This window comes from Roseiconus lacunae (genome assembly GCF_008312935.1).
GTDB lineage: Bacteria > Planctomycetota > Planctomycetia > Pirellulales > Pirellulaceae > Stieleria > Stieleria lacunae.
In genome coordinates this window covers 1-115343 of sequence record NZ_VSZO01000015.1, presented here as the reverse complement: position 1 = coordinate 115343, position 115343 = coordinate 1, and the positions used below count along the sequence as shown (strand labels likewise).

Genomic DNA, 115343 nt, shown 5'->3' with positions numbered 1-115343 from the left:
TGTCGGTCGATTCTCGGCCGACAAAGGAAGCCAAGAACTCGCAGAGGCATTTATTGAACTGCGGAAAACGCATACGGACTTGCGATTGCTGTGCATCGGACCGAACGAAGCAAATTCCGATCTGCCCGAATGGGTATCGAAGCTGATCCAATCAGATCCGAACGTTTTCAGCACCGGAATGCTCGCCAACCCCGTCCCAGCCTACGAACTGATCGATGTTCTGGTGCTTCCAACCTATCGTGAAGGCTTCCCCAACGTTGTTCTCGAAGCTGCGGCGATGGGTATCCCAGTAGTTGCGACCAATGTCACCGGTTGCACCGACGCGGTTGTCGACGGGGCTACCGGAAGTCTTGTCGAACCGAAAGATTCCATCGCATTAGCCTCGGCTATCGAACGTTACCTCACTTCCGAGCCACTTCGCAAGGCTCATGGTGACGCTGCTAGAAACCGAGTTACCAACGATTTTCAGCCACAAGCCGTTTGGAATTCGTTGTTAACGACCTACCGCGCTGCGTTAGCGAAAAAATCGTCCTTCGATGTGTGACACATTTGCACTGTAATTCTTTCCATAAGATACGATGAATCCTATAAATCAATCCACGATTGTCGATCGAGACGTCTCCCGATGGCGAGAACTAATTCAGAAAGATTCTCGAACTTGGTTGGTCACTGGTGTGGCCGGTTTCATCGGTTCGAATCTTCTAGAAACTCTGCTGCAACTAGGCCAACGGGTCGTCGGCCTGGATAACTTCTCGACAGGATTTCGGCATAACCTGCAGCTTGTAGAGGAAAACGTCGGTCCAGATCATTGGCAAAACTTCCAGTTCATCGAAGGCGACGTGCGGAGAATCGATGATTGCAAACGCGCCGTCGAAACCGTCGACCGCGTGCTACACCAAGCCGCAATCGGTTCCGTTCCGCGATCGATTGCGGACCCGCTGTTTACGAATGACAACAATGTCATCGGTACGTTGAACATGCTTCATGCGGCTCAGCAAGCTGGAGTCAAAGACTTTGTCTATGCGTCATCAAGCTCCGTGTACGGCGATAGCATTCAACTGCCAAAGATAGAGTCGGATATCGGAAATCCGTTATCACCATATGCAGTTTCAAAACGCGTCGCCGAACTGTATTCAATCGCCTTCGCGAATTCGCTTGATTTCTGTGCTACGGGATTGCGATATTTCAATGTTTTTGGGGCCCGCCAAAACCCCGACGGAGCTTACGCAGCCGTTATTCCCAAATGGATCGATGCGGTTTTGAATGGTGACACGATTACGATCAACGGTGATGGTGAAACCAGCCGCGATTTTTGCTACATCGACAATGTTGTTCAAGCCAATTTGTTGGCGGCAACCAGTCCCGTCAAACAGGCCGGAAATGTATTCAACATTGCAGCCGGCGGCCGATGCTCACTCAATGAATTGTATCGACTGGTTAAGGAGATCGCGATCGAGAAGCAACTGATCAAACATGTCCCCGCCCCCATTTACGCTGACTTCCGCAAGGGAGACGTGCGGCATTCTCATGCGGACATCAGCCGGGCGCAACAAGGCATCGGATACTCTCCCACTCATGATCTTCGGGCGGGGCTTTATGAAACGATTTCTTGGTATGCGTCTCAGAAAGCGAGTGCCCCGGCGTAGCGTATGGTCAGACGTGGTGGGACCGGCAAGCCGCGAAATCCACAAGCATTCGAAAATGGAAACGTCTTCAACCGCTTGCCCCCCGTTGGCTGATTGTTCCCAGAAGCTCAATAAGAGTATCGACACTAAACGTTGTTGCAGATTCAACTGATGCTGAAACGCTGTTTTGATTTCGTGATCGCTGGAATACTGCTTCTTGCGTTTTCGCCAATTTTGATGCTGACCGCCATCTTGGTGCGTTGGAACTTAGGCAGTCCGATCTTGTTTCGACAAAGGCGTCCGGGACTTGATGGCCGTCCGTTCGAACTTATAAAGTTCCGAACGATGCTCGACAGCCATGATCGTTCTGGTAACGTTTTACCGGATGAACAACGACTGACACGTTTCGGACGTTTCCTCCGTTCAACCAGTATTGATGAATTGCCGGAACTGATCAATGTTCTCCGCGGTGAAATGAGCCTCGTAGGGCCGCGCCCCCTACTCATGGAATACCTTGAACGCTACGACGCGGTACAAGCCCGACGTCACGAAGCAAGACCTGGAATTACCGGCTGGGCTCAGGTCAACGGACGCAATACGACCGCATGGGAGGAACGATTCCGGATGGATGTTTGGTATGTTGACAACCGTAATCTTTGGCTCGACATTCAGATCTTATTCCAAACGATCGTTACAGTTTTTTCGCGGAAAGGGATCGCCGCCGAAGGTCATGCGACGATGCCGGCGTTCATAGGACAAGAGATACAGCCACGAGATACCACTGATGAAAATTCGTGAAACAATTCTCACAGCAATGAGAGAGGTCGCGCATGAAAGTGAGAAGTCGCTTGCCGAGCCAATCACCGACGACTCAGCGCTGCTGCAATTCGGTCTCGATTCGATGGATTTTGCGATTGTCGTTGCCCGTCTAGAGCGGGAATTCGGCGACGATCCCTTCGCAAGTTTGGAAGATGCGGTTTACCCCACGACCTTCAGTCAATTTCTTGCCATCTACGAAGACCATTTTCTCAAGTGAATCGATTCTCATCGCTTCGGTCAGTGCTATTTGATTTACCGGACGACCGCCCGCTTTGGTCGACCGTTAATGATGAAATCATTCGCGTATCGGATATCAAGCACTGGCTTACCGAATCATCTCATGCCTTTGCGATCGCCAGAAATCGAAATGTCGCGGTCGAAGCGATTGATGACCGCTCGTTCGCGCTTTCACTCGTGCTACTCGATGGACTGGCCAACCAAATCACCATGCTTCCCCGTTCGGTTTCACCCGAACGAAAACAGAGCATTTTAAAGCACTCGCTAAGCGAACTGATTCTCGAATTACCGACCGAAACGATCGATGATACGTCCGGTGCGTTTTGGCCTCTCAAACCTGCTTCGTTTCTGTTCCGGTGCCTTGGCGATGGATGTGACGACCATCATGCCACACCGTCCGAGGTTCTCACTTCGGAGAGCGGCAATGCTAACGCATCAGCATCGACCACAAGGTGGATCATGACGACTTCGGGAACGACCGGCGTTCCCAAGCTTGTTTCTCACACCTTTGACTCGTTGACCCGAAGTTGTCGACGAGGCGATTCCTGTGGCGAGACTTTTCGTTGGGGATCACTGTATTCGCTCGGCAGCTTCGCTGGCTTGCAAGTCTTTCTGCAAAGCTGGGTCGCCGGGTCACGGCTGCTTTTTTCAGACGATCACGAAGGGCTGGCCAAGCAACTTTCCGATTTCGCTCGGCGAGGTTGCAATGCACTGTCGGCGACACCGACACTCTGGCGACTCATCTTAATGTCACAAGAGTCGGCGTCGCTTCCACTGAGACAAATCACGCTCGGTGGGGAAATTGTCGATCAGCCACTTCTCGACGCATTGCAGGCACGTTATCCCGGTGCCCGTATCACCCACATCTACGCCTCTACCGAGGCGGGGGTCGGATTCGCAGTGAACGATGGGCGTGCTGGATTTCCGATTTCCTACTTAGATGCGTGTCCGGGTAACGTCGAACTGCAAATCGATCATGACCATCATCTCTTGCTGCGACATGCCAAATTTCAGCAACGCTACGTCAACGAACGAGCAGACGAACCACTATCCGGCGATGACGGGTTTATTGATTCAGGCGACATCGTTCAACTCATCGATGATCGTATCCAATTCCGGGGGCGGGCGAACGGCACGATCAACGTTGGCGGACTAAAGGTCATGCCGCAGGAAATTGAATTGACTCTGCAGGCAATGCCGGAGGTTTCTTTGGCACGAGTATACGCAAAAAAGAATCCGTTCTCCGGTTCGGTCGTCGCCGCAGAAATAGTCGCGAGTGAAGAACACAAGTTTCCACCGAAAGACCTTTCCGCACGCGCATTACGGTGGTGCCGGACTCGTCTTGATCGTCACAAGATTCCCGCATTGATTGACGTCGTCGACCACATTGCAATCACAGACACCGGCAAAATTGTTCGTTAAGATGGCTTCCCCAAAAAATGTCTTGGTGACCGGCGGCACGCGCGGCTTGGGACTCTCGGTTGTACGACGACTTGCAGGCGAAGGTTATGCGGTCATCGCGACGGGCCGAACGCTCAGCGCTCCGCTAACTCAATTGATTGAATCGCAAGCGTTCGAACACCCTATCGTATTCGAACAACTCGATTTAGCCGTGCCGGATTCGATTCGTCACCGCATCGGCAACATGATCGATCAACACGGCGAGCTATACGGCTTGGTAAACAATGCGGCGGTCGGCTTAGACGGTGTGCTCGCTACGATGCATGAATCGGACATCCAAGACACACTGCAGATCAACCTGACATCGACAATCTTAGTTACCAAATACGCTAGTCGGTCGATGCTGATCCAGCGCCGAGGCCGCATCGTCAACGTTGCTTCCGTTGTCGCACGAACGGGCTACAGTGGCCTAGCCGTGTACGCGGCGACCAAAGCGGGGCTGATCGGATTTACGAAGTCGCTTTCTCGAGAATTGGGGAAAGTTGGCATCACCGTCAATAGCGTTTCACCAGGTTTCCTGGAAACGGAAATGACTGAGACTCTAGGCCAAGAATCGTTGGCAAAAATCAAGAGCCGTAGCGCCTTGAAGAAACTCGCGTCGATCGATGACGTCGCCGGAGGCATAGCCTACCTGATGAGTGACGCCGGTGTATCCGTCACAGGAACGGATCTTGTTATCGATGCCGGTGGCACCGCATAACCATCCAGCCATTCGAACGCCGAAGGCGCAGATTGTTTGCCGTACGGATCGTAAATGAATCAGATCGTCGAACGCTTCGATCTACGGTTGTCCGGCTTTCTATTGATCGATTTACCGCTGAGCATCTTGCGATTGTTCGGCGAGGAAGCGTTTGACGAGAGGACGTTTCAGTGGGCGTCCGTTGTTTCGATGTTGGCTGATGATCTGTCTGGCTGACAGATCGAAACGCACCGAAGTCATCGCATCGACGACGGAATCTTCTCCTATCTTCGTCCCCTGATAGACGAATGAATTGGCACCGATCAGAACTCGGTCGCCAATGGTTGCATTGCCACCGATTCTGGCCCCGGGGTTAAGTCGGCAATGCTCTCCCAACGTGGCATCATGCCCGACTAGGGCATGAAAGTTGATCATCGCATGCGGTTGTAACACGGCGTTTGCCGAGACAACCGAATGGGCCGCAAGATATGCCCCCTGCGCTACCTTGGCGGTTGGTGACACAAAGGCCAGGGGATGGATCACCGACCGAGGTGAAAGATCCAAACGCTTGGCCACCGACTGACACTCTTCCCTGATCGCCACGTCGGCCATTGAAAGGATGTATCCCGTCTCCTTCCGACCTTCGAGATGTTGCTCAAGACGGTCGATGCGAATGCGAGTCTGACCATCGTGTGGCTCTGTCACCGGAACGACATGAAAGACCTCGGCTTGCTTTCGAGGGATTGCGTCGGCAATTTCCAAGGCGGTGCTTGAGCCACCAAAGATGTACAGCGTATGCATGGTCTGAAATGAAGTCCCGGCTTAACGAACACGGTTCCGAATGGCGAGGCTCTGTCTCTCAATTCCTGCGAGCGAAACGGTTGATTCTCTACGATCGAAACCTGCGTCTATGATTTCTACGCTTGGAATGAGAACAACTTCCGATGGATCACGCCACTGGACTGGTCCAAAAACAGAGAGTCGATCCCGGAAGACGCCCCCCGTAAAGCAATCCAACGAAACGTTGTCGATCACTATGCCCCCGTCAAACGAGATGCCTACGGGCTGGTTCCTGGTGAGGCAACGCAGACCCAGGCGGCAATTTTGGGAACCGGTACAACTGGCACAAACCGATTTTACGGCCGGAATCGTGGGGGCGTCGAAATATTCGCCGTCGCGGCGGCTTGCCTGGATTGTCGAGGGCTTACGCTACAATGGTGTGCAGTCGGAAACGATCTTCCGATCGCCGTGCACGGTGGCGCGCCATCGAACGAAATTCTCACAGGTGATCCCATGCGTTTTTTAATCGGCTTGTCCACCATTTCGGTCCCCACCCGTTTCTTTCTGGTGGGCATCGTCTTCGTTGCCAGTTCGTTGACAGTTCAGGCTCAGCGTTACCGCCGCGGCTATGGTCCGCCGTTTATTGGCCCCGTGATTCCCGGTCCGTTCTTTGGCCCCATTGCGACGGCCCCGCCGCTTCCTTCGCAACCCAGTGGTGTTCGCGTTCAAACGCCTTTTTTCTCATTGAATGTTAGGCCGGACAGCGCACTGCCTCCACGGTACTACTCCTATGGTTATTCGTCTCGATCGTACCGCCCCGCATACCGATACGGATACGAGTATTCGCACATTCACCCGGCATACCCGCTGAACTACCGGACCCCCGAATCGTACTACTACGCACCGTTTGGCGTCGAACTTGACTATCGGGGGCTATCTCCCTCCTACTTGGAAACTTTGCCGCACGAACCATTGGCGGCCCAGCCTTTCGAAGTCCCTTCGTACGAGCTTCCTTCGGATGAAAACCCACACCCTCGGTTTTCACTCGTTAGCCTTCGCCAATCCGCTGCCTTGCTGTACCAAAAATTGGCCGAACTCGGTGAAGAAGGCGAGATCTGGAACGACTACTTAAAACCCGATCGTGTCGCCGACGCGGCCCAATCGGAAGCGATGGATGCGGACATCATTGAATTGTCGAAACGCTACGAAAGTATCACACGAAATCCCGACCTGAGCTGGATGCGGTCAATGGCCGGCTTCGATTCGACGCACCGAATGTTGCAAGAATGGGTCGACTACTATCAAGCAACTACGGTAGTCCCGAACATGGATGTCAAGATGCTGAAACCCGCGTTGCCGATCAGCCCGGCGGCCTCAGATGAAATACCGAAGGACGGCACTGACACGGCGGATGTTCCCAAGCTGGGCGAAGAAATACTGCCGGAACCGATCCCGACACCTTCGCAAGTTGAGCCTCTTTAACGCTTCATTACAATCAATCAGCCGATAAGCGTTTGCCGCAGTTTTCAGAACGAGTGAACGGTTAACGCCATTTGGCTAGATGAGCTGCTAGCGCGATCGTCTGACGGGAATTTCGGTCGTTGCGGAGCGACAATTGTTAGACGATGTAAACCTGCCATGTCCCGATGAGCGCCCACGCCGCGACCCAAAGAGCCCCATCCCAAACGCTTCACTAAGTCTTTGCCCCCGCCTCCAACGCTACGCCCTATCCCCGTCACGATTCATTGAAGATCACTTGCTGCATTCATTCGCTTTCCGGTGGCGGGGCAGAACGAGTCATGGCGGGGCTGGCAAACGATTTATTCTGCCGAGGTCACGATGTCTCCTTGGTCACATACTTTGCGGACGATGCGCGTTCGCTATCGATCGAACCGGGAGTCTTACGGGCATGCCTAAACCTCGATGTCACCGGGCAAACCGAAAATCGAACGGGTCCTCGTTCCGGCATCGACAGAATTAGACAGATTCGAAGCCGGATCACTACCCTCGCCAAAGTCATCGAGCGGCAGTCACCAGATGTGGTCCTTTCGTTTTGTGACCGTATGAACCTTGATGTGCTTCTGGCCCTTCGTGGTCGTGGTTTGCCCGTGATGGTTTGTGAACGCAGCGACCCAGCTTCGCAAGGATTGGGCTTGGTTTGGAACTGGATGCGAAGTCGCCTGTATCGTCAGGCGACAACCGTGGTCGCTTTAACGCCGACTGCGAAAGACTATCTGAGGCGTTTTAGCAACCATGTGATTGTGATCCCTTCGGCGATCAAAACGCCGACATCTTACTCAAACCGTGAAATCGCTTGTGCCAACCGAACGATCGTTGCCGCAGGAAGACTAGAATCCGAAAAGGGATTCGACCGATTGATCACTGCGTTCGCCAGAGCGACCCAAGGACATCCCGATTGGAAACTGGTTCTCTATGGTGACGGAAGTCTGCGCCGACAGCTTCAGAGACAAGCTACAGAACTGGGAATCAACGATCGGTTTGAAATGCCTGGCTGGGTTCGACCGCTGCAACCGCATTTGGCCGAAGCGACCATATTTTGCTTATCAAGCCACTACGAAGGCTTTCCATCGGTTCTGCTCGAGTCCATGTCGCTGGGCGTGCCCTCGATTAGCGTTGACTGCGAGAGCGGACCGCGTGAAATCATTGCCCACGGACGAAACGCATGGCTCGTCGAAAATGAGACGCCGGCACTTGCCGCGGGAATTCGATACCTCATCGATCATGCCGAAACTCGCGAAAGCTTAGGACATCACGGCCGTGAAATCATTGAACGATTCGGCTGGGACAAGATGGTTGACCGTTACGAAACGGCGTTGGCACGGATCAGTTCCAGCACCGCGGACGCCCCATCGGGCGCTAACCGTACCGAGCGACCTCCCGGTGTTTGAATCGTTATCGAAGGATCGATGCCCAACAGTGAATAGACGGTCGCGGTCAAGTCTGACGGCGTGATCGCTCGATCGGCAGGGCTTTCGCCTAACGAATCGCTACGCCCGATCACCTGTCCTCCGGGAACACCGCCGCCGGCTAAAAGCACCGAGAAGACATTCGGCCAGTGGTCACGTCCACCCGAGGTATTCACTTTGGGGGTGCGGCCGAATTCGCCCATCACCATCACCAACGTTTGCTCCAGGAGGCCTCGTTCGCTGAGATCATCCAGCAGTGTGCCGACGGCTCGGTCCAGAGATGGCAGTTTAGCATTGCGATCACCCGGGAAACGAGACATCAACTGGGTGAGGTCTTGGTGTGTATCCCACCCGCCACTGTGAACGGTGACGAAATCCACTCCACGTTCGATTAACCGCCGGGCAAGCAAACAGCTTTGTCCGATCGGATCGCCACCGCCTCGTCCGTAGCGTTGCCGCAGCGTATCGGGCTCGTCCTGTAACTCAAACGCTTGCTTCGCTTCCGGCGAGCTAATCAGTCGAGAGGCACGGCGAAGGTCTTCGTCAATAAAATCAGAGTCCGCCAATCGATTCAAAGCTTCGACAAATTGTGTTCTTCGCGACAGTCGACTGAGCGTCATCCCGGTGACTAAATCAAGATCGCGAACACGAAAGCCTGCGTCGCCCGGATTCCCACCGACTTCAAATGGAGCAAACTTCGCCGGCAAGAAGCCGTGTGAATTGATGTTCCGGGTTGCTTGAGGAACGGCGACATATTCCGGTAGCACCGACGTTTGATCCGCGCGTGAAGCGACCATCGCACCGACCGGTGGATAGTCGAGTACCGGCGACGGTTTATAGCCGGTCATCATGTAGTGCGTTCCAAAGTTGTGTTCCCCGAGTGGCGATGTCATCGAACGGATCATCGCGATCTTGTCCATCTGCTTGGCGATGTTCGGCAAGCACTCGCTAACCCGGACCCCGCTGATCGTCGTCGCGATCGACCCGAAAGGGCCCCGGATCTCGCTCGGTGCGTCTGGCTTTGGATCGAAGGTTTCAAGATGAGTGGGGCCGCCGTCGAGCCAGATCAAGATGCAGGACTTGGCGAACGGCCGAGCCGATCGTTGCCCCGCCGTCTCGCTCCCCCGCGTTATTTGAGACCCGATCGTTCCCAACAATCCGGTGACGGCTCCGATCCGAACGAAGTCGCGACGCAACATTCCATCGCAATAGTTTTGATTCACGCTCATGACACGTCCAATAGACGAGTGACACCTGAGGGACTAACGAATCGAGTGAAACTCTTCACTGTTTAGTAAACTCCAGACAAAATCTTCCAACCACGCCTTTCTTGCTGCGGCGTCTTCGAGTGAATGTCGTTGCTGCTTCCAATACGTTTGCTCTCGTGAAGTCATCGGTCGAGAAAGGGCCACGCGGTAAAACTGATCCACGATCTCCAGATCATCAACGATTGGGTCCGCAGCGTAAACGTTGAACGAGGTGTCAAGACGACTTCCCTTTGCAAATAGCCTCGAATTGAGAAGCGGACCATTGAGCAGATGCAGTTTTTGCGCGAGACTTTTTCCGGTTTGAACTTCTGCTTCGCAACTACTCTTTCGATCACAACGCCCCAGCACATCGAGTGTGGTTGAACTTGTCTCAGGGTCGATCAACTTAATCGCGCGCGTCCCCACGGCTACCTGCCCAAAGGGTTCGGACACACCAACGACATCGGAAATCGCATCGGCAAGGACTTCTGGCGACATTGGCGTCGAAAGACGATGGGAATAGAACTGCGTATCGGAACGCGTTCCAGATTTTCGACCGCTCCTAGCGAAAGTCGTACTGATCGCAATCTGTTTCAGTGTTCGACGAAGGTCGTATCCATGAGACACAAAATCCGCGGCGAGCACGCGTAGCAATTGCGGATGGGTTGCCGGATTGGTCGCACGAAAATCGTCAACCGGCTCCACCAATCCCCGCCCCATCATGTGTTTCCAAAGCCGATTGACGATCGCGTTGGCAAAGTAAGGATTCTCAGGAGAGGTCAACCATCGGGCAAACTGACGCCGGGGGTCGCTTGAGTTTCCGTCAGCCGCGCCACGATCGGAAAGCGATTCGCCGTTTGGCAAACGCATCGCCGCGGGTAGTAAGGTGCCTGGGTGAGTGACGTTCCCGCGTGGATTGAGTCCGATCTGACGACCTCCACTGACCTTTGCAAAAATCGCTGCGATCCCGTGATAATCATCCTGAGTCCAGTGATCGAGTGGATGGTCGTGGCAATTGGCACAACGAAGCCTGCTCGCTAAAAAAACTTCGCTAACGAACTCCGTCATCGGACGAGGGCCATTCGCGGTTCGATAGAAATTTGCCGGACCGACGTCTCGTGAGTCGCCCAGCGCGCCGATCAGAGCGGTCGCGAATTCACGGTAATCAAAACCATCAGCGACCTGCTGCCGCAACCAGCGATGATAGGTTTCGATCGCCTGCCGATCGTCATTGTGTTGACGAACTCGCAGCAACGATGCCAGTTGAAATGTCCAGTAATCTGCGAACGCGTCTGTCTGCATCAATGCATCGACGTATGCCGCCACCGCATCACGATCAGTGCCCGTCAGATCGTCACAACCAATTGGCAATTCAACAAAATCGGGAAGGCGTCCGACCAAATTCAAACTCAAGCGGCGACGTAGTGCCCAACGGTCTGATGGTGGTTCACCGTTTAAACGCAACGTCGCAAGCATCGCATTGATCTCGCGATCGATAAAGTGCTCGTCGTTTGTGTCCGCTGAGTCCTTGAACGGTTGATCAAACGGACGCAACAATTCGATCGGAACGACCTCGTTCAAGTACCGCGCTACGACAACATGCCGGCCGGCACGATGGACCGTCGCGCGCCCGTCTTCATCGATCGATACCGCCGATGGATCCTCCGCCGCGAGCACGGTCAAATTTGTAACGTCGGCCGTGCTACCGTCCGTGAAGTGCGCGACAGCTTTGATTTGCGTTTGCTGTGTCTCGTCGCGGACCACCGATCGATGCGGACTCACTTCGACACGGTCGAATGTTCGACTCGATCGGTAACTCGCGCCCGTCGCGATCCAGTCTCGAATCGAGCGAGCAGATTCACTTTGGTCGTCAAATCGTAACCCACCCGTGTGCTCCACCGATTCGGTCGCTTTCAGCAACAGCAAGCTGAGCGTAGGTTCGGCAAGATTAATTCGGCGGCCACCGACTTGGCGGACAATCGCATCATAATCAGCCGGGGGATCACTTCCGTACAACGACAACTTGAACCCGCCACGCCCCAAGGCAGCTCCATGGCAGGCCCCCGCGTTACAACCATGTCGGGTTAAGTGAGCGAGGATCTGGTTCCGAAAGTCAACCGTTCGATCCTCCGCATTTAACTGCGAACAACCGAAAACGAACCCAAAGAAGTGACACCAAGCGATCGAGCAGATCAAAGGGATGCGAAGCGACATGATCGGCCATATGCGATGGGCAAAATGCGACGACAAACAGACGACGTGGAGTCCTTACGATAGCAGATCGTCGTCGCCATCACAGTTTTCGATCGCAACACTGTTGCGGTCGCATCGCTACGTCACGGTTGATCAAGACGTGCGGTTTGGCAGAAGCTCGCCCATCAGATAGCAGCGGAAACTAGCCACCAGCTCCTTCGCGGCATCGTTGAGGTCGCGGCGGCGACGGTCACGATTGCGGATCGGCTTGATTTCCAAATGGACTTTCGTGAAGCTCGCTTGGTCAGCGTTTTGCGACAGCATCTCGTCTTGCTGGGCGGCACTGAGCGTCAACACGACATGAAAGGTGATTTTATGATCGACGCGGCGGCGTCCACCGGGCGTCGGACGCGACGTAACTTTCAACGAAAGCTGATTTTCGGCGACATTGACGATCTCGGCATGATGATCGGAAACGAAACCACGCAGTTTTTCGATCGCCAAATCGATCGGGACAGGCATCAAGATATCGACAACCGTGGACGTACTTTCGTCGTTGCCGGTCAGCCAATCAAACCAACCGCCCCGCTGAGGTTCGGCGGCGACTTCGGACATTTTTCCAAGCCCCAACTGGATCACCCGGTTGCGACCGTTGTCCTTCGCTTTTAGTAGTGCGCGGTCGGCACGCGCGAGCACGGTTTCGCCGCTATCGCCAGACTGGAATTCGGTCACTCCAAAGCTTGCCGTCATGCACTCGCCGTCAAGTGATTCGACCGCGGTTTGTTCGAGCGCTTGACGAATCACTTCGGCGCGTTTGGCGCCAGTCGCGTTGTCACACGAGGCGGCCAACAATAAAAACTCTTCGCCTCCGTACCGAGCGACCAAATCGCCGTCACGACTATGGGCTTTCAAAATGTTTGCAAATACCTTTAGTGCGTCATCGCCGGCAGGGTGGCCGTAGGTATCGTTGATACGTTTAAAGTGATCGATATCACAAATCAACAGCGAGAACGTCGGGCCTCCCTTCGCCGTCTGCTCAACCATTTGCTCCAGTGTTTCGTCAAAGTGCGCGCGGTTCGAAACACGTGTCAATGGGTCAAGTCGTGTTTGTCGGTGTAACGAACTAAGTCGCTGTTCAAGATTTTTCCGATCCGAAAGGTCATGAATCACGATCACGGTTCCGATCGATCCTGGCTTTAGTCCGACCACCGGAGCGACTTCGACATGCACCGATAGGGGATCACTTCCTGGTGTTTCGATCACCATGCTGCGTCGAACTGATTCACCGGTATCAAGGCATTCTTGAAGCGGGCAAATCAGTTGGTCATCCAGCTCACGATCTGCGTCGCGCATCCGAAGCGCCGTGGCCGACCACTGTTTTCCTATCATCGCGTCCGATGTCAAACCGGTCATCCGCTCCATCGCCGCGTTCCAAATTTCGATCGATCCCTCACTATCGGTGTAAGCAACACCGTCTTTGAGTGACTTGTGCAACTGAGTGTTGAACAACGTTTCTCGGCGGACAGTTTCGCCCCGAGCCTTGCGAGGTCGATCAGGAGAGAACGAAGTCGCCCCGGTCCAATAGTCACGCGAGTCTTCGGGGCGCAGTTGCTGTAGCCATCGATGCACCATTGTGCCTTGTAAGATTTCTGGCTTTGATTCCAGCAAGCGGCTAAAGTCATTGACCAAGGTCGGATCAAATTGCGTCCCACTACCACGGACCAATTCCGCGATCGCGCCGTCTCGACTCATCGCGGGACGATAAACCTGCTCGGTCGTCATCGCGTCAAACGCGTCGGCGATGGACAACATTCGCGCACCCAGCGGTAACGCATCGCCTCTGGGCGCCTCATCGTCTCGACGGCTGTCGAACCACACACCGCCGTAGCGGACGATGTCCAACAAATCGAGATCTCCGGTGCAACCTCGCAAGATCTGACAGCTCTGCGTCGGGCAAGTGTCCATCGCAAGCTGTTCATCGACGGTTAATTTTCCAGGCTTACGAAGAATTCGATCGGGAACGCCAATCTTGCCGACGTCATGAAGAAGCGCCGCAACTTCGATCCGGTCTCGATGATCCGATTCCAACCCCATCGCCTCGGACCAGCTGCTGCAAAATAACGCGACACGCAACCCATGTGCGGCTGTCGCGGCGTGCTTCGCTCGCAGCGCGTAATACAGCGATGTCGCGACCCCAAGACGCACCGCAGCGAGACGGTTTTCAACCACCGTTTGCTCATTCTGCCCCGTGTCAGCTCCGGCCTCGCCAGAGACCGCTTGTGCGGCAAATTGCAGGTTTGCAAGCATTCCTCCAATGTCAGGGGATGCCGAGGAGTACTGCGAGGGGGCAATGCTTGATTGAACTCCTCCGACAGACGGATCGAGACTAGTTGGACCGTTGGTCGGCAGGCTGTTGGGGTGCGTCATCGGGTCAAGCGGGCTGAACTTTGCGACTAGTTTTCTTAATGAGTAAACATAGGTCACTTGTGAACGACTGCGGTGATTTGAGGGTTAGCCCCTGAGGATGCCGTAACCGTCAAAATCGGATCCCCCCGACCGTGTGAAGGGAGCCGATCACCCTGCTGACCACTCTCAAAAGCTTGCGATTTGCCCCTCGCCTACCTAACATAGAGGGAGTCTGCTGGGCGAAGGATCTCGCCGGAGAGTTACGCAGCACCCCGGGCTTTTGACGAGCCTCTCCTTCTGGTACCGGCACCGTGAGTCTTTCAGAGATTGATCGAATACTGCTCCAGCGTTGCATCGATGGAGCCCCGCGCGCCTGGCAAGATTTTGTTGAGCGATTCCTCGGCTTGGTGATTCACGTCGCCAACCACACGGCACAGTCGCGAGGGATCGAGCTTGACGATTCTGTCCGCGACGACCTGATCGCCGAGGTTTTTTTGGTCCTGTTAGCGAACGACCGCGGGGTCCTGCGACGGTTCCGCCGGAATAGTTCACTAGCGACCTACCTGACGGTTGTCGCTCGTCGGGTCATTGCCCGGCGTCTGTCCGATCTTGTCCAGCGAAACATGGTCGCCGTTCAAGAATCAGATCTGCAAGCTGATTCTCAAGCGACGCGGATCGAAGATCGCGAGGAAGTCGAACGCCTAATGCAACGATTGGATCCGCAGGAATCGAACATCGTGCGGATGTACCATCTCGAAGGCAAGTCCTACCATGAGATCAGCCAAGTCGTCGGCCTATCGGAAAATTCGATCGGACCACTGCTCAGTCGAGCCCGGCAAAAGATGCGCGAAGGCGCGTAGAGAGTCGTCACGATTGCGCGACCGTTGCTATTCACGTCGCCAAAGCTGCCCCTCCCCATCGCAACTGTGACAAAGAAAAGTGGACTGCCCTTTTCGTACTTTCGAATCAATCGTCAATTTCAAAGCAAATTCCAATCGCCCCAGTGCTTGGCCAACATCTGAAATTGGGATCACCGGATTGGCGTTTCCGACGGCTTCGGTGCAACAGCCGTGGCGAACGACCGTCGGCTGATTCGTCGAACCCGGGCATTTGTTCTAAAAGGCGCACTAGGTTGAAGACCAAACACGGCGGTAGTCATCCGAATCGAGTTTAATAAGATATCGCAGTGCACAAAATATCGCAGTGCACATAGCGTCCGCCTTCGCCTGATCGATCATCCAAATCTTGAATCAAAGTCGAATCCGTCCATTCCCGCCGGCCCGATCAATCGCGTCTCGCCAACTTCCCCACCGAATCTAAAGCTTCCATCAACATGGCAATTAAACAATCGGCATCGTCGAAAGATTCATCGCCGTTTGCTCGGCGCAGCTTTATCAAAGACGGTGGCTTGATCATTGCCGGCGGTGCCATTGCCGGGGGAATCAGTTCCCAGACGAGCGCCCACGCCGACGATCACCTGGAAGCAGACGCGAAGCCCATTCGTATAGGCTTTCTTGGCTGCGGGCGACGAGCGAAGGAACTCGCCAATTCAGCCCTGGGATTGAGCGGTTTCAATCTTCAAGTCGCCGTGCTTGCTGACCGCTTTGGGTCACAAACCCAATCGATGTATCGAATGCTTAAAGGTCGCCACGCAGCGTTAATCGCCGACGATTGCATTCGTGCCAACGGTCAAGACTGCCAACGCCAACTTCTCGCGGCGGACGTAGACGTGGTCTATCTGGCAACGCCTCCGGTCGGCCGTGCCGATGCAATCGCGAAACTGGTCGACGCCGGCAAACATCTCTTTATCGAGAAGCCGCTATCGGGTGACCTTGCCGATATCGTTGCACTCAATCCCGTCGCCCAACGGGCACGACAGCGTTCACTCACCGTCCACGTGGGGTTCCAGCGTCGGTACGATCGCCGCTTCATCCAATCGATCGAACAACTTAGGCAAGGCCTGATTGGCGATCCGGTGTTTGCAAAAGCGTACTGCAATGGTGGACCGCTGCGGAAACGCTCACCTCAATCCGGTGACGCAATCGAGGACTACCGGGTCAAGAATTGGAACCATTTTCTCGCCGAAGGTGGTGATTTCTTAGTCGAGCAGCATGTCGCAGGGCTGGACCTGATTCACCATGCACTCGGGAAAATGCCACTCGCCGCACAAGGCCAAGGTGGCTGGTCAGAAGTTCGTGCCGCGATGGAAGGCCCACAGACCGAAGTCTTTGATCATCAAACCGTCGAGTATGACTTCGGCGACGTCACTCTACTATCGCAGTGCCGCCGGGTCGCGCGGGGTTGGAACGCACTGGGTGAGTCGATTCACGGCACCAAGGGAACGCTGGACCTCTCAAACGGACAAGCCTTTGATCGCGAAGGCAATCTCATTTGGAAAACCGATTGTCCCGCTAACCCTAAAGCTTGCACCGACTCACAGCAGCGAGCTTTTTTCACATCGATTCGAGACGGACTGGCGGAGAATCAAATCGAGTCTGCAGCCCAGAGCACGCTGATTGCAATTCTGGGACAACAAGCGACGCTGACAAAACGCCGAGTACGGCTGGACAAGATGCTCTCGCAGGCGATCACGGAACTCGCCCAAGCGTGAATCGCCAACGAGCGTGCGGACCGCTCCGGCTGTTACTTCGTCAACCTTTGAAAAGAGGGTTAGCCACGGTTACGGTGCAATGACCGGGGCTAACGTTCGTCAGCCGATGAGCCGCCCCCGAACATCTGGGTGTTGCCGGGGCAGTAGCCGCAATCTTTGAGCTCTTCTCATTATCCGGCAACCGGTCACCAGGGCTGAGCCGCCGCAAACTCTCCAGCAATCCAAACGCGATGACGGCGCAGCAACAATGCCGCATGAGCACTCACGCGGCATTGACTATTCTTGGCAATCGTGGGCAGTCACAGAGGCGCCGCCCGTTCGGCTTAGCGACGAGTCTTTTTGACCTTCGCGCCGCCTTGGCGAACCTTAAATTTGGGATTGCTCTTGCAGATCACGTAAACGCGACCGCGGCGTTTCACCACTTGGCAGTCAGGGTGACGGTATTTGAGAGCTCCGATACTGCTGACAACTTTCATGAGTCTATTTCCTGTCAATCGCGTCCAGGGCGAACAATAAACGGACGCTTCTGTGTCGTTTTTCGACTCTCACCTCGTCCTCGGAAGTGAAAATCACAGCAAGATGCTGTTTGTGAAGGTCGCAGAGTATAGCGATCTCCGCGCGGGGTTCAACGGCAAACGGCGTTCCGAACCGAAATGCTCTCTAAACAGATTGAACGGCCAAAAATGTTGGCACTTCCGCCGCTTAAATAAGTCGGCCGATCTATCGTAGCCAAGTCGGCCGTGATTCGATGCCGTCGCTCCCGGCCGCAACCGGAATCGCAATCGCCACGGCATCTGGGGGGACTTCCCCTTTTGACGGGACGTTTTACTCTGATCTTCTCGACGGATTTGCTTGCTACCTTCACTTGGATGAACGTCCCATGACGAAAACGGCTTATTTTGACTGTCTGAGCGGGATCAGCGGAGACATGACGCTGGCCGCGTTGATCGATCTTGGTGCTTCGGTGGAACGGATCGAAGCGTCGCTACGATCGATGGGCTTGCCAAAACTCTCGATCACGGCCGAAGACGTGAAAAAGTGTGGTTTCCGCAGCAAATACGTCAGGATCGAGCATCCGCCCGAGAAAGCCCATCGACATCTGCACCACATCCACGACATGATCGACGGTTCCGCCGAGATCGAGCCGGCGGCCAAAGACCTCGCCAAGCGTATTTTTGGGCATGTCGCCGAGGCAGAAGCGAAGGTACACGGAACGACGCTGCGAAAAGTTCACTTCCACGAAGTCGGTGCGATCGATTCCATTGCCGACATTGTTGGAGTTGCGATCGCGACCACCGAACTCGGGATTGCCTCGGCAATGGCGTCGGCAATTCCTACCGGAACAGGGCAAATCACGATCGACCACGGAACCGTGTCGATCCCCGCCCCGGCGACCGCCGAAATTTTGCGAGGCGTCCCGATCGCGACCTGCGATATTAAACGCGAGCTGACCACCCCGACGGGTGCCGCGATCATCAAGGAACTGTGTTCTCGATTCGGCCCGGTTCCAAGTATGACAATCGATGCGATCGGCTACGGTGCGGGCACCATGGACCTGGAGAATCAGCCCAATTTGCTACGCATTCTTGTCGGGCAAACTTCTGCCGGGCAAGTATCCGGAAACGCGGCGACTGGGACGGCCGACTCGATCGAACACGACCATGTGGTGGTTTTGGAGACCAATCTTGACGATACGACCGGCGAACAGATCGCGAATTGCTCGAATCGGCTGCTCAAAGCTGGCGCCCTCGACGTCACCCAGACGGCCTGCACGATGAAGAAAGGTCGCAGCGGCATTTTGTTGTCGGTGATCGCCGCCCCCGATCGACTAGCATCGATGGAGGAGTTGATATTCCGCCACACATCGGCAATCGGCGTCCGCCGCCGACTGGTCGAACGAGACATTTTGCCACGCCGCGAGATCTCGGTCGAAACACCGCTCGGTCGGGTCGCCGCAAAGGCGGTGCGACTTCCGGGAGGCGATGAGCGAATTAAGGTTGAGTCAGACGATGCGTTTCGACTCTCCGAAGAAACGGGAACCACCTACCAAGAAATCCGTCGAATGGCAGAACAAAGTTTCTTCGGAGGTTAACCATCGACGTCTAACTAAACTTTTTTGTATCCCTTAAAAAAGAAACAGAAAGATTTGGAACAGGGGTAAGAAAGCACGAACTCGGCGGTAGGAAATACGTCAACGTAGAGACACATTTTCGACCCCATCCTTCCGAACCCTTCGAGGGCGATGACACCCCCAACCGGACGATGACTACCTTCGGAAATCGACGTCGCGGATTCACGTATCGGCTGGCCATGGTTACCCGATCACAGTGTCCAGGAGTGCCGTCGATGCCATGCTATCTGGCGATGGTAGCGTCCCAATTATCGGTCCGCGTCCTATCAAGGACCGAACAAGAACGATCACTACCGTGTGTCGCATTGGATGCGACAACGAGCGTCCTATTCAACTTATCGACAAACTGAGCGATCTCCGGATGGACCATGATGCACAGACGAATGATTCCGACGAAGCCCCACAGAAGATGATGGAAGATCATCAGACAATCACCGCCGATCAGCCGCGGCATTCTGAACCGTCCCCCGGACCTTCACGCGTCGCCGGCGAAGAATCGGGGACTACGAAAGCGACAACGAAGAACAACGAACGCAGGAAACGCCCGCGACTTGACCAATGGATCTTGTTCAACGTTGCGATTCCAATTCTTCTCCTGGTCGCCGGAGTCGTCGTCATGAAGGCACTTGGCGAAGCCAGTGCGACGCCTCTTCCGCCACCGGACACCTCACCAGACGCGGTGCTGGAAAGCCTGGCCGCCGTGACGACCGAAACGATTGTGTCGCTCCAGTCTACCGGGCAACAACTCGAGCTGGTCATCGATGGCACCGTGGTTCCTTACCAAGAAGCACAGATCTCCGCCGAGGTCGCCGGACGAATCGTCTTCAAGAGCAACGTCTGCGAAGCGGGCCAACGCGTCCGCGCCGGCGACCTCCTCATGCGGATTGATTCAACCGACTATGAACTCGAAGTCGAACGGTTGACTCGTCAGCGTGAACAGGAATACCGGGCACTCGGTGAGGTCGACCAGGAAATCATCAACACACAAAAATCACTCGAGGTGGCTCGCCAAGAAGTACGCCTTCAGCAGCAAGAAGTCGAACGCCAACAGCGTCTTAGCCAGTTCGGAAGCAAAAGCGAACTGGACAAAGCACGAAGTTCGTTGCTCGCAGCCACCCAGCAATTACTCACTTATGAAAACCAAATCGAAACGCTCCGCCGTCGGCGTTCAAAGTTAGAAGCCAGTGAACAATTGGCCGCGACACAATTGAAGGTTGCCGAGGTCAATCTGCAACGTTGCACCGTCAACGCTCCGATCGACGGCGTGATCGTCAGCGAGCAAGCCGACGTGAATAACTTTGTCAATCGTGGGACGGCGCTGGTCATCATCGAAAACGTGACCAAGTCAGAAGTGATCGCTAATATGCGAATGGACCAACTTCATTGGGTTATTGAGCAGGGTAATCGAGACGCTTCGACGGAATCGCCCATCGCCGACGCCTATCGCGGGTATGACCTTCCAGACACCCCGGCGATCATCGAGTACAGCGTTGCCGGACGCGAAGGTGCCACGCAACGCTGGAAGGGAACGCTGGTTTCATTTGACGGCGTGGGCATCGACCCCAACACGCGGACGGTGCCCGTTCGAATCGTCGTTGACGACCCAGCTCACTATGTCGATGCCGATGGACGCGAACAAACCGCAAACCGCGCGACCACGCTGCTGCGTGGCATGTTTGTCAGCGTCCGATTGCAGCTCCAACCCACCGAAGACTTGGTGGTGATTCCCGCTCGCGCCCTCCGGCCTGGTAACCGCGTTTGGAAATTCCAACCCGATCCCAAGGTCCTTCAAGAGGCTATCGAGGCAGCTGAAAAAGCAGCCGAAGAGGCGGCGAAAACCGCCGACGGACAAAGCAGCTCCCCTGAAGACAAAGCTCAAGACACGCTCGTGAATGATGCCGAGGTCGCAGCTTCGGAGGCCGACGCCGAAAGCGAGTCGTTCGATCCGGCGAATTGGATCCCGGGACTGGTTGCCTATTCGCAAACCGTCTACCCCATCGAATCACTTCGCGTTGCGGGCGAAAAAACACGCGACCCCAACCTTGCGCCGTCACTGCAAACCGCCGAACGCTACTGGGTGTGTGAAGCCAAACGATCCAACCTGGCGGACGGAGACCAAGTGGTCGTGTCCCCATTGGATTCGATCCCTCCGGCCGGATTGCCAGCGAGGGCTGAACAAACGCCATGAAAACCGCAGTCAAATGGGCGATCGATAACGCCCCCGGAATGAACGTCCTGATGATCGCCTTGATGCTGATCGGCGGGACATGCTTATTCTTGATGCGTCGTGAAATGTTTCCAGAGTTTGAGCTGGAAGTCGTGATGGTGTCGGTTCCTTATCCCGGGGCGACACCGAAGGACAGCGAAGAAGCGATTTGCCAAAAGATCGAAGAAGCGATCCGCCCAATCAGCGGCGTTAAAAAGGTCACCTCCATCGCTCGCGAAGGCGGCGCGTACGTGCTCGCCGAATTGCGATCCGATGTCCGCAATGTGCAAAAAGTGATGTCGGAGATCGACCGTGAAGTCGATCGTATTCCCAGCTTCCCGGACCTCGCCGAAGACGCGCAAGTCCAACAGATTACGTTTCGTGATGCCGCGATCCGAATCGGGGTGATCGGCCCGAATGTCCGCACCCGTGAAGAAGAATTGAAACTTCGCGAAATCGCCGAAGGAATTCGCGACGACGTGCTGATGCTGCCAACCGTTTCCACGGCTTCGATCATGGGAACGCGTCCTTACCAAATCGACGTTGAAATCCCCGAAGCAACACTTCGCAGCCATGACTTGACGCTGGACCAAGTCGCGCAGATCATCCGCCAACGCAACGTCGAACTGCCTGGCGGCCAGATGAAAACAGAAGGCCAAGAGATCTTGCTTCGCGCGAAAAGCAAAGGCCGCGTCGGCGACGAGATTCGCAAGATCCCTTTGGTCACCCGTGGCGATGGCGTCGTCCTGACGATCGGCGATCTTGGCGAAGTCCGCGATGAATTCGAAGACAGCACACGCGTCGGTGAAATCAACGGCGAACCCGCCATGGTTGTCAACGTCGAACGTTCCAAGAGCGAAGACTTGCTGGCGATGGTCGATGATGTCTACGCCTACGTCGCCGACAAAGAGCTTCCTGCCGGTTATCGTTTTGAGGTGTGGAATGACACCAGCACCGAAGTTCGTGGACGACTGGATCTTTTGAAACGCAACGGTCTGCAGGGACTCGCACTGGTTTTTTTAGTCCTGACGCTGTTCTTGGAAATGCGTCTGGCGTTTTGGGTTGCCCTCGGTATTCCGGTTTCGATCCTTGGCTCCGGTGCGATCTTGGCTCTCGGCGACCAAACACTGAACATGCTGTCGTTGTTCAGTTTTCTGATGGCACTTGGCATCGTCGTCGACGATGCAATTGTGATCGGCGAGAACATTCATGCCCATAAGGCGATGGGCAAACCACTCAAGAAAGCCGCGCTCGATGGCACCCTGGAAGTATTCCCTTCGGTCACGGCCTCTGTCTCGACCACGGTGATCGCGTTCGCGCCGATGTTCTTCGTTTCTGGCGTGATGGGCAAATTCATGGCCGTGATCCCGATGGCGGTGATCGCCATGTTGCTGATCTCGCTCTGGGAAAGCATGTTTGTTCTTCCTAGTCACCTTTCACATACACACACCGGTTTCTTTCGATTTCTCTCCGTACTGGTTTATCCGTTGCGGCCCTTTGGGTTCCTGCTGAGCTGGCTTGGTCAACGCTTTGCCGCTGGTCTGGACTGGGTTTGTGAAAGCATCTACGTACCTTCGCTACGTTTCGGCTTGCGATATCCCTTCATCCCGATCGCGGTGGCATTGATGCTGGCGATCGGCACCGCCGGAGTCGTTCGCAGTGGCATCGTGCCATCGATCTTATTCCCGGAAACGGACAATAACTTCCTACAAGCGGTGATTACGTTCCCCGATGGCACGCCGGGCATCGAAACCGATCGTGCGACCAAACGGATGGAAGAAGCGCTTCGGCGTGTTAGCCGACGTGTCGGCATGCAACGTGCGCAAGCCGAGGGCAAAACGATCGACGAAATCTACCCTAGTAGCAGCGACGTGATCGCCGGTCCCGTTCGCCTGACGTTCCGGGAAGTCGGTAATAAAACGAATACGCAAAATCCCGTCGGAGGCGGCGGGTCGGCAAGCAGCAACGTCGGCCAGATTTTTGCCGAGCTCTACGACACCGAAATCCGCGACGTCCACAGCAAAACGCTGCTCGCGATGTGGCGTGAAGAAGCAGGCGAGTTCGCCGGCGCCGAAAGTGTTTCCTACGGAAGCGTCGGTGTAGGCCCCGGCGGCAAGGCAATCGAATTCAAATTGCTTGCCGAAAGCAGCAACGAAGAGAACCTGCTGGCAGCGACCGAAGCGGTCAAAGAAAAACTGGCCACGTTTGATGGCGTCTTTGACATCGCCGACGACAACACACCCGGTAAATGGGAATACCAGTTCAAAGTCAAAGACAACGCGATCGCCACCGGAATTACCGCTTCCGATCTGGGGAACACGGTCCGTAACACGTACTTCGGCGCCGAGGCGATGCGTCTGCAACGTGGCCGTCACGAAGTCAAGTTGATGGTGCGTTATCCCGAAGACGAGCGTCGATCACTGGTCAATTTCCGCGAGATCCGCGTGCGTGACCCGGCCGGCAATGATCACCCAATCGAAGAACTCGCCGAGGTTGAACTCAAACGTGGCTTCAGCGAAATCAACCGAGTCGATCAGTTGCGATCAATCACCATCACCGCAGACCTTGATTGGCAACGCGCTAACGCGAACTTGATCATCGCCGATCTGCAGGACAATTACCTTCCCAAGATGGCCAAGCAATACCCGGGTGTCGAGGTTCGTTGGGAAGGGCAGGCCGAACAGAGTCGTGAGTCCGTGGGCAGCTTGATGCAAGGATTCGCCGTCGCGGTGGTGGCAATGTATGTGCTGCTAGTGATTCAGTTTCGGTCTTACATCCAGCCACTGTTGATCTTGATGATCGTGCCCTTCGGGATGATTGGCGCCGTTTGGGGGCACGCGTTGCTTGGCCTACCGCTGACGTTCTTCAGCATGTTTGGCTTAGTTGCGCTCTCGGGGGTGGTGATTAACGACTCCATCGTCTTGATCGACTTCATCAATGCCCGTGTCCGTGCGGGCGATCCACCGATGGAAGCGTTTGCCGAATCGGGGCACCGTCGCTTCCGCCCGATCATGCTAACGACGATGACAACGGTCGCCGGTTTGATCCCCCTGATGCTTGAGCGCTCGTTCCAAGCGCAGCTTCTCATTCCGATGGCCGCATCACTCGCCTTTGGGCTTGCCGTCGGAACGACGCTGCTGCTGTTTCTCGTCCCGATCTTTTACTCGCTGTACCTGAAGACGTACCTTCGCCTGCTGAGCATCTTCGGCTCGGGGGGAGGTCAAGCCACCGGTTCAGAATCGCCGTCGTCATGATTCAGATCTGATTTCAAAACGGAAATCAAGAGCAATCACTCAGCCCTAATTTAAGCTTGGTGTTAAGATTTAAAGAACAAAACCATTCGTCAAATTGCGATGATTGCAAAGCTTCGGCAAGGTTTTATCATTTCCGTTGTACGAAAGATCAGTGCCTCTTACGAAGCAACAAGGGTTCGTGATGATGAAAAAGTTTTGTGCCGCCATAGTTGCGGCCGCCATGATTCAGGCCACAGCATCTGCCGCGGTCGTTTTCACCGAGGATTTTAGCTACGCCGATGGCGACCTGGCTGGTAACGGAGCATGGAAGGCGCACAGCGGATCCGTTCCCGTGACAGTTAGCGGTGGAGCAGCGATTGTGAACAATGACTCAGGATCACAGGACGTGAACCGTTTCTTTGATGAAATTTCCAGCGGTTTTGCTTCGTATCAATTCGATATGGTTGTAAACGCAGACGCTCCAGTTGCGGGCGGCGACTACGAATACTTCGCTCACTTCGGCAACTCGGGTAACAACGGTGACGGCGTTAATACCCAGTCTTTCGTGGCGCGCTTAGATGTCGTCGAAGCGAGTGACGGCACGGGTGACTACTCATTGGGTATCGCATCTTTCGGATCAACTGCGGACGCTGTAACAACGCAGTCATTTGCTTTCGGTGATACCGTATCGGTATTGGTAGATTTCAATGTGGATTCTGACACCGCTACACTTTCTGTTGGCGGCGAATCGATCACTGGCCGGATTGGCACGCAATCAACCGCGGTGAACACATTCGTTTTACGTCAATCTGGTAGTAGCAGCGATGAAACGATTGCCATCGACAACCTTATTATCTCACAAGTATCCGCCATTCCTGAGCCCAGCTCTCTTGCTTCGCTGGGGCTTTTAGCATGCGGAACCGTGATGGCGGGTCGTCGTCGACGCAAGTAAACATCCGACAGTTTTCGATTGATCAAAACGAAACGCTCGCCGAATCGGCGAGCGTTTTTTCGTTGCGCCAACATCCACCGGCCGCTAACGCGTCGCAACTCTGATCGATGTGATTAAGACTTACGTTGCGCTACGCCGTTTGACGTAACTGCTGTAAAAGTTGATCGCGGCGCCGCACGACGTTTTGGGTCGACGCGGTGATACCGGCGTTACTCTCCGGATCCGGCGTCTGGATTTCTTCCAACGTCTTGATGGCAAGGTCGCGGCGTTTCATGACTTGCAATTGAATTCGTGCCATCAACAGACGAGCCTCATCGGCCATCGATTCTTTCTTTTCCGTCAACACGACCAATGGGCGAACCGCGTCGGTCCATTGCTTTGCCGCACCGAGCTTCTTGGCAATCTCCATCAGCGTTGATTCGGACAGTCCGTGCGCCAGCTGCTGTGAATCCATCGATCGAAAATGGCGCATCGCCTCGACCAGGTTGCCGGCTTTTAAACTTGAACGTAACACATATGCCAATCGATTAAATTCGGGATGCGACTGGCTTTTGGCGGTTCGCTCGGCACCTTCACACTTGACGATGCGTTTGTACCGCCGCTTAGGTTTGTTGCCTTCGGCTTTCCGTTTAGCTTCGCGTTGCTTTCGATCGTTCAGGTTTGACTTCGCGATTTCTGGCAGACTGGTCGATCCGTAGCGGACGGCGTGATCGACGTTGCAGCCTTCCAATTGCAGTGCACTTGTCACGGGGCTGAAGTCGTCTTGCTGAAGCAGTGCGTCGCGCTGACGCTGTTTGTCACTGTAGAGAAAACGATACTGCTTCAGCCAATCGTGACGGGACACCGCGTCCCACCCATCACAATCAACTTGCTCTGTTCGCAGCAGATACCCGCCGGCAAAGAACCCAAGAGTGGCTCCCAAAATATGACCGAACGCGCCCGTGATTACCAAACCACTGAAAATCACGTACATGAGGTCCAGGGCAATAAAGTACAACGCAAAGATCGCGATCGCGGTTTCAAAGCGCCAAACCAAGAACAACCAGAATACGTCGTTATCAGGTGCCCACAATAACGCGATCATCATTAGCCCGGCGACAACCCCCGATGCACCCAGCATCGGTGCCTCACTGCCGAGAACAAACATGCCGACTTGAGAGACGGCGCTGACAATGGTCCCGATCCCCAGATAGATCAACGCAAACCTTGTCGACCCCGCTTTTCCTTCGACGATCAAGCCGAAGACGAATAGGAAAAACAGATTGCTGATTAAGTGCAACGGGTCACCATGCATGAAGATACAGGTCACCCATTGCAGGGGATTGATTTGGTCGGGCATCAGCATCAACCAACTGATTTGATCGAACTCGATCTGCCCGAAGAGGCAACTGAGCGTGGTCATACAAAACACAACCACGTTGGTCACGATCAATCCGCACGTCACGAAAGGCCAGTGGTGAAGCGGAGTGTCGGTGCTGTAGGGGATGATCATGGTTAGCTACACATGGTACATCAAAGAAGGAAATCGCCTAAGCAGACGCACCCCTACAGCATAATTGATCAACAGCCCTGTGATGGGGGGCATCAAGCGACGCGGCGAAATTCCGTTTGTGAAGGCTCGATATGCTCGCCAAGAGAGTCGATTTCAAGCCGCAACAAAGCCTGAACGACATGTGTTGCACTGGGGCGCCGCTGAGGCGTCTCGTCCGCCATCTGCTCGACCAATTCACAGACCGGGCTGAGTAGCAGTTCGTTATCGGTTTCGACATGGGCCAACCAATCCCACAAAATGCGACCGGCCGCGTAGAGGTCACTCGCATGGCTGGCCGCCGAAGGATTAGTCAACAACTCTGGCGAAGCGTACGCCGGCGTGCCTCGAAACGGTGACGATTCGGCCAGGGTTCCCCGGAACGAATATCCCAAGTCAAGTAACGTGACGTGCCCGTTGGCCGCGATGATCAGATTTGATGGTTTGATGTCGCCGTGAACCCAACCGGCCCCGTGCATCGATTCCAATGCCTGACACATCTGTCGGACAAACCACAACGCGACTGGAAGCGGGCGCCGCGGTCCGCGCTGCAGGTTCCATTGCATTGAGTCACCGGCAATCCGTGGCATCACGACGTAAGGAAACTGAGAGCGAATGTCGCCGTCAAGCACGGTGATCAAATTCGGGTGAGACAGCGATCCTGCGGCTGCCATGCAGCGGGCAATGCCTTCCCAGCCCTCTTCGGTTTTTGCGACTTTGACGGCATAGTCCCAACGTGGACTCCCGCTCGCATCAACCGGCTGTGCCCGAAAGACCGCGTTTTCAGTTCCGTCATGGATGACCTGCCCCAAACGCCAGATTCCGAGCTGGCTGGGCAATTCTCGCTGAACGTGACGATTTGACATCGGGTGACTCTGCAAAAAAATCCAAGGTGTGGAAAGCGTCTTCCAAGTTTCGTTCATCGGCCGTTCCTCTTGGCCTCTGGTGAACGACTGCGGTAATCGGCAAAGTTGACACGGATTGCCCAAACTGGGTTCGTCACGTTCACTCGCCACGTGAAAGAGCAAAGGTGAAAAGACACGTCGCGAGGGTGAATACGGTTCCCGAAACTTTCTTCCTTGAATCGGGTTTGGAGTTTCACGGGCGAGTCGTCGCCCGAAAATGTTAAACTGGGGCTGGCGCAGGTTGTCCCGATGCACCAATTTCACCGTCGGCGACTTCGCGTATTCGCCCTCCCGCCCCTCCGTTCCCTGGCTGAGCGAGCCTGATCATGCCGCATTCGCAATCATTGGAAGCCTCCCGACGGTCAGTCCTTCGAGCCGCCGGTATCTCGGTCGCGCTGCCTGCCTTGGAATCGGTGCGTCAATCTGCATCTGCGTCCGAGGCGAGCCCAGCAGAAAACGCCAAGACTGAAAAACGGCGGATGGTCTGCATCGGGAATATGTTGGGCTTTTATCCCGAGGCGTTCTGGCCGCAGCAAATTGGTCAGGCAGCGCGAACCAGCGGCGTCGACCCGAAATCGATCCCGATGTCGGAAACGCTTGCTCCGTTGGAATCGTACCGCGACGATCTTACGGTGATCGCGGGCCTGGATCATGGACTGAAAGGCGGACACTTTGCGATCCATGGGTTCCTGAGCGGACTCAAACACGCGGATGCGAAAACGATGCCCGACGGCAACATATCGGTCGATCAATTCGCCGCCGAATCGATCGGAGGACAAACGCGTTTCGCTTCGTTGACCGTCGGCAGTGACTCAGGAATCCACGGCGGATGTCAGATGTCATGGAGTCGTGCGGGCACACGAGTCCCGCCGATCACAGGGCCCCGTGAACTGTTCGAGAAATTGTTCGTCGGTACGAAGCAGTCGGATAAGCAAAAAGCCGCCGACCGCTTCCGCTTGAAACAGTCGATCCTCGATTCGATTGGTGGTGATGCGAAGTCGGTCGCCAAAACATTAAATGCGCGCGACAAGCAGAAACTGGACGAGTACTTCACGTCGATCCGCGAAGTCGAACAGCGTTTGGGTAACCGACAACAGTGGATCGACGTCCCAAAACCGTCGCCGCCTTTTGATCGGCCACGCAATTCCAACATGGTCGATGACCTGCCGATGCTCTACGATCTAATCGCAATCGCACTGCAAACCGATTCGACAAGGATTGCAACTCTGGAGATCGGCGGCGACTTCGAAGCCCGTGACTTCGGATTTAATTCAGGCTATCACGCTCTTTCACATCACGGCCAACGCGAAGAAGCGATCAAAGCCCTGAAAGTGATCGACGCCTATCAAGTCGAACAATTCGCGCGGTTCCTCGACAAACTGAAATCTTTCCAAACAGACGAATCAAACCTCTTGGATCAGACAACCGTCCTGTTCGGCAGTGGAATGGGAAACGCCAATTCCCACACCAATTCCAACCTACCTGTTGTTCTGGCCGGAGGAGGTTTTCGTCACCGGGGGATGCTGGCCTTTGATCAGAAAGAGACTCACCGGCCGCCGTTAACCAATCTTTTCCTTTCGATGCTACACCGTTTCGGACTACACACCGATGCGTTTGCGACCAGTACCGGAACGTTGACAGGTCTGGAGATCGCATGATGCAGGCGCGATCAATGGCTTTATGTCGCTCTGCTTTTTCCCGGTTCGCAGTATTCGGGTTCGTATTGTGCGCCGCAATGAATCCGGTTGCCACCGAATCGGACGCAGCAGAGACTGACGGTTCAATTGAAACGTTTTTGAGCGAGTATTGCATCAACTGTCATAGCGTCAACGATCCGGGTGGCGAACGCGAATTCGAAACACTCGACCTTCAGTCCATCGATGACGATGCGTTCGTGCTCACTCAAGACATCATCGATCAGTTGACGCTCGGTCACATGCCTCCCGAAGATGCCGAACAACCATCCGATGACGTGCGCCGCGTAGTCATTGACGCATTGACCAAGCAACTGCATCAACGTCGGTCAATGTCCACATCGACCGGCGGTCAAACTGTTCTCCGCAGGCTTTCCAAACGCGAGTACTTGGCGACGATCGCCGACCTGTTCGAAATGGACATGTCGATGTTCGATCCGACCGTCGGTTTTCCTCGCGATAACACCGTCGAACATCTCGACAACATCGGCGACTCGCTGGTGATGTCCAGTTACTTGCTGGAGAAATACCTGGACGCCGCCGATCAGATCATCGAAAAGGTCTTTCAAAACGAAAGCCAGCCAGAGGAACAATCTTGGCACTTTGACGATCGTTTCGTGACACAACAAGAGTTGTCGATCGCGCACCGCAAGGCGTTTAATTATCGCTACATGTGTCTTTACGATTGCCCCTTGGCTGACAAACCCGAGGGCGCCTATGGATCGGTACGCGCATTCGAACACGGTGTGCCTCACGATGGAATTTACGAAATCCGAGTCCGCGCCCAGGCCTTGCACCGCGATAGCCCTTATGACCTCGATCGGTTGAGAATCGACCTCAACGAAAAATTTCGACTCGGCATTCGTCCGGGAAACATCGAAACCGGCGAACTACATGTCGTGCAGCCGATTCAACCGTTGCTGGCCGAAACGGTTGTCGAGGACAATGAGCTGAAGTGGTACACCTTCGAGATACCGCTCGACCGTGGTTACACACCACGATTCACGTTCGAGAACGGAATGGACGGCATGCGTTCTCTCCACACCCGTTTCCACCGGATTTACAAGGACATGTTGCCGCCAGAAGCACGTGGTGGCCGGGGAATCGTTGCCGGACGTAACGCGATGCTGAAATTTGGCAAGATGCCACAAATTCGAATCCATGAAATCTCGATTCGTGGTCCCTTGAAACAAGATTGGCCTCGCACTCCGCTGGCAAGCGTGTTGCCGGACGGAACGTTTGTCGAGGACAATCTTCAGTCGGTATTGAAACGGTTTGCCTCCAAAGCATTTCGGCGCCCCGTCACCGACGATGAACTCGACCGACTGATAGCGATCTACCAAACCCGGCGCCGGCATGGCCGACCTGAGTTCGAGGCGATGAAGGACACCCTGAAATCCGTCTTGTGCTCGCCGGCGTTCTTGTACTTTCATCCCGAGTGTGAACCGGGTAGCGACCGGCTATCCTCTCATGCGGTCGCCGAACGATTGTCCTATTTCTTGACCGGATCGATGCCCGACGCGTCGCTTCGAAAAAGAGCTGACCGGGGAGCGTTCGACGATCAAACGTTAGTCAGCGAAACACGTCGCTTGTTGAATTCCAATCGCTTGGATGGTTTTGTCGAAGGTTTCGTCGATGCCTGGCTCGGATTGCGTTCCCTCGGTGAAATGCCACCGGACCGGAATCAGTTTTGGCAATACTATGCGTCCGACCTAGAGACCGACATGAAACGTGAGTCGCAACTATTCTTGCGACACACCATCGAGAACGACTTACCGGTGACTGAGTGGTTGAGCGCCGACTATTCGTTTCTCAATCGTGATCTTGCGCGACTCTATGGCGAGCTTGATCAGGTTCCCCCTCAAAATGCCACTCGGTTCCGTCAAGTTCGCTTCAGTGACCCACGACGCGGTGGCCTGCTTGGCCAGGCCGGAATTCTGACGGTCTCGGCAAACGGCATCGAAACGTCTCCCGTCGTTCGTGGCGTGTGGATGCTGGAGAATGTACTCGGCACACCGCCGCCTCCACCACCGGACGATGTCCCCGCCATCGATCCTGATGTCCGCGGTGCCAAAGGCATCCGCGATCTACTCGCGAAACACCGCACCCTTGATGCGTGCAACCAATGTCATCGCAAAATTGACCCACTGGGCTTCGCCTTGGAATGCTACGATGCGATCGGTCGAGCTCGCAATCGCTACCCAAATCGAAGCCCCATCGATACCTCGGGCAAACTTCCCGGCGGAGAATCATTTGAGGGGCCGTCGGATCTGAAACACGTCTTGCTTGAACAGAAGGAATTCTTTGCTCGCGCGTTCACCACCAAGTTACTTGCTTACGCTCTGGGCCGCCGAATTGAACCCGAAGATCGAGCAACGATAGACGAGATCCTCGTCGACTTGAAGGACCAAGACTACCCGACGCGACAGATCATTGAGCGAGTGGTGACAAGCGACGCGTTCGCTCGTCGCTAGCAAAATAAAATCTATGTTGACGGTCGCTGAATGCGGCCGATGGCGGACATTGCGCCACCGATGGACAAATTTCTGCCGTTTGGCGTGTCTGAACCCCCTTTGGCCGAGACGATTGGGTCGACTTTGCGGGCCGAATGACGTTCGGTTTTAACGGTCCTGCAAATCTTCCGAACAAAATGATGACTCCCCCAAGCACGCTTCTCCTAGCCCAGTCGCGATGGCGAACAGCGATGCTCAGACGCCGGACGACTCATGAAACGGACTTCACTTCTTGCACTATTGGCCTGCCAGGCGATTCCCCACGTTGCCTTTGCGGGTGATCCGCTGCCACCGTATCGCCAACCGATCTCGCTCACCTCAGCAATCCAGCAGGACAGCGCCACCTTGCCCGAAATCGAGGTACGTCCTCCCGCAACAGCAGCTGACGCCAGTGCCGAAGCGGCAACGCCAACGCCGCAAAGCGGTGTTCCGTTCGATGCGCCTTCAGGACTCACATCGGACTCGACGCTCCCCAACAGCAATTTTGACGAGTCCTTTAGCGAGTCATTTCAGTCGCTAAGCGAACAGATGTTCGGTGGTTCGATGAGTAATCCGACCGGCTTGAACAGTATCGCACGGTCGGAATCAAGCTTGTTCGAATCGAATCGAATGGGTTCGGTCATCGATCGAGACGAATTGGACCGTCGCCAAGCGACCACGATGTACCGCGCGTTACAGAACGAAGTCGGTGTGATGCTGCAGCAAACCGGAAACGGCCAGCTATCACCATTCATTCGCGGTTTGACGGGGCAACAGATCTTGATCCTGGTCGATGGCATTCGGATGAATACCAGCATCCTACGGCCGGGCCCGAACCAATACGCCGCGACGATCGACCCGGGTTCGATCGATCACATCGAAATCATCCGTGGAGCCGAATCGGCACTTTGGGGTAGTGATGCGTTGGGTGGCGTGATTAACGTCGTGACTCGATCGGCCGATCCGCTGCGTGGGAACCACTTTAGCCCGCTGTTCACCCAGACCTACAGCACGGCAGAAGCATCGTCGTACACCAGGATGGGCTTTAGCACTTGGTCCGGCGCGACGGGGATCACCGGAGGCATTTCGTACCTCGATGTCGGTCAGCTTGATCGGGGCGGTGACCTCGGACGACAGCCCGGCACCGATTACAACCAGTATGCCGGAGATATCAAACTACAACGGATGCTGACTGAAAATCACTTGTTTACGTTTGCGATGCAGCACTTCGAGCAATACGATCTTGCACGAAGCGACCGCTTTTTACCATTCGTCCTGGGACCGACGACCGACGGCACGGTTCCGACCCAGCGTCCAACCTATTTCGATCCACAGCAACGTGATTTGATCTACGGTCGGTTGGAAGGTTTACTTCCCGATGATGCGTTGCTGGCCGACTCGTATTCGGTCACCTTGTCGGGCTCACGCACCAAAGAAGCCTCGGTCGTCGATCGGTACTCCGGGAATGATCCGAACGCTACGATCACCCGTCGCGAAATCGGCGAGTTCGATGATTTGGGTTGGGGCACGACCGTTTCGTTCGGCAAGAACCTGAACGACTATGGGAAGCTGACCTACGGAATGGACTACTACAACGAATCGATCGATGCCGAACGAGTCCGCATCGACAATCCCGAACTTCCCGGTGCGACACCATCAGTCACCGACCCGCAATACCCGGACGATTCCCAAGCCGATCGCGTCGGTGTCTACACGTCATGGTATGTCCCGCTTACCGAACGACTCGATGCGACGACGTCGGTTCGTTACGAAAACCTCAATGTTTCGGGCACGCCGAATTTTGACACACTCGGACCGACTTACTTTGAACGAAGCTACCAAGATTGGATTGCGAGTGTGGGGCTGGGGTATCACTTGACTGACGAAGTCAAACTATTCGGTGGATACTATGAAGGGTTTCGTGCCCCGACGATCGACGACTTGACCGCGAACAAAACGTTCTTGCAAAACAACCAGTCGGTGCCTTTGGTCGGAAACCTGAACGTGGAAGCAGAGCAAAGCAAGACGTATGAGGTGGGATTGAAATTCAACTATGACCGCTTGCGACTTCAAGTCACCGAGTTCTGGACGGATTTTGATAGTTTCATCAACCGCGAAGTCATCGGAGGCGCCCGCTTTTTGACTAATCAAGAAGCCTACCTCAACGGCACCGAGCTGGCCGGCGAATACCTGCTCGAACGCAATCTCGCACTGTACGGAAATTTTTACTATGCGTACGGCGAGGTAACGACGACCGACGATTTCATTTCACGCGTTCCGCCGACCCAAGGGGTGTTGGGACTCCGAATGACTGATCCGTGCCGCAATGCGTACATCGACGTGTTCACATGGATGGTGGATCGAGCCGATCGATACGCCGAGTCAAATCTTGGTGACGCGCGATTCATTGCCGGGGGTACTCCAGGCTATGCCACTTTGAATGCTCGCGTCGGGCGCAGCTTCGGCGAAAGCAACCAACACCACGTGTCGTTGTCGCTCGAGAATATCACCGACAAATACTATCGTGTCCTCGGAAGCGGCGTCGATGGCCCAGGATTTAACGCCGTGTTTGGCTACCAATTCTCGATGTAGCCGTTCGGCGTTGTCGTCGACACTATGAAATGATTTCCTGAATCACGTTCCCAAAGTCACGTTCAAGACGTTGATGGCCGGGAACGTGCATTCGGTGGGAATCGAGGCCCAATTGGTGCAACAATGTTGCGTGCACGTCGGTCACAAAATGCGGATGCTCGACCGCATGGAAACCAATTTCATCGGTCGCACCGTGTGCCAGCCCTCCCTTGATTCCGCCGCCTGCCATCCAAACGCTAAAGCCATACGGGTGGTGGTCTCGACCGTCGGTTCCCTGTGACCCGGGTGTGCGTCCAAATTCGGTCGCAAAGACAACCAGAGTTTCATCCAACATGCCTCGCTGCTTTAAATCTTTCAACAAGCCGGCGATCGGACGGTCGACTTGCATTGCTAGCTCCGAGTGTTTTTTCTTCAATCCGGAATGCTGATCCCAAGCACCGGCCGCACCATCGCCGTGCATGATCTGAATGAAACGAACGCCTTGTTCGGCGAATCGTCTGGCGGCAAGTAGCTGTTCCCCGAACGGTCGCGTCTCTTTCTGATCGAAACCATAGAGATCCTTCGTCGCTTGCGTTTCGCCCTCAAAATTGATGATGTCGGGAACCGCAGTTTGCATTCGAAAGGCAAGCTCATAAGACTTCATCCGTGCGTCAAGCTCTTGATCGTCCGGATAACGTTCGGCGACAAGGCGATTCAGTTTTCGCACCAAATCAAAACTCAATCCCTGTTCAGCACCGCTAACATCGCCTTGGGGCGATGCGTAGTCGAGCGGATTCGCCGGATCCACCTTCAAGTTGACACAGTCGTAGGCGGGCCCCAAGTAGTGCCCGTCGCGTTTGTCAAAAAAACGAGGCCCCATCCCAATGAATTGCGGCAGATTGTCGTTCAAGGATCCCAAGCCAAAATTGACCCACGCGCCGATGGTGGGCACACGGGGATCAAGCATGTGGCGACCGGAGTGAAACTGAACTTGGGCGCCATGATTGTCGTCAGTCGTGTACATCGACCGAATGACTGCGATGTCATCGATACACGAACCAATGTGTGGAAACCAATCGCTTACCTCGATTCCCGATTGCCCTCGCCTTTTGTATCCAACTTGAAGGGGATAGATTTTGTTGCGTTGTTGTCCGTTGGCGTCGTTGACGACTACGACTCGAACCCGTTTCAGTTTTTCAGGATCTTGCACGTGCTTGAATCGTGTATCGCCGATCGAATCACCGGCGTACTGATTGAGCGCCGGCTTAGGATCAAACGATTCCATATGACTGACACCACCACGCATAAACAACCAAATCACACTTTTGGCTTTTGGGGCGAAATGCGGCAATCCATCTGGCGGCGTCCAATGACTGTCTGCTCCGGCCATCGCATCGCGTTGCAACATCGACGACAGTGCTAGACTGCCGAATCCCAAGCCGCCGGAAAGTAACGATCGGCGATTGAAAAACAAAGACATGATGATGACTTTCCTATCGATCAGGAATCCATGACTGGACCTGATCAAGTCGATGGGGTGGGTGATCGGATGGTGAAAATGCGACTCGAATCAGACGCTAACGCCACTTCGGATCGATCGGGTTCAACGCTGATGACACATCGTCCGCGACCGGTGTCGTCGGTCGACGAAGCGATTACCGAATCGTGACGAAATCGTTGTGATTAAGTAACGACTGAATCAATCTGGAACGAACACGTTTGGTTTGTGATTCTTGGTTCAACGCGGCCAAGGCCGGCAATCGTTGCATCGCCAAAATAAATTCCTGGCATGCCACAGCTTCATTCTCGTCGGGGTATCGAGCGAGCAGCAGATAAAACGCTTGTCGGACAAATTCATCGTCCGAAATCTGATCCAAACTTGCGGTCAGTTGACTTGCCACTTTTGCCGACATATCGATGGCCAACTTGCTGTTGGACAAGGCCAACGCCTGCTGTGGCACAATGCTCTCTTGCCGACGATAGCACTGCAGAATGTCGGCGTCGTCGAACATCGACAAGAATTTATTCTGTTCATCCCGTGAATGCTTTAAGTACAAACTACGGCGATGGAGATCGCCATTTGGATCGACCGACGGGCCACCGAGATTCGGTTGCAAATGACCTGCGAGATGAAGTAACGAGTCACGCACGACCTGCGATTCCATCCGCCGATGGTTGGCTCGCCAGTAATAATCATTCGTCGGGTCGATGTGTTCCGGCATCGCCTGGGCTTCCACCGACTGCACCGCGGCAGGAGAACTCGAACGTTGGTAGGCCTGGCTGGTCACAATCAATCGATGTAGATGTTTCAAGCTCCATCCAGAACGGATGAGTTCCATGGCAAGGTAATCCAACACGTCGGCATGGACCGGTTCGGGCGCACGCAATCCGAAATCAAACACCGATTCGACAAGCGGTCGCCCAAAATGTCGAAGCCAAACGTGGTTAACCGCCACCCTCGCCGTTAAAGGATTTTCTGCGGAAGTGATCCATTGCGCAAGGGCGAGGCGTCTTCCCGAGCTTGTCGATGAATAAACGGCCGGGTAATCATCGTACTTGTGTGCCGGCGACTGAAGCGCTTTCTTCGACACCTTCAGTGACGCATAGGAAACGGGAGGCTTTGCCGGATCGAATTCGCCTAGCAACTCGAGTTTTGTTTCGTAATCCTCATTCAGCTGCTTCGCTATCGACCGCTTTTTGTCATCGGAGGCGTTGTTCACCACCTGCTCTTTTGCTTCGGCGAGCAGGACTATTGTTTGCCGGCGTTTGGCTTCGAACGCCAACTTCGCGAGTGTTTCGTCACCACACATGTCGATGTATCGAGCACGATCGGCCGCGACGGTCGCAAGCAAGGAATCCAGTGTTGCCCGCGCGACTTCCAACGCTGCCGCAGCCGACGCTTGCTGTTCATCGCTTGCCGCATCTAACTTTTGTTTCGCCGACGCGACAGCCGCCTTCGCCGCTTGCGTCCGATCGCGGACAGTCGCTTCGCGAGTGCCTGGCGCGAATGCCTCGGTCGGCAATTCGATCGCCTTCGGTTCAGACGCAAAATCGGCCAACAACGCCGGAACCCCGGCTGTCAAACCTTGGCTTTCATCTGGATTTTTCGGATCGCCTTTGATGTGCAAGTAGGTCGGAGTATCGAGTTGATCATCAAAAGCCCTCGGCAACCCATTTTTATCGACGCTGTTGCTTCCTTCGATGGGATCAAGGCGAATCTGATGAGGCTCGAAAATCGCGCGAAACCGGTAGTAATCGACCTGAGTGATCGGATCATATTTATGATCATGACACTTGGCACAGTTCATCGTCATCCCAAGGAACGCTTTTGCCGTGTGCTCGATCGTGCTATCGAGCCAAGTGGTTCGGTTGAACAGGTAGTAGTGCCGAGCCAAGAAACCGGTTCCGGTGACCGCGTCTAAATCGTTGGGAGCCAATTCGTCACCGGCGAGCATTTCCTGCACCATCCGATCGTAGCCTTTGTCGTCGTTGAGCGACCGCACGATCCAGTCACGCCAGTGCCAAAGATGATGCTGGCTATAGCGTAGTTGTTGGCCCAATCCATAGCCCTCGCTATACCGCCAGACGTCCATCCAGTGCCGAGCCCAGCGTTCTCCATGCTGTGGGCTGGCTAGAAGTTCATCCACGATGAGCTCCCATTGCCGTCGGTCGTCAAGCTGTTCCCGAGTCGGCGGCAGACCGACCAAGTCAAGGTAAAGTCGCCGCAATCGAATCGGACGTGTCGCGGGTTGCGTCGTTGTCAGGCGCAGCTCTTGTTGTTTGGTATCTAATAACGCATCGATTGGATTGGCAAAGGACGACCGGGGAACCGAAACGGACTGAATCGTCTGATAAGCCCAATGCTCGTCGGGGGCAGCAGGCGGATCTTCCTCCGGTGCCTCTGCCCCTTCGTCAAGCCAGCGACGAACCAGATCAATCTGTGATTGCGAAAGTGCCGCTCCTTCATCCGGCGGAGGCATCTTCAGGTCATCGTCATCGGAAACAATTCGATTGAGCAGCTCGCTGTCCTGGGATGAACCGGGAACGATCACATCGTTTTCAAGCATCAACACGAGTGTTTCCAGTCGCAACGACGCTTCTTGTTTCAGGACGCCGTGACACGAATAGCATTTTTCGGCCAACAGCGGTTTGATCGACTTGAGATAGTCGACTGGCTCGGCCGGTAGCTGTGCCGGAAATGCACAAGACGCCGCAAACAGGGCGCACATGATCCGGATGAGCCGTGCGTTGATTGCTCGAGGCTTGCCCGTGGCAGAGCGATCGGCGACTTCAACAAGCTCACGAGCGAAACGTGGAGATTGGCTTTGCATGACAGACCAACAGCGGATCGATGAGAACCAGCTGACTGTCCTTCACGATCCTAGGCGGGCAACAGCCTGTCACGTTGCGGTCGGGTTACGAACAACCGCGCCGTCACGAACAGACGTTGTGAATGGTGGAATCTTCAGTCTAACCGGTTTGGAAATGCCAGTGTTGCGTTAAAAGCGCAGTCTGTTTGCCCGACAATCCCCCCACGTATCGGTGGTTTCCTGGATTCGACGCTATCGCGGCTTACTCATCATCAATCGATAACAACCTTGGCCTAGCAAATCATCAACTCGGGTTCGCATTTCCGGAGTCACATGGACTTTCATGCCCGACTTTAAGTGCACCGTCTCGCCTTCGGCCAACCTCATGCTAAACAGCAACTCTTGGTTTCCGGGATAGCCACGCAAAATCTCACGCAGCAGTTTCAACGTTTGAATCTCGTGCTTTTCCTCGTCCAACCGTATCCGCATTCCGTGGGTGTAGCGATTGTCGAGGTCATCGATCGGAATCAGTTCGTCGATCACCAAGTTGGCCTCATCACCTCCACCACGACGATCGATCTTTCCTTTGGCTAGGACGACGGCATCGGGCTGAACCTTTTCACCATGGTCGGCAAAGTTACGCGGCCAGAGGATGCATCGGATCGCGCCTTGCATGTCTTCGAGGTCAAAGTTCGCGTATTTTGAAGGTTGCCCCGGTTTAGGGTTCTTGGTGTGAGCGATTTTGATCGAGCTGATCATCCCACCCAGAATGACTTCCCCGCGATCTTGGATTTCGGCTAGGCCATCGGTTTGGTGTGTCCGGAACGTCGCCAGCCGAGGTTCAAATTCGGCCAGCGGGTGCGATTCGAGGTAATACCCGAGCACTTCTTTTTCGTTGCTCAGCTTTTCGCGATCCGGCCACTCTTCCATCTCCGGCAGAGTCGGCTTGACCGTAGCAGCCTCCTCGTCTTCGAAGGCACCAAACAGACTCGCCTGGCCACTTTTCTTATCCGCTTGGACGGCGATGCCAGCTTGAATCGCTTTTTCAATCACGGCGAATAGTTGGCTGCGTTTCGCTTCGAAGCAATCCATCGCACCGGCCTTGATCAATGTTTCGATCGCCGATTTATTACAGGCTTGCAAGTCGACACGTTCGCAAAAATCAAAGATATCTTTGTAGGGGCCGTTGTTCTTGCGTTCCTGTTCGACCGCGATCGCTGTCGAACCGCCGCACGATTTGATGGCCGAGAGCGCGAAGTGAATATTTCCGTCGGCGACGCTAAAGTCCGCATCAGATCGATTGACGCACGGCGGCAAGACATCGATGCCCATCCGCTCGCAATCTTCCATATGCTCGATCAACGCATCCTTGCGTTTAAAGTTTCGCCCGTCGATATCGCTGCACAACAGCGACGCCATGAACTCGACCGGGTAATGCGTTTTCAGATACGCCGTCTGATACGCGACCAGCGCGTACGCGGTACTGTGTGATTTATTGAAACCGTAGCCGGCAAATTTGACGATAAGATTCCAAATGTCTTCGGCGTCTTTTTGGCTCAGCCCACTTTCGACCGCCCCCTTGAGAAAGACTTCCTGGTTCTGATTGATCAGGGCCTCTTTCTTTTTACTAATCGCCTTAATACATGTGTACGCTTTTGCCAGCGGAACACCGCCCAAGCGGTTCAGAATCCGCATCACCTGTTCCTGGTAAACCATCACGCTGTTGGTTTCCGACAGGATCTCTTCGAGGACCGGGTGTTTGTACTCGGCTTCTTGGCGACCGTGCTTAATGTTGACGTAGTCGTCGACCATGCCGCCTTCGAGCGGACCGGGGCGATACAACGCGGCGGTCGCGATAATGTCGTGGAAACAGTCAGGCTTCATCCGCGTCAACAGATCGCGAATCCCGCCGGATTCAAGCTGGAACACCCCCTTCGTCTCGCCGCGTTGCAACAGCGCATACGTTTCTTTGCAGTCGAGGGGAAACTTCAGCGGGTCGATCGTCTTTCCGGTAGTCTGCTTGATTAAGATCACCGACCGACTGAGCATCGTCAGGTTACGGAGGCCCAGAAAGTCCATCTTGAGCAGACCGCTGGCTTCGACGTCGTTCATCGACCACTGGGTGATGACCTCCTGCTTTCCGGGTACACGTGTCAGTGGCACGTATTCGGAAAGCGGCTTGTCGGCAATCACGACCGCCGCGGCGTGGGTTCCGACGTTTCGCGCCAGCCCTTCGATCTTCATCGCCAAGTCAAGGAGCTCGCGAATTTCCGGATCGCCGTCGTAGGTCTGTTTTAAGTCGGCGCTTTTCTCGAGCGATTTCTTGATCGTGATCTTTAGTTCGTCGGGCACCATCTCGGTGATCTGGTTCACCCGTGCGAGCGGGATCCCCAGTGCCCGTCCGGTGTCTTTGATCGCCGCCCGCGCCGCGAGCGTTCCAAAGGTCCCAATTTGGCAAACGTTGTCGGCACCGTAGCGCTGCTTGACGTATTCGATTACCTCGACACGACGTTCTTTTTCAAAGTCGATATCGATATCTGGTGGCTCGGTTCGACTTTCATCCAGGAACCGCTCGAACAGCAAGTCGTAACGCAACGGACAGACGTGCGATAGGTAAAGGGCGTAGCACACCAACGCCCCGACACCACTTCCCCGCGCGGTGGCGGAGATACCTTTCTCTCGCGCGTGGACCACAAAGTCCCACACGATCAAGAAGTACGTCGGATAATTCAGGGTTTCGATCACGCCCAATTCACGATCCAAACGTGCGATCACTTCGTCGGACAGCTTGCCGTCAATGATCCGTTCGTCGTCACCTTCGTAGCGCTCCAGCAAGCCTTCGATACACAACTCGCGAAGGTAATCGATCGGCTTCTTCTCCTCGGGGCACTCGAAGTTCGGGAAGTAGTACTTGCCCAATTCCAAATCGATATCAACCGTGTCGGCGATCTCTTGACTTCGAGCGACGGCATCTTCCATGTCCGGAAAATGCTCGTACATTTGATCGGGGCTGCGAAGGAAGAACTGATCGTTCTCCATCTTCATGCGCGACGTGTCCGTTCGAAAACGCCCCGTATTGATGCACAGCATGATGTCCTGTGCTTCGGCGTCCTCTTGATTGACGTAGTGACAGTCGCTTGTCGCAACGACGGGCAATCCGAGACGCTGTGCGATGTCGACGGCACCTTCGAGCTGCATCCGCTGGATGTCCAGACCGTTGTTCATCACTTCGATGAAGTATCGATCACCGAAGACACTTTCAAACCAATTTGCGATCCCGGTTGCCTCTTTGACCGCGTCGTCGGTATCGGTGCCTTTCATCACCGCACGGCTAAATTCGCTACTGACACATCCCGACAAGCAAATCAAGCCTTCGTTGAACGTCTCGAGAATCTCTTTGTCGATCCGTGGCTTAAAATAAAAGCCTTCCAGTGAGGCGGCACTGGCTAGCTTGATCAGGTTCTTGAAACCGGTTCGGTTTTTGGCCAACAACGTCAAGTGATAACTCGCGTCCTTGCTGCTACTGGCGCCCCCCTTGTCGAATCGACTCCCCGGGGCGATGTAAGCTTCATACCCGATGATCGGGTTGATCCCTGCCCCCTTGCACGTCCGATAAAACTCGAGCGCGCCGTGCAAGTTCCCGTGATCGGTCAGCGCGAGCGCATTCATGCCATGATCCACCGCCCGATTGACTAGCCTTTTAATGTCGCTGGCACCGTCCAACAGGCTGTAGTGACTGTGACAGTGAAGGTGAACGAACGGGCGAGTGCTGCTGAGATCGGTGACGATTTCCGACATGACGTGCGAAGTCCTCCGTGGATGGTTTTGTCACAAGACGCCGATTTTCTCGACGAGTGTTTGCAGGAAGCGATGCCAACTCCCCGCAAATGATTCGGTCGATAAGAATCAAACGCATCCTATCATACCGAATCGCAATTCAAATGGATCAACGTGCCGGCGCAGACGCTTTGAACGTACGCTTCTGGGGCCCCTGGAAAGACGCCTTGATCGACACACCGCGGCGGCCCGCTACCGGGACTTGGTTCCGGCGAGACAGCGTTAACCGCGTTTTTCGTACCGAACTCGATAAACCGGGATCTGATTCTGTCGACTGCGGCGTTCGAAATGCGTTCGGTAGTCCAAGTCGTGCGTTGACTGTTTCTTTTGCTCGGGAATTGGAACACCGAATTCGGGGGCCACGGCGGCGATCATTTCGACGGTCGATTCGAAATAGTCCAGCACATCGGTCCAAAAGTGAAAACGTCCCCCGGGACGCAACGCCGTGAGGAAATGCTTGACACTCGTCTCGTTAACCACCCGTCGCTTTCGGTGCCGCTTTTTCCACCAGGGATCGGGAAAATAAACGTGGACCGCTTCTAGCGACCCCGGTGCGATCCGGTCCCGTAAAATGGGGCCCGCATCGCCCGAAATGATTTTTGCGTTCTCGCAGTCCGCCTTAGAAAGCCGCGCCGCGGTGTGCTTGGCATATTTATGGACGATTTCGATGCCGACGAAATTGTGCCCCGGCGTTGCCTGTGACGCGGTGGCTAGAAACAATCCTTTCCCACTGCCGATTTCAAGCTCCAACGGCCAATCATTCTCAAACAGCACCGGGCTGCTCAGCTCTGCAGGCACCTCCGCCACTGTCTCCTCCGCGGCGGGGTGATGAGGCGATTGCTCGCGCATCAGCATTAGATGTTGCGACAAATCGATGGACGGTTTCGGTGAACGGAGCGGACTGCGGGGCATCAGAAATCGAGATCGGGCGGTATTGAGTGCCTTGATCCAAATCGAATTCCTGGAATGATCGACCAGAACTGGAATAATCGACCAGAAACAGCGGATCGACGGATCGAAAGGGTAATCGTAACCTAGGCGCAAACGTCTACAATGCCGCTGATTCACTTGGCATCGAATTCGTGATTGCCCGAACGGCATCATGACACTGCCAGCCCCAGTTTGCCAAGTCGGCAAATCCACTTCCCCCATCCCTTCCTTGCCAAATTGCCCATGTCCGTTGATGCTGACTTTTCCGGCCTTCATGTCGCTTCGCTCGAAAGTCGCCGTGCGAGTGAAATGCAACGGCTGATCGAGCGATACGGTGGCGTGGCACATGTCAGCCCTTCGATGCGTGAGGTGCCGATCGAGCCCAACCGCCCGGCGATCGACTTTGCGTATCGCGTCATGACGGGAGAGATCAACGTGGTCATCCTGATGACCGGCGTTGGCTTTCGCTTCCTGTTGCGTGCGATCGAAAAACACGTCGACACGCAACGATTTCTCGATTCACTTTCGGATATCACCACGATCTGCCGTGGCCCCAAGCCGGTCGCCGCGATGCGAGAACTAGGCATCAAACCAACACACCGTGTCGGGGAACCGAACACATGGCGGGAAATCTTGCAGTACATCGACCACGAAAAGGTTTCGATCGCAAATCAAGTCATCGGACTTCAGGAATACGGGATCTCGAACGCTTCCTTGGTCGCAGGGCTGGAAGCCCGTGGGGCGATCGTCGAACCGCTACGCGTTTATGGGTGGGAATTTCCTGAACAAACCGACGCACTTCGCGAGAACATCATCGCCCTTTCCGAAGGCAAACGTGATCTCTTGCTGCTGACCAGTGCCCACCAAATCGTCAACATGATGCGAATGGCGGAGCAAATGGGCGTATCGGATCAACTCCGCCGCGGACTCTATGGCACCGCGATCGCTTCGATCGGGCCGACCACCACCCAAATGCTTAACGAGTGCGAACTGCACGCGGACATGGAGCCGTCTCATCCCAAGATGGGGCACCTTGTTGTCGAATCGGCTCGGCAATCATCGTCGATGGTCACCCAAAAGCGTCGCTGGCGTGAATCGGATGCGGCGATCCAAATTTCACGAAATGTTGCGATCGAAAACGAAGACGCATCACAGAAACACCCCTCGGTCGACAGCCTGTTTATGAAAGCATGTCGCGGCGAACCGACCGAACGTACCCCCGCTTGGCTGATGCGACAAGCCGGACGTTACATGGCCGAGTACCGAGAGGTCCGAGCAAACCAAAGCTTCTTGGAACTTTGCTACAACCCCAAACTATGCAGCGAAGTGATGTGCACCGCCGTGGATCGACTGGGTGTCGATGCCGCGATCATCTTTTCAGATTTGCTGCCACTACTTGAACCGCTTGGGTTTGACCTCGAATTCGTCGCCGGTGACGGACCGGTCATCCACAACCCCATTCGCGAAGAAGCCGACCTAGCTCGACTAAAGCGATTGGACGACCCACAGTCCTTGGGGTTTGTTTATGAGACCGTTCGCCAAACTCGACAAGACCTGCCCGAGCATCTGCCCGTGATCGGGTTTTCCGGTTCGCCATTCACGCTCGCCAGCTACGCGATCGAGGGTGGCGGTAGCAAGGTTTACACCAATACAAAGAAGCTCATGTACCGTTCGATCGGTTCCCACTCCGGTGGAGCCTGGGGCGAGCTGATGGCGACGCTGTCTGAAGCGATTACGGTGTATCTAAATCATCAGATCGCCGCCGGTGCACAATGCGTGCAGTTGTTTGATAGCTGGGCCGGCTGCCTGTCGCCGAACGAATATGCCGAGTTTGTCTTACCTTGGATGGACAAGATTATCAGTGGCATCGCACCCGGCGTTCCGCTGATCAACTTTGCCACCGGGAACCCGGAATTACTGCCGTTGTTGCGAGGCGATCGCAGAACAGTGGTCGGCGTCGATTGGCGAATTCCGCTCCGCCGTGCTTGGGATCGTATCGGTCACGATAAGAGCGTCCAAGGAAATTTGGACCCCGCCGTTCTACTAGCCGAGCCGGACGTGATCCGATCACGAACCGGGGATCTTCTTCGCAGCGTTTCTGATTTGGACGGTCATATCTTTAACCTAGGGCACGGCGTCTTTAAGGAAACGCCAGTCGATAACGCGATTGCCTTGGTCGATGCGGTGAAAGAATTGAGTGCTCGATAAGGACCGATCACACAACGCGACGTTCGCACCGCGGGATAGAGACAGGATCGACGATCAGCTTGCTCCCCCGTTAAGCTCTTCGGCCAATCGTTCGCGAAAAATCTTGCTGTTATGACGGATGTCTGTTGGCAAAGGTTGGTCTCGAATGATCACTTCAGTGATTCGTACGGTGAGCGGATTCAACGACGCCAAGGTTAGCAACTCTTCACGCAAACGCTGTTTCTCCGCATCCGTCTTCGGCTTCGCTTCGGGGATCGGTTCGACCAAAATGACGGGGGTTTGACGACCGGGTTCGCCGCGTCCGACGAGTGCGGATCGATAGACATTGGGATGTGCATTAAAGATCGCTTCGCAGGGCACCGTGTACCACGTTTTCTTGTCGTTGGTCACACGATGGGCTTTGCGACCACAAAACCAAAACCGATCCTCTCGATCCAAGTACCCCACGTCGCCCATGCGATGCCAAACGGTGCCACCGTCGGCGACTTTATGTAACGCGTTTTGATCGGCTCGGACCACGTATTCACGGGTGACCATTGGCCCGGTCACCATTAACTCGCCGATCTTACCTTGCGGTAGTTCCTCGATCTGATCAATTGACTCGATCGGCCCGTCGTGAACCTTGATCACCTTCCATTGCACATCATCGAACCGGGTCCCGACACAAACGCCTTTCCCCCGAGTCGAGGCCGGACCGGTTTCACCAATAATCTGCCGTGACTCAATAGACGCAAGTGGCAACGCTTCGGTCGCACCGTATGGCGTGTAGATTTCGGCTTCCTCGTCAAGTAAGCGCCGTAGCCGGGCCATCGTCGATGCCGGGACGGGAGCGCCGGCTGACAAGATACGACGCATCGTCGGAAATGGATTGTCAATGCCGCGACTTTCACACCACCGAATGACGGTGTTCCAAAGTGCCGGCGAACCGAATGATTGATCAACCTCCCATTGCTCGGCAGCTTCTATCAAACGTTGCGGATTGACCTCGGCAGGCCGAGTCGGATCCATATCGGGGATGATCGTCGTGACTCCCATGACGGCGTCGAACAATCCAAAAAGTGGAAAGCATGCGAGATCACGCGACCCGCGATGAATGTCGTAACGTTCACGGATCCGATCAATTTGGGCATGAAATGTTCCGTGCGTGTAAAGCACTCCCTTCGGCGGTCCGGTACTACCGGTCGTAAAAATGATCGCCGCAGGATCCGCCCGCTCGACACGCGGAAGAGACTCCTTTCGTCGATCCTGGGGGATTGACTGACCAAGCGTTTTAATTTGATCAAGTGTTTTACCGCCCCAGAATAGCCGTCTCCCAACGGTGACATTCCATTTTGCCGCCGGAAATTTTCGGCCCAGCAAGGTGCGAATCGCCATCGCCTTGGGGATCCCAACAAACCCATCGGGCTTGGCATCGGAAAGGCAACGCACCAAGTGCTTTCGGCCGATTCCTGGATCAATCAAGATGACCGTTACGCCGGACTTTAGGAGCGCGAACACCAAGCCGATAAATCGGGCACCGAAGGGCACCAACATGGCCACGCGCATTCCCGGTCTCAGTCCCCACCGCACCAAACCTGCCGCTATCGCGTCGCTTTCCTTGTCTAAGTTGTCAAACGTAGTCAACGAATAACTGCGTGTCCCATCTTTGGTCGGCGGCCCGCTCGGTTCCGCAATCGCGATCGCTCCGGGAGCTAGCGACGCGACGACTTCCAATCGCGACGCAACATTTCCATCTCGAACTTGGCTTGGCATTGATAAGTCTTTCGAAGTTGACGAACGATCGTTTCGAATCACGATCCGTTGTTGATGGAAAGTTGACCATTTCTGCAAAGTTGCCGAAGACGATCAATGACCAGATCAGCGATCGAATCGTCGCACACCGATTGCGCGCCTTTCCAACCCGGGATCGCGTTGACTTCCAAGAATAACGGTGGGCCATGATCGTTGTCGATGATGTCGACCGACGCAAATTGCAATCCAAAGCGGCGTGTGATCGAACGAGCCGCTTCGACATGCGCCGGATCGACGTCGACGCGTTCGCAGCTTGATCCTGTTTTTAAGTTCGTTCGAAATGATCTCTCGTTAATCCGCCGAAACCCCAACACACGATCACCGATCACTAACAGTCTTGTATCGCGTCCACCCGGTGAGACAAACCGCTGGATTAAGATAGTCGCCTGAAGTTGTTCAAGGCTGGAAAAACAGGTCCATGCCAGTTCGCGATCCGACACACGCATCACCCCGCGCCCTTCGCCGCCAAAAATCGGCTTGACAATACAGTCGGATCCTAGGCGATCGAATGCGTCGAGCGCTTCGCTTCGATCTTGAACCACCTCCGTATCAGGTACCGGATAGCCCGCCGCCGCAAGACGCATCGAAGTGGCAAACTTGTCGATCGCCCATTCCAGACCGCGCGGCGGATTGACCATCGCAATGGGGCGACCTTCAATCCGATCGGCGATCCCGTGAAGCACCGCCAAACGATATGTCAACCGTTCCATCGACGCCGCAGGCATCGTACGCGTCAAGATGCCATCGTATTGTTCGATCGGCCCCGCGTCGCATCGATGCCGGGTCGTCACCGGCCGATCGGCGATCGAGTTCCCAGAAAAGGATCCCGTCGAATGGGGCGTTGCGGTGATCGAAGCCAACGATTCATATCCCGCCGCATCGACTCGGCAACCGTGACGACGGCAAGCAGCGCGTAGCTGTTCGGCATGCCAGCCTTCCGATGGCCCCAACATCAAGAAACGCGCCGCGCCCACTGTTGACGCGGAACGTTTCGGTTCAACCGTCATGATAAGAATGACTCACGTAGAACGTCAGTCAGAAACTTTCCCGCCCGGAACGTCCGTCCGCTTTTCAAATTACATACCGTCACCACCGCGGGACTGAACAACATCGGGTCGACTTTGTAGAAATCGTGATCATAGTCCGCGAAGATTTTCGCGAACGGACGCCCGTAGTCGGAAGACGAACAACTAGGGATTTTTTCGTAGATCGATTCGACCGCTTCGTCATCACAATTGACATACAGCGTGACTTCGGCGCCATAGAGCATCGCATCGTTCGTCCGGCCGATACCGCCGATCATATCGCCTCGCTTTGCCGGCGGAGGCAACGGGGCGCAGCCGGTTCCGCTAACAATACGACGGACATCAAAACCCAGTTCATCGATTTTGTGCAACGCGGTTTCGATGCTACGGGCGACGACTTGGGCCGATCCGGCGATCGACGTACTCGGCGCGATACACACTCTCAATTGCTTTGCCTGGACGCCACACTGTTCGGCGATCAGCGCGATCGTCGATTCGGTCGGAAACGATTCCGCCTCAAGCACGACCACGGCAGACTTCGATTCCGAATCCCCGAGGTCATACTTTTGCAGCATCGCTTCACGACCACGATGCAAGCGGGCCGGACCACTGCCCATCGCAAAATAGTCGTCCGCCTGAACCGGCCATCCGGCGTATTGACATCCGAGACACGCCACCAATGGAGCGTCGGTCTGAACATAGATGCTGTTAGCCGATACAAATCGCTGCCCGTCACATGGAACGAGCGAGACACGGCCTAATCCGCCCAAACAGATTTCGGCCAACGCAAGTCCCCCGGCAAGCGTCCCGTCCACTTTGACACCGAAGTCGTAGACGTTTGCGTCACCGATCTCCCGCACCGTCACGCCGCTGACCGGATCGGCGGCGAGGCGTTCGATCACCCCGATCGCATTCTGATTTGGTGACAGTCGCATCGACAAATTCAACTCGCAAAGTCGGGACAGGAGAAATCAATCGGGACAGAATTTTGCGTCAAAGCTCGCCAAACAACGCGGAAAACGCTGCGTTTACGCGGGCCATCGACGATGGTGGCAAAAGCTCCTTGCGATGTCGAGGGGGCGCACCACTTTCGACAGCCGCGACGGGTTACCACTTCGCAAATCTACCGCGAACGCTTGTTGGGTTAGGTGGAATGACAAAAACACCAAAATCCGTCATGATAGTCGATCTCGAATTGTCCCCTCCTTCCGATTCAGTCAGCCATGCCGCTTGAAGTCATTCATTATCCGCATCCAACGCTCCGCTATGTCAGCAAGCCGATTCGCAAAGTCGATGCCGAACTGAAGCAGATCGCCCAGGAGATGCTGGATTTAATGTATGAAAGCGGCGGCGTCGGATTGGCGGCAAACCAGGTGGACCTACCGTTGCGAATGTTCGTAGCCAACCCGACCGGCCAACGTGGGGAGGGCGAGGAATTCGTCATCCTCAATCCCGAAGTTCAGCGTCCGAAGGGCAACGCCAGCTCTGTCGAAGGTTGCCTCAGTCTGCCCGGCGTCAACGGCGAGGTCATTCGGCCGAAATCGATTCGAATCAGCGCCTTCGACATTTCCGGCAAGTCAATCGATGCTACCGTCGAAGGCTTTTTGGCGCGAGTCTTTTTGCACGAAATCGATCATCTCGATGGGACAATGTTTTTCGATCGCATGAATGAGCAAGCGGTCCAAGAAATCCAGCCGGAACTTGATGAATTTGAAACCGATTTTCGATCAAAGCAATCTGCCGGCGCGATCCCTCCTGATGAAGAGCTTGTCGAACGCCTCAATCAGTGGACCGAAAAGTACTGCTAACGGTCGAACCGACTTCATCAGCCGTCGGGTGATCGCTCGCGATTCCCGCAACGCGATTCTTGAACAAGGAATGGTCCCATCGCTTTAAAAATCATTGTCATGGGCACTGGTCCCTTTGCGGTCCCCAGCTTTGAAGCCCTCCGTCGATCCGAAGACACAATCATCGCCGTGGTGACGAAACCAGAACCGCCGGTAAAAAGCCGGAAAGGTCCTCCTCCGGCCCCCGTGCGCACCTGGGCGAACGAGCATTCGTTGCCAATCTTCGATCCAGTTTCGATCAACGAAGATGCGGCCGTCGAACAGCTTCAACTGTGGTCACCGGATCTACTCGTCGTCTGCGACTACGGTCACATACTTAAACCGGCGGCACTCGAGAGCGCGCGACTGGGCGGCATCAACCTGCATGGTTCGCTGCTACCGGCGTATCGCGGGGCGGCACCTGTTCAACGGGCGCTGCTCAGTGGAGACCCCATAACGGGAGTGAGCGTGATTCACATGACGCCACGTCTTGACGGAGGTCCGATTCTCGCCAAAGCGACGACTGAGATTCAACCTGATGAAACGTCGGGAGAACTCGAAGAACGCCTTTCGAGCCTTGGGGTCGACCTGGTTGTCGATTCGATCGAAACCCTGCGGCATTGGGACGGAGAAACTGCGATCGGAGAAACCCAAGATGCCACAAAGGTGACCCGAGCACCGCGTCTGCACAAACGTGAAGCACACATCGATTGGGGATGGGATCGCAGCAAGATTGACTGCCACGTCCGTGGGATGCAGCCCTGGCCGATTGCTTACACCGAGATCCAACTTCGCCAAGGTAAACCGCCTCAACGGATCGCCGTCCTGCGAGTCAGTCCGGTCGAAGGAGATGTCGCGGAACTTCAACCGGGACAAGTCACCGGCGATCAGGAATTGATCGTTTGCTGCGGAGACGGACTTTTGCGACTCGACGAAATCCGTCCGGCGGGGAAGAACCAAATGAGCGGTGAGCAATGGCTACGAGGTCATCAACTCAAACGTGGCAGCACGTTTAGCGCGCCGATCGATTCATAATTAAGATTCGTATCGGCGACGAAGGATGATGTCGCAAAGAGGTTGCTTCGCTACGGAGCAGCCGGCGACGCTTGGCGTCCCAGGATGATCGACATCTGTGGGCGTTTCGCATCGGCGAACAACCAGGGCTTCACGCGGTATTTGATGCGAGAACGGGTCGATTGGTTCATCCAAAAGGACGACTCGACTTCGTTTCGTAGTTTGGTTGACTTCTCCAAAGTCCGTTTCAGTGCTGAGGCCTTTGGCATGTCCGCCCAAACGACGATCTCCATCACCATGTTTTCATCACGCATTTTTGACAAGGTTTCGGAAATTAGCTGCGTCGCGTGACGGCTGATTTTACCGGTCTTTGGGTCCGGCGGTTGAAAGGAGTCAAAGACAACTTGATCTTCGATCTGCGGCAAGGTCCGTAAATCAAGTTGCTCCTCGAGTTCTTTCAAAAACTTCTGAAACTGCTCCCGGTCACGATCGATGACTCGTTCATGGTTGTTGCTCTCATCCGGACCAACGTCCTCTTGCTTTTCATTCTTGTGCAAGTTTTCCTGAAGCGCGTACAACGGCTTTTGAGACTCTTGTTGGATCATCTCTGAAGATCGATCACCGGACATTTTCCCCGGTGTTCCCGCACTGGTGAACGCATTGACGAACGACCCCGTTCCAGAATACATGTTCGCGCCGGTCTGTTCTTTTGCCAGCGAGTTGAGAACGATGAAGAACGCAAGCAGTGCCGTCATCGTGTCACCAAAGGAAACGAGATAGGCCTTGCTCGGAACACTGGGCTCAAGCTTCTTTCGTTTGCTCATCGGCCACTCTCGTATTGCTCGATGACGATCCGCACCATGTCGGTCGTAACCTTCTCAGTGAGGGCAGTGCCGATTTGTCCCGGTCGGGCTTTCTCCACGTGATAGAGATAGTCGGCGAAAGCGCACACACGATCCTGAAGTTTTGGATCGGAGACTTCCAAGACGCAATGAATGCTGAGCGATCGCAATTGCGCAGAAAGCTTCGCGGCCGCTTGTGCGCCTTGTCGATTCACCTTCATATCCGAGCCGACCATTTTCTTGATCGGTAACTCAAACGCAAACGTCTTCATCACATCACGTTTGGACTCTTCTTCGGAAAGCCCTTCGAGACCTTTACCGACCGCGGCACTTGCCATTTCCTTTTCGATCGGCGGCATTTCGCTTCCTTGCAACGCGATTCGAGCGGCACGGGGGCGAATCCTTGTCGTCCAGGAATCGCGGTCGAGCTTGTCATGTTTGTGACCGGCAACCCCCGTGGCACCTGCACGACCGAATACGCTCACGGTGACCTTTTCGAACCGTTCCGGCTCGGTGGTCGCAAAGGTCAACAGCAAGATAAAGAACGTCATCAACAGCGTGATCACGTCGCTGTATGTCATGAACCACGCGGGGATATCTTCCGGCGGATCGGCGGGTGCATCCTTGGGCATCAGACTATGCCTTTACGATTGATTTTCGCGTTTTCGGAGAAAGGAAGCTGAGCAGTTTCTCTTCGACAACACGCGGGCTCTCGCCTTCGCCTAAAAGCGTGATCCCGCAAATCATCAATTCGCGGATCATGGATTCTTCTTGATTACGTGCTTCCAACTTTCCGGCCAAGGGAATACAGACAACGTTTGCAACCAACGCTCCATAGAGTGTCGTTAACAACGCGACTGCCATACCGCCACCGATCTGGCTGGGATCATCGAGCGACCGAAGCATCTGAACCAAACCGATGAGGGTCCCGATCATTCCGAAAGCGGGAGCGGCCGCTCCGGCGGAATCGACAATTTTCTTACCGGCAACGTGGCGTTGTTCGATGTAAGACAATTCAATCTCAAGCGATCGCGCGACATCCTCCGCCGCCACACCACTGATCAGCGATTCTAATCCACGCTTCATGTAGTCGTCGGTAACCGCGGCGGCTTGTTCTTCGAGCGCCAGCAGCCCATCCTTTCGCACGACTTCGGCAAACTTTTTGAATTGACCGATCGTGTCTTGTGGCGAAGGCAACTTGAACATGAACGTTTTCAGGATGACCGAAAACGCCCCCAGATTCATCTTCAAGGGAAAGTTGATCAGTGACGCGGCGATCGCCCCGCCGAACACGATCATCCCGCTGGGGACATCAATAAACGGAGTGAGACCTCCGCCCCCGAGTGCAATCGCTGTCAGGATCAATCCCCCGCCGAGGATCAATCCAATGATTGTCGCTATGTCCATAATGTCAGAATCGTTTCTTGCGGCCAGCCGCAACCGTGGAATTGGGTTCGATCAAATCTAAGATCAAGGGCCGACAAGAAACGCACCCACCCGTGCGGATCCACGATGTTGCCAGAGTAATGGAAGGTGAACGCGATCACCGTCGCCGGTCCGCATTCGCTCTCGCAACGAGCCCTCTTTCGATTCTTAGTTCATCGATAGGGATCGACTAAAAGATCCCTGTGAAGGAAGGCCGTGATGAGGCAATTGAGGGAACACCCTCACGCCAACATCGCTCAAACACGGCGTTTCACATGATTTGACGGAAAGTTGTCCTTAATGGTCACAGTTCCTCAAGCCGATACAACTGGCATGAACGGAATATTTTACCAAATCGATTTACTTGGCTCCGCCGTTGATGCGACCGAGAAGAACCATCGCGTCGTCAGCCAAAACATCGCGAACGTCAACACGCCGGGCTATCAGACCAAGCGGCTTGACTTTCAAAAGATGCTCGAACAGTCGCAGGCGGCCTCGCAAGAGAACGTCACCGATCGAGACCCAGAACTTCCCGTCGAATTGCCCGAAGGACTGACAGAACGTCTTGACGGCAACAACGTGAACTTGGAACAGGAGGTCGCACAACTGAAGAAAAATGCGCTCGCATTTCAGACTTACTCTCAGTTGCTTGCGTCCAGAATCACCACGATGAGACGTGCCATTTCAGGTTAAGGATTTCCCGACATGGTCAACTTTCCTACGATCGATATTGCGGCTTCCGGCTTAGCCGCCGAACGCTTCCGGATGGAAGTCACGGCGAACAACCTCGCCAACGCCTCGACCACGATGACCGAGAACGGCGATCCCTATCGCCGCCAAGCGGTCGTCTTTGCCGCCGGAGCGGATCCGACAGAGGACCCTAAGTCCGCCGCGTCCATGCATGGCGTTCAGGTCGTGGGAGTGCAACCCGATGGCACCGACTTTCCCACGATTTACAACCCGTCCCACCCGCACGCCGACGCGGAAGGGTTCGTGCGTTTGTCCAACGTCAAGATCCCCGAAGAAATGGTGGACTTGATCACCGCCAGTCGCTCCTACGAAGCGAATACCAAAGCCATCAGTGTGTTTAAAGAAATGGTCGAACAAACCCTAACGCTTCTTCAAGGAGGCCAGTGATGTCTGCTTTGCCACCTGTCGCATCGGTCAATGTTCAGTCACCGGGCTTTAGCAAACCCGCTCAGGCGATTAACGCCACGCCGCCTTCCGAACAGGGCGGCGATCGCAACATCTTTCTCGACCTCATGGCCCAGGCCAACGACGACCAACTCCGCAGTGAGCAGGCGATCGATAGCCTCGTCAGCGGAAAAACCGAAGACGTCCAACAGGTCGTGATGGAAGTCGTGAAAGCAGAAATGTCCTTCCAAGTCTTCATGGAAGTCCGAAATCAAATCATCGAATCGTACGACGAACTGATGCGGATGCAGTTCTAGTGCTTCGCAACCGATTGCTTTCAACTTCGACCGCGGATTTGCCACGGTAGAACTGAAATCAACCGAGCCAATGCCAAAGACGGACGCTGCCCGACGGCTATTTGACGTCTTCACCATCCAGACTGTTCCTCCCCACGCGAACACGAACTGACGAACCTTGAACGTCATCCAACCCTACATCGACTCACTGTTGTCCATTTGGCACCAGAGTTCTCCCGCCGCTCGCGTGGGAATTCTGCTTTTGGCCGTCCTCTGCGCCGTCACCATCGGTGGCGTCGGCTACTGGTCCGTCCAGCCGAATTTTGTCACCCTCGTAAGCCAGGAGGACAGTGACAAAATGGACCGTGTGATCGACGCACTCGATAAGGCCGGCATCGCCTATCAACTCTCCGGCGCCGGCGGAAACCTGCTGGTCGACAAACGTGATTTCGCGAAAGCTCGTTTGCTCGCTCGATCGAACGGTGTCGCCGGTACGAGCGAGGAAACCGGAACAATGTTCGGTAGCGCGCTCAGCAGTCCGAAAGAACGCGCCATCCAAGCCCGCGTCCAAAAACAAAGGAGCCTCGCGGCCACAATCGAAAAAATCGCGATCGTCGAGCACGCCGATGTCCATCTGAACGTTCCCGACAAAGGCCCGTTCGAACGCGAGACGTCGGCACCCTCGGCCAGCGTTTTATTGACACTGCGCGACGGAAGCCAATTGACCGACCAGCAAGCGTCCTCGATCGCCTCATTCGTCGCCTATGCGGTCGAGGATCTGTCTCCCGAAGGCGTTCAAATCACAGACCTGGACGGACGTAGCTACACGATTCCGGACGAAGAAACAGGTCAAATCGCGAGCCAAGTTGAATACATCGCCCAGGCCGAACGAAAGCTAGCACAGAAAGCAGAGGCACAGCTCCTCAAGTTCCTCGGCTACGGCAACGCCAGCGTGCAAGTCAGCCTGGACATGACGTTCACCCAGGGTTCCAAGAAGATCACGAGCTATGATCGTGAAGGGGCGGTGCCCAGCCAGGAAGACTTGATCTCTGAAACGACCAAAAACGTTCAGCCGGCACCGGTCGGCGCCGCCGGAGTCGCATCGAATCTAAACGCCACCGCTGGGACCAACACCAAAAGTGGCATGGAGAGTACGACCGAGAACATCAAGACTACCTATCTTGTGCCAATTACCGAAGAAACCTCCGCAAACTCGACTCCGATCCGCAACTTGCTCTCGGTGAGCGTGCTGGTCAATTCGGAAGCCGACACCATCAAACTCGAAGATGGATCGCTGATGCCCAATCTTGCTGAAATGGTCAACGAGACGGTGAAGAACGCCGTTGGCTTTCGCGATGAAACGGACACGATCTCGGTCAACGTCGTTCCGTTTTCGGAGCCACTGCTCACTCCGGCTGAACCGGTCAGTTCGTTTGACTGGACGAAGATTACCTCAATTGTCGAAAAGGCATCGCTTGCAATTGCCGCGCTTTTGGCCTTTGTGCTAGGTCTAATGTTGCTGCGAAAGTTTGGGCCAAGCAGCAATCCTCGCGGGATGCGTGGGGAGGGGCAAATCGGCGCCGGTAGCAGCGAAAGTGTTGGCGAGCTGTCGCGATTGATCAAAGAGAATCCGGAAGTGTTCGCACAGGTCGTCAAAGCATGGTCGGGCGCCGATGGGGCAAAAGATTCTGGAAAGCAGAACGCCGCTTAATTAGCGGAGCGAGGTTGCCGCGATGAAAACAATGCTAACGCGACAAGAACGCCTGGCGCTTCTGCTGTACCTGATGGGTGACGAAGCGACACAGATGGCCCGTGAGGGCATCCCCGCTTCGGCGCGCGCCGAGGTCGACCAAGCCCTCGAAGATTTTCGTGAGTATCCTCCCGAGCAAGACGAGATCGACTTGGTCGTCGAGGACTTCGAAAACTACTTTCGAATGGCGCTGCAGAACCAACCGCAGGCGGCCGACGGTGAGGACGATGATGAGGATGGGCCACGAATTTTTCAAATCGCCGAGGAAACGTTCGACGTCGAACTCGAACCGATCAAAAAGTTTGAAAAACCCCGCCTCACTGGCGATGTGATTCGCGACCTGAATCAGATGCACCCCTATCAAGTCGCCCATGCGCTCAAGGACGAGCATCCGACTGCGGCCGCAATCGTACTTCGTAAGCTTGCCAACGAACATGCGGCGAAGACACTCGAGTTTCTACCCGAACTGATTCGCCCCAAGGTCTTCCTGGAACTCGCTCGCCCCTCAAAAGTCACCTTGATGATCCAACAGCGGATCTTTGCAAAGACGCTCGAATTGGCACTCAGCGTTGAAGAACGCGAGATCGAAGTCGAATCGTCGCAAAAGATGGCCAACATGATGCGGTCTCTCCCAAGATCCCTGCGTGGCCCGATGTTGGATGAATTGCAAAAACGCGACAAGGCGCTTTCCGAGTCAGTGCGCAATTTGCTCTATCGTTTCGACGATTTGAACCGTTTGAGCGACCGAGACATGCAGAAGTTGCTTGGCCAATGCCAAACCGATCAACTGGTCCTTGCACTTCAGGACGTCGAACCGGAATTGTTGGAGAAAGTTCTGTCGAACATGTCCAAACGAGCCAAAGAAGCGTTGCAAGAAGAAATCGAGTTCAAAGCTAACGCCCCCGCAGAGGAAATCGAAGAAGCACGAAGCGCCGTCGCCAAGACCTTGGGCACACTGTGCGAAGCCGGGGAGGTAAGCATCGATTAAAAATGGCCGTCATTCAGATTCCATTTCCGAACAACCTCGCCAACGTCTCGACTTCACACGGACGCGTCACGCAACAAACGACGACGTCGGTTGACAACGGTAAAGCAGAACTCGCCGAGGCGATCAACGCCGTCACCGCGGCTATCGAAACCATCCGCGAAGACCGTCAGCAACAGTTTGCAACGATGACAAACAAGCTGATTGCGACGGCATGCCAGATCGCTCGCGAAGCTCTAGGCGAAGAAAACGAACTGCTAGACAAACGCGTCAAGCATTTCACCGAAACCTTGCTCGGTGAACTGCAAGAATCAAAAGATGCGACAATCTTTGTCCATCCCTCGGTGATCAAATCGCTTGCCGAGAATGATCTGATTGCACAAAACGACGCCGTCGAAATCGTTCCCGACGCGACCGTTGCGGCCGGTGACTGCCGGGTAGAAATCGACGGCAAGGGATTACTCGCATCGCTTGACGCTTACTTGGATGCGGCCAGCTTGCGACTACGCCAGCAAGCGGGAGGTGATCGGTGAGTACCTCGCTGCTTTCACCGAATGAATGGATCCGGACGACCGGGCGACTGCAAAGTGTCGAAGGCCGCATGTGCGCGACGATCGACGCCGCGGTCGGCGAAATGGTCGAGATCCTGACTTCGAACAACCAACGTGTACTCGCCGAAGTCATCGGATTCACTGATGACAAAGCCCAATTGATGCCGTATAGCGCCGGAGTTAATTTTCAGCGTGGGAATGTGGTCGTGTCGACCCGACGTCGATTGGAGATCCCGGTCGGCCAAGAGCTTCTAGGGCGAGTCATTGACGCGTTAGGAAATCCGATCGATTCGCGCGGTCCGATTCATTGCGAAGAGTTCGCCGACTTACATTTTGAATCGCCCGATCCGTTGACGCGACCACTGATTCGTAAACCGTTTGTCACCGGCATTCGATCCATCGATGGGATGCTGACGATGGGGCAAGGTCAACGTGTGGGACTGTTCGCCGGTAGCGGTGTTGGCAAAAGCACCCTGCTGGGTGAGATCGCCAAGCATGCCCTTTGTGACATCAACGTCGTCGCGATGATCGGCGAACGTGGTCGTGAAGTTCGACCGTTTATCGAAGATACGCTCGGACCAGAAGGGTTGAAACGTTCGATCGTCATCGTTTCGACATCCGATCAACCACCGTTGGCCCGAATTCGGGCCAGTGAATCGGCGGTCGCAATTGCCAACTGGTTCCGCATGCAAGGCATGAACGTCTTGTTCATGTTGGATTCGCTGACCCGGTTGGCGCATGCCCAGCGCGAATTGGGACTATTACTTGGTGAGCCACCTACCTCGCGCGGTTATACGCCCAGTGTGTTTCAAAAGATGGCCCGTTTGCTGGAACAACTTGGGACCAGCGATCGCGGCGTGATTACGGGGTTGCTGACGATTCTGGTCGATGGCGATGACATGAATGAACCGGTCGCCGATGCGGCTCGATCGATCTTGGACGGTCATATCGTGCTCGATCGCAAACTTGCCCACCAAAACCACTATCCCGCAATCAATGTACTCTCCAGTGCTAGCCGACTGTTCGGAGAAGTCACCACACCCGATCATCGCGACTACGCAGGCGCCGTCCGCCGTGTACTGGCCAAATACTCCGAAGTCGAAGACTTGATTCAAATCGGCGCTTATCAAAAAGGATCGATGCCGGAGTCCGATCGAGCGATCGAAGTTCATCCCGAGGTGATTCGATTCTTGCGACAGGGGATGAATGAACCGAGCGACCTTCAGCGGACCACCGCCGAATTGGCTCGACTGAATCAGATGATCGCGAGGCCAGCGGCATGAGCGTGCAGCAGCGTCTGAAACGCACGCGGCGCATTTGCAGTGTCGAAGAAAACCGGCTCAATGCGTTGATCGGCAAACGCAATCAAATCGACACGCAGATCCAGTCCTGTGTCGAACAAATCAAACAACTGATTCGGCAGCGTGACCACGAAACCATGCTCGCAAGTCGGCACCCTAGCCTTGAACAATTGACTCAGACACACGTTTGGATTGAAGGCCTGGACGAATCAATTCAGCAACAACAATCACACAAACAAGAACTTCAGCAACAACGCGACGAATTGCAATCCGAAGTCCTCGGACAACGCACTCGAGTGCGAGGCCTGGAGATCCTGGTCGACCAGCTACAACTGGCGGTCAAGACGGAACAACAGGCGGAACAATTCACGCTGGCTGACGAAAACGCCATCCGAGATTTTGCAGAGGGGTAAACGATGAAAGCGATCATCGCTGCGATGCTGACATGCGTCATCATTTTTGGGTTGTCCGCCGGGGCAACTCACATGTTCTTGAAATCCGATCCGGCCGAACCGCCAGAGGATCCAAGTGAATTGACCGAACCGACACCGGATGACGTTGAAATGGTTGCCGAGGATACCGGTGACCCGATGCCGGTTTCTTTTCGGCCCGACGCCAACGTTTCGGTCGAAGCCGTTCTTCAGATGAGCGACTCGATCAAGCGGATGGAACAGGAACTTGCAGAACGCGAGCAGAAAGTGAAACGTGACGAAATGCGAGTCAAGCTGATGTTCGATGACCTGTCCACCGAGCAGGACGAACTCAAGGCATTCAGCGACGGGATTGAAACGAAAATTGCCGTGCTCGAACAACTCAAGAACGAAGTCGCCGGTTCACTCGCGTCACTGGACGAACAAAAAGCGGCGATCGAAAAAGCTCAAGCAAAAGCAGCGACTTCGACCAAAGACGCCGCACCGGAAGTTGATGATCGCGTCAATGACGTTAAGAGTTGGTTTTCGAACCTTGCCCCAGAACAGGCCGCGAACTACCTACGTGAATTTGCCAACAGTGGAAAAATCAGTTTCGCGGCATCACTGCTGCAGAAAATGCCTGATCGTCAGAAGTCGAAGATTCTGGCCGCGATGAACGACCCTGTTCTTGTTGACCAATTGATCGATGCGTTAGGAAAATAGCTAAGCCTGTGACTTCGGTCACCAATACTTCGGACAAGCACCACGGACGGGACCTGTCATGGAAATTGAAGACGCTGTCTTTATCGGGCGTGAATTTTTTGCGTTGGCTTTGCTGCTGACCACCCCTGTCGTCGCGGTCAGTCTGATCGTTGGGCTGCTGATCAGCATCGGTCAGACGGTTACCAGCATTCAAGAGCAAACGCTTTCGTTTGCCCCACGAATCATCGCAGTTGTATTCGTCTTAATGTTTCTCGCGACGTGGTACCTGCAGACTTTGCAAAACTATACGGCCGGCATGATCACGCAGATGGTTGATCTAATCCGATGACTGACGATATCGCCCTATTCCTGTTGGTGATGGCGCGTGTGTCGGTCTTTGTTGCATTCTTTCCGCTGTTTACCAAACGACAACTTCCCGCTCAGGTCAAAGTGGGTTTGGCTGCGTCGCTATCGATTTTCTGGTTGGCGGATGCCAAGTCGGTTATCCCGGCGACGGAACTAACCGATATCGGCGGTTGGATTTTCACATTTTTGCTCGTGAAGGAAGTCTTCACGGGAATGCTGCTGAGCCTGCTACTGGGACTGTTCTTTTGGCCGGCAAAAATCGCCGGCTCGTACATCGCCCAGGAACTTGGTTTGTCGCTAGCGTCGATCAGTGATCCCAGCAGTCAAGATTCTTCCACGCTTGTTTCCCGAGTTTTCGAATCGTTTTCCATCTTGGTCTTCTTTGCACTCAATCTGCACCACTTCATCATCCTGACACTTCATTTTTCATTTCATTATGTGCTGACTCGCGTCGGAATGATGACGTTGCCCACCGAAGCGATCATCGCCGCGTTCAGCAACTCCGATGATTACGGCCTGCTGATCATCGCCCCGGTATTGGTGATGCTGATGATGGTCACGTTGGTTCTCGCGTTTCTTAATCGCGCCGCTCCCTCGCTGAATCTGTTCTCGGTCGGGATGCCACTAAGAGTCGGTTTCGGCGTACTGCTGCTCTTCGTATTTAGTCCGATCATCTTTGGCGCGATGCAGATGTACTTGTTCCGCGTTCAAGAAGACATCGAATCGATCCTTAGCCTGTTAGCCGGATAGGGTTGATCGATGGCCGAACAGGGGCAGGACAAAGATCAGAGGACCGAGGACGCCACCCCGCAGCGCCTGCGCAAGGCGCGCGAGGAAGGTCAAATTGGTTTTAGTTCCGAGTTCGTTAGCGCCGTGATGCTGGCGATCTGCACGGGATTCTTTTGGTTTGGCGGGACTTGGTTTGTCGGCACAATTTGTGAATCGATATCCCGCCGGCTGACTTCGTTCGACCTCGTCCTACTTGACCCGCGTCAAATCGTTCGTGTGGTCATCGACGAAACCTTCCAGGTCGGCGCAGCCGTACTGATGTTGATCATCCCGGTCGGTGTCGTTGCCGCTGTCACCGGACTGCTACAAACGAGTTTCAACCTGAGCACCAAACCGTTGGAGCTAAAGGTTGACAAAATGAGTGTGGTCCAGGGATTCAAAAAGATATTTTCGATCCGAAGTGTGGTCCGAGGGGCTCTCGCGATCGCCAAGTCAACGGTCATCATTTGTATCGCGGTCTTCGTCGGTTGGGGACGTATCGGTGACATCGCCTCGTCCGGACTTAGCACGTCGGCAGAAATGTTGGGCTACCTAGGCTCGCTACTCATTCACACGTCGTTAGCAATCGCTGCGACGATCACGGTGATTTCACTCGCTGATCTTGGCTTTCAAAAGTGGAAACACCTGCAGGATATGAAGATGAGCCGGCAGGACCTCAAGGACGAACAGAAACAAACGGAAGGCGACCCCATGGTTCGCGCCCGGTTGAAACAACTGCAGGCCGAGATGAGTCGAAAACGGATGCTGTCGGACGTACCGAAGGCTTCTGTTGTGATCACCAACCCGACTCACTTTGCGGTCGCGCTGCAATACGACCGAATGTCAATGGACGCACCGATCGTCGTTGCCAAAGGAGCCGATCACCTGGCGAAAAAGATCATCAAGATCGCGAAAGAAAACGGTGTTGCGGTCGTCGAGCGAAAACCGGTCGCTCGCTTCCTCTACAAAAACGTCGATATCGGCAAGGCGATTCCGTTCGAGCTTTATCAAGCGGTCGCCGAAATCCTGAACTTCGTCCAACGCATGCGATCGGCGGCCTAGCGTAGCCCACAGACCATCTCCGGTTCATAAACGGAAATTCGCGTGCCGCCATAGACGCGATGATCCCAATCGACCGCCGGCAGCAGTGACTCGTCTTGGTGCTTGTCCGTTTCGGCGACGATCACGCTACCGGGAGGGGAATGGTCGATCGCCATCCGAATCAACGAAGCCAATTCTTCGTTTCGTGATTCCCACATTTCGTAGGGCGGACAAAAAAACACAACTCGACCGGTGTCCGATAAAGGTGCATCGGCGGCAGGAGGTCCGAGTAAACTTGCTGCGATTCGAAACGTGTCCGATTGAATGATCCGCAAGGCATCGGTGACATCCAACGTCTCGGCGGTGGTTTTCAGGAAGTTCACGGCGTGTCGGCTTTTCTCGATCGCGATCGCAGAACTCGCCCCACGGCTGAGCGACTCGAACGTGACCGCACCGGTTCCGGCGAAAAGATCGATCACGTCACTGCCACGGACCCGCATGCCAAGAATGTTGAACAGGTTCTCGCGAACACTGTCCTTCATCGGCCGTGTGAATTCGGCACCGTGATACACGACGGTCCGCCCCCGCATCTTCCCACCGATGATCCTCAGTTTGACCGGACGGCGTTTTTGTGGTTTTTTAGGGCGGTTAGCTGCCCCCTGAGCGGATTCGTCTCCGCCCAAGATGCTTCGCGGATCGGTGATTCTATTTTTTCTGCGGCGGTTCATCCCGGCAGTATAAAGTCACCGTAGACTTTGCCCAGTACCACATCGAATCAGGATGGCGGTGATCCGAGGCCATCAATAATGAACAGGGCTTCGTCAACCTTTGAAATTAGAATTATCCGCGTCGCGTTCGCCGCGGTTTCGGTGCAGTAAACGGGGCTGACGCCCGTACGTTGACGAGCCAAACTCGAACAGTGAGTCTTGATGAAACACTAGCAGCGTTTGCCCCACACTGTTTCGCAAAGCGTCAAATCAGTTCTGGACGGCTCGCTTGCGAAAGTAAGCTTCGATCGCGTCCCGATAATGCGTTGGAAGATCGCGACTGATTTTCTGCAATGCCTCTTTCCGCTCGGCAGGCGGTAAATTTCCCCAGCCGGGATCTTGATCGAGATCTTTCTTTTTGACGTTGCCGTTCCCATTCGCACCGGCAATACGACTGTCATCCATCGGGGTTTCCTGCCCGCCTTGGGATCCACCAGCCCCACCACTGCTTTGTTGTTGCTGTTGTTGCTGCTGCTGTTGTTGTTGCTCTTCAAGCTTGTCGATCAACTTAGTCAGCTTATCGATGATTTTTTGCTCCTGACCTTCGACCTTGTCGTCACTGCGTCCCAAATCCAAACGCCGCGATACGTCGGTCATTAGACGGGCAATCTCGTCTAACGAGTCTTCTTTTAAAGGCTTAATGTCGGCGACCATCATCTTCGCAAGCCTCGAAAATCGAACGGGGCAGTCATCCTCGTTTTCGAGCAGCTGTCGCAAGTCGGCGAGGGCTTCCTTCTTCATCAGCAAGGCGTGGTAGCAAGCGGCGCGATAAAACAACGAACTTGCCGGATCAATCGTTTCCGAGGCATCGACTTCGGCGATCACGGGAAGTGCCTCGTCGTACAAACGTCCTCGGACGAGTGATCGGCCAAGCCAAGTTCGCACGGTCATGCGAATTGGCTTAGGGAGCGATTCAATTTCGGCGTAATGCGGTGCCGAAGGATCGATGCTCGCGGCCGCCGCGATTGGATCGGCACTTGATAAATCCAAGATCGTTTTGACAGCGTCATTTAACCCAGCGATGGACGAAACAAACGCATCCATTGGGTCAAGACCTTGCTGACCGAGGTCAACAGCGAACTGTGAGGACGTCTGATCGACGACCGATGGCACAATTCCGTATTCATCAAGCGACTGGCGCAGCATTGACGCCATTTGATCGTGGTTAAGCGCCGACCAGGCCTTTTCGTTCTGAAGGGCTTCGTCTGCCGAAACCCGGGTGGTCAGCAGGACGCACATGATCAAGAACAACCAGAGGGCGAAGGCCAAGACCGCCGAATGAGACTCGGATCGAGGGTCTGCTGCGTGCGACGCTGCGGTCGCGTGTCGTTGATTCACAATAAGTCCGCCGTGGTTGGAGTCGACTATTGGTTGCGCCTCATCAGCAAGTCGCGTGTGATTTTGTACAACCGTTCTTGCCGTTCCGACAAATTCTTCAACATCGGCAGCAAGTCTTGTGCCGAAGCGTCATCTGATTGTAGAAGCCCGGCATACCGCTGTGTCGTGGATTTGATCCGCTTTTCCATGGTACGGATGAGTTTTAGTTCGGAAATTGCCCCCACCAACGGCTGTTCGCCCGGTTGTCCGGCCTGTTGTTTTCCCGATTCTGCTTCTTGTTGTTTTTGTTTCTCAAGGTCACGCTGCGCCTGCTGCAACGCTTCAATCATTTCTTCGATCGCGGCTAGGACATCTTGTTGAATGCCTTGTGTGACGGCATCGATCTGGGACTTGCCTAATCGTTGAGCAATCCTGTCGCTGTCGTTGCGAATCTGCTCGACCACTTCGGGGAAGGCGACGCTTGAGCCTTCTTCGCGAAGAAGCAGCATCGCTCGGTCAGCTTCGACGGTGATTTTCTTCTGCTCAAACGACAGATCTCCGGCTCGCAAGTCCGTCTGGCGATTGCGTTGCGACGTGGGGGTTTCGGCAAGCTGGGCTGTATCTTCAAGCAATGCCGCTTGCATTGCGGCCATCTTTTTTAGACGACTTTCCAACCGAGCAAGTTCCCGCTGCATCTCTTCTTCGCGAAGCTGACGCAAAATCTGCTCTAACTGGTCGATCGCCTGACGCAAATTTTCCTCGGCGGCAATTTGATTTTCGACAGCTTCGTCGCGCTTTGCCTTCTCGAGTTCCTCCTCCGCCTGACGCATCTTCTCGATCGCATCTTGCAACTTCTGCTCCGCGGATTGCTGGGGAGACTGGGGCGGCGAAGGTTGCGATTCGCTCTGCCCTTGCTCTCCTTGTTGCCCTTGCTCTCCTTGCTGCCCCTGCTCGGATTCGGAAGATTCGCTAGACTTCTCCGCCCCGTCTTGTTCTCCGCCCTTCTCTTGGTCTTTTTTCTTGCCTTGCGTCTCAGAATCAGACTTCTCTCCGCTTTCTCCTTGCTTTCCCTTTTCGTCCTGACTGTCGCTTCCGGCCGGATCGCCAGAATTCTCTTGCGACTCTGAAGGCATCGGTTCGGAAGGTGGAGATTCGTCGTCAGACTTTTGACTACCCTCGGCGGGATTGTTTTCGGCGTCGTCTTTCTCTGCCGAACTTTCATTCTCCTCAGGTTTGGACGAGTCTTGCTCCGATTCGGAAAATGGATCGTCTTCGGAAAGTTCGTCCTTCAAGTCATCGCTACGATCTCCGATCGATTTCTGCTCGGCGCCCAATTGCTCCATATCGGCCCCGTTTTCGGTACGGGCCCGGGTGCTGCGTTGTGAGCGTTCGATCCGCTTTAGGTCCTTGATCATCTTGGCGATGCGTTCTTTCTCATCGCGAATCCGATTGGCTCGATCCTCGCTGGTCAGCAACTTGAGAATCTCAGCGAGCCCTTTCCGGGCGGTGTCTTGGTTGTTGATCGCATCAGAATACTTTTGATTCTGCAGCGATTCACCTGCAGACCGTAGTTGCTGCAGCACAAACTTTTCGCGTGACTCTTTGGCCGCACGACGCAACAGTGCTGCACGCTCGGGATTCTCCGCCGCTTCGACATCAGCCAGGCGCAGCAACAATTCTTCCAAGCGTTGATAACGATCGGCGACGCCGTTTTGCCGCAAAGCTAAATCGGTCTGCTGCGCCCAAGCCGATCCTCCGATGGTCAGGATTCCAGAAAGGCAGATCGCGATGGGGAGGCACGCGCCGGTCAGGAATCGGAAGTAGGATGACATGGGATTGGTTGGTTCGTTAGCCGTTTGTCAATGTTCACATCGCGCGTGGAAAAGTCTACCGCTCGGGCTCGTACCGGGCAAAATCGAAGCCGCGTCGCAGGAAGCTCAAAAACCGCATCCCAGTGGACGCCACTCTCCCGTCTTTCTCGCCGAACAGTCTTTCACGCCGAACAGTGAACCGTAGTTATTCTCAGAGTATTACCCGACCCGACATCGGCGATCTCAGGTCGCAGAGCCGTTAATCAAACAGGCTTTTGATCGCGTTTTTGCGTTGTTCCTTCGTTTCTTCTTGGAGGGCTTCCTGGTCTTGAATTAAACCACGAACTAAGTCCAAAAGTTCATTATAGCTCTCTAAATCCAGCATCTTTTCCAAGACAGCCGTCAATTCGAGCAGGACTTTGTCGGCCGCCGCGATCGATTTATCCGTGTTATTCGCTGCTTTTTCCGGAGAGTCCGCGGTCAACTCAATCGCGTCAATCGCCGCCATCAGATCCTGCATCGAACCATCCACGACGGCCCGCAGTGGATCGCGCACCCCACTCCCCAGGCGCTCCTGCCGGTCTTTGGAATCGATACGGTTGTTCGTCATTTCGCGCAACAAATCGTCAAGTGACTCGGCGATTCCGACCAGTTCTTGCGAAGTCTTACTTGCTTGCAAACCACTCTGCTGGATGCGAAGGCGTAGGATCTGCAGTTGTCGCGACCGGGATTGCTCCCCGCTCGCTCCGGCTTCGGAGTCCGTTTCAGTGGGGGTGTCAAATTCAAAGCCTTCGACTTTGAATTTTGCCAGTTGGTCACGAAGTCCCTGCGTTTCAGTCACCGTCTGCTCCAATCGGGTGCGTAACCCAAGCTCGCGTCGCTCTAGCAGCGTGAGCAATTCTTCCGGAGTGACGACCTGCAATCGAAATATCTCGCTGGTCGTCAAATGTGTTCCATCTAAATTGAAACCATCTTTGGCTTCTGCGTAAACACTAATCGAGTCACCCGGCTCAAGTGGCGCGATGACTTCGGAGTTCGTCAATTCCCGGAGATCGATCTCCGTGCTCGCCTGCCCGTCACGATCCGGGTCCATTTCGACCGTCAATGTCGATTGTTTGTCTTCCTGGTTCCGATCGGCTTCCGCCGCTGCTGATGCATCTGCTTCCGGCGACTCTTGTTCTGCCGTTTGAGCGTTCGTGCGGCCGACGTTGGCGGTCAGCGAATAGACGCCGTAGTCATCCTTGACATCGCATTCGAGCGGGAGCAGGGCAATCGGAGTGATCGCGGCTTGGATTCCGGCAATCTTTAGATTCACGCTGGGCGGTTCGTCAACGATCGCGCCAACGAAGTATCGAAAAGGGGCTTGAGCACTGATCCCGTCTGGGCCGGCGGGGACCAGACGAATGGCAGTCGGGTCGCGGAAATCATCCAATCGAACGCGGAATGATCGTCGATCCTCAGCGATCTCGATAGACTCCGGGTCATGCTCTTTGCCCTGAAATTCAAGGGAAGCATCGACCGCTCCGATCGGACCACTCGTTGTAGCTTCGAGGATCACGTCGCTACCTTCGCTAATTCGTAGCCCGGCTTGGTACTCAGTTTCGAAATCGATTTCACCGGTCTGGCCGGTCGTCGAAGATTGACGCAAATAGTCGGGATACCGAACACGAACTTTCATCTCCGTGATCGCAGGCGGGGCGACGGCTTCGACACGAAAATCGTTCAATCGATCATCCAACCCTTGGATTGAAAACGTAAACGATTCCCCCAAGTTACTCAGCGGCGGGCCATCAAGGACGAACGCTTGAAAGCCATCACGAACGCGTCCGACGCGACGAAAGTTTGATTGGCCACGCGTCCCGCTTTCGGTTTCATAGTACAGCGTGCAAACTGTCGGGACTTCGAAGTCCTCTGCGTTCGCTTGGACACGAAGCGTCGGATTGCTTCCAATCGGTAACCGAATCGATTGTTCTTCGAACTCCAATCGGATCGTTTGCTCGTCCGCCGAAGCGGCTGCCGATATCGCTTGCAGCTCGATTCCAACCATTTCCAAGTTGGCTCGCCGCGGCCATTTGGCGTCCGAAAGTAACGTCAACCGTGCCGCGGCTCGGCCGAATGCCGAGGGACTAAAGATCGCAAACCCCAACATCATCAACAACAGCGGGACGACAATCATCGCCTTCTTCACCAACGGCTCCGATCGAAAGACTCGCTTCGGATCGACGCGATCGATTTCAGCAGCCGCCTCTTCGCGAACCCGTTTCAATAGTTCCGCAGAGTGTGTGTCGCCCGACCGTCCCGGTTGTGAAAGTTGGACCGCGGTAACAAGCCGGCCACCAAGAGATTGATGCTGACGTTCGACGAGCAACGCCAGACTGTCGTCCGGTAGCGGGCGATTAAGACGCGACAGAAGCATACGCGTGGTCACCAGCAGGACAACGAATCCGACGGCGACCAATAGGACACTACGAGCCGAACGCGGCATTTCATCACCGCCGAGTGTCACGGGAACGTAGTCGATCAGCAAGCCAATCCAAAAGGCTGCCAACACGATCGCGGCGATCGCCAACAATGAATCCCAGATGACGTAGCGACGAATCCGCCCGCGCAGTGAATCGAGTAGCGATTGGACTTTGGGATCAAGCATCGTTGGTTTGTTGTCTCGCTTTGGAAAGCGTATCGTAAATGCCGCTAGCTGAAAGAATACAGGCGATTGCTGTCGGCATTTCAACCGTCAACTCGTACGTGATAGGGTTTGTCTAAGCCAGTCGGTGTAGTCTCCGGATCACCCATTCCATGGTCAACATGCTGGCGATCAACCACAGCAAGACCGCGTTTCGTCTCAGCGTAAAAATACTATCGGGAGTGCCCGGCAAGACGGTCAATTGCGGCTGGGGTCGAATCGTTTCGACGATGGTTCCCACGATCGATTGGTGATCTGCTGGGGTTTCGAGCCGCCAGTATTCGCCACCGGTCGCATCAGCAAGTTCGCCCAAGGACCGGTCATTTCGTTGCGGCCGCTCGAGTTCGACGGTGGGCAATCGTACGGCGACGTTTTGACGTAAGACGACTTCTTCGAGCGCATCACCGAGTGTTAATTGCAGCTCATGGTCGCCGGGTTGCCGGACGACGAATCGTCCCGAATAGGTTCCCGGACGGGCCTCGCCTTCGACCGGCGTCAATCGAATCTCTTGCGGTGCCCCCTGGGGAACCAGCAACGTCGCTTTGACTTCACTAACGGTCAGCGGTTCGAATTGTGCATCGGTCAACACCGCTCGGACTGCGATCGTGTCGCCGACCATTGCGCGTGGGTTGTCAACCAACAACAGCCCACGATTGCTGTCCCGCAACAATCGTCCTTCGCTCACCCAGCGGACAAGCTTGGTGTAATAACTGTCAAAATACGAAACACTTTCGCGGCGCATCCGCCACATCTCTCCGCTGCCTTGAAAGAATACCCGCCCGGCACCGTAAAACTGGCTAGCCAAGTAAACCGGCAATGATTCGGAAATCCGTGTCGAGGGATCGGAGAAGTAGCCATAGACTTTTGCCACCGGCTTGGCCGCGCGGACTCCGACATAATCGTAAACCCCACCGAACGAATCCCATGCTTCGAAACTGCTGGCCGGCTGATCGGTCACCCAGAGAAACTCCGCGCGCCGCGATTCAGCCGTAAACTCAATCGGCCAAGACGCTTCACCGCCTTCGCGTCCACCGCTAGAGATTAAACCGCGGCTGGAAAAAGTTACCGGATAGAAGCCCGCAATCTGTGCGACGCGCGGATCGGTACGCAGACGCAACCATTGCGGATGATAGACGGGACCACCGACGATGATCATGCCGCCGGCTTGCGACGAAACCCAGCGGTCGAGTAGTTCGAGTTGCTCGGCGGAAAAACGAGTCCAGTCGGGATCGAACATCGTGATCGCGTCATACTCGAACAATTCCGCCGCGGTGCTGGGAAACTCCGTCAACAATGCGTCGGCGTCTTGGCTCATCCCGGGTTGTCCCGATTGCAACCAAGCGTCAAGCCGGATCGACTTTTCGCGAAACAGCAAGTTGCGAACAAAGCGATACTCTCGCGTCGGCCCACCGGCGATTACCATCACACGTAACTTTCTGGTAACGACTTCATAGCGGGCATCACGCACGTTGTCTTGGTCGTTCTGATCGTTCGGCGGTGCGACGACACGGATCGCCAGTCGTCGACGGCCCACCGATTCAGGTTCGAGTTCGAACTTCACCCCGATCAACCCGCCGTCGCCATCGAGCGTCACGTTCTGTGTGTCAACGACATCGGTCGGAAGATTTGATTCGTCATCACCACCGGATTGATCAAGTGCGTCGAGCAACTGAACGTCGACTTTGATTTGCTTACCGCCGGTGGCTTGCAGCACCGCGGAAACGGCAAACTTATCTTCGGGATAAACGCGTTTGGGTGCATCAAGATCAACGACCCGAATATTAGTCGGCGGTTCGCTGCTTCCCAAGCCGATCGGATACACGGCGATCTCGCTTCGTTTGGCGAGCGACATCGCCGAAGCGACATTCGTACCGCCGTTGTTTTGACCATCGGTCAGCAACACAATCCCGGCCAATGTGGTTGGATCATGGCTAGCTAAGACGCTTGCGATCGCGTCGCTGATTCGGCTTTGCGAAGCCGAGGCGGCTATCGCTTCACTCCAGTCGAGGACCTTAATCGACTCGGGAAGTTCCCGATCCGCCTCATCCGTGTCCGAACCGTCCTCCGAGTCGGCGGATTTGTCGCCCTCGGCCAAACCGATCATTGACCGAAAGGTTTGCCCCGTGCGAACACTGTAGGCACCGCCTGACACGATAATTCCGCCGAATAGCGTTACGGCAGAAACAAGCAACAGCCAACCGAGCGGGCTTGCCGCGGAAATGGAATCAGATCGTGAACCGCCCGAATTCACCGTGCCCCCCGACTTTCCGAACCCGCTCACTTTTCCGAACGCACCGACGATGAGCGATGCCATCCCCGCCAGCAATGACACCCCGACAAGCAATAGGCCAATCATCACGGGGGTCGAGATCGATCGGGACGCGGAACCTTCGGCAATCGCACCTTCCTCCTCGGGTTCGCCTGCTGACATCGTCGCCGGCTGATCTAATCCACGTGCTTCCAGTAAGATCGGTTCGGGCGTTTCTCCAAACGCATACACACTGACGCGGTGCTGATCGCCAAGCTTCTCGCTTAACTTCTTCTCTTCCAGTAGATCGGTCACGCGTGCGATCCGGCTTTCACTTCCCGGTTCGTCCGACTCCGCCAACGACATACTCTGGCTTGTATCGACCAACACGACGACTTCACTGGGGCGAACGATTTCACGTTGCGTCCGCCGTTGAAGATCGAAAAAGAAAAAGATCAACGCGACGACGGTCACCAAACGCAAGAAAATCAAGGTCGTTCGGACGGGCGCACTAAGTTCGTCGGTATCGCGACGATAAAACCGCACACAGCCTCCGATCAGCAATGCCAGCGAGGCGATCAACAACGCCCACCACCACCAGCCGTCGATCAAGCTGGCTCGCGCGAATTCGAAAACGATTTGGTTGGAGGCTGATTCGTTCATGACTTCGGCCCTCCCTGATCCGCTGCACCGGCGGACACTGCACCGGCGGACGCACCGGCACCGGTCGCATGCAAACCAAAACTGCTCACCGAGCGCCCCATCCCAGCGGACCCTCGCAGCACCGGCGAGGTCCCCTTGGCGTGATAACTGGCCAAGTAGGCGAGGGTTTGTTCGCTGGCAAGCAGAATGCCAAGTAGCGCGAGCATCGCCAAACCAAAAGTCGAGTTCCCGGCATACTGATTTTGGTCACGCCAATCATCACTGGACAAAAATTGGATTTCGATCGGAAGCAACGCCTGTCGAATTTCAGCAGCCTCGGCGCGTTGCAAATCGCCTTCACCGCCGGCGATGGTGGTCGCCACTGGCACGACGGAACTTACCCCATCGGTCGACATTAACCCCCACTCGTAAATTCCCGGCCGCAGAAATTCATCGATCCCGACGTTACCTGAAATCAACATCTCCGTGGGGTTGATTGAAATGCCGGCCCGATCACCAGCTTCGTCGTCGATCTCCGCCGTCATATCGATCACCGTTCGGGGCGGCGATTGGCTGGGGAGCGCAACTTTGACTTCCGGAAAGAAGTCGCGTGTCGAAAACGCTTGGTCTAGAGATTCGGTGATCTGCCGCGACGTCGAAGCGGACGCGCCGCTCCAGAGTTTGGCGTTGGCCAACAGCATGAACGGGACAAAGGTCGGATCACCCGGCCAATTGGTCCACTCCGGGCTGGGTTCGGAAAAAATCGTCACGACGGTTCCAGCATCAACGGTGTGTTCGGTGACAAAGGGTAACTCATCACGCCGTTTGAGGACCGTTCGAAATCGAGTTTGTGGTTCATCGTCATCTGACGACGACTTATCGAGCAGCGTCCAACTCCGTTCGACGCCGATCAATGATAGCGATGAATCCCCCGCCCCTCGAAGAGGATCGAGCAACGTATCAGTATCGCCGAACATGATATCGCCAGTTTTGGTGTCACCACCGACCTCAAGTTCACTGACTTGACCGAGCGACCGAGGTAACAACTGACGTCCCTGAGAAAGCAAGACGCGATTATATGTCTCGGCCCGTACGTCATCTCCCAGGAACCAAGCCAAACCACCGCCGGCGCGGACATACTCGTCAAGCGCGATCCCGGCGGCTTCGGTGAGTTCGGGCAAATCGATCAAGTAAATCGCGCGATAGGGCATCAGCATTTCCTTGGTCGCACTGCGCAAGAATGCCGGCGGTTTTATATCGGGAACCGCACCGATGCGAACTTGGCTGCCAGGATCCAAGACCGCCGCGACCGTGTACGCGCCGGATTCTTCCGGATCCCCGTCGATCACGAGGACGCGTTCGACATCGGATAGCGGCAACGTGCACACCCTGCGATTGTCCGATGACAACGCATCGATCGGCAATTCAACTTCGATCGCATGGGTTCCGGTTTCACTGATGTAGACCTGAAACGCTTTGGTGATTTCACCACCCGCCGGGATCGAATCGATCACCAAACCGGGCAATGACTCGGCTAATCCACTCACTTGGCGAGACGGATCGACTGTGGTGACTTGATCGCCATACCGGATGATTCGGCACGCCAGCGAGACGTTGCTGACCGTCGTTTCGGAATAGTTCTTGACGGTTGCACGTACCACCACCGGAACCCCGGCAACCCAAACGTCTTGAACGGGCGCGAGTGCGGTGACGGCCAAGTTTCTTTCTGGCGGGAGCGCGCAATCGATCATGCGGATCTTGGTTTCGGTATCGAAGGCACGAAGCGATTCGGCAATTCGTTCCGTCGCGGCCCAGTCACGCGTCCGAAAGTCGCTGGCGATATAGAGGTACTGTTCGTCGGCGTCCATCCCGCCGGCCAATTGAGCGGCCAAGTCGATCGCGGGGACAAGGTCGGTACGAATGTCCGACGCACTGGTGGCAACAATCCTTGCGATCAGTCCTCCGTCACTAAGGATTGTTTGCGCCGAAATATCTGCGGCAACGTCACCGGATTCGTTTCCGGCTTGTACGGCCAGCGCGGCACGACTCGCTCGCATCACGGTCAATTGATGATTGCCGTCGCTACCGCCGAGTCGCTGCGTCAACTGGGTCAGCATTTCCAGGGCTCGATCGTAAGTTGACCGGTCGCCGGAACTGCTAATATCGGCCATCGAGTAACTGTCGTCCAGGATTACGATGTGGTGCGTGGTCTGGCCACCAAGCACACCCAACAGTTGGCGTCCACCGGTCCATCCACACAACATTGCGACCAACACCGCCGCGACGGCAATGCGGGCGAGCAGTAACAATAACTGCCGCAAACGAAGCCATTTTTTCTGTTTGCGGTAACTCGCCAACAAAAAATCCATCGCCGCCCAACGCTGCCGTCGGTGCCGCAACATATTGATTAAATGGACGAGCGGCGGCACGGCGACGAATGCGAAACCGGCCAGTAGCGCTGAATACAAAAACATCGTCCGGCCTCCTTACCGACGCAACTTGGGAAGCGAAAGACGATGCGACAGAAAAGTCGCTAACAACGCGTCGAGCGGTTCACTGGTGCGAACTTGGATGTAATCGATCGACAACCGTCCGCAGGCTCGACGAGTGTTATTTAAAAACTCTTCGAGCGCCGCCATGTAGCCTTCGCGAAGGGCTCGCGGGTTGCAGTTGAGCATGTCATCGCTTTCGAGTCCTTCGAAACGCGTCGCCCCATTAAAAGGAAACTCGATTTCGTCATCATGCAGGACATGAAACAGTGCAACGTCGTGCCCGCGTGACCGCAGCACTCGCAGGCCTTCGACTAACGAATCGATCCCCAGCAAATCTGACACAATCACGACCAGGCCACGTCGTGGGATGGCTTGGCCGACCTGTTTTGCGACACGAACTAAATCTGTCCGGCCGTCGGCACCGACTTGATCGAGCAGCGATAAAATCCTTGCCAATTGCTGTTGATTGCTCTTTGCCGGGATCGACTCCCGCATCTCGGTGTCAAACGTGATCAATCCGCACGCGTCTTTTTGACGAAGTGACAAATACGCGAGCGACGCGGCAATCGACGCCGAGTAATCGAACTTGTTGGATTGCCCATCGCCGTAGGCCATGCTGGCACTGCGATCGACCAACAGCGTCAACCGAAGATTGGTTTCTTCTTCGTATTGCTTGATGTGCAACCGATCCTGTCGCGCGTACACCTTCCAGTCGATATGCCGCAACTCATCGCCGGGATGGTACTGACGATGCTGCAGAAATTCGATCGATTGCCCGAAGTACGGACTGCGGTGCATGCCGGACAAAAAGCCTTCGACCACGCGTCGGGCCGTCAGTTCCATGCGCCGGATGCGTTGCGTTACTTCAGGACGCAAAAATTCTTTGGAATCGGGCATCTCGTGATAGCTCGTCTTCGGTCGTTGGGGTCGCGGCAACGATTCGGTCGATCACATCGTCGCTGGTCACACCATCGCTTTCGGCGGCGAAGTTGACGACCATACGGTGACGAAGAACCGGCTTGGCCAGTTGCTGAATGTCTTCGATCGATACGTGAAAACGGCCTTGCAATAGCGCTCGTGCTTTGCCGCCGAGGATCAAGAACTGAACCGCGCGGGGTCCAGCCCCCCAACCGACGAGTTCGTCGACAAAGTCGGGGACGCCGTCATCGCCGACACGCGTTTGTCGAACAATCGAAAGCGCAAATCGCACAACGTGATCGCTGACGGGGACCTTGCGAACCAAGTTTTGCAAACGAATGATTTCGTCTGCGTTCAAGACTGCTTTGACGGTACCACTGTCTGTCCCGGTGGTCCGCCGGGCAACTTCGAACTCTTCATCGAACGTCGGATACTTGACATAAACTTTGAACATGAACCGGTCTTGCTGCGCTTCCGGCAGTGGATAGGTCCCTTCCTGTTCGATCGGGTTTTGTGTCGCAAGCACGAAAAACGGAGTCGGCAACGGGTGCCTGGTTCGCCCCACGGTCACCTGCCGTTCTTGCATCGCCTCAAGAAGCGACGCTTGCGTCTTCGGTGGCGTCCGGTTGATTTCGTCCGCCAGTACGATGTTGGCAAATAAAGGGCCTTCCATGAACCGAAAGGCACGGTGCCCCGAGTTGCGGTCCTCTTCGATGATTTCCGTTCCGGTGACGTCGGCAGGCATCAAATCCGGCGTGAATTGTATTCGCGAGAACGCCAGGTCCATCGTTTGAGCAAGCGTGCTGATCATCAGCGTTTTCGCCAAACCGGGCACGCCTTCGAGTAGCACGTGGCCGCGGCTAAACAAACCGATCATGATCTCGTCGATCACTTCCTGTTGGCCGACGATCACCTTAGACAGTTGCTCGCTGATCTGCTGCTTCGCCTCGTTCAGCCGTGATGCGTCCGCGGCCGAAAGTTCGCCCTGCCCGTTTCCTTCATTTTCTGCCGAGTTACCGGCTGTATCGACCGACATCTGGTGTGTATTCCTCGTGGGGGTTCAGGTCGCCTAGTGCTTTGTTCCAGTTCGAATTCAGGATCAGCCGTTTCGCGTTCGCCACGATTCGGTTGCAGCAACCGGGGCTAACGCCCGACGGCTGATGAACCAAACCTGAATTCTTAATCGAAACGAAGCACAGTGCGTCGCCAATATCTAAATTCAGGATTAGCCGTATGGCGTTAGCCACGGTTCCGTTGCAGTCACCGAGGCGAACGCCGGTCGGCGATGAACTAAACCGACGGTTTCGACTCCAACCAAGCACTCGTGCTGAAGCGTTTCAAAGTCCCTGGTGTTGGACACCAAGTAACTTGATCAGCTTTTTTCACGATACGTGTTCTCTAGGATACCAGTTCACCAAGATACCAGCGCCATCAGTGGCCGAATATAGCGACTGGAGCCATCAAGCCCCCCAAAAAAGCCTTTAAGGGGCAACCGATCGTGCCGTGCCTGGGGCCCCTCAGTGCGGCAGAGAGTTGCTTGGCTTGCCGCCGTCTTTGGTCGCCCGCCGCTTTTCACCACTTCGGAAATGCAATTGCTCGGCTGTAAAGTCGCTGCCCTTACCGCGTTTTTTTGCAAACGGTCGGGTCATCTGGACGAAGCACTCGTGCTCCGTCTAGACCAAATGTTCGGGTCCGACTCATCAGCCGATTGAGCGTTCGCCCCGGTTGCTGCTACCGAACCGTGGCTAACGCCATGCGGCTAATCCTCAACTTGAGCTGGAACGAAGCACTCGCTGATTGGAAACGGCCCTAAAGAAGGCCTTACCTTTCACGCACCTCGCTCACCCCATGCGACGAATCCGAAAACCGAGTTGAATCCAAGCACCGTCCGTGCTTTACCACCAAAGAACGGCTTGGCGATTATCCAAAACACATCGCTCAATCGGGCAAGTCGATGCCGGATAGAGCTTGCCCCCCGACAAAGGTTGTCGCGAGAAAACGGTCTAAAAACCTCTCCCCCCAGGCCGATGCGGCTCGACGGCAGATCTCGGCATAGCTCGGATTTGGGCGAAGCTGCGGATTGAACTTGGAAGGTTTGCCAACGTATATCCAAACCGCGCCCCTCGCCGGAGCGTCTGTCGTACCTCCTTGGGCTGCCGAATGCTCAAAAAGAGACACCTGCGCAGGTTGGACTTCCACTCGATCGTACCCACGTTCTCGATGATCGAGGACTTGCCATGCATGCGGATCGGCAATGGGCACCATGATCGCGTTGAACCGATCCCCCACCTGCGACCGATCGACCCGCAGCACACCGCGGTGCCCAGCCTTCTCCAGATCGTCGTCAACACGCCGCCAAGAGGGCTCTTGGTGAAAGCTACGGCGGAAGCCATCGACGACAACCGCTTCAGACAAAAACGAGTCAATCGACAATTCGGCCAGCTGTGACGGACACATCAGGCTGCCGTAAACAACAAGAAACTCGATCGATTCTTTTTTCACCGATGACATCTCTGGATCGACCAAGCCACGCACCGACTGAGACACATTGAGATCGATCGACGCTGGCAACGATCGAAAACGTTCAAGCACCAAATGACGCATCAAGTCACTTCATCGATGCCATCCAACGAGTTAGTTTTTCGTCGAGCCGTCGGATCGCTTCAAGAATCGGGGGACTGGAATCAGCGATCAAGTTGTTCGTTTCGCCGGGATCATTGCGTAAGTCATAGAACTCATCACGACCCTCGTTTTGGCGATCTCGAATTAATTTGTAGTGCGGCGTTCGACAGGCAACGAGGTCCGCTTCGGCGTAGTTAATCATTTTGTACTCGGCAAAAAAATCCTGCCGCCAACCTACAGGCCGTTCACCGCGTAAAAGCGGTACGAGGCTTCGACCGGGCAGTTCGCTTGCGGCCACTGGCTGACGATTGTCTTGCTCGCCACGGTTCCCGGTGACACGGCCCATTTCGACACCGGCGATCTCCGCAATCGTCGGCCAGAGATCGAGACTTGTCGCGGTGTCGCGTACAACGTGATCAGCTTTGGCTACGCCAGGCCAACGAACAATCGCGGGGGTCCGAAGCGAGTGATCGTAGAGATTGGGTCGGTACTTGCTTGAGATCACCCGCGTACCTTGGTGCGTTCCTCGCGGCGTTTTCTTTGTCGCCCAAATTCCGTTGCCTTTGTGCCAGATCCCGTTGTGGCCCATCGTGTAGCCATGATCGGAACTGAAGATCACGACCGTCTTGTCGGTCAATCTCAATTGATCCAAACGATCAAGCAGCTTTCCAAGGTTGCGATCGACTCCGCTGGTGCTTGCCAAGTACTCACGCATTTGGCGTTTCATCTTTCCGACGTTCAAATCGGGATAGCTTGGATTTGGAATCGTTGGATCCAACGATTCATAGGGCTGCCAATCTTCTGGCGCCACCGGCAACCACGCTCCGTGAGGGGCACGTGTATGAACGCATAGCAGAAACCGCCGGTCTTGGTTGCGATCAATGAACTTCAATGCGCGTTCGGCCAACAAGTCGGTGGTCAGTCCTTTCAACTTTCGTACCTCCCCGTTTTCTTCTAGCTCCGGATCCTTCGGCGAAGTCCCTCCGCCGGTCAGCCCCATGAAATAGTCAAAGCCATGATTGGTAGGATGAAACCGCTCGTGACCGGGAAGTGTCCAGTCGCCAAGGTGCCACTTGCCGACGAGACCGGTACGGTACCCCTGCTGCCGCAGTAGCTCGGCAAACGTCTGACTTTGATCTGGATCAAGAAACACTTGCTGCTGAGGGTCGAAAAGCTTGTGTCCGGGCATCGGGATAAAATCATGAATCCCAAATTCGCTGGCGTAGCGTCCTGTCATCCACGTCGCCCGGGCGGGACTACAGACTGGTGTGGTGCAAAAAAAGTTCTCGAACACAACGCCTTCACGCGCCAGTCGGTCCATGTGGGGCGTGACCGCCGCTGGGACGTCATCGAATTGACCTTGCTTGACCGCATTACCCACCGCCCAAGCGGCTTGGTCATCGGTATAAACAATCAGAATGTTCGGTCGCGATTCTGGACTCGCCGTTGTGGACTCCGCCCGGGGCGATCCCGCAAACGCTTGTCCAGTGTCCTCACAGACAAATGGAATTGGTAGCGGTAAAAGTACCACACACAATGTGGCGAGCTGCAAAGCATAACGGGACAAGACTTTCTCCTTGAAGGAACCGGATCATCGGGTTGGACTCGTGGTCCGCTTAGGATAACCATTCGGGGGCGGCTCATCAGCCAACGTGCACTAGCCCAGGCATTTCAGAGAAACCGAGGCAAACGCCATTCGGCGAATCCTAATTTCGAATGTTGATAGAACGCCAGCGTGGGCACAAAAACACGGTGTGAACCACAACTCGGCTCGCCGCGACTGGCCTTGATACCGATCGGACTGCCCCCTATTGTCGCCTTTGGAAGACTGTGTTTCACGCGTTTTCTACAGCGATGACGCTGATGGTAACGAAACTTATCGCAGGGGTCTGACCACGGGGCACAAGGATGATGCACGGGTGGAAAATTCGCACCAAAATGATCGCGGTATTGTGCTTGCTTTCAATCGCGATCGGTGCCTTGGTACTCAGCAGTTGGTCTCAGATGTCCCGCGATCGGTTGCTAGCGATCGAAATCGGTGACTTGAACAAGGATTTCGACTATGCGAGCGGCTTGGTCCGCTGGAGTGAAGGCCTCCATCGCTCTTATTTTGATTTCGACGATCTCGTCAGTTCGACCGCCAAGCCCGGCAACGAACCGCATTTGATCCCGCGGCGTCCGATCAGCGAGGAGATCGCCGATGCGATGACCAACGTCGATTTTAACTTCGAACAACTTCACCGTGCCCTGGACACCTATCGCACCGAAATCTCGCGTTATGCGGATTCGGGTTCGCAATCATCGGTCCCGTTCAACCGTGCCGCGCAAGCCAAACAACTGGCGTTAACCCGCGACCAACTTGACCATGCGCACCGCGACTGGCAAAGCCTAAAAGGCGTCGAACGCGATTCGTTCTTCATGTCCTATTACTCGGCCGACTTGTCAGAAAAGATCCCCCAGCTGCATAAGGGCATCAACAGTCATTTTGGGTCCATCAAGAACGCGATGGGCGGCGTGGAAAATTTGGTGAACACCGAACACCGCGCCAAACGCCGCACGTTTTGGATCCTTACGCTGGTTGCCTTTTCGATGATCTTGACGCTTGCCTGGATGTTCTGGACTTCGATCGTCGTCCCGTTCCGGACGCTAATCAAAGGCTCTGAATTGATTGCCAATGGGCATCATAAACACCAAATTTTGTTGGGAACCAACGACGAATTGGGTTTGATGGCCGAAACGATTAACCAGATCACCAACGGATTCAACGAGGCCGTCGCCAATGCCACCAACGCACGGATACGTGCCGAACAAGAGGTCCGTGAACGCACCCGTGAAGTGATCCAGAATGAACAACTTGCCAGCGTCGGCTTCCTCGCCGCCGGCGTGGCCCATGAGATCAACAATCCGCTTGGGGCCATCGCGTGGAGCGCCGAAGCCCTCGAAGAAACCCTCGAGGAACTCACCGACGACGAACGCGACCGGATCGGCGATTCTCTGTTGGACGAACTACGGACCAACCTGGGACTGATCCAATCAGAAGCGTTCCGGTGCAAAGGAATCACCGAACGACTGCTAAGCTTTGCGCGTTTAAGCAACACGAGTCGCGAAGTTGAGGACTTGTGCGATTTGGTTCAACGGGTCATTTCGATGGTAGCCAAAGTCGGCAAGTACCGCTGCAAGACAATCGAAGTCCACGCGTCACGAAAAATTCGAGCGTATTGCAATGCACAAGAAATCCAGCAAGTCGTCTTGAACTTAGTCAGCAATGCGCTCGAATCGGTGGACACCGACGGACGAGTCGATGTCTATGTGCGAGACGAGTACGACCGATTTCACAGCCAATATCACGCCGTCGTCTCCGTCGAGGACGATGGCTGTGGCATGACGCAAGACGTCATGGATCATCTGTTCGAACCGTTCTTTACCCGTCGCCGCGACAATTCTGGAACCGGTTTGGGGCTGAGTATCAGCGCTCGAATTGTTTCACTGCACCACGGCTCACTGACCGCGCATAGCGACGGCGAAGGTTGCGGTTCGAAAATGGTCTTACGGTTGCCGATCGAAGCGCCTAAAGAGATACCTGCGCCTGCGAGCAACACGCTGGCGATTGCCCCACCCTCAGAATCAGACTCGGAAACAACACGCGAAGATGTCGAAAAAGTCGCCCGAATGTGAATCGATGCACGTCTTGTACGCCGACGACGAGACGACGCTTCAAACCCTGATGAAAAACCAGCTCGAAAAACTCGGGCACAGCGTTGTCGTCTGCCCTGATGGCGAAACGGCAGTCGCGGCGCTCGAACGCGAACCATTTGATTGCTTAATCGTCGATTTGGACATGCCCGGCATGAAGGGTGCCGAAGTCATCCAGCGAGCCACGAAGATCCGTCCCGATATGGAATCGGTGGTGATCACCGGCAAGCCGGATTTACAATCCGCACTGACGGCGATCGAAAATCATGTGTTTGCGTTTGTCACTAAGCCGTGCAGCTTTAAGCAGATCAAATCGCTGCTGAGCGAGGTCTACCACCGGTTGTCCCGATCCCGAAGGCTCGCTGCCCTAGAACACCGCGTACGCCAAACCGACGGCGACGGTCAACTGGTAGGCGAAGGCGAGGCAATGGATCGGGTACGACGGGTGATCGAAAAGGTCGCCCCGACCGACAGCACCGTGATGATCCGTGGCGAGACGGGTTGCGGAAAAGAGTTGGTCGCCCGCGCCGTTCATGCCGCCAGCCTACGCGCTTCCGAACCAATGGTCTCGATTAATTGCGGGGCACTCCCAGAAAACTTGATCGAAAGTGAATTATTCGGGCATGTCAAAGGTGCGTTCACCGGCGCCGATAACGCCCGCGTCGGATTATTCGAGGTCGCCGATGGCGGCACGATCTTCTTGGACGAAATCGGGGAACTGCCACTGACGATGCAAGCCAAGTTACTGCGCGTCTTGGAAACCGGAGACATCCGCCGACTCGGAAACAACCAGTCCAAACGAGTCGACGTACGCGTGATTTGCGCGACCCACCGAGACCTTGAAAAAATGGTGCAAGAGGACCAATTCCGCGAAGACTTGATGTTCCGGATCAATACATTTGAAGTCCATGTCCCGGCCCTTCGGGAACGCCCCGAAGACATCATGCCGTTAGCCGCGCACTTGCTCCGACGTCATCGATCAGATTGCGACGGGGCCGACTGTTTCACCGATGAAGCAAAGTCCGAACTGCTCGCACACAAGTGGCCGGGCAACGTCCGCGAATTGGCAAACGTTGTCGAGCACGCGGCGATCCTGTGTGACAAACTTCCCATCGATGCCGAACACTTGCCTCGACATTTCAGCCGGCGTCAGCTGCGAAGCGAGATTCGGGATTCCGGGCCAATGACGATTCGCGAGATGGAACTACTCGCGATCGAACGCGCCGTCGAACGACACGGAGGTGACAAGAAAACGGCTGCCGAAGAATTGGGAATCAGCGTCAAAACACTTTACAACAAGCTGAACTCTGCCGAAGAAAAAGCCGCGTGATTGTCCGCCAATCGCCGTAGCGGAAGCCGCCGATGCTTTCGGCAAGAATCAATCGCCGCAGAGGAAGCCGCCAATGCCCCTCAATCAAATGGCCCGACGCGCTAACAAAACGAAACTAGAGGCGCTCTTAACTCTTTAAAAGCGGCGTACGCAATCGCTACTTCTGCGGAACACAAGGCGAAGCTGTACGACGCACAGCTGAGTAAATCGACAGGCCGCTGAGGAGTTCTGCTGCCAAAACCGCTAGCCAGGATGTGACTCAATAACGGTCCACAGATCACGCGATGATGTCTTGGACCACCTTGCCATGGACGTCCGTCAGACGGAAATCGCGGCCGGCATAACGATACGTCAAACGCTCGTGATCAAACCCAAGCAAGTGTAACAGCGTCGCATGAAAATCATGGACGTGCACTTCATCCTCGACCACATCGAGACCGGTCTCTTCCGTCGTGCCATGCACGTAACCGCGTTTGGTGCCACCACCTGCCAGCATGTAGCTGAACCCACGGTGATGATGATCGCGTCCGACTTTTGCGGTCACCGGCAACTGGACGGTTGGCGTGCGCCCCATTTCGCCGCCGAAGATGACCAATGTTTCATCCAGCAAATCCAAACGTTTCAGGTCGCTCAATAAAGCGGCGAGCGGCTGATCGGTCTCACTGGCCAACCGCTGGTGACCACCTTTGATATTTTGATGTGAATCCCAAGGCTGCCCGGCCCCATGGTAGACCTGTACATAGCGAACACCACGTTCGACCAGCCGACGGGCGATCAACATCTGTCGGCCATGAAGTCCGGTGCCATACATCTGCTGAATTTTCTCTGGCTCTCCCGTGGTGTCGAAAGCGTCAAGTGCTTCGCCTTGCATTCGGAAGGCAAGCTCGAGTGATTCGATCCTCGCCTCGAGCTGCGGATCCGCACTTCGGGACGCCCGATGAACTCGGTTCAATTGCTGAATCAAACCCAACTGCCTTCGCTGCTGCTTGGGGACCAACGTTTCATTTTGAACGTTGTCGACCAATTCTGTCGGATCTTCATTGCGGGTATCGACGTGCATGCCTTGGTAGACGCCTGGCAGAAACGCACTTCGCCAATTTGCCGCCCGCGCCGTCGGCAAACCGCCGGGACACATCACCACGTAACCGGGCAATGATTGATTTTCCGTCCCGAGTCCATACAGGGTCCAGGAACCGACCGAAGGCATCGTACGAATCATGTCACCACAATTCATCATCATCAGAGCTTGTTCGTGATTCGGAATGTCAGTTGTCATCGAACGAATCAAACACAAGTCATCGGCATGACCGGCAAGCCGTGGAAACAGCTCACTGATCTCCATCCCACACTCGCCATGCTTCGCGAACTTGAATGGCGAAGCATGTGCAACACCGGCGGTTCGTCGATTGCGTTGCTTGCCGTCGGAAAGCTTTTTACCGTGCAGCTTTTCCAATGCAGGCTTCGGATCAAACGTGTCAACCTGTGACGGGCCACCGTTGGCAAACACATGGATGATATGTTTTGCTCGAGGCGTAAAGTGCGGCTGCCGAGGCGAGAGCGGGCTCTGAATGCCCGGGTCCGATGAATCCTCCGCAAGCAGCGTTGCCGCTGCGAGTGAACCGATCCCAAATCCACACCGCTGCAACATCTCACGGCGATTCGGCAACGATTGAAAAAGCGTCTGGTTAAGATTCATGACACCCGCGTGGATCGGAGCGAAGGACAAACGGAACTTCGAGTGCTTTGCCCCATCGTGAATTCTGTTTTACCCGCATTGCGTCAGCCACGGCGATGCGGCCAGCACCGAGCGAATACCCGCCGGCTGATCAAACACATCCAAATCTCAATGGAAACAAAGCGTCATTATAGATCAGCCTCGGGAGTGTGACAGGCGATTCGGATCGGAGGAATTCAGTTTGTCCGAAGGAATCAAGCTCCCAATCGACCGCCTTTTCCGAATGATCCCATTCTTCGATGATTCGTGGGATGCCAAACCCGGCTGCGATTCCGGAACTGTCACAAATAGTTGCGACCATGTAGCGATGAGCTTATCTTAGCATGTCCCGCCGCAACCCAATTTCTTTGGCCCGCCTGATGTCATCGACGGATTTTCTCCGCATTTTCTGGACGCTGCTCCTGTCGATGGGGCTTTGCATGCCGCTTTACCAGATTGGTTTTCGCCCCGGCGTCTCCGCCGCCCAAGAACCCGCGATCGAGCCGACGCGATCGCCCGACTGGCAAATCACGGTAGATAGATATTGTCTGGACTGCCACGGAGAGTCCGATCCCGAAGGCGGAATCTCGCTCTCGGTTGACTCTCAACCGGAATGGATGAACGATCCCGAGCAACTGGTCAGAATCGTCGACGTCCTTCGTGCGAACGAAATGCCGCCCGAAGACGCCGAACAACCGAGTCAAGAAGAACTCCGGTCACTCGTTCAATCGTTTTCAAAACGACTGCATGAAGCGATCGCCAAGTCCAGCGATAGCGAGCGTCCCTCGCTTCGTCGGATGAATCGTTTCCAATACAACAACGCAGTCGAAGACCTGTTTGAATTGAACTGCATCGTGTTCACCCTTCCCGAAAAAATGCTCCGTGAACACAACGGTTACTTCGACCCGGCTTCTGGAAAAATGCCGTCAACCGTGATCGTCGGAAGCCGCCCGCTTGGCAAAAGCCAAATGATCGAACCGCGACTGGCGGGAGTCGCCGCGTTTCCTCAAGACTTGCGGGCGGAAAATGGATTCGACAATCGGATCGACCACCTATCGATGTCACCGCTGTTGATGGAATCCTTCCTGAAGCTCGGGCAATCGATCGTCGACAGCCCCGACTTTACCCAACAACGAGTCGGCATCTGGAAAGAGTTTTTTGCCGAACCCAAGATCGCCGATCAACCTCGCGATGAAACACGGCGTCAAGCAGTCCGCGAAAGATTGGACACTTTTCTACGGCGAGCGTTCCGTGGTGGTGCGGACCGATCAACGGTGGATCGCTACAGCGCCTACGCCGTCGCAAGGCTTGATCGCGGTGATGAGTTTACGACTGTGATGAAATCTGTCGCGGCCGCGGCAATTGCGTCGCCGCGATTTTTGTATCTCTACGACAACGCAACAGCGCCGGCGTCCCGATCCCCGGCGATTGACTTGGCGTCGCGACTGTCATTTTTTCTTTGGGGCAGCGTTCCCGATCGGCACTTGATGGGTCTCGCCGAGTCAGGTGAGTTGCTTCGGCGCGACACACTCGAATCTGAAGTTGATCGTTTGTTGAACGATCGCAAACTGAAACGATTCTGCGATAGCTTTCCCGCTCAATGGATGCAATTGGAACGGATCATCTCGGCAGTGCCTGATCGCGAGCAGTTTCCGCAGTTCTATTACGCAAAGTACCGTGATAGCATGCACATGATGGCCGAGCCGCTGCTGTTATTTGAAACGGTATTGATTGAGAACCGCCCGATCACTGAGTTGATCGACCCTGCGTTCACTTACCGCTCCTTGCACCTTCGCGAATCTTACGGTGAAGACGTCCGCGCCTCCAAACCACGCAATCGTCGTACCGGTGAAGTGACGCGTTTGACGTTTGATCGTTTGCCGATCGACGACCGTCGCTACGGCGGTGTGATTACAAACGCGGCGGTGCTGACCATGACCAGTGGCACCAAGCACACCAAACCGATCACGCGTGGAGCCTGGCTGGCGACCGTGGTTTTTAATGACCCGCCACCACCGCCTCCTGCTGACGTCCCGGCACTTCCGGAAAAGCCGCATGCCACGGAAGCTCACTTGACGATACGCGAACGACTTGCCAAACACCGAGAACGGTCCGACTGCCGAGGTTGCCACGAACAGATCGACCCACTTGGTTTTGCTCTCGAACACTACGATCCGGTCGGCGCTTGGCGAGAAACCTATGAGAACGACCTGAAAATCGACATGGCAGGGACGTTATTCCGCAAGCACGACTTCGCTTCTGTTCCTGAATTTAAAGACGCAATCCTTGTCGAACGTCAACGCTTCGTCCGTGGATTCACCGGACACTTACTTTCGTTCGCGCTCGCTCGTGAACTTGACGCGGCCGATTGGTTCGTCGTTGATCAAATCGTCGAACAAGCCGAATCAAAAGACTTTCGGATGCGAGACCTCATCAAGGCGGTCGTTACCAGCAAGGCGTTTTGTGGCGACGCCGCAGCACCGAATCATCAACTGACCGGACACACCGATCAATCGCAGGACCCGTCATGAGCCGAACCAGTAGACGAACATTTTTGCGAGGCGTCGGTGGCGCGGCCGTCATGTTGCCTTGGATGGAAAGCTTGGCATCAGCCGCGGTGTCTGCTTCTCCATTACGCATGGTTCAATACTATGTGCCAATTGGCGTCGTCCGCCGAGCATTTTTTCCAGGTGAAGCGGATCACATCATCCCCAAAGGAAACCTGGGCAATGTGATGAAGTCTCTGGGAAAGCAAGACCCGACATTTCGTGTGGCGCCACTGGGTAAACTGACGCCGACGCTCGAACCCCTAGAACCGGTTAAGCACAAGGTCACACTGATCACCGGGATGGACCGAACGTTCCAGCAAGGCACCGATGTTCACGCGCAATGCGCGTCCTGCTACCTCAGCAGCGCGACGCCGTATTCGATCGACCGATCGGCATGGCCTTTGGATCGAACACTTGACCATATCGTCGCCGATCATATCGGCAAATCGACTCCGTTTTCCACCCTGGAATTCAGTTGCAATAGCCACCGCGATAACAAGGAATCGATTTACTTCGACAACATCTCCTGGTTCGGCACCGGGCATGTCGCCCCTTCAACTCGCGACCCTCAAAAAATGTACCATCGTCTGTTTGGCACGTCAGAGATCGAGCACTATCGCGACGTGACCAGCCTTGTTTTGGAAGACGCCAATGGATTGAGCCGAGAACTGGGCAGCCAAGATCGCCAAAAATTCGCGGAGTACTTCGAATCCATTCGTACGATCGAGAAACAAATCGATCGACTCGAATCGATGAAAGCGGAACTCAACAAGGTAAAGCTAGACGAACCGACGGCGGCTCATCTACCGCGGGGTGAATACATTCGTGTGATGGGTGACTTGCTCGTCGTTGCACTGCAAAGCGGACTTACCAATGTGGCTACGTTCATGATTGGTCCAGAACGCTGGGATACACCGTTCCTGTTCGAGTCCTTATTCGAAGCACCGCGAAGCCATCATCAAATGTCCCACAATCAGACGAAGTTCATTGATGATTTGGCCAAGGTCGATCGCTTTTACATGGAACAGTACGTCTACCTGCTTAAGCGAATGGACGCGATCAAAGAAGCGAACGGACATTCGTTGCTTGACAATACGCTGATCACCTACGGCTCGGGACTTGGAGACGGGTCGACGCATCAATACAACGACTTGCCCATCGTCGTTGGCGGTGGCGGCTCCCGCGTTCGCTCGGGATTGCACATCAACATGCCCGAAGGCACGCCGCTTGCCAATCTGTGGTTGACCCAGGCGAGCCTGCTGCAGGTCCCGATGGATCATTTTGCCGACAGCACCGGACAGATCGAAGCCTTGCGAGCGGTGTAGTGGCTCGGCCAACAACGGCTGCAACGGGGTATCTTTTTTATCCGCTCCTGGTCGCCCCTTTTCTCTCCCTCCGACGCCTCTCCTCTGCAAGATCGATGATGTCTAGACGCAAGTCGCAACTGGTTTCCATTGCCACACTCGCTGCGTACGCTTGCCAGCTCACGGTACCTGCCGCTGACACCAAGGAAACACTTCCCAATGTCGTCGTTCTTTATGCCGATGATTTGGGCTATGGCGATCTGTCTTGCTAAAACCCCGACAGCAAAATCCCAACGCCCAATCTCGACCGCTTGGCATCGCAAGGCATTCGGTTTACCGACGACCACTCTTTGTCGGGGATTTGCACGCCAAATGGCACCTCGGCTGGGACTGGGATGCGATCCGGACGTGCTAGCCGCGGCAGTTAGCCGCGGCAGTTAGCCGCGCCCTAGCATGTTGAGCATCCATCATGACGCGGTGACATCGAGTCACCGTGCCATGCGTCCTACTCGGTCGGACGCAACACGGGGAACAAAATCACGTCGCGAATGGATTTCTGTCCCGTCAAGATCATCACCAAACGATCGATCCCAATTCCCAGTCCACCTGCCGGGGGCATCGCGTGACGCAAGGCACGGATAAAATCGTGATCCATCTTGGCCATCGACTCTTCATCGTCCAAACCTTCGAGCTGTGTCTCGAACAATTTTTGCTGTAGATCCGGATCATTCAATTCGGTGTACGCATTGGCGAGTTCCATCCCACAGATGAATAACTCAAATCGTTCGGCAATCTCCGGGTTGTCTCGCTTCCGTTTCGTCAACGGGCAGATGCTGGCAGGATAATCGATTACAAAAATCGGTCCTTCGAGTGTGTCTTCGACTTTCTCTTCGAAGATCTCGTTGCGGATCACATCGGGGTGCTTGCCGGCGGTGTCCAAGCCAAGCGAGCCGGCGTACTTCTTCACCGCGTCCTCATCGGCGGGATCGACATTGGTGGCAGCTTGGAAAAGTTCCGCATAAGTCGCACGCTTAAAGGGAGGCGTAAAATCGATTTCTTGATCGTTGAACGTTCGCTTGTAGCCTCCCCCGATCGATTCGATCGCATTGCAGATAATGCGTTCGGTCAAATCCATCATGGTTTCGTAATCGCCGTAGGCCTGATACGCCTCCAACATCGTAAATTCCGGGTTGTGCCGTGGGCTCAGTCCCTCGTTTCGGTAAACGCGACCGAGTTCATAAACACGTTCCATCCCACCGACCATCAATCGCTTGAGGTGCAATTCGAGCGCGATCCGCATGGTCAACGGCATGTCGAGTGCGTTGTGGTGAGTTTCGAAAGGCCGCGCGGCGGCACCACCGGCGACCACGTGTAGGGTGGGGCCTTCGACTTCGCAGTAACCATCGCTATCGAGCGTGGAACGAACGGATTTGATGATCTTTGTACGGCTCAGGAACGTCTCCATCGTTCCTTCGTTGAACGCCAAATCGGCGTACCGCATCCGCTGTTTCAAATCCACGTTCGTCAAACCGGCATGCTTATCCGGTGGCGGATCGAGCATCTTCGTTTGGAAGAACAGCTTCTCCGCGAAAATCGTCAACTCACCGGTGTTCGTCCGGCCCAGCCGCCCCTCGACCGAGATCAAATCCCCGAGGTCAAAGAGTTTCGCGAGCGCAAAATCGTCGTCGCCGACTTGCTGTTTCCCGATGAAGATCTGGATCGTCCCGGTCCAATCTTTGATATTCAGAAAGATCAGCTTGCCTTTGGTCCGCATCAGCATGACTCGACCGGCAACGCGAACGGTCGGACCGATCTCCTCGCCAGGCCCGTTGTCGCTTTTCCACTGCCGATACTCCAGACTTTCGTCGCTGAAGTCGGGCAATTCGATCAATTGTCCCTCGGCGGTCTGAAATTTGATTTCCCCGGCACGTTCACGGCATTCGCCCAGCAGGTCTCGGTCGTCAAAGCGGCTACCGAAGGGATCGATTCCCATCGCTTCGATTTGAGCCATTTTCTCGCGTCTGGCAACGCGTGGGTCTGTCGAGTCCTCACCGTCACCGGCGTTGCCACCGGGGGTCTTGTTCGGGTTTTGATTCATTAGGTCGTTAACGTGGAAGGTCCAATCTGCCTATTGCAGCGGTGGATTGTCGAGATGTCGAGGAGTTTTGACAAGCCGAGCCAACCCCGGATGGATCTTGACGCAGATCAAAGCCTTGCGATATGCACGCCATACGGTCCGTTGCGTTGCTTACGCGGCCCTGACGGACACCGACTGTATTCGCTTTGTCTTTCCAGAAATCCTGTCCTTCCAGAAATTCTGTCCCTCCAAAATTTTCTCACCGGGTCAACCATGCATCGTCTATTTGCAGCCGTTTTGATCGCCGTTTCGGCAAGCTTCCTTCCCGCCGATCTTCTGGGATCCGGATCGAACACCGTCGCCGCGGCCGAGGTCGTCCATTACCAATGCAAAGAATGGAAAGCCAAACATATCCACGACACGAAAAAGATCGAAACGATCGCGGGCACTTTGAAGAAACTCGGCTGCGAAGTGAAGCAGGAAAAGCATAACGGGCATGTGGACCTAAAGTATCGATGCCCGAAAGAACGAAGCCTGCCGGTGAAATCCCACGACGAGGCTGTGAAGTGGGAGAAGTGGCTGAAAGAGTTCGGGTTCAAAGCTTATCACACCCACTGATGGTGCCTTGCTCCGATAACGAAGTACCGATGGGATGTCCGGCTGAAGAACACGCGTTCTCCGACCAGATCACCTGTTTGGGTTCGGCTCATCAGCGGACGGGTGTTGACTTTGGTGATCTGAACCAAAGAGTGCCGAAAGCCTCGGCGGCTCGGTGAATTTATCGAATGGAGCGACTCAACGATCAACCGACGGGCATTCGCCCAGGCTTACGCGAAAGAACCGCGCGGTATCGCGTTTGCGGCTGAATAAACCGAAAGCCTCGGCGGCTTCCGCTACGGACGATGCGGTCACGCCTCCTTGGCAAATTTTTTGAGCTTTCGATCGAGTGTGCTTCGCTCGATCCCCAAGATACTAGCGGCGCGGCTTTTGTTGCCATCGGTGTGCCGCAAAACGCGTTCGATGTGAAATCTTTCCAACTCAGCGAGCGACAGTTCGACCGGCGAATCCGACGCCGCCTGCTCTTTGGCGACTCCCCCGACCGCGGCCGGGGTCAACAACAAGTGCTGCACGTCGATCGAATCGGTATCGTTAAGCACCACCGCTCGCTCGATCACGTTGCGCAATTCCCGAATGTTCCCCGGCCAGGGATAATCCAGCAGCATCGCTTGAGCCGGTGGGGTGATCGATGAAATGCGTCGCCCCATCTTTTCGTTAAAGCCAGCCAAGAAATGTTGGGCCAACAAGACGACGTCGTTCCCACGTTCACGCAGCGGCGGGACCAAGATCTCGACGACGTGCAGTCGATAAAACAAATCTTGCCTGAACTTTCCTTCGGCGACCATCGATTGCAAGTCACGATTGGTCGCCGCAACGACTCGGACGTCCACTCGGATTGGTTGTTGACCGCCGACCCGTTCAAAGGGATGGCCTTCGAGAACACGCAAGAACTTGGCTTGGATTTCGAGATCCATTTCGCCAATTTCGTCTAGCATCAGCGTACCACCGTCGGCCGCTTCAAATTTTCCTTGCTTACGATCGGTCGCACCGGTGAAAGCGCCTTTCTCGTGCCCAAACAATTCGCTTTCCAGTAGCGAAGGCGACAGCGCGGCACAGTTCATACAAACCAGCGGGCCGTTGGAACGACTGCTTGCATGATGGATCGCCGAGGCGACGAGTTCTTTCCCGACCCCGGATTCACCTCGCACCAACACCGTCGCTCCGGTCGGTGCGACCAACGATACCTTCTTGATGATCTCGCGAACCGCGTCGCTGCGACCAACGATTTGAACCTTGTCGCCGACTTGATCGCGAAGGGCTTTGATCTGTAATTGAGAACGGCGGAGCGATCGATCTAATTTCCCTCGCACGCTGAGATTGCGGAGCGATTGAGCCAGGATCTCGGCGACGGCCAACACAAAACCAAGGTCCTCCCCGTCGAACACCGCATCGCTATCGGTCGTCAGCAGATGCAACATGCCCAGCAGCTTTTTGTCTCGATCGATGACCGGAGCCAGGATCATACTGACCGCATCGATTTCCCCTTGGCTGTTCTCGGCCGCCAACGCGCGATCACCACCGACGTGGCGAGCCAGAATCGCTTGTCCCTCGTGACCGATGACCGCATTGATCGCCGTATCGGGAGGACGGCGATAGGTCACCGATCCGTGGGCACCTTCGGTTTGCCGCGTTGCGACCAGGGTAAAGTGCTTCGACTCGATGGAATCGTTTGGCGATTTCGACTTCGCATCGACGACGTACGCACCGGCATTGCGGAACCGGATTGCGTCGGTCAAACAATCCAGCACGGCTTCGATCGCATGCGAAATCGAATCGACACGTGCTAAGTCAAACGCGAGCTGCAACAGGGTTGCTCGAACGCGATCATCGCCCAGAGACGCGGACGACGTAATCTGCTCTGGACTGTCTGTCTTCGCCGGCTGCGGGGCGACGTCTGACTTAAAGTAACCGCTTTGCGCGCGCCGCTCGGTGATTGCGGCGGAATCCATCGCGATCGTCAGATGGTCCTCACCACCGATCGGCTGGGGGGATCGCACCGGACCATCGGCTGACTGAATTTGCCGGACGAACTGAATTGCGAACCCGGCAATCTCGATCCGGTCACCGTCGCGCAACAGTTTCGGCTCGCTAAGTCGCTGTCCCGAGACCAACGTCCCGTTCCGGCTGCCCAGATCCTCGACGGCCCAACCGTTCGGCGTCGACCAGACTCGAGCGTGCTGGCGACTCGCTTTTTCGCTGCGGATTGAGATCTGGTTTGCGCTGGCCCGCCCCAGGATGACTTCTGCGGGCGCCGACAATCGGAACACGTCACTCCATCGCCCGGCGGCATGCATCACCAAGTAGGCCCCCTCGACCCCACCAACCGGCAACTTACCCTGGGGCTCGGCCGCGGGACTTGCGGGAGCCGAAGCGGCTTGACCTCGCGATTGCGTCGGATTCGGCCCACCAGGTGAGCTGGAAATGGTCAAGCTGCTGTCACTCAATGGAACATCTCGTCGAAAGGGACTGCACCGACTCGGCGTCTCGGTCATGCAAATTGCGGTGTCGATTTAGACCAGCATCTCGGAAAACCGGTGAGCAGGCCACGCCGTTCCAGTATACGTATCCCGGTCGACGACGTCTGGCCCCGGCGGACGCAACGTCCGATTCGGGGTTCCGGTCATGCCGAATGTTATTTGGCAATGTTTGGATCCGCCTGAGGCACGAGCTTGCGGGCAAATTCCGTGGTAATTATTCTTTAAGGCAACTATCTTCCGCCTCCACTCGTGACTTTTCTGCCGCACCAAAGACCGGTTTTGCAGTCTGGATTGCGGCCTCAACCGACTTCCATCTCGGAGTATTTAATCGATGAAACTGACCCAAGCTCGGCTGATGATCGCGGTCGCGATGAGCGGACTGGTCATGGTCGCTTCGCTGACAACGGCGGGATTCAACAACGGGGGTGGAAACCGTGTTGGTGGTGTTTCGATTGATCCCGCAGGCATCGTCCGCACCGCAACCGTCCAAGAAAACCAGGAACTGGTTAACTTGCTTCGCGCAGAAGTCACCGCCCCGCAAGGCGATTTGAACTCGGCCGCCGACCGACGTCTCGTCTCGCTCGGTGGGCTGCAAAAAGCGATCGAGAAGGCGCGTCAAAGTGGTGGTCGACTTCCTGCGGAAGTTCGCTACATGGCTGGCCTGACCGGTATCGAATACTTGTACGTCGACGAAAAGAACAACGACATCGTGATCGCCGGCCCGGCCGAACCGTGGACTGTTTCAGAAACCGGCAGCATCGTCGGTACGAAAACGGGCGCGTCGATCCTCCAACTCGAGGACTTGGTCATCGCCCTTCGCAACGTCGAAAACGCTCGAGAAGCCAGCATCAGTTGCTCCATCGAGTCGACGCCCGAAGGCCGCAAACGATTCATGGCATTGCAACGTCGGATGCGTCTGCGTCCGGGGCAAAACCCAGCGGTTTTCGAGTCGGCGATGAAGGAAGCGATTGGTCCTCAAGTCATCAAGTTTACCGGCGTTCCGACGACCAGCCGCTACGCCTGCACAATGGTCGCCGCTGATTACCAAATGAAGCGTCTGGCAATGGCGTTGGTGGATTCCCCCGTTCGCGAATTGCCCAGCTATCTGCAAATGGCTCGCAACGGTTCGCATACCAGCAACCGCAACCCACGCTGGTGGATGGCATGTGACTACGAAAGCCTAACCCGCAACGAGCAAGGCACCGTTTGGAAGCTAACCGGTCAAGGCATTAAAACGATGACCGAGCAAGACGTGATCGCCGCAGACGGCTCGACGACCTCCGAAGCGAGCGACAAATTGGCTCAAAAGTGGGCGGATGAAATGACCGAGCACTTCACCGAACTGGCGACCGAAATGCCGATCTTCGGTGACCTACAAAACCTGATGGATCTAACCGTGATCTCGACACTGATCGTTCAGGAGCAACTTGAACGCGATGCCGGACTGGATCTTGCGGTTCTGCGAGACCAAGAGTCACTGGCGCCCCAGGCGTTCGACGCACCTCGCAAGATCGCTCCCGAATGTAGCTTTATCAAAGGCCGCAACGGTTGGATCGTGACCGCGTCCGGGGGCGTTTCCGTCGATGCATTCCAAGTTGTCCACGACCAAAAAGTCGACGCCGAACTGGAAAGCAACCTCGTCGCCACGACCGACAGCGACGCCTGGTGGTGGAACGACGCTCGATAGATCGCTCCCCGCGTTCAACGACTCCATCACTGATGCATCCCCGAAAACAAGCCCGCTGTGTGTAAACTGCGGGCTTGTTATCGTAGTTGGAGAATCTTGCCCCGGTCCCGCTGCCACGAACTAATGCCGCTAGCGGCGGGCCAACTATCGTGAGCTGAACTCTGTCATTTAGTCAAACGGAGCACTTCCCGAACGGTGCTGAACGAGCTTCAAATTCGTCGAGCGGTGCTGGACGACGCAGCCGCGATCGCAGAGATCTACAACCAATCGGTGCTACACTCAACGGCGACGTTTGACACCGAACCGAAGTCTGTCGATGAGCGGCGACAATGGATCGACGCACACGGCGATCGCTTTCCGGTATTCGTCGCCGAAGTCGACGGCCAAGTCGCCGGCTGGGCCGCGTTGACCCAGTGGTCAGACCGCAAGGCTTATGATCGTACCGCAGAGACTTCGTTTTATGTCTCCGCAGACTTTCGCGGTCGAGGCCTGGGACGCGGGTTGATGCGGCACCTACTCGACGTCGGACGTGATCTAGAGTTCCACGTCCTGTTAGCACTGATCGTCTCGGAAAACCCCGCGTCGCTTCACGTTTGCAAATCGCTCGGTTTCGAGCACTGCGGTACGATGAAAGAGGTGGGCTTCAAATTTGGACGGCCGCTTGACGTACTGATCCTGCAGCAAATCGTTGCCAAATAGAATCAGGTCTGCCTGCCGTGTCATCCGTCTGCAAACGGTGTGCAGCCGGATACCACGCGTCTTTCTCGAAATCAGATCAGCCCCGTGAGAGCTCCGTCGCCGCAGAAGTCTGGGTTACCGAATGTCTTTTCGGGCATTCCCATGCCTTCCAAGATGCTCAACAGCAATCGGTTGTGCGGCACCTTGCCGAAATCGTAGGCCTCGCCAAAGCGGAAATCCAAACCACCGCCGACCATCACAAACGGGATGTTATCGCGGGTGTGCGAATTGCCCTTGCCGAGTTCGTTCGTCCAGATAATCGTCGTGTTATCCAGCAGCGAGCCATGCCCCGACGGATCGGGCGTTTCTTTCATCCGGCGAGCCATATGGGCGATTTGTTCGGCGTACCAGGTATTGATCTGAATGAGCTTCTCGTAAGCCTCTTCGTTACTGTCGGGCTCATGCGAAAGACCGTGGTGGCCCTCGTCGATGCCCAACCATTTCATCCGCGGCTGCCCGACGCTGTTGGTGATCTGGAACGATGCCACACGTGCGAAGTCGGCGACGAAGCTATTGACCAATAGCTCGGTCTGCATCTTCGTAATTTCCGGCATGTTGTTGTTTTGCTCTTCCACGTTCGGAGGCAACTTTGGCACCGCGTGGGAGTCGGAGTCGTTCTTTGTCGCCGCCGCGAATTCGGTCTTCAGATCCTTTTCAACATCGCGAACAAGTTCCAAGTGCAGGTTCAGCAATTGGCGATCTTCCGAACTAAGCGACTTGCCGACCTTTTTGAAGTCACCGGCCAAGTCATCGAGCACGCTTGCCAACATTTGGCGATTTTTCGTTTGCCCGTACAACTTGTCGAACATTTGGTAGGGGTCGCTGATCGGTGCGACCGGCTGGTTGGCGCCGGCATACGACATCCGCGTCCAGGTGTCGGCTCGATCGGGAACCATGACACCAAATTCCAGCGAACCGAATCGGGTTCGAGTCGCCGCGTCGGCTTGCAGCCGATTCTTGATGTGCTGGTCAACGGAGATCCCCATCGACCAACCCGCAGGCGTATCACTACCGCCCTGGATGTCCCCCGGAAAAAGCTCGATCCCCGTCAACAAGCATCCGATTCCACGCATGTGCCCGTCGCCGTCGCCTTTGATTCGATTGCAAATGCCTTTCATCGTCAGCATTTGATCTTGAAAGTCGGCGAGCGGGGCAAGGATCCGCTTTAGGTCGTAGTCTTTGCCTGTCTTATCGGGCCAAAAGTGTTTGGGAATAACGCCGTTCGGGCTAAACACGAACACCAATCGTTTTCGACGAGGAGACGTCGGTGATGCAAACCCTAGGCTAGGCAGACCAACCAAAAAATTAGCTGCGGCCGCACTTACACCCAAACTGGAAATAAAGTCACGTCGCTTCATGGGTCATCTCCTCAGTGGATTCTTTCATCGCGACCAGGACCGCGATTTCGACTATCAGTGCACGCATATTGAGTTGGGACTCCTGAAACCCCCGTGTCAGCTTGTCAATCGTATCGGGACCGAATGCGGCCACCGGTTGTTTGACAAAGTACTCAAATGCGCGTTCAACAAACGCCCGCTGGGCGTCTTCGTTGTTCGCAAGGAAACGAGCGAGGTCGCCAGCCGATTGGAACTCAACGTATTCGTCAAGTCGAGTGACATAGCTACCGCTCGCATCGATCGGACTTCCCTTCTCGATCGATCGAAAGCGACCGACGGCGTCGAAATTTTCGAGCGCAAATCCGAGCGAGTTAATTTTTTGGTGGCACACCTGACACGACTGCTCGCCGGTCTGCAATTCAATGCGTTGGCGAGTGGTCAGATCAGGATGAAGGTCTGGATCAAGAGGTGTGAATGCTTCGTTTGGAGGTCGTAAGGTTCGGCCGAGGACTCGGCGAATCAGGAACACTCCGCGGTGAATTGGTGACGTGGTCTCGAAGTAACTGAGGTGGCTGGTGATCATCGGATGGGTCAATACGCCGAACGTTTGCTCGTCGTTGGGCATACTGGGAACCATTTCGCCCGCCCCCGGCGGTTCCTTCGGTTCAAACGCCTGACCGTAGAAAGCAGCGAGGTCAGCGTTGGTGTAATTCCAGTTACGCAGAAACAGTTGGCGATAGTCACTCTCTTCGGACCAAAAAATGTCTTGCAGTTGCTGCTGCAGCGATTGCCGAAGTTGCATCGTAAGCTTGCGATCAAATCCAGCATACAAATCTTGGTCCTTCGTCACCTCGGCGGTCGGATCGATATCCAACCAATCGAAGAACATCGCCATCGCTTTCCCACCCAAACGCGGGTCATTTGCCAACCGCTGTGCGATTTGCCGCACGCGATTTTCCGCGTTTGGCTGATCGAGCTTGAAATTGCCTTTCTCGATGTGTGTGAGAAGCCACTGATCGGAGGGCAACGAATCATGCAGAATCAACGATAGCGTCGCGGCGACTCGTCGATCCGGCGATCGGTCGGTGTTGGTATCGGGATAAAGAAATCGCGGCGACTTGATGATCAGCAAACATGACCGCAAGATCGCAATTTGGTCGTCTTCGGCGGCTTCCAATTGATCATCGACGTAAAGCTGCCTAGCGGACTCGTCCAACTCACCACGAAACGCGACTGTCGCAAGCTCGGTCAAGAAACCGCGCAAGCGGTCTCGATTTTCGTCGCTTTCGCCGCGATGCTTCCGCCGGTACTGAGGCCACAAACGTTTACCCGCGACGGTGCCGAACTCAAATGCGGCCTTCGTCACCGCGTCATCCCAGCCGCGATCGACACGAGTCCCGCGATCATACCCATAGCTGCGGTCGTCCGGGGGCAATTTGGTTTGCAATGCAAAGCTACTGGGGAAACCGCCGGGGATCAAATTGTCGTTTGGAATGACCTGCTCGGCGCCGCCGGGTGGCACCCAGCGTAGCGAGAACTCCGCTGGCGGCTGTTCTGTTTTACGTTTCCGCTGCGTGAAGTCGATATAGATTGGATACTGTCGCCCACCGAGCAGATTTAATGTCTTGCGGAATTCGGTCTTGCCTTCCGACTGGACGTGGTTATTGATCAACACTTCGTCCTGGTGCCCCAGTCGCAGCTTCATCGAGCAGGTCGAATGAACGATGATTTCATATCGCCCGCTGTGCACGATGTTCAGCGACCCCGACCAGTGGATGTAGAACTCTTTGGGATCAACACCCTCAACCGGCGCATCGCGACCGAAATCGAAATCGATCACCGGATCGATCCGCTCGACCTTCAGTTTTTTGTTGTCCCAGCGATTGCTGTCGAAATAGCTGGCACTCAGCCCACGCTTATTCTCCACCCAAGGGCTGGAATAAAAGTGCGTGTAGAGATCGGCGAGACTTTGTTGCAGTTGCCGAGCCGTTAAGCGTGAAAACGCGGTTTGCGGCGGCCGATTGCGCAACTGGGCTGCCTCGGAATAAAACGATTCATAGATGTATTCGGCGACAGCCTTGGCATCCTCCCCGACGCACAGGTCGGGGTCCTCTTCTGGCATCGTATCTGCAATGACCTCGGCGAGCTGGCCGATCGAGGCATCCCCCACGAGGGGATCGGAATATCCATCGGTACCGCCTCGACCATTTTCACCGTGGCACGAAAGACACTGCTCGGCATAGATCTTCGCCCCCCGACTAGCTTGGTCAGCCTTCGCCGGATCCTGTATGCCATCGACCTGTTCCTCGGCAACTGGTGCGTCTTGTGCATTTGCTGCTTGCGGGCCGGCAATCAGAAAAACCAACGCAAACATTGTGGCGGCAACGTTCGTGCGCCGGCGTAAACTTCCGGTCAAACAAACTTTGATCAACTGACACAGTTTCACACTGCGCACGATCGAATGGAGACGGCTGGGGGTGAGGATATGCTTCATAAAGGTAGGTGCCATTTCACGGACCACCATACGGACGGCCAGAAAACGACAAGTTACAAGCCAGAGTCGTGGCCGACTGGTTCACCGAAGATTTCGGAAACGCAAGTACGGGAGTCATCCGGACAGGTTTGCGTCGACGGAAAGGCAGGAAAGGGGCGCGACGCGGGGGTGGGACATGCTTTATTGTACCCAGCGGTCACCCCTAGTTGAACAGCCGTTCGCCGGAACAGGATCAGATGTTTCGACCGAAGCCCAAATTTCCCGTACGAAACGCCCCTTTTCCTAAAAGTGTTTTTTCTGCGATACTGTGCGACTCACGCGGACAACACACTAACACCCTTCCCCCCAGGATTCGCTACTACCGCTCTTTGACACCGCCCCGCCTGGGTTAGACCACGCCGGACCAGAGCATTCCGGATAAGACCTATGGAATCGGGAAAGCGGAGCCGATAGCGAATCAGAAAGCAGGATTTGGAATGCTAAAGAATTTTTCGCCCAAAGCACTCGGCATCAACGGTCGCCAGAGTGAGCTTATCGAATTGGCTCTGACGTACGGTTTCGTGTCGATGGACGTGGACATGTACGAAATGCTGCGACGCGCCCAACGCTCGACCGCCGAAGACGCGACCAAATTTGTCCGCGCCGCGCTTGGCGAAGGCACCGGGCGATTGGAACAAATCGGCGGTTTTCCTTTGGAAGTTGACCTCGACGCCGAAGACGCCGCGTTCACCAGCCAGCTCGGAACGCTACACCCGCTGTCCGAATTGGCCGAAAGCCTTGGTGTGACACGTGCTTACGTCAATCTGCCGGCTTCGACCGACCGCATGCCTTACCACGAGTACTTCGAGCTGCAACGCGGCCGAATCGCTCAAATCGCCGACGTGCTCGCATCACGTAACATCAAATTGGGTGTTGGCTTTGACGCAACCACCGATCAAGCCGAACCCAAACAATTCGACTTCATTCGCAACGTCGAAGGTTTGATCGCGTTTGTTAACGCCGTCGCCAGTGATTCGGTCGGCTTCATTGTCGACACCTGGGACTGGGTCGTCGGAGGCGGCGCGCTTGATCAACTAAGCGAATTACCCGGTGACAAGATCGTCGCCGTTCGCATCGGATCACTGGCCGATGACGCCGATCCAGCAAAGGCGACCCGCAAAGATTGTGTCCTTCCGACCCAAGAAGGCTCGCTGAACCACGTCAACGTCGTCAAGCAGCTTGCAGCGGCCGGGTTCGAAGGTCCGATCTCACCCGCCGCGTCGCCGTCGCAGTACAAAGGCCAAACGCGCGAAAACACCGTCACTCAAGCTCAAGAAGCGATCGACGGCATCACCAACGCGGCTGGTCTAGAAGTTAAACCGCTGCCGATGGAACTGATTGAAGAAGACGCGATGAACGAGTCGGCCGCTCCTATGAGCTGAGCCCACGCCGAAGTTTGAACGAAATCACCGAAGGCCTCGCAGAGATGTGAGGCCTTCTTTTTTGTTTCCGGCTATCCTATGGACGACATCGATCGGCTATCGGATCAACGTTTCCAATGACCGTTCTCGCAATAACGCTAGCGGATTGCCGATCCCCGCCAACCTGAAGCCATCTGGCCCCGCCTGATTTCAACCCCGAACCGCAAGAATCAAATACGATGAGACTTTCAAGATTTGCCTACGCCGCGATTGTCGCTAGCTGTTTGACCGGAACTGGTCTGGCGGATTGGCCGCAGTACCGCGGTCCCAACGGCGATGGAAAAATTGCCGAATCGCTGGCCACACCGAGCGGTGTAGAGCTGAATGTCGAATGGTCAGCGAAGACCCCACTCGGTTTCAGCTCGTTCGCCGTCGCTGATGGAAGTGCGTTCACGATCGTTGTCAAAGACAACTCTGAAACAGTCGTATCGCTCGACGCCAAAAACGGTAACGAACAATGGGAATACCGGATGGGCACGAACGACTACGGGCACGGAGGCGGCGACGCCGGAGCCCCCGGCAACCGAGGCGGTGACGGCCCGCGTTCGACGCCAACAATAAGCGACGGCAAAGTCTATGTTTATGACTCACACCTGGTGCTTCACTGCCTGGACGCCCAGTCGGGCGATCTTCAGTGGAAACATGACATCGTCGCCGAGTATGCCGGAAAAAACATCAAGTGGCTCAATGCGACCAGTCCAATCGTCGACGGAAATCGTGTGTTCGTCAGCGGCGGCGGCGAAGGACAATCGTTCCTTGCCTTCGACAAAACCAACGGTGAATTGATCTGGAAAACCGGTAGCGAAACCATCACCCACGCGACGCCTGTCCTGGCAACAATCGAAGGTAAGAAACAACTGATCAACTTTGTTCAATCCGGGTTGGTTTCGTTGGATGCCGAAACGGGTGAGGAACTTTGGCGAACGATTTTCCGCTTTAGCGTTTCGACCGCGGCCTCACCGGTGGTCAACGGAAGCAACGTCTATTGTTCAGCCGGATATTCGGTCGGCGCCGGGTACTTCAAAGTCGTCAACAACAGCACCGTCGAAGACATCTGGGTCCAAGAAAACAAACTGATGAACCACTGGAGCACGCCCGTCGTTCATAACGGACATCTGTATGGGATTTTCGAATTCAAGAAGTACGGGCGGGCGCCGCTGAAGTGTGTTGATCTTAAAACCGGCGAGATCGTTTGGAGCGAATCGGGCTTCGGGCCAGGCAACTGTATCCTCGTTGGCGAAAAACTAGTTGTCCTGTCTGACGCCGGTGAAGTCGCGATCGTCAATGCGACGACGGATGGCTACCAAGAATTGGCGAGGAAAGACGTCCTCGATGGCAAATGCTGGTCAACGCCGGCTTATAGTGACGGACGTATCTTCGTCCGCAGCACCGAGGAAGCTGCTTGCATCAGCTTGCAGTAGTCGTCTCGAACCCGATTGTCGGCTGAAGCACAAGAGCCGTGAACTGGCCTTCGGGCAAGTCTTTAACGCTCGCCCGAAGCGTGCTTACACAAGGCTGCGGCTGACGATCGGTCAACGGCCTGGGATCATCGGACCGGTATCGAAGATTGGCCCGCCGCGGCGTTGGCCTGACCCTTCGCCGCATTGATCAGGAAGTTGGTCAAACCTTCGTCTCGGAAAAAGCCTTGGTATAGATTGTGGCCTTGGTCGTGGATGCGTTTGACGGTGATCAACTCGCCCTGCCTTGCCTTTTGATAGGCGGTTTCAAGAGCGTTTGAATTCTCCTCGATCGGCACCACTTGATCTTCGGTGCCATGAATCAGGTATACAGGGATCATCGACTCGGCAATTTCCGCCGCTCTTTTGATCGGATTCAGACTCTCTTGGTTTTGCTCCAGCTGCGACGCCGAGACACCGTAGACGGACGCGGCACGTTCGATTCCGGGATAGGTGGTGTAATCAAACACCGGATAGATTCCACCGATTGCGGCGACACGTTCTGGACGTTCGATCGCGAATCGGCTTACCCAGAGTCCGCCACGGGAGCGGCCAAGTAAAGCCGGCTTTGAACTGTAACCTCGGCGGACCATCTCGTCATACAACGCATCGAACTTAGACTGACTGTGTGGGCTGCCGTATCCTTCGCCGACGTCGATGCCTGCGATTGCGACACCAGCCTCCAGGAATCGTTTGAACATCCACGACTCATTCTGATCGGGATAACGGCTGAGTGCCGGTGCATAAAAAATCCACGGCTTGTCAGCCTGCCCGGCGTCCGTCCCATCGGGAGCAATCAGAAATGCATGGCGATCGGCAACTCGGAAAGCCTGCCCACCGAGCAAGTGCTGGGAGCGTTTTGGCTGAGCCGCTCGTTGGGCTTGCAACATTTTCTCACTGGTGTGTTGCGCACCAGCAGATCTCTTGAGCTGTTCGGGTGTCAGGTCCTTCGAAGCAAGTTCGGTCATGGCCTGCTTCATCTTCTCCCACTGTGATGTCAGCTCACGCAATTTTTGACCCTCTGGAATCGCCAAGTCGACATTTTCGATTCGGTCGGAAGCCAAGTGGTACAACTCCCAGGGCTCGTCTTTTGGCGAAACGGCTTTCCAATCGCCCTGACGAATCGCGCGGTGTGCATCGTGATACCACCAAAGTGTTCGTGGTTCGGTATCGACAGGTTCGGGCAACTGCTTGGCAAAGCTAACACCAGGCGGCTGGGGCGATTGATCTGATCGAGACGCACCGGCGAGTTCGACGACCGTTGGGACGACGTCGATCACGTGCTGAACGCTACGCCTAATTGATCCTGGAGATCCGACGCCTCGCGGCCACGACACGAGGAACGGAGTCGCGATCCCACCTTCGTGAGTCCAGGTTTTGTGACGGCGAAACGGTGTATTGCATGTCGTCGACCATCCCGGCCCCAAACAAAGATAAGTTTGCCCCGACCCCGGTTTTGCTTGCGGGTCATGCCCATCACCACGAACCATGATCTCCGCACTCGCGCCGTTGTCGGACAGAAACATCACCAGCGTGTTCTCCCATGCATTCATCGATCGAATCTGATCAAAGACTCTTCCGATTTCGATATCCATACGATGGATCATCGCCGCATGGATCGCCATCTTTTTTGCCTGGAACAGTTGCTGCGTCTTCGTCAACTTAGCCCAAGGCATCGGCCGATTGACTTCGTCCTCGCCCAAGATCTCAAACGCATCGGGAAAGTGATACGGTGGCCCTAGTTGTGGTTCGACGGCGGACAAATGACTAGCGGCCTTGGAATCAATCACGCCGATCGATCGCATTTTTTCAAAGCGTCGACGGCGGATCACATCCCAGCCGACCTGGTACGTTTGATCGTAAATCGCAATGTCTTCTGATAATGCATGAAGTGGAAAGTGTGGTGCGGTGAATGCCAAATATTGAAAAAACGGTTTGTTTGAATGCCGCTGTTGATGCTGCTTCAGATTGGCGATCGCATCGTCGGCCATTGCACTGGTCAGATAAAAGTCGTCCTTAAATTCCAGCGGTCGCCCACGTCGACCGTCTTTTCCCGGAAGCGGCCGAAAGTAGCGTCCGACCTGATTCAGTGACGAAACATCAAAACCGCTCTCGGTTGGCTTCCCGTCGATGTGCCATTTTCCAGTGTGATAGGAACGGTATCCTGCCGAAGCGAGCATTTCCGGTAATAGCTTCGCCCATTCCGGCCTCGTCCCCTGCCCACCGCTGGTGACGCCAGGCAAAAAGTCACGCCGAATTTGTTGCGCGTAATAGCCACTTAACAGCGCCCCTCGCGTCGGCCAACAACGCCCCGTGTTGTAAAACTGTGTAAATCGCAGCCCGCCGTCGGCAATTGAATCCAAGTTCGGAGTTTGAATTTCGCCGCCGTAACAACCGAGATCGGAGTAGCCCAGGTCATCTGCGAGAATGAGCAAAACGTTTGGTGGCGTCTCGGCTCGGGCTTTGGACGCTCCGATAAAAAATGCGAGCATCACTAAGAGACGCCGCCATCGATTCGCGGCGAGGAACTTTCGATCAATTGGCGAATCATTAGGGGAACTAAACGCAAACATCACGTCGAAGCCATTTTGCATGAATGAAAAAGAAAGCTCGCAACAATCTAATCGATCCGACGATGACGTGTTTAATACGAACCCCGTCCGTCCGCTTGTCCGTTGTAAAGCATGACCGATTTCAGAAACCCCGGACCGGTCGGTAGCACCGGCGTCCGCAGCCGGGACCTTGGCACCAATCAATGCCGGTTCACGCCGGTACCGGGTGTCCTTGGTTCATCCAGCACTGACGTTCAAGCGTTGTCGCTAGAAGATCGGTTTGAAAACGTTTTACGCCGGACGGTGCCTAAGCTGCCCGCAGAGATCCAGGAAGAATTCGCCGCCCTGCTTTCGCCGGCTAGTCTGGCGATCATGATCGGCGTCCTCGTCGTTTGGGGTGGGTCTCACTACTTTGGCATTGGTTTCATCGCCGACGCATTATTGCTGGTCCTCGGCCTCGGGTTTCTCGGCTGGCAGATCTGGAGTGTCGGTGGCGATTTTGTCGCCTTCGTGGACCTAACCTGCCAAGCACGCTCGGACGACGATCTGGAAAAGGCCTCGAAACACTTGGCGAACTTCATTGCCGTCGTCGGCGTCGCTGCGTTCTTGGCGATGATCGCCAAGGGTGCGAAGCGAATGGGACCAAAACTTCGCAACATGCGTGGATTGGCCAAAGCCGCCAGTGCGTCCGACGCCGGAATGCCCGCGTCCCACTTCAACGTGTTCAAACGCGTTGCCGCCAATCCCACACATCAGCGGATCATCATGGTCCGGCAAACAAACCCAAAATCAGTGCGTTGGATTCAAAAAGGTTTCCCGGCGAAGCCCAAGGAAATCAAGATGAAGACCAGTCCCGATACCGGGATTGTGACCTGCAAAGGTGCCGACGAAATCGCAAAAGCAAAGGCGACGGTGCGATCGGGAAGTGACAAAAAGTACTATGTGGTCGATTCTGATCGAGTTACCGCCACCGACTTGAACGGGAACACGATCGATCTGTCCTCGGCCGATTGGCCCGTGCGGCCGAACCAAGTGATTGATCCGGTGTCTCAAAAACCGCTTGTCGGCGACTACGATTTGATGGGAGTGATTGATCCGAACGCGAAAGGGCGTAACCTAGCACTTGCGGTCGACAACACGGCCAACGCCCGCACCGGACGTGCCCCGGGGACACTGACCGACGATTTTACCAACACGGATATCAGAGAAGTCGCCTCACAAATCAATCGTCAACTCGACCAAGACCGTGTGCTGCACGGATCGCAGGAAGCATTCGATAGCCTCGACAATCTCGATCCCGCCGAAGTCGTCGTCGCGTTCTTCCCCGACGGAAACGCCGTGTCGTTTAACAAAGAAGGGCTCAAGTATTTCTATCAGTCGATCGGACGTTCGACGCTCGATTTAAAGAAGTTTCTCGACTGAGAGCGGTCGGTCTGAGTACCGCGTCGCCGCCGGTGACCGTAACAACCGCGAGCTAGCGCTCTGCGGCTGATGGTTTGGAAGCGATCACGTATTCTTCAACGACATTCCCTGCGCTGAGATGTTCGTCAATGATTCGATCGATCACCGCCGGGGTGCAGTGGCCGTACCAAATATCATCCGGCAATACGCCGATAATCGGGCCCGCCTTGCAGATATCCAGGCACTCTGCTTTCACGCGAATCACAGGCTCACGTCCGCTTTTCCGAAGTTCTCGGCAACGCGTCTTTAGATGCTTCCATGCGTCAGCCATCGCATCGCCCCGGCAGCACTTGCCGGTCTTTCGGTCCATGCATACGACCAAAACATGAGACGATTGCCCAAAGCCTAACTTGCGGGCTTTCTTTGCGGCAGAAGCGACTTCCGACGCTACTTTCTTCGCATCCTTCATTCGTCGCAATTTATCACAGGATTGGAAATCCCCGCGTCGTTAACCTCAGGTGACGACACGATACCCTCAGGCTCTTCGCCTTTCTCTTTCATCTTCTTTTGGATCGAATCGCCAATCAGTGCCGTGATTTGCTCTTCATCAAGCTCCTCTTGCTCGACCAATTCGGCGACAAGCTTATCAAGGTCAGAACGATGTTCACGCAGCAACTGTTCGGCTCGTTGATCCGCTTCGAGCAAGATACGTGAGACCTCTTCATCGATCAGTTCCTGAGTATGCTCGCTGAACTGACGTTGCTGATGCATCTCGCGTCCCAAGAACGGATCTTCATCGCTGGTTTTGTAACAAACCGGCCCCAGCTTAGGACTCATGCCCCAAGTGGTGACCATCCGCCGGGCAATCCCAGTGGCGCGTTCGATGTCGTTCTCGGCGCCGACGGTGGGTTCGTCATAGATAATCTTTTCTGCCGCACGCCCACCGAGCAAGACGATCAGTTGATGCTCCAGTTCCTTCTTACTGACGTTCAAGCGATCTTCGTTGGGAACGTACTGCGTCACGCCGAGGGCGCGGCCTCGGGGAACGATCGTGACCTTATGAACCGTGTGTGCCCCGTCAAGATGCCAGGCGGTCAATGTGTGTCCGGCTTCGTGGTACGCAGTTTTCACTTTCTCGATTCCACGCAGGACTTCCTCGCGTTTGGCGCCCATCAAAATTTTGTCGCGAGCGTAATCGAAGTCGTCCATGTCGACTTCTTTCTTATCGTTGCGGGCCGCCCACAGTGCGGCCTCGTTGACCATGTTTTGGATATCCGCTCCGGTCAAGCCAATCGTGCCCGCGGCCAGACGATCCAACCGGACATCGTCGGCAAGCGGAACGTCGCGAACGTGGACTTTAAAGATCTCTTCACGCCCTTTCATCGTCGGACGATTCACGGTGATGTGACGGTCGAAGCGTCCAGGGCGGAGCAACGCGGGATCCAAAACATCAGGACGGTTGGTGGCGGCGATCACGATCACCGCTTGGCTGGGCGTGAACCCATCCATTTCGCCAAGGATTTGGTTCAGCGTCTGCTCACGCTCGTCATGTCCTCCGCCAAGTCCGGCGCCGCGTTGGCGGCCCACCGCATCGATCTCGTCGATGAAGATAATCCCGGGGCTATTTTGTTTGGCGGTTTGAAACAGGTCTCGGACGCGACTGGCACCGACGCCAACGAACATCTGAATGAACTCACTGCCGTTAACCGAATAGAACGGCACCTCGGCTTCGCCGGCCACCGCACGCGCGAGCAATGTCTTCCCGGTTCCCGGAGGCCCGTTCAGCAAGACGCCTTTGGGAACGCGTCCGCCAAGTTTTTGAAATTTGTCCGGTGTCTTGAGGTAATCAACGATCTCTTGCAAGTCTGCTTTGACGCCCTCCAGACCCGCGACATCGCTGAACGTCACCGTCCGCTCATTGGCCTCGAAGCGTTTGGCAGGGCTTTTCCCGAAGCCCGAGAGGAAGCCACCGCCCATGATGTCGTTTCGCGTCCGACGAATCATCATGAAGACGAACAGCAGCAACAAAATGGGTAGCCCAACGAAGATCAGCAGTTGGAACATCTCCCGCGAGTTATCGCGATCGCGATACTCAAACGGCACCTTCGCCCGATCGAGATCCTCTTCCAGCCGAGCGGCCGATTGCGAATCGAGCGACAGATTGAAGTAGAATTTTTTGTCGAGTGTCTTCGGGTTACCGTCCTCATCTTTCTCGATGACCTCGCGGCCGTCTTGAATGACTTTCGGTGCCGGCGGTCCGACCTTGAATGTTCCGTAAACTCGGCCCGCACCGATACTGACCGACTCGACGTTGTCGTTCTCAAGCAGCTCTTTCTTGAAAAAGCTGTACTTGATGCGAGAACCGTTGTCTTCAGTCCGCCAAAACAGGATCGCGAAAGCCGCTAAGACCACCAGTGCAATCAACAAACCGTTGTTACGACGTGGTGGATCGCTTTTTGCTTCCGGTTCTTCGCGACGATTTTCCATAAGTGATTTGATTTAAGTGCGGCGTGCTCGTTAGAGAACGCTGGTTCTGGGTAACTGCTGAGATCGAATTAGCGACGAGACAGACTTCCAACCGGGATTCGTGGCAGTCTGCGTCGACTTGGCCACCTAAGGCAAACCTGATGCCGAAATTGGACACAAATCGTTCCGATAGTCATTTCAGTCTATCGATGTGTCAAAGCATGGGTCGGTCTTGGGACCCGGTCGGCTGCCCCTGGGGGCACATTCCGTCGTGATTCAGCCTTGGGTGTAAGGATTGTAGCAATTTCGCAGAAAAACCGAATCCGGTTCACCCCAGCCAATTTGGCGGTACGTGACGCCCCGCCCCTTCGGCGTTGCGAAGGTGTGCCCGGACCTGTCCTCGATCGAGTCGCCGAATTTGGCAAACCTCATCAAAAACAAAGCCCTCTGAGAAAAGCCGCCAGGTCCAATACGCCTCCTGTTCGTCGGTAGCGACTGCTGCATCGGTACTGTCGGATCGAATTTGGAACGATTCGTCCGATTCGCCGTCAGATGGCACTGCGTCCCCATGCCCACCCTCTGATGGCGGATCGAATTCATCGACGCATTCCTCCGTGCTTTCGCTGGTGCGGATGACTTCCAAAATGTCGTAGCCGTGCTGTTCCATCGTTGACGGTCCGATACCTGAAATAGTTTCCAACTCGCTGCTGTTGGAAGGACGAATTTCGGATAACCGCTGAATCGTCGCGTTGCTGAGCACGCGAAAGGCCGGCAAACCGAGCGCTGCGGCGGTCCGCCTCCGCCATCGCTTGATCGCGTCAGCGACTGCTTGCGTCGTTTTCTTTTCCGGACTCGTCAAATCATCCAGCGTGATACTCACCGGGGATTCCGGCTCAACACGCTTGGCCTCCGTTCCGACCGTTTCCTCGTTTTTATCTTCGATTTCCGTGACAGCGTCTGCCGCCTCCGTTTCATCGGCGGATTCGATCGATGGCGATGCGGCATACTCGCCAGGCTCGTTGACGTCGGCGGATTCGATGTGACGGGACGCGGCGATTAGAGACTTCGCCAAACCTTTATTCAGCGATGCGATAAACGCTACCGGCAGCGGCGCGCGTAAGTGCATGACTTCGCGTCCCAAGTCACTGATTTCCACGGTCGGACGACGCTGGTCGACTTCACGCTGAATCGCCATCCCATGATCGATCATCACGTCTATGATCTTGCACAGCTGACTCTGTTTGAGCGCGGACAACATCCCGTACGTGCTTAGCCGGTTAAGCTTCCACTGTGCCATTTTTTTGTTCTGTGACCCGCACAACATCTGCGCGACCATCGTCTTTCCGAATCGCCCGTGCATGCGCGTAAAACCGCTCAGCACGACACGTACCCCGCAAAGAATCGCTTTGGCGTCGGTGTCGCTAACGTTGCTCGCCGCGACACCACTCGAATTTGGGTTCCCAACGCAACAACGATCACATTTACCACAGTTCTTGCTATCGGGGTCACCGAAGTAGTCCAAGATCACTTTTTGTCGGCAGCCACCGCTTCGCGCGAATCCGATCACCGCATCCAGCTTGGCGTATTCGGCCGCCTTGCGGCGAGCGAGTTCTTCGAAATCGATCTCGACCATTTCGAATGGCACATCGCGTTTGACGAAGTGAACGGCTCGGCCTCGAAACGGCGGAACATAATCAAAACCGTTCAGTCGCTTCAGCTCGCGAAGCGTACGCATCAGTTGGTCGCGATTGACATCGGCTTGTCGCATCAATCGATCCGGCCGAATGAAGACATCTTCGAACCGCTGTTTCTTGACGAAGTGTTCGATCGCTTTCATCACTCGGCGACGCAACTTTGCTTCGCGAGGTAGAAAATCTAAAAACGTTGGCGTATCGCTATCGAGCCGCACCATCAGTTGGTTTTGGCTGCTATCGAGCCGTCGCAAGATGCCCGCCTTGGCAAGCAACGTTTCGGACATCCCCACCGACTCAGCACTTTCCGCGTTGACCGCATCGCGAACCTGCTCCAACGTCAACTCGATCGGATCTTCGGGACGAGCGTGCAGGTACTCGTAGACTTTCCGCACGACGTCTTTGGACGGATAACGATTTTCGATGAAGTATTCTTGGGTATAACGATCGCTGTAGGAAAACAACAATTTGCAAGCGCTTTCTAACCCGTCGCGTCCCGCCCGACCGGCCTCTTGATAGTAAGCTTCGAGCGTCCCAGGCATATTGTAGTGAACGACATATCGAATGTCGGACTTATCAATGCCCATTCCAAATGCGTTGGTCGCCACGATCGCGGCAAGATCTCCGGACATGAATTTTTCTTGCACGATGCGACGATGTTCTGGGTCCATCCCACCGTGATAAACGCCGACCGGGCGACGCAACCGTTCCGGCAACCACTGCCCCACCGTTTCACAAGCCCGCCGGGTGGCCGCATAGATGATCCCGGTGCCGGATTGCGAAGAGACGAAGCTCAGCAGTTGCTCATCCTTTTCACTGTCCCCTTTGCTGTGCTCGACTTCTAAAAATAAATTCGTGCGGGCAAAGCCTTTGACAAAGACCTTGGGATCAGAAAGTTCCAAGATCGCGCAAATGTCTTCGCGGACCGCTTCGGTAGCCGTCGCCGTCAACGCAATCGTTTGAACGCCACCCAAATGACGCTTTCGCATCTGGCCCAAACGAGCATAGTCGGGACGAAAGTCATGACCCCATTCGCTGACGCAGTGAGCTTCGTCGATCGCCAAAAGTGTGACATTGCAATGCCCGAGGGTCTCGACAAACTGACCGTTGCGAAGCCGTTCCGGGGCGATGTATACGAGTTTCAACTCGCCACGCTTCATCGCGTCCATCACATCAGCTTGCTGCCGAACATCTAACGTTGAATTGATCAGTTCTGCGGCAATCCCAAGACGTCGCAGCGTGTCGACCTGATCCTTCATCAGGGCAATCAATGGGGAAACGACCAGTGTCACCCCTTCGCGAGCCAGCGATGGCAATTGGTAACACAGACTTTTCCCGCCGCCGGTTGGCATGACACACATCACGTCGTGTCCGTCGCCAACCGCCTCGATGACTTCGGATTGCCCCTTCCGGAATTGCTGCAACCCGAATCGTGCAAGAAGTTCCTGAGTGTCCGTCGCAAGCCTACTCATTGACCGATCCATGAAATGTGCTGATTAGTCACGCGACAGTATACGAAAAATGCGAATCAGCCTAGACGACGCCCGCGATTGTGACCTCTGAGCGCGGTGCATGGCTGCGCCGGCTTGGCTGGTCTATACTGCGGATTGACGCTGCAATTTGACACTGCGGGTCGGTACTGCAGGGACATATTGGGGGGCCACCCTACGATATGCCCCGCGGTCAGCCGCTGACGAGTTGAACTGACGCAGTACGCGTGAACCCCGATCCTCCCCATTCTCTCTTGATTAACATCCTATGGCGTTTTTCCGCTCCCCAACCGCCTCGGCGATGATCGCTTTCGTTGCAACTATTTCGGTCTGCGTTTTGTCCCCGATGGCGCGGGCCGAATCGCCCAAAACGCTATTTTCGGACGATTTCGAGGCGGGAACGGAACGCTGGGAGTTCCTGGATCCGAAAACGTGGTCCCACAATTCGGATCACGGATCTCAGGCGATCGAGATCACCGATCGGAAAAGCGAATACAAACCGCCCGTCCGCAGCCCCCTGCACGTTGCTCTGATCAAGAACCTTGAACTGGGCAGTTTCGAGATCACTTTTCGCGTCAAGAGCACCAAAGACACCGGAAACCACCGCGATTGCTGCGTTTTTTTCAATTACAAAGATGACCAGCACTTTTACTACGTGCACCTGGGCGCCCGCCCGGACCCGGCGAGCGGCCAGATCATGATCGTCAACGAAGCTCCCCGAACACCGCTAACCAAGAACGAGAAACGCACCCCCTGGGGAGACCAGTGGCACCGAGTCAAACTGGTTCGCGACGTCGACACGGGTGAAATCAGCGTCTACTTCGACGATATGGAGACACCACACCTCCAAGTTAGCGACAAAACGTTCACTCACGGTCGAATCGGGATCGGGTCGTTTGACGACTTGAACGCATTCGATGATGTTGTGGTCACGGCCAAGTAGCGTCGATCGCTCGGGCCTTTTAACGAACTGTTCTACTTTCCCCTGCCGCCATCGGAATGGACCAAGGATAACGCTTGCTTATGAGTGATTACGGCATGTACAGCGATGACTTTTATATCAACATGAACCTGGCAACCGAACTGGATCTCCCCCAGAACCGGGAGTCGGTGTTGCACTTTTATGAACAAGTCCGCCGCCGTTTTCCCAAAATGGTCAATTTCTACTCACGGGAAAAATCTGAGTTCGTTCTCGAAGAAGAAAAAGAGCAAGGCGCTTACCAATGGGTTTCGACCGAACCGCGACGACTCAACAGCGGTACGGTGAATCCCGACTCATTGGAAACTGCGTTGGAACTGCACCGCACGGTCCTGGAGTTAGTGCCCTACGAATTGTCGATCACGCCGCTAGATTGCGAATCGCTCAGTGTGATGTTCGGATTCGATTTTGGCTATCGTGGAAACCACAACGAGATACTGACCCAGGTACTCGGTGTCGCACCGGCGCTCGAAAAGTTGATCCACCAACCCTACGGCAAAGTTCTCTCTAACGAGCCCTCGATTCAGTTCTCACTGGACGAAGATTGCCGAACGCAATGCCGCGTTAGTTTCGAATCTCGGACGACCGCCTATCAAGTTCGCACGGGGGAATTCGGCGAGGACCAATTGAGCGTTTACCTGACGGTCCGCCGTTTCGATAGCCTCGGCCCAAACGAAGCGTTTGACGCCGAGTTCACTCGACTGTCCGCACTCGGACGCGACCTGATCGATGAATACCTCGTCGGCAACGTACTGCGTCCTCTCCAAGAAGCGATCTCACTACACTGATCGGGAACGTGATTGCTGCGGCTTTTCCCGCAGCAGCCCCTCGACACGCGGTTTCACTTCGTAGTCGTCGCCCGTCATACGCGCGACTCGTCGCCACGGAGCAGTGGCACGTCTCGCACCGGAAATGTTCTTCCCAAGTCTAACCGCCGTCGACTCAGCTGAAGCGACAAACTGACTTGATGAGCCGCACGTGATTGCGCGCCGTCTAAGCAGGCAAACACGAGTCTTTGGGTTTAATCATCTGGATAACACCTTCCCGCTTGCGGGAGGGTCGGACGAGCAAACGGCCGGGGAGGGTGCCCTCTCCGGGCCTGAAGGCCCGACTCTCCCAG

Annotated in this window: 83 protein-coding genes (1 of these 83 running past the window's edge); 46 read left to right on the top strand and 37 right to left on the bottom strand. The window is 55.2% G+C overall.

The window, feature by feature from the left end; translation table 11 throughout:
• The 6 genes from FYC48_RS20060 to FYC48_RS20035 form a co-directional block, all read left to right on the top strand.
• On the top strand, positions 1 to 544 hold the 3' end of the coding sequence (locus FYC48_RS20060) for a glycosyltransferase family 4 protein (RefSeq protein ID WP_160149648.1). The gene continues 593 nt to the left of window position 1, outside the view; only the last 544 of its 1137 coding nucleotides appear in the window; the start codon falls outside the window, past its left edge; it ends in the stop codon at positions 542 to 544.
• 34 nt (positions 545 to 578) lie between these two features.
• Positions 579 to 1646, top strand: coding sequence for an SDR family oxidoreductase (locus tag FYC48_RS20055; RefSeq protein ID WP_149498572.1), 1068 nt, complete (start codon positions 579 to 581; stop codon positions 1644 to 1646).
• Between the two features lie 150 nt (positions 1647 to 1796).
• A complete protein-coding gene (locus FYC48_RS20050; RefSeq protein ID WP_149498571.1) occupies positions 1797 to 2423 on the top strand; it encodes a sugar transferase in 627 nt (208 codons plus the stop codon).
• Positions 2410 to 2661, top strand: a complete 252-nt coding sequence (locus FYC48_RS20045) for an acyl carrier protein (protein WP_149498570.1) — start codon at positions 2410 to 2412, stop codon at positions 2659 to 2661. Before FYC48_RS20050 ends, FYC48_RS20045 begins: the two co-directional genes overlap by 14 nt.
• The gene (locus FYC48_RS20040) at positions 2658 to 4103 is read left to right on the top strand and encodes a class I adenylate-forming enzyme family protein (protein ID WP_149498569.1); all 1446 of its coding nucleotides are present in this window, start codon (positions 2658 to 2660) and stop codon (positions 4101 to 4103) included. The genes FYC48_RS20045 and FYC48_RS20040 overlap by 4 nt, the downstream gene beginning before the upstream one ends.
• A gap of 1 nt (position 4104) precedes the next feature.
• Positions 4105 to 4842 (top strand): SDR family NAD(P)-dependent oxidoreductase, encoded by a 738-nt coding sequence (locus tag FYC48_RS20035; RefSeq protein ID WP_149498568.1) that lies wholly within the window; start codon positions 4105 to 4107, stop codon positions 4840 to 4842.
• 111 nt (positions 4843 to 4953) lie between these two features.
• Here FYC48_RS20035 and FYC48_RS20030 read toward each other — a convergent pair whose 3' ends face one another.
• Positions 4954 to 5622 carry a DapH/DapD/GlmU-related protein gene (locus tag FYC48_RS20030; protein ID WP_149498567.1) on the bottom strand — a complete coding sequence of 223 codons (669 nt, stop codon included), beginning with the start codon at positions 5620 to 5622 and terminating at the stop codon, positions 4954 to 4956.
• A 492-nt stretch (positions 5623 to 6114) separates the two neighbouring features.
• On the opposite strand from FYC48_RS20030, the gene FYC48_RS20025 reads away from it, so the two are divergent.
• Together FYC48_RS20025 and FYC48_RS20020 are read left to right on the top strand one after the other, a co-directional pair.
• Entirely contained in the window at positions 6115 to 7083 is a 969-nt protein-coding gene (locus FYC48_RS20025) for a hypothetical protein (protein ID WP_149498566.1), read from the top strand.
• A gap of 263 nt (positions 7084 to 7346) precedes the next feature.
• Positions 7347 to 8510, top strand: coding sequence for a glycosyltransferase family 4 protein (locus FYC48_RS20020; RefSeq protein WP_149498565.1), 1164 nt, complete (start codon positions 7347 to 7349; stop codon positions 8508 to 8510).
• Here FYC48_RS20020 and FYC48_RS20015 read toward each other — a convergent pair.
• The 3 genes from FYC48_RS20015 to FYC48_RS20005 all read right to left on the bottom strand — a co-directional run bounded on the left by FYC48_RS20015 (position 8423) and on the right by FYC48_RS20005 (position 14395).
• Complete coding sequence (locus FYC48_RS20015; protein ID WP_149498564.1) at positions 8423 to 9757, bottom strand: DUF1501 domain-containing protein; 1335 nt, start codon at positions 9755 to 9757, stop codon at positions 8423 to 8425. The genes FYC48_RS20020 and FYC48_RS20015 overlap by 88 nt on opposite strands.
• A 33-nt stretch (positions 9758 to 9790) precedes the next feature.
• Positions 9791 to 11989 carry a DUF1553 domain-containing protein gene (locus tag FYC48_RS20010; RefSeq protein ID WP_149498563.1) on the bottom strand — a complete coding sequence of 733 codons (2199 nt, stop codon included), beginning with the start codon at positions 11987 to 11989 and terminating at the stop codon, positions 9791 to 9793.
• Positions 11990 to 12121: 132 nt separating this feature from the next.
• Positions 12122 to 14395 carry a diguanylate cyclase domain-containing protein gene (locus FYC48_RS20005; protein ID WP_149498562.1) on the bottom strand — a complete coding sequence of 758 codons (2274 nt, stop codon included), beginning with the start codon at positions 14393 to 14395 and terminating at the stop codon, positions 12122 to 12124.
• Between the two features lie 290 nt (positions 14396 to 14685).
• Between FYC48_RS20005 and FYC48_RS20000 the strand changes: the two genes are divergently transcribed.
• Both FYC48_RS20000 and FYC48_RS19995 read left to right on the top strand, forming a co-directional pair.
• Positions 14686 to 15234, top strand: coding sequence for an RNA polymerase sigma factor (locus FYC48_RS20000; protein WP_149498561.1), 549 nt, complete (start codon positions 14686 to 14688; stop codon positions 15232 to 15234).
• A 473-nt stretch (positions 15235 to 15707) separates the two neighbouring features.
• Positions 15708 to 16985 (top strand): Gfo/Idh/MocA family protein, encoded by a 1278-nt coding sequence (locus FYC48_RS19995; protein WP_149498560.1) that lies wholly within the window; start codon positions 15708 to 15710, stop codon positions 16983 to 16985.
• Positions 16986 to 17308: 323 nt separating this feature from the next.
• On the opposite strand, the gene ykgO is transcribed toward FYC48_RS19995, so the two are convergent.
• Positions 17309 to 17461 carry a type B 50S ribosomal protein L36 gene (gene ykgO / locus FYC48_RS19990; protein ID WP_094417406.1) on the bottom strand — a complete coding sequence of 51 codons (153 nt, stop codon included), beginning with the start codon at positions 17459 to 17461 and terminating at the stop codon, positions 17309 to 17311.
• A 404-nt stretch (positions 17462 to 17865) separates the two neighbouring features.
• Between ykgO and larC the strand changes: the two genes are divergently transcribed.
• The 4 genes from larC (at position 17866) to FYC48_RS19970 (ending at position 25507) form a co-directional block, all read left to right on the top strand.
• On the top strand, positions 17866 to 19077 hold the full coding sequence (larC, locus tag FYC48_RS19985; RefSeq protein WP_149498559.1) for a nickel pincer cofactor biosynthesis protein LarC: 1212 nt from the start codon (positions 17866 to 17868) through the stop codon (positions 19075 to 19077).
• 400 nt (positions 19078 to 19477) lie between these two features.
• Positions 19478 to 21304 (top strand): efflux RND transporter periplasmic adaptor subunit, encoded by a 1827-nt coding sequence (locus tag FYC48_RS19980; protein ID WP_160149647.1) that lies wholly within the window; start codon positions 19478 to 19480, stop codon positions 21302 to 21304.
• The gene (locus tag FYC48_RS19975) at positions 21301 to 24576 is read left to right on the top strand and encodes an efflux RND transporter permease subunit (RefSeq protein WP_149498557.1); all 3276 of its coding nucleotides are present in this window, start codon (positions 21301 to 21303) and stop codon (positions 24574 to 24576) included. Before FYC48_RS19980 ends, FYC48_RS19975 begins: the two co-directional genes overlap by 4 nt.
• A gap of 181 nt (positions 24577 to 24757) precedes the next feature.
• Entirely contained in the window at positions 24758 to 25507 is a 750-nt protein-coding gene (locus FYC48_RS19970) for a PEP-CTERM sorting domain-containing protein (RefSeq protein WP_149498556.1), read from the top strand.
• Between the two features lie 130 nt (positions 25508 to 25637).
• Here FYC48_RS19970 and FYC48_RS19965 read toward each other — a convergent pair whose 3' ends face one another.
• A complete protein-coding gene (locus FYC48_RS19965; RefSeq protein WP_149498555.1) occupies positions 25638 to 26999 on the bottom strand; it encodes a rhomboid family intramembrane serine protease in 1362 nt (453 codons plus the stop codon).
• A gap of 92 nt (positions 27000 to 27091) precedes the next feature.
• The gene (locus FYC48_RS19960; protein WP_160149646.1) at positions 27092 to 27901 is read right to left on the bottom strand and encodes a serine/threonine protein kinase; all 810 of its coding nucleotides are present in this window, start codon (positions 27899 to 27901) and stop codon (positions 27092 to 27094) included.
• Between the two features lie 365 nt (positions 27902 to 28266).
• Between FYC48_RS19960 and FYC48_RS19955 the strand changes: the two genes are divergently transcribed.
• The 3 genes from FYC48_RS19955 to FYC48_RS19945 all read left to right on the top strand — a co-directional run bounded on the left by FYC48_RS19955 (position 28267) and on the right by FYC48_RS19945 (position 34718).
• Positions 28267 to 29598: a DUF1552 domain-containing protein gene (locus tag FYC48_RS19955; RefSeq protein WP_149498553.1), complete on the top strand. Its 1332-nt coding sequence runs from the start codon at positions 28267 to 28269 to the stop codon at positions 29596 to 29598.
• Positions 29599 to 29675: 77 nt separating this feature from the next.
• Entirely contained in the window at positions 29676 to 32108 is a 2433-nt protein-coding gene (locus FYC48_RS19950) for a DUF1592 domain-containing protein (RefSeq protein WP_235034341.1), read from the top strand.
• A gap of 252 nt (positions 32109 to 32360) precedes the next feature.
• Positions 32361 to 34718, top strand: a complete 2358-nt coding sequence (locus tag FYC48_RS19945) for a TonB-dependent receptor (RefSeq protein WP_149498551.1) — start codon at positions 32361 to 32363, stop codon at positions 34716 to 34718.
• A gap of 22 nt (positions 34719 to 34740) precedes the next feature.
• Here the strand turns inward: FYC48_RS19945 and FYC48_RS19940 are convergent, their stop codons facing one another.
• Positions 34741 to 36177 (bottom strand): DUF1501 domain-containing protein, encoded by a 1437-nt coding sequence (locus FYC48_RS19940; protein WP_149498550.1) that lies wholly within the window; start codon positions 36175 to 36177, stop codon positions 34741 to 34743.
• 30 nt (positions 36178 to 36207) lie between these two features.
• On the opposite strand from FYC48_RS19940, the gene FYC48_RS27900 reads away from it, so the two are divergent.
• Positions 36208 to 36366: a hypothetical protein gene (locus FYC48_RS27900; RefSeq protein WP_160149645.1), complete on the top strand. Its 159-nt coding sequence runs from the start codon at positions 36208 to 36210 to the stop codon at positions 36364 to 36366.
• Here the strand turns inward: FYC48_RS27900 and FYC48_RS19935 are convergent.
• From FYC48_RS19935 to trmB, 3 genes are all read right to left on the bottom strand, one after another.
• The gene (locus tag FYC48_RS19935) at positions 36353 to 39028 is read right to left on the bottom strand and encodes a PSD1 and planctomycete cytochrome C domain-containing protein (protein WP_149498549.1); all 2676 of its coding nucleotides are present in this window, start codon (positions 39026 to 39028) and stop codon (positions 36353 to 36355) included. The genes FYC48_RS27900 and FYC48_RS19935 overlap by 14 nt on opposite strands.
• A 231-nt stretch (positions 39029 to 39259) precedes the next feature.
• On the bottom strand, positions 39260 to 42805 hold the full coding sequence (gene dnaE / locus FYC48_RS19930; protein WP_149498548.1) for a DNA polymerase III subunit alpha: 3546 nt from the start codon (positions 42803 to 42805) through the stop codon (positions 39260 to 39262).
• A 261-nt stretch (positions 42806 to 43066) separates the two neighbouring features.
• Positions 43067 to 44050, bottom strand: a complete 984-nt coding sequence (gene trmB, locus FYC48_RS19925; RefSeq protein ID WP_235034340.1) for a tRNA (guanosine(46)-N7)-methyltransferase TrmB — start codon at positions 44048 to 44050, stop codon at positions 43067 to 43069.
• Here trmB and hemE point away from each other — a divergent pair.
• Positions 44018 to 45982: a uroporphyrinogen decarboxylase gene (gene hemE / locus FYC48_RS19920; protein WP_149498547.1), complete on the top strand. Its 1965-nt coding sequence runs from the start codon at positions 44018 to 44020 to the stop codon at positions 45980 to 45982. The genes trmB and hemE overlap by 33 nt on opposite strands.
• A 54-nt stretch (positions 45983 to 46036) precedes the next feature.
• Here hemE and FYC48_RS19915 read toward each other — a convergent pair whose 3' ends face one another.
• From FYC48_RS19915 to mch, 3 genes are read right to left on the bottom strand one after another with little or no spacing between them, the layout of a single operon-like run.
• Entirely contained in the window at positions 46037 to 47734 is a 1698-nt protein-coding gene (locus FYC48_RS19915; protein ID WP_149498546.1) for a fatty acid CoA ligase family protein, read from the bottom strand.
• Between the two features lie 38 nt (positions 47735 to 47772).
• Entirely contained in the window at positions 47773 to 48780 is a 1008-nt protein-coding gene (locus FYC48_RS19910) for an ATP-grasp domain-containing protein (RefSeq protein WP_149498545.1), read from the bottom strand.
• Entirely contained in the window at positions 48777 to 49733 is a 957-nt protein-coding gene (mch, locus tag FYC48_RS19905) for a methenyltetrahydromethanopterin cyclohydrolase (RefSeq protein ID WP_149498544.1), read from the bottom strand. Before mch ends, FYC48_RS19910 begins: the two co-directional genes overlap by 4 nt.
• Positions 49734 to 50021: 288 nt before the next feature.
• Here mch and def point away from each other — a divergent pair, with 288 nt between their 5' ends.
• Together def and fmt are read left to right on the top strand one after the other, a co-directional pair.
• The gene (gene def, locus FYC48_RS19900; RefSeq protein WP_149498543.1) at positions 50022 to 50606 is read left to right on the top strand and encodes a peptide deformylase; all 585 of its coding nucleotides are present in this window, start codon (positions 50022 to 50024) and stop codon (positions 50604 to 50606) included.
• A gap of 78 nt (positions 50607 to 50684) precedes the next feature.
• A complete protein-coding gene (gene fmt / locus FYC48_RS19895; RefSeq protein ID WP_261345081.1) occupies positions 50685 to 51659 on the top strand; it encodes a methionyl-tRNA formyltransferase in 975 nt (324 codons plus the stop codon).
• A 50-nt stretch (positions 51660 to 51709) separates the two neighbouring features.
• Here fmt and FYC48_RS19890 read toward each other — a convergent pair whose 3' ends face one another.
• Genes FYC48_RS19890 through FYC48_RS19880 form a run of 3 tightly spaced genes read right to left on the bottom strand, consistent with a single transcriptional unit; the run spans position 51710 to position 53887 of the window.
• Positions 51710 to 52462, bottom strand: coding sequence for a flagellar motor protein MotB (locus FYC48_RS19890; RefSeq protein WP_149498541.1), 753 nt, complete (start codon positions 52460 to 52462; stop codon positions 51710 to 51712).
• Positions 52459 to 53112 (bottom strand): flagellar motor protein MotB, encoded by a 654-nt coding sequence (locus tag FYC48_RS19885; RefSeq protein ID WP_149498540.1) that lies wholly within the window; start codon positions 53110 to 53112, stop codon positions 52459 to 52461. Before FYC48_RS19885 ends, FYC48_RS19890 begins: the two co-directional genes overlap by 4 nt.
• 4 nt (positions 53113 to 53116) lie before the next feature.
• A complete protein-coding gene (locus FYC48_RS19880; protein ID WP_149498539.1) occupies positions 53117 to 53887 on the bottom strand; it encodes a motility protein A in 771 nt (256 codons plus the stop codon).
• A 351-nt stretch (positions 53888 to 54238) separates the two neighbouring features.
• On the opposite strand from FYC48_RS19880, the gene flgB reads away from it, so the two are divergent.
• The 12 genes from flgB to flhB all read left to right on the top strand — a co-directional run bounded on the left by flgB (position 54239) and on the right by flhB (position 63230).
• Positions 54239 to 54598: a flagellar basal body rod protein FlgB gene (gene flgB / locus FYC48_RS19875; RefSeq protein WP_160149644.1), complete on the top strand. Its 360-nt coding sequence runs from the start codon at positions 54239 to 54241 to the stop codon at positions 54596 to 54598.
• A 12-nt stretch (positions 54599 to 54610) separates the two neighbouring features.
• Complete coding sequence (gene flgC, locus FYC48_RS19870) at positions 54611 to 55042, top strand: flagellar basal body rod protein FlgC (protein ID WP_149498537.1); 432 nt, start codon at positions 54611 to 54613, stop codon at positions 55040 to 55042.
• Positions 55042 to 55356 (top strand): flagellar hook-basal body complex protein FliE, encoded by a 315-nt coding sequence (gene fliE / locus FYC48_RS19865; RefSeq protein ID WP_149498536.1) that lies wholly within the window; start codon positions 55042 to 55044, stop codon positions 55354 to 55356. Before flgC ends, fliE begins: the two co-directional genes overlap by 1 nt.
• A gap of 157 nt (positions 55357 to 55513) precedes the next feature.
• Positions 55514 to 57046 (top strand): flagellar basal-body MS-ring/collar protein FliF, encoded by a 1533-nt coding sequence (gene fliF, locus FYC48_RS19860; protein WP_149498535.1) that lies wholly within the window; start codon positions 55514 to 55516, stop codon positions 57044 to 57046.
• Positions 57047 to 57068: 22 nt separating this feature from the next.
• A complete protein-coding gene (locus FYC48_RS19855) occupies positions 57069 to 58073 on the top strand; it encodes a FliG C-terminal domain-containing protein (RefSeq protein WP_149498534.1) in 1005 nt (334 codons plus the stop codon).
• A gap of 2 nt (positions 58074 to 58075) precedes the next feature.
• Positions 58076 to 58603: a FliH/SctL family protein gene (locus FYC48_RS19850; RefSeq protein WP_149498533.1), complete on the top strand. Its 528-nt coding sequence runs from the start codon at positions 58076 to 58078 to the stop codon at positions 58601 to 58603.
• Positions 58600 to 59904 carry a FliI/YscN family ATPase gene (locus tag FYC48_RS19845; RefSeq protein WP_200836651.1) on the top strand — a complete coding sequence of 435 codons (1305 nt, stop codon included), beginning with the start codon at positions 58600 to 58602 and terminating at the stop codon, positions 59902 to 59904. The genes FYC48_RS19850 and FYC48_RS19845 overlap by 4 nt, the downstream gene beginning before the upstream one ends.
• A complete protein-coding gene (locus tag FYC48_RS19840; RefSeq protein WP_149498532.1) occupies positions 59901 to 60335 on the top strand; it encodes a flagellar FliJ family protein in 435 nt (144 codons plus the stop codon). The genes FYC48_RS19845 and FYC48_RS19840 overlap by 4 nt, the downstream gene beginning before the upstream one ends.
• A gap of 3 nt (positions 60336 to 60338) precedes the next feature.
• A complete protein-coding gene (locus tag FYC48_RS19835) occupies positions 60339 to 61055 on the top strand; it encodes a MotE family protein (RefSeq protein ID WP_149498531.1) in 717 nt (238 codons plus the stop codon).
• 58 nt (positions 61056 to 61113) lie between these two features.
• Positions 61114 to 61383 carry a flagellar biosynthetic protein FliQ gene (locus FYC48_RS19830; protein ID WP_149498530.1) on the top strand — a complete coding sequence of 90 codons (270 nt, stop codon included), beginning with the start codon at positions 61114 to 61116 and terminating at the stop codon, positions 61381 to 61383.
• Complete coding sequence (locus tag FYC48_RS19825; RefSeq protein ID WP_149498529.1) at positions 61380 to 62150, top strand: flagellar biosynthetic protein FliR; 771 nt, start codon at positions 61380 to 61382, stop codon at positions 62148 to 62150. The genes FYC48_RS19830 and FYC48_RS19825 overlap by 4 nt, the downstream gene beginning before the upstream one ends.
• 9 nt (positions 62151 to 62159) lie before the next feature.
• Entirely contained in the window at positions 62160 to 63230 is a 1071-nt protein-coding gene (gene flhB / locus FYC48_RS19820) for a flagellar biosynthesis protein FlhB (protein WP_149498528.1), read from the top strand.
• On the opposite strand, the gene FYC48_RS19815 is transcribed toward flhB, so the two are convergent.
• From FYC48_RS19815 to FYC48_RS19770, 11 genes are all read right to left on the bottom strand, one after another.
• Positions 63227 to 63937: an RsmD family RNA methyltransferase gene (locus tag FYC48_RS19815; RefSeq protein WP_149498527.1), complete on the bottom strand. Its 711-nt coding sequence runs from the start codon at positions 63935 to 63937 to the stop codon at positions 63227 to 63229. The two genes, flhB and FYC48_RS19815, sit on opposite strands and share 4 nt — an antisense overlap.
• 249 nt (positions 63938 to 64186) lie before the next feature.
• Positions 64187 to 65314, bottom strand: coding sequence for a hypothetical protein (locus tag FYC48_RS19810; RefSeq protein WP_149498526.1), 1128 nt, complete (start codon positions 65312 to 65314; stop codon positions 64187 to 64189).
• A gap of 26 nt (positions 65315 to 65340) precedes the next feature.
• Positions 65341 to 67125, bottom strand: coding sequence for a hypothetical protein (locus tag FYC48_RS19805; RefSeq protein WP_235034339.1), 1785 nt, complete (start codon positions 67123 to 67125; stop codon positions 65341 to 65343).
• 238 nt (positions 67126 to 67363) lie between these two features.
• Entirely contained in the window at positions 67364 to 69751 is a 2388-nt protein-coding gene (locus tag FYC48_RS19800; RefSeq protein WP_149498525.1) for a polyketide synthase, read from the bottom strand.
• A 112-nt stretch (positions 69752 to 69863) separates the two neighbouring features.
• Positions 69864 to 72698 (bottom strand): VWA domain-containing protein, encoded by a 2835-nt coding sequence (locus FYC48_RS19795; RefSeq protein ID WP_149498524.1) that lies wholly within the window; start codon positions 72696 to 72698, stop codon positions 69864 to 69866.
• Entirely contained in the window at positions 72695 to 75151 is a 2457-nt protein-coding gene (locus FYC48_RS19790; protein ID WP_149498523.1) for a BatA domain-containing protein, read from the bottom strand. The genes FYC48_RS19795 and FYC48_RS19790 overlap by 4 nt, the downstream gene beginning before the upstream one ends.
• Before the next feature lie 12 nt (positions 75152 to 75163).
• Positions 75164 to 76045, bottom strand: coding sequence for a DUF58 domain-containing protein (locus FYC48_RS19785; RefSeq protein WP_149498665.1), 882 nt, complete (start codon positions 76043 to 76045; stop codon positions 75164 to 75166).
• Positions 76035 to 77123, bottom strand: coding sequence for an AAA family ATPase (locus tag FYC48_RS19780; protein ID WP_149498522.1), 1089 nt, complete (start codon positions 77121 to 77123; stop codon positions 76035 to 76037). Before FYC48_RS19780 ends, FYC48_RS19785 begins: the two co-directional genes overlap by 11 nt.
• 481 nt (positions 77124 to 77604) lie before the next feature.
• A complete protein-coding gene (locus tag FYC48_RS28660; protein WP_261345080.1) occupies positions 77605 to 77736 on the bottom strand; it encodes a hypothetical protein in 132 nt (43 codons plus the stop codon).
• Between the two features lie 289 nt (positions 77737 to 78025).
• Positions 78026 to 78691: a gamma-glutamylcyclotransferase family protein gene (locus tag FYC48_RS19775; protein WP_149498521.1), complete on the bottom strand. Its 666-nt coding sequence runs from the start codon at positions 78689 to 78691 to the stop codon at positions 78026 to 78028.
• Between the two features lie 4 nt (positions 78692 to 78695).
• Positions 78696 to 80276 (bottom strand): sulfatase family protein, encoded by a 1581-nt coding sequence (locus FYC48_RS19770; RefSeq protein WP_149498520.1) that lies wholly within the window; start codon positions 80274 to 80276, stop codon positions 78696 to 78698.
• A gap of 344 nt (positions 80277 to 80620) precedes the next feature.
• On the opposite strand from FYC48_RS19770, the gene FYC48_RS19765 reads away from it, so the two are divergent.
• Positions 80621 to 82384, top strand: coding sequence for a sensor histidine kinase (locus FYC48_RS19765; protein ID WP_160149643.1), 1764 nt, complete (start codon positions 80621 to 80623; stop codon positions 82382 to 82384).
• Between the two features lie 4 nt (positions 82385 to 82388).
• On the top strand, positions 82389 to 83732 hold the full coding sequence (locus tag FYC48_RS19760; RefSeq protein WP_149498664.1) for a sigma-54-dependent transcriptional regulator: 1344 nt from the start codon (positions 82389 to 82391) through the stop codon (positions 83730 to 83732).
• A 277-nt stretch (positions 83733 to 84009) separates the two neighbouring features.
• Here FYC48_RS19760 and FYC48_RS19755 read toward each other — a convergent pair whose 3' ends face one another.
• Positions 84010 to 85428 (bottom strand): DUF1501 domain-containing protein, encoded by a 1419-nt coding sequence (locus FYC48_RS19755; RefSeq protein WP_149498518.1) that lies wholly within the window; start codon positions 85426 to 85428, stop codon positions 84010 to 84012.
• A gap of 398 nt (positions 85429 to 85826) precedes the next feature.
• Here FYC48_RS19755 and FYC48_RS19750 point away from each other — a divergent pair, with 398 nt between their 5' ends.
• The 3 genes from FYC48_RS19750 (at position 85827) to FYC48_RS28835 (ending at position 89571) form a co-directional block, all read left to right on the top strand.
• Positions 85827 to 87977 carry a DUF1588 domain-containing protein gene (locus FYC48_RS19750; RefSeq protein WP_235034338.1) on the top strand — a complete coding sequence of 717 codons (2151 nt, stop codon included), beginning with the start codon at positions 85827 to 85829 and terminating at the stop codon, positions 87975 to 87977.
• Positions 87974 to 89320, top strand: coding sequence for a DUF1552 domain-containing protein (locus FYC48_RS19745; RefSeq protein ID WP_149498517.1), 1347 nt, complete (start codon positions 87974 to 87976; stop codon positions 89318 to 89320). The genes FYC48_RS19750 and FYC48_RS19745 overlap by 4 nt, the downstream gene beginning before the upstream one ends.
• 98 nt (positions 89321 to 89418) lie before the next feature.
• Entirely contained in the window at positions 89419 to 89571 is a 153-nt protein-coding gene (locus tag FYC48_RS28835) for a hypothetical protein (RefSeq protein WP_390622150.1), read from the top strand.
• Positions 89572 to 89804: 233 nt separating this feature from the next.
• Here the strand turns inward: FYC48_RS28835 and lysS are convergent, their stop codons facing one another.
• Positions 89805 to 91397, bottom strand: coding sequence for a lysine--tRNA ligase (gene lysS / locus FYC48_RS19735; protein WP_149498516.1), 1593 nt, complete (start codon positions 91395 to 91397; stop codon positions 89805 to 89807).
• Positions 91398 to 91649: 252 nt separating this feature from the next.
• Here lysS and FYC48_RS19730 point away from each other — a divergent pair, with 252 nt between their 5' ends.
• A complete protein-coding gene (locus FYC48_RS19730) occupies positions 91650 to 91994 on the top strand; it encodes a hypothetical protein (RefSeq protein ID WP_149498515.1) in 345 nt (114 codons plus the stop codon).
• A gap of 290 nt (positions 91995 to 92284) precedes the next feature.
• On the opposite strand, the gene FYC48_RS19725 is transcribed toward FYC48_RS19730, so the two are convergent.
• Positions 92285 to 94438, bottom strand: coding sequence for a sigma 54-interacting transcriptional regulator (locus FYC48_RS19725; protein ID WP_235034337.1), 2154 nt, complete (start codon positions 94436 to 94438; stop codon positions 92285 to 92287).
• Between the two features lie 364 nt (positions 94439 to 94802).
• Here FYC48_RS19725 and FYC48_RS19720 point away from each other — a divergent pair, with 364 nt between their 5' ends.
• Together FYC48_RS19720 and FYC48_RS19715 are read left to right on the top strand one after the other, a co-directional pair.
• Positions 94803 to 96158, top strand: a complete 1356-nt coding sequence (locus FYC48_RS19720; protein ID WP_235034336.1) for a DUF1598 domain-containing protein — start codon at positions 94803 to 94805, stop codon at positions 96156 to 96158.
• A gap of 195 nt (positions 96159 to 96353) precedes the next feature.
• A complete protein-coding gene (locus FYC48_RS19715; protein WP_200836650.1) occupies positions 96354 to 96857 on the top strand; it encodes a GNAT family N-acetyltransferase in 504 nt (167 codons plus the stop codon).
• A gap of 71 nt (positions 96858 to 96928) precedes the next feature.
• Here FYC48_RS19715 and FYC48_RS19710 read toward each other — a convergent pair whose 3' ends face one another.
• Positions 96929 to 98254: a DUF1552 domain-containing protein gene (locus tag FYC48_RS19710; protein WP_149498514.1), complete on the bottom strand. Its 1326-nt coding sequence runs from the start codon at positions 98252 to 98254 to the stop codon at positions 96929 to 96931.
• Positions 98241 to 100742 (bottom strand): DUF1588 domain-containing protein, encoded by a 2502-nt coding sequence (locus FYC48_RS19705; protein WP_160149642.1) that lies wholly within the window; start codon positions 100740 to 100742, stop codon positions 98241 to 98243. The genes FYC48_RS19710 and FYC48_RS19705 overlap by 14 nt, the downstream gene beginning before the upstream one ends.
• Before the next feature lie 461 nt (positions 100743 to 101203).
• Between FYC48_RS19705 and FYC48_RS19700 the strand changes: the two genes are divergently transcribed.
• Positions 101204 to 102148, top strand: coding sequence for a sugar phosphate isomerase/epimerase family protein (locus FYC48_RS19700; RefSeq protein ID WP_149498512.1), 945 nt, complete (start codon positions 101204 to 101206; stop codon positions 102146 to 102148).
• Between the two features lie 218 nt (positions 102149 to 102366).
• On the top strand, positions 102367 to 103608 hold the full coding sequence (locus tag FYC48_RS19695; RefSeq protein WP_149498511.1) for an outer membrane protein assembly factor BamB family protein: 1242 nt from the start codon (positions 102367 to 102369) through the stop codon (positions 103606 to 103608).
• 125 nt (positions 103609 to 103733) lie between these two features.
• Here the strand turns inward: FYC48_RS19695 and FYC48_RS27895 are convergent, their stop codons facing one another.
• Positions 103734 to 106217, bottom strand: a complete 2484-nt coding sequence (locus FYC48_RS27895) for a sulfatase-like hydrolase/transferase (protein WP_160149641.1) — start codon at positions 106215 to 106217, stop codon at positions 103734 to 103736.
• Positions 106218 to 106328: 111 nt separating this feature from the next.
• Between FYC48_RS27895 and FYC48_RS19685 the strand changes: the two genes are divergently transcribed.
• Positions 106329 to 107618, top strand: coding sequence for a hypothetical protein (locus FYC48_RS19685; RefSeq protein ID WP_149498510.1), 1290 nt, complete (start codon positions 106329 to 106331; stop codon positions 107616 to 107618).
• 52 nt (positions 107619 to 107670) lie between these two features.
• Here FYC48_RS19685 and FYC48_RS19680 read toward each other — a convergent pair whose 3' ends face one another.
• The 3 genes from FYC48_RS19680 to FYC48_RS19670 all read right to left on the bottom strand — a co-directional run bounded on the left by FYC48_RS19680 (position 107671) and on the right by FYC48_RS19670 (position 113226).
• On the bottom strand, positions 107671 to 108066 hold the full coding sequence (locus FYC48_RS19680; RefSeq protein WP_149498509.1) for a (2Fe-2S) ferredoxin domain-containing protein: 396 nt from the start codon (positions 108064 to 108066) through the stop codon (positions 107671 to 107673).
• Positions 108063 to 110084: an ATP-dependent zinc metalloprotease FtsH gene (gene ftsH / locus FYC48_RS19675; protein ID WP_149498508.1), complete on the bottom strand. Its 2022-nt coding sequence runs from the start codon at positions 110082 to 110084 to the stop codon at positions 108063 to 108065. The genes FYC48_RS19680 and ftsH overlap by 4 nt, the downstream gene beginning before the upstream one ends.
• A gap of 307 nt (positions 110085 to 110391) precedes the next feature.
• Entirely contained in the window at positions 110392 to 113226 is a 2835-nt protein-coding gene (locus FYC48_RS19670) for a RecQ family ATP-dependent DNA helicase (RefSeq protein WP_235034335.1), read from the bottom strand.
• 364 nt (positions 113227 to 113590) lie between these two features.
• On the opposite strand from FYC48_RS19670, the gene FYC48_RS19665 reads away from it, so the two are divergent.
• A complete protein-coding gene (locus FYC48_RS19665; RefSeq protein ID WP_149498659.1) occupies positions 113591 to 114187 on the top strand; it encodes a hypothetical protein in 597 nt (198 codons plus the stop codon).
• Positions 114188 to 114267: 80 nt separating this feature from the next.
• Positions 114268 to 115011, top strand: a complete 744-nt coding sequence (locus FYC48_RS19660) for a hypothetical protein (protein ID WP_149498506.1) — start codon at positions 114268 to 114270, stop codon at positions 115009 to 115011.
• Positions 115012 to 115343: the final 332 nt, after the last annotated feature.

Bases quoted from the DNA above. Each gene is read 5' to 3' on its own strand.
- FYC48_RS20055 (WP_149498572.1), top strand. From the start codon at position 579: ATGAATCCTATAAATCAATCCACGATTGTCGATCGAGACGTCTCCCGA.
- FYC48_RS20050 (WP_149498571.1), top strand. From the start codon at position 1,797: ATGCTGAAACGCTGTTTTGATTTCGTGATCGCTGGAATACTGCTTCTT.
- FYC48_RS20045 (WP_149498570.1), top strand. From the start codon at position 2,410: ATGAAAATTCGTGAAACAATTCTCACAGCAATGAGAGAGGTCGCGCAT.
- FYC48_RS20035 (WP_149498568.1), top strand. From the start codon at position 4,105: ATGGCTTCCCCAAAAAATGTCTTGGTGACCGGCGGCACGCGCGGCTTG.
- FYC48_RS20030 (WP_149498567.1), bottom strand. From the start codon at position 5,622: ATGCATACGCTGTACATCTTTGGTGGCTCAAGCACCGCCTTGGAAATT.
- FYC48_RS20025 (WP_149498566.1), top strand. From the start codon at position 6,115: ATGCGTTTTTTAATCGGCTTGTCCACCATTTCGGTCCCCACCCGTTTC.
- FYC48_RS20015 (WP_149498564.1), bottom strand. From the start codon at position 9,757: ATGAGCGTGAATCAAAACTATTGCGATGGAATGTTGCGTCGCGACTTC.
- FYC48_RS20010 (WP_149498563.1), bottom strand. From the start codon at position 11,989: ATGTCGCTTCGCATCCCTTTGATCTGCTCGATCGCTTGGTGTCACTTC.
- FYC48_RS20005 (WP_149498562.1), bottom strand. From the start codon at position 14,395: ATGACGCACCCCAACAGCCTGCCGACCAACGGTCCAACTAGTCTCGAT.
- FYC48_RS19995 (WP_149498560.1), top strand. From the start codon at position 15,708: ATGGCAATTAAACAATCGGCATCGTCGAAAGATTCATCGCCGTTTGCT.
- ykgO (WP_094417406.1), bottom strand. From the start codon at position 17,461: ATGAAAGTTGTCAGCAGTATCGGAGCTCTCAAATACCGTCACCCTGAC.
- larC (WP_149498559.1), top strand. From the start codon at position 17,866: ATGACGAAAACGGCTTATTTTGACTGTCTGAGCGGGATCAGCGGAGAC.
- FYC48_RS19980 (WP_160149647.1), top strand. From the start codon at position 19,478: ATGGACCATGATGCACAGACGAATGATTCCGACGAAGCCCCACAGAAG.
- FYC48_RS19975 (WP_149498557.1), top strand. From the start codon at position 21,301: ATGAAAACCGCAGTCAAATGGGCGATCGATAACGCCCCCGGAATGAAC.
- FYC48_RS19970 (WP_149498556.1), top strand. From the start codon at position 24,758: ATGATGAAAAAGTTTTGTGCCGCCATAGTTGCGGCCGCCATGATTCAG.
- FYC48_RS19965 (WP_149498555.1), bottom strand. From the start codon at position 26,999: ATGATCATCCCCTACAGCACCGACACTCCGCTTCACCACTGGCCTTTC.
- FYC48_RS19960 (WP_160149646.1), bottom strand. From the start codon at position 27,901: ATGTCAAATCGTCACGTTCAGCGAGAATTGCCCAGCCAGCTCGGAATC.
- FYC48_RS19955 (WP_149498553.1), top strand. From the start codon at position 28,267: ATGCCGCATTCGCAATCATTGGAAGCCTCCCGACGGTCAGTCCTTCGA.
- FYC48_RS19950 (WP_235034341.1), top strand. From the start codon at position 29,676: ATGAATCCGGTTGCCACCGAATCGGACGCAGCAGAGACTGACGGTTCA.
- FYC48_RS19945 (WP_149498551.1), top strand. From the start codon at position 32,361: ATGAAACGGACTTCACTTCTTGCACTATTGGCCTGCCAGGCGATTCCC.
- FYC48_RS19940 (WP_149498550.1), bottom strand. From the start codon at position 36,177: ATGTCTTTGTTTTTCAATCGCCGATCGTTACTTTCCGGCGGCTTGGGA.
- FYC48_RS27900 (WP_160149645.1), top strand. From the start codon at position 36,208: ATGACTGGACCTGATCAAGTCGATGGGGTGGGTGATCGGATGGTGAAA.
- FYC48_RS19935 (WP_149498549.1), bottom strand. From the start codon at position 39,028: ATGCAAAGCCAATCTCCACGTTTCGCTCGTGAGCTTGTTGAAGTCGCC.
- dnaE (WP_149498548.1), bottom strand. From the start codon at position 42,805: ATGTCGGAAATCGTCACCGATCTCAGCAGCACTCGCCCGTTCGTTCAC.
- hemE (WP_149498547.1), top strand. From the start codon at position 44,018: ATGTCCGTTGATGCTGACTTTTCCGGCCTTCATGTCGCTTCGCTCGAA.
- trmB (WP_235034340.1), bottom strand. From the start codon at position 44,050: ATGAAGGCCGGAAAAGTCAGCATCAACGGACATGGGCAATTTGGCAAG.
- FYC48_RS19915 (WP_149498546.1), bottom strand. From the start codon at position 47,734: ATGCCAAGCCAAGTTCGAGATGGAAATGTTGCGTCGCGATTGGAAGTC.
- FYC48_RS19910 (WP_149498545.1), bottom strand. From the start codon at position 48,780: ATGACGGTTGAACCGAAACGTTCCGCGTCAACAGTGGGCGCGGCGCGT.
- mch (WP_149498544.1), bottom strand. From the start codon at position 49,733: ATGCGACTGTCACCAAATCAGAATGCGATCGGGGTGATCGAACGCCTC.
- def (WP_149498543.1), top strand. From the start codon at position 50,022: ATGCCGCTTGAAGTCATTCATTATCCGCATCCAACGCTCCGCTATGTC.
- FYC48_RS19890 (WP_149498541.1), bottom strand. From the start codon at position 52,462: ATGAGCAAACGAAAGAAGCTTGAGCCCAGTGTTCCGAGCAAGGCCTAT.
- FYC48_RS19885 (WP_149498540.1), bottom strand. From the start codon at position 53,112: ATGCCCAAGGATGCACCCGCCGATCCGCCGGAAGATATCCCCGCGTGG.
- FYC48_RS19880 (WP_149498539.1), bottom strand. From the start codon at position 53,887: ATGGACATAGCGACAATCATTGGATTGATCCTCGGCGGGGGATTGATC.
- flgB (WP_160149644.1), top strand. From the start codon at position 54,239: ATGAACGGAATATTTTACCAAATCGATTTACTTGGCTCCGCCGTTGAT.
- flgC (WP_149498537.1), top strand. From the start codon at position 54,611: ATGGTCAACTTTCCTACGATCGATATTGCGGCTTCCGGCTTAGCCGCC.
- fliE (WP_149498536.1), top strand. From the start codon at position 55,042: ATGTCTGCTTTGCCACCTGTCGCATCGGTCAATGTTCAGTCACCGGGC.
- FYC48_RS19855 (WP_149498534.1), top strand. From the start codon at position 57,069: ATGAAAACAATGCTAACGCGACAAGAACGCCTGGCGCTTCTGCTGTAC.
- FYC48_RS19850 (WP_149498533.1), top strand. From the start codon at position 58,076: ATGGCCGTCATTCAGATTCCATTTCCGAACAACCTCGCCAACGTCTCG.
- FYC48_RS19840 (WP_149498532.1), top strand. From the start codon at position 59,901: ATGAGCGTGCAGCAGCGTCTGAAACGCACGCGGCGCATTTGCAGTGTC.
- FYC48_RS19835 (WP_149498531.1), top strand. From the start codon at position 60,339: ATGAAAGCGATCATCGCTGCGATGCTGACATGCGTCATCATTTTTGGG.
- FYC48_RS19830 (WP_149498530.1), top strand. From the start codon at position 61,114: ATGGAAATTGAAGACGCTGTCTTTATCGGGCGTGAATTTTTTGCGTTG.
- FYC48_RS19825 (WP_149498529.1), top strand. From the start codon at position 61,380: ATGACTGACGATATCGCCCTATTCCTGTTGGTGATGGCGCGTGTGTCG.
- flhB (WP_149498528.1), top strand. From the start codon at position 62,160: ATGGCCGAACAGGGGCAGGACAAAGATCAGAGGACCGAGGACGCCACC.
- FYC48_RS19815 (WP_149498527.1), bottom strand. From the start codon at position 63,937: ATGAACCGCCGCAGAAAAAATAGAATCACCGATCCGCGAAGCATCTTG.
- FYC48_RS19805 (WP_235034339.1), bottom strand. From the start codon at position 67,125: ATGTCATCCTACTTCCGATTCCTGACCGGCGCGTGCCTCCCCATCGCG.
- FYC48_RS19800 (WP_149498525.1), bottom strand. From the start codon at position 69,751: ATGCTTGATCCCAAAGTCCAATCGCTACTCGATTCACTGCGCGGGCGG.
- FYC48_RS19795 (WP_149498524.1), bottom strand. From the start codon at position 72,698: ATGAACGAATCAGCCTCCAACCAAATCGTTTTCGAATTCGCGCGAGCC.
- FYC48_RS19790 (WP_149498523.1), bottom strand. From the start codon at position 75,151: ATGTTTTTGTATTCAGCGCTACTGGCCGGTTTCGCATTCGTCGCCGTG.
- FYC48_RS19780 (WP_149498522.1), bottom strand. From the start codon at position 77,123: ATGTCGGTCGATACAGCCGGTAACTCGGCAGAAAATGAAGGAAACGGG.
- FYC48_RS28660 (WP_261345080.1), bottom strand. From the start codon at position 77,736: ATGACCCGACCGTTTGCAAAAAAACGCGGTAAGGGCAGCGACTTTACA.
- FYC48_RS19775 (WP_149498521.1), bottom strand. From the start codon at position 78,691: ATGCGTCATTTGGTGCTTGAACGTTTTCGATCGTTGCCAGCGTCGATC.
- FYC48_RS19765 (WP_160149643.1), top strand. From the start codon at position 80,621: ATGCACGGGTGGAAAATTCGCACCAAAATGATCGCGGTATTGTGCTTG.
- FYC48_RS19760 (WP_149498664.1), top strand. From the start codon at position 82,389: ATGCACGTCTTGTACGCCGACGACGAGACGACGCTTCAAACCCTGATG.
- FYC48_RS19755 (WP_149498518.1), bottom strand. From the start codon at position 85,428: ATGAATCTTAACCAGACGCTTTTTCAATCGTTGCCGAATCGCCGTGAG.
- FYC48_RS19750 (WP_235034338.1), top strand. From the start codon at position 85,827: ATGTCATCGACGGATTTTCTCCGCATTTTCTGGACGCTGCTCCTGTCG.
- FYC48_RS19745 (WP_149498517.1), top strand. From the start codon at position 87,974: ATGAGCCGAACCAGTAGACGAACATTTTTGCGAGGCGTCGGTGGCGCG.
- FYC48_RS28835 (WP_390622150.1), top strand. From the start codon at position 89,419: ATGTCTAGACGCAAGTCGCAACTGGTTTCCATTGCCACACTCGCTGCG.
- lysS (WP_149498516.1), bottom strand. From the start codon at position 91,397: ATGAATCAAAACCCGAACAAGACCCCCGGTGGCAACGCCGGTGACGGT.
- FYC48_RS19730 (WP_149498515.1), top strand. From the start codon at position 91,650: ATGCATCGTCTATTTGCAGCCGTTTTGATCGCCGTTTCGGCAAGCTTC.
- FYC48_RS19720 (WP_235034336.1), top strand. From the start codon at position 94,803: ATGAAACTGACCCAAGCTCGGCTGATGATCGCGGTCGCGATGAGCGGA.
- FYC48_RS19710 (WP_149498514.1), bottom strand. From the start codon at position 98,254: ATGAAGCGACGTGACTTTATTTCCAGTTTGGGTGTAAGTGCGGCCGCA.
- FYC48_RS19705 (WP_160149642.1), bottom strand. From the start codon at position 100,742: ATGGCACCTACCTTTATGAAGCATATCCTCACCCCCAGCCGTCTCCAT.
- FYC48_RS19700 (WP_149498512.1), top strand. From the start codon at position 101,204: ATGCTAAAGAATTTTTCGCCCAAAGCACTCGGCATCAACGGTCGCCAG.
- FYC48_RS19695 (WP_149498511.1), top strand. From the start codon at position 102,367: ATGAGACTTTCAAGATTTGCCTACGCCGCGATTGTCGCTAGCTGTTTG.
- FYC48_RS27895 (WP_160149641.1), bottom strand. From the start codon at position 106,217: ATGTTTGCGTTTAGTTCCCCTAATGATTCGCCAATTGATCGAAAGTTC.
- FYC48_RS19685 (WP_149498510.1), top strand. From the start codon at position 106,329: ATGACCGATTTCAGAAACCCCGGACCGGTCGGTAGCACCGGCGTCCGC.
- FYC48_RS19680 (WP_149498509.1), bottom strand. From the start codon at position 108,066: ATGAAGGATGCGAAGAAAGTAGCGTCGGAAGTCGCTTCTGCCGCAAAG.
- ftsH (WP_149498508.1), bottom strand. From the start codon at position 110,084: ATGGAAAATCGTCGCGAAGAACCGGAAGCAAAAAGCGATCCACCACGT.
- FYC48_RS19670 (WP_235034335.1), bottom strand. From the start codon at position 113,226: ATGAGTAGGCTTGCGACGGACACTCAGGAACTTCTTGCACGATTCGGG.
- FYC48_RS19665 (WP_149498659.1), top strand. From the start codon at position 113,591: ATGGCGCGGGCCGAATCGCCCAAAACGCTATTTTCGGACGATTTCGAG.
- FYC48_RS19660 (WP_149498506.1), top strand. From the start codon at position 114,268: ATGAGTGATTACGGCATGTACAGCGATGACTTTTATATCAACATGAAC.